General features: G+C 66.9%; 103 protein-coding genes, 1 tRNA gene and 1 riboswitch (1 of these 105 running past the window's edge). Of the genes, 43 read left to right on the top strand and 61 right to left on the bottom strand.

Going from position 1 to position 112598, the window contains the following annotated elements:
* The 4 genes from KVT32_RS19975 to KVT32_RS19960 all read right to left on the bottom strand — a co-directional run.
* Positions 1–390 carry the 5' portion of an APC family permease gene (locus tag KVT32_RS19975; protein ID WP_152383518.1) on the bottom strand. It extends 1002 nt beyond the left edge of the window, so the window shows 390 of its 1392 coding nt (coding positions 1–390); it begins with the start codon at positions 388–390; its stop codon lies beyond the left edge, outside the window.
* Between the two features lie 187 nt (positions 391–577).
* A complete protein-coding gene (locus KVT32_RS19970) occupies positions 578–1705 on the bottom strand; it encodes a CaiB/BaiF CoA-transferase family protein (RefSeq protein ID WP_175156653.1) in 1128 nt (375 codons plus the stop codon).
* A gap of 14 nt (positions 1706–1719) precedes the next feature.
* A complete protein-coding gene (locus KVT32_RS19965) occupies positions 1720–2697 on the bottom strand; it encodes a tripartite tricarboxylate transporter substrate binding protein (RefSeq protein ID WP_217618769.1) in 978 nt (325 codons plus the stop codon).
* A 70-nt stretch (positions 2698–2767) separates the two neighbouring features.
* On the bottom strand, positions 2768–4468 hold the full coding sequence (locus tag KVT32_RS19960) for an acyl-CoA dehydrogenase family protein (protein WP_217618768.1): 1701 nt from the start codon (positions 4466–4468) through the stop codon (positions 2768–2770).
* Positions 4469–4588: 120 nt separating this feature from the next.
* On the opposite strand from KVT32_RS19960, the gene KVT32_RS19955 reads away from it, so the two are divergent.
* A complete protein-coding gene (locus tag KVT32_RS19955; RefSeq protein ID WP_056321030.1) occupies positions 4589–5500 on the top strand; it encodes a LysR family transcriptional regulator in 912 nt (303 codons plus the stop codon).
* Positions 5501–5503: 3 nt separating this feature from the next.
* On the opposite strand, the gene purU is transcribed toward KVT32_RS19955, so the two are convergent.
* The 6 genes from purU to KVT32_RS19925 all read right to left on the bottom strand — a co-directional run bounded on the left by purU (position 5504) and on the right by KVT32_RS19925 (position 10711).
* On the bottom strand, positions 5504–6358 hold the full coding sequence (gene purU / locus KVT32_RS19950; protein WP_056321032.1) for a formyltetrahydrofolate deformylase: 855 nt from the start codon (positions 6356–6358) through the stop codon (positions 5504–5506).
* Positions 6359–6399: 41 nt separating this feature from the next.
* Complete coding sequence (locus KVT32_RS19945; protein ID WP_217618767.1) at positions 6400–7509, bottom strand: NAD(P)/FAD-dependent oxidoreductase; 1110 nt, start codon at positions 7507–7509, stop codon at positions 6400–6402.
* Entirely contained in the window at positions 7506–8030 is a 525-nt protein-coding gene (locus KVT32_RS19940) for a flavin reductase family protein (RefSeq protein ID WP_056321038.1), read from the bottom strand. Before KVT32_RS19940 ends, KVT32_RS19945 begins: the two co-directional genes overlap by 4 nt.
* A 69-nt stretch (positions 8031–8099) precedes the next feature.
* A complete protein-coding gene (gene pdxH, locus KVT32_RS19935) occupies positions 8100–8729 on the bottom strand; it encodes a pyridoxamine 5'-phosphate oxidase (protein ID WP_056321041.1) in 630 nt (209 codons plus the stop codon).
* Between the two features lie 114 nt (positions 8730–8843).
* Positions 8844–9500 (bottom strand): gamma-glutamylcyclotransferase, encoded by a 657-nt coding sequence (locus tag KVT32_RS19930; protein WP_108005390.1) that lies wholly within the window; start codon positions 9498–9500, stop codon positions 8844–8846.
* A gap of 2 nt (positions 9501–9502) precedes the next feature.
* On the bottom strand, positions 9503–10711 hold the full coding sequence (locus KVT32_RS19925; RefSeq protein ID WP_128830020.1) for an MFS transporter: 1209 nt from the start codon (positions 10709–10711) through the stop codon (positions 9503–9505).
* A 311-nt stretch (positions 10712–11022) separates the two neighbouring features.
* Here KVT32_RS19925 and KVT32_RS19920 point away from each other — a divergent pair, with 311 nt between their 5' ends.
* The 4 genes from KVT32_RS19920 to KVT32_RS19905 all read left to right on the top strand — a co-directional run bounded on the left by KVT32_RS19920 (position 11023) and on the right by KVT32_RS19905 (position 17004).
* Positions 11023–12207, top strand: coding sequence for an efflux RND transporter periplasmic adaptor subunit (locus tag KVT32_RS19920; protein WP_217618766.1), 1185 nt, complete (start codon positions 11023–11025; stop codon positions 12205–12207).
* A 1-nt stretch (position 12208) separates the two neighbouring features.
* The gene (locus KVT32_RS19915) at positions 12209–14167 is read left to right on the top strand and encodes a MacB family efflux pump subunit (RefSeq protein WP_175156648.1); all 1959 of its coding nucleotides are present in this window, start codon (positions 12209–12211) and stop codon (positions 14165–14167) included.
* Positions 14168–14172: 5 nt separating this feature from the next.
* Complete coding sequence (locus KVT32_RS19910; RefSeq protein ID WP_217618778.1) at positions 14173–15600, top strand: efflux transporter outer membrane subunit; 1428 nt, start codon at positions 14173–14175, stop codon at positions 15598–15600.
* A gap of 555 nt (positions 15601–16155) precedes the next feature.
* Entirely contained in the window at positions 16156–17004 is an 849-nt protein-coding gene (locus tag KVT32_RS19905; RefSeq protein ID WP_371825604.1) for a ThiF family adenylyltransferase, read from the top strand.
* A 90-nt stretch (positions 17005–17094) separates the two neighbouring features.
* On the opposite strand, the gene KVT32_RS19900 is transcribed toward KVT32_RS19905, so the two are convergent.
* From KVT32_RS19900 to KVT32_RS19890, 3 genes are read right to left on the bottom strand one after another with little or no spacing between them, the layout of a single operon-like run.
* Positions 17095–17406: a non-heme iron oxygenase ferredoxin subunit gene (locus KVT32_RS19900; RefSeq protein WP_063953274.1), complete on the bottom strand. Its 312-nt coding sequence runs from the start codon at positions 17404–17406 to the stop codon at positions 17095–17097.
* A 14-nt stretch (positions 17407–17420) separates the two neighbouring features.
* On the bottom strand, positions 17421–17894 hold the full coding sequence (locus tag KVT32_RS19895; protein ID WP_217618764.1) for an aromatic-ring-hydroxylating dioxygenase subunit beta: 474 nt from the start codon (positions 17892–17894) through the stop codon (positions 17421–17423).
* 1 nt (position 17895) lies between these two features.
* On the bottom strand, positions 17896–19155 hold the full coding sequence (locus tag KVT32_RS19890) for an aromatic ring-hydroxylating dioxygenase subunit alpha (protein WP_217618763.1): 1260 nt from the start codon (positions 19153–19155) through the stop codon (positions 17896–17898).
* A gap of 211 nt (positions 19156–19366) precedes the next feature.
* Here KVT32_RS19890 and KVT32_RS19885 point away from each other — a divergent pair, with 211 nt between their 5' ends.
* Positions 19367–20269, top strand: a complete 903-nt coding sequence (locus KVT32_RS19885; RefSeq protein WP_108005037.1) for a LysR family transcriptional regulator — start codon at positions 19367–19369, stop codon at positions 20267–20269.
* Between the two features lie 24 nt (positions 20270–20293).
* Here KVT32_RS19885 and KVT32_RS19880 read toward each other — a convergent pair whose 3' ends face one another.
* The 3 genes from KVT32_RS19880 to uvrA form a co-directional block, all read right to left on the bottom strand.
* Positions 20294–20926: an aminotransferase class IV family protein gene (locus KVT32_RS19880; RefSeq protein WP_175156643.1), complete on the bottom strand. Its 633-nt coding sequence runs from the start codon at positions 20924–20926 to the stop codon at positions 20294–20296.
* Positions 20927–21004: 78 nt separating this feature from the next.
* Entirely contained in the window at positions 21005–22141 is a 1137-nt protein-coding gene (locus KVT32_RS19875) for an aminodeoxychorismate synthase component I (RefSeq protein WP_175156642.1), read from the bottom strand.
* A 6-nt stretch (positions 22142–22147) separates the two neighbouring features.
* Positions 22148–27943 carry an excinuclease ABC subunit UvrA gene (uvrA, locus tag KVT32_RS19870; RefSeq protein ID WP_217618762.1) on the bottom strand — a complete coding sequence of 1932 codons (5796 nt, stop codon included), beginning with the start codon at positions 27941–27943 and terminating at the stop codon, positions 22148–22150.
* A gap of 227 nt (positions 27944–28170) precedes the next feature.
* Between uvrA and KVT32_RS19865 the strand changes: the two genes are divergently transcribed.
* From KVT32_RS19865 to KVT32_RS32505, 4 genes are all read left to right on the top strand, one after another.
* Positions 28171–28956, top strand: a complete 786-nt coding sequence (locus KVT32_RS19865; RefSeq protein ID WP_217618761.1) for an IclR family transcriptional regulator — start codon at positions 28171–28173, stop codon at positions 28954–28956.
* 22 nt (positions 28957–28978) lie between these two features.
* A complete protein-coding gene (locus KVT32_RS19860) occupies positions 28979–29629 on the top strand; it encodes a bifunctional 4-hydroxy-2-oxoglutarate aldolase/2-dehydro-3-deoxy-phosphogluconate aldolase (RefSeq protein ID WP_217618760.1) in 651 nt (216 codons plus the stop codon).
* Positions 29622–30554 carry a sugar kinase gene (locus KVT32_RS19855; RefSeq protein WP_180098889.1) on the top strand — a complete coding sequence of 311 codons (933 nt, stop codon included), beginning with the start codon at positions 29622–29624 and terminating at the stop codon, positions 30552–30554. Before KVT32_RS19860 ends, KVT32_RS19855 begins: the two co-directional genes overlap by 8 nt.
* A gap of 128 nt (positions 30555–30682) precedes the next feature.
* Entirely contained in the window at positions 30683–30811 is a 129-nt protein-coding gene (locus KVT32_RS32505) for a hypothetical protein (RefSeq protein ID WP_006226408.1), read from the top strand.
* A 99-nt stretch (positions 30812–30910) separates the two neighbouring features.
* Here the strand turns inward: KVT32_RS32505 and KVT32_RS19850 are convergent, their stop codons facing one another.
* Positions 30911–31876, bottom strand: a complete 966-nt coding sequence (locus KVT32_RS19850; RefSeq protein ID WP_152383535.1) for a LysR family transcriptional regulator — start codon at positions 31874–31876, stop codon at positions 30911–30913.
* Between the two features lie 224 nt (positions 31877–32100).
* Here KVT32_RS19850 and KVT32_RS19845 point away from each other — a divergent pair, with 224 nt between their 5' ends.
* A complete protein-coding gene (locus KVT32_RS19845) occupies positions 32101–33036 on the top strand; it encodes a glycosyltransferase family A protein (protein ID WP_056321085.1) in 936 nt (311 codons plus the stop codon).
* Here KVT32_RS19845 and KVT32_RS19840 read toward each other — a convergent pair.
* The 14 genes from KVT32_RS19840 to KVT32_RS19775 form a co-directional block, all read right to left on the bottom strand.
* Entirely contained in the window at positions 33001–33750 is a 750-nt protein-coding gene (locus tag KVT32_RS19840; protein ID WP_062840326.1) for an ABC transporter ATP-binding protein, read from the bottom strand. The genes KVT32_RS19845 and KVT32_RS19840 overlap by 36 nt on opposite strands.
* Entirely contained in the window at positions 33747–35543 is a 1797-nt protein-coding gene (locus KVT32_RS19835; protein ID WP_175156636.1) for an ATP-binding cassette domain-containing protein, read from the bottom strand. Before KVT32_RS19835 ends, KVT32_RS19840 begins: the two co-directional genes overlap by 4 nt.
* A complete protein-coding gene (locus KVT32_RS19830) occupies positions 35540–36580 on the bottom strand; it encodes a branched-chain amino acid ABC transporter permease (protein WP_152383537.1) in 1041 nt (346 codons plus the stop codon). Before KVT32_RS19830 ends, KVT32_RS19835 begins: the two co-directional genes overlap by 4 nt.
* A gap of 165 nt (positions 36581–36745) precedes the next feature.
* A complete protein-coding gene (locus KVT32_RS19825) occupies positions 36746–37897 on the bottom strand; it encodes an ABC transporter substrate-binding protein (protein WP_108005030.1) in 1152 nt (383 codons plus the stop codon).
* 162 nt (positions 37898–38059) lie between these two features.
* Entirely contained in the window at positions 38060–38788 is a 729-nt protein-coding gene (locus tag KVT32_RS19820) for an SDR family NAD(P)-dependent oxidoreductase (protein WP_217618759.1), read from the bottom strand.
* A gap of 38 nt (positions 38789–38826) precedes the next feature.
* Positions 38827–39612: a cyclase family protein gene (locus KVT32_RS19815; RefSeq protein ID WP_152383539.1), complete on the bottom strand. Its 786-nt coding sequence runs from the start codon at positions 39610–39612 to the stop codon at positions 38827–38829.
* A gap of 106 nt (positions 39613–39718) precedes the next feature.
* Complete coding sequence (locus KVT32_RS19810; protein ID WP_152383540.1) at positions 39719–40966, bottom strand: SDR family NAD(P)-dependent oxidoreductase; 1248 nt, start codon at positions 40964–40966, stop codon at positions 39719–39721.
* Positions 40963–42132: a thiolase family protein gene (locus KVT32_RS19805; protein ID WP_152383541.1), complete on the bottom strand. Its 1170-nt coding sequence runs from the start codon at positions 42130–42132 to the stop codon at positions 40963–40965. Before KVT32_RS19805 ends, KVT32_RS19810 begins: the two co-directional genes overlap by 4 nt.
* Positions 42129–43769: an AMP-binding protein gene (locus KVT32_RS19800; protein WP_217618758.1), complete on the bottom strand. Its 1641-nt coding sequence runs from the start codon at positions 43767–43769 to the stop codon at positions 42129–42131. The genes KVT32_RS19805 and KVT32_RS19800 overlap by 4 nt, the downstream gene beginning before the upstream one ends.
* Positions 43770–43778: 9 nt before the next feature.
* Positions 43779–44270, bottom strand: coding sequence for an aromatic-ring-hydroxylating dioxygenase subunit beta (locus tag KVT32_RS19795; RefSeq protein ID WP_217618757.1), 492 nt, complete (start codon positions 44268–44270; stop codon positions 43779–43781).
* On the bottom strand, positions 44267–45586 hold the full coding sequence (locus KVT32_RS19790) for an aromatic ring-hydroxylating dioxygenase subunit alpha (RefSeq protein WP_217618756.1): 1320 nt from the start codon (positions 45584–45586) through the stop codon (positions 44267–44269). Before KVT32_RS19790 ends, KVT32_RS19795 begins: the two co-directional genes overlap by 4 nt.
* 20 nt (positions 45587–45606) lie before the next feature.
* A complete protein-coding gene (locus KVT32_RS19785) occupies positions 45607–46584 on the bottom strand; it encodes a 2Fe-2S iron-sulfur cluster-binding protein (protein WP_217618755.1) in 978 nt (325 codons plus the stop codon).
* Between the two features lie 27 nt (positions 46585–46611).
* Positions 46612–48156, bottom strand: coding sequence for an indolepyruvate oxidoreductase subunit beta family protein (locus KVT32_RS19780; protein WP_217618754.1), 1545 nt, complete (start codon positions 48154–48156; stop codon positions 46612–46614).
* A 13-nt stretch (positions 48157–48169) separates the two neighbouring features.
* A complete protein-coding gene (locus KVT32_RS19775) occupies positions 48170–50416 on the bottom strand; it encodes an indolepyruvate ferredoxin oxidoreductase subunit alpha (protein ID WP_217618753.1) in 2247 nt (748 codons plus the stop codon).
* Between the two features lie 367 nt (positions 50417–50783).
* Here KVT32_RS19775 and KVT32_RS19770 point away from each other — a divergent pair, with 367 nt between their 5' ends.
* The 6 genes from KVT32_RS19770 to KVT32_RS19745 all read left to right on the top strand — a co-directional run bounded on the left by KVT32_RS19770 (position 50784) and on the right by KVT32_RS19745 (position 56988).
* Complete coding sequence (locus KVT32_RS19770) at positions 50784–51281, top strand: MarR family winged helix-turn-helix transcriptional regulator (RefSeq protein ID WP_217618752.1); 498 nt, start codon at positions 50784–50786, stop codon at positions 51279–51281.
* A gap of 187 nt (positions 51282–51468) precedes the next feature.
* Positions 51469–53040, top strand: a complete 1572-nt coding sequence (locus KVT32_RS19765) for an ABC transporter substrate-binding protein (protein ID WP_062840337.1) — start codon at positions 51469–51471, stop codon at positions 53038–53040.
* Positions 53041–53098: 58 nt separating this feature from the next.
* The gene (locus tag KVT32_RS19760; protein ID WP_008158681.1) at positions 53099–54088 is read left to right on the top strand and encodes an ABC transporter permease; all 990 of its coding nucleotides are present in this window, start codon (positions 53099–53101) and stop codon (positions 54086–54088) included.
* Positions 54088–55002 (top strand): ABC transporter permease, encoded by a 915-nt coding sequence (locus KVT32_RS19755; RefSeq protein WP_056321125.1) that lies wholly within the window; start codon positions 54088–54090, stop codon positions 55000–55002. The genes KVT32_RS19760 and KVT32_RS19755 overlap by 1 nt, the downstream gene beginning before the upstream one ends.
* A gap of 7 nt (positions 55003–55009) precedes the next feature.
* On the top strand, positions 55010–55996 hold the full coding sequence (locus tag KVT32_RS19750) for an ABC transporter ATP-binding protein (protein ID WP_217618751.1): 987 nt from the start codon (positions 55010–55012) through the stop codon (positions 55994–55996).
* Positions 55993–56988, top strand: coding sequence for an ABC transporter ATP-binding protein (locus KVT32_RS19745; protein WP_062840340.1), 996 nt, complete (start codon positions 55993–55995; stop codon positions 56986–56988). The genes KVT32_RS19750 and KVT32_RS19745 overlap by 4 nt, the downstream gene beginning before the upstream one ends.
* A gap of 51 nt (positions 56989–57039) precedes the next feature.
* Here the strand turns inward: KVT32_RS19745 and KVT32_RS19740 are convergent, their stop codons facing one another.
* The gene (locus KVT32_RS19740; RefSeq protein WP_175156632.1) at positions 57040–57558 is read right to left on the bottom strand and encodes a hypothetical protein; all 519 of its coding nucleotides are present in this window, start codon (positions 57556–57558) and stop codon (positions 57040–57042) included.
* Positions 57559–57778: 220 nt separating this feature from the next.
* Between KVT32_RS19740 and KVT32_RS19735 the strand changes: the two genes are divergently transcribed.
* The 4 genes from KVT32_RS19735 (at position 57779) to KVT32_RS19720 (ending at position 61597) form a co-directional block, all read left to right on the top strand.
* Positions 57779–58699 (top strand): DMT family transporter, encoded by a 921-nt coding sequence (locus KVT32_RS19735; RefSeq protein WP_056321137.1) that lies wholly within the window; start codon positions 57779–57781, stop codon positions 58697–58699.
* A gap of 92 nt (positions 58700–58791) precedes the next feature.
* Entirely contained in the window at positions 58792–60465 is a 1674-nt protein-coding gene (gene ettA / locus KVT32_RS19730) for an energy-dependent translational throttle protein EttA (protein ID WP_056321139.1), read from the top strand.
* 181 nt (positions 60466–60646) lie between these two features.
* On the top strand, positions 60647–61180 hold the full coding sequence (locus KVT32_RS19725; protein ID WP_152383549.1) for an isochorismatase family protein: 534 nt from the start codon (positions 60647–60649) through the stop codon (positions 61178–61180).
* Between the two features lie 192 nt (positions 61181–61372).
* Positions 61373–61597 (top strand): glycine zipper 2TM domain-containing protein, encoded by a 225-nt coding sequence (locus KVT32_RS19720; RefSeq protein WP_056321146.1) that lies wholly within the window; start codon positions 61373–61375, stop codon positions 61595–61597.
* A gap of 90 nt (positions 61598–61687) precedes the next feature.
* Here the strand turns inward: KVT32_RS19720 and minE are convergent, their stop codons facing one another.
* The 4 genes from minE to KVT32_RS19700 form a co-directional block, all read right to left on the bottom strand.
* On the bottom strand, positions 61688–61945 hold the full coding sequence (gene minE / locus KVT32_RS19715; RefSeq protein WP_006217654.1) for a cell division topological specificity factor MinE: 258 nt from the start codon (positions 61943–61945) through the stop codon (positions 61688–61690).
* A gap of 3 nt (positions 61946–61948) precedes the next feature.
* On the bottom strand, positions 61949–62764 hold the full coding sequence (gene minD / locus KVT32_RS19710) for a septum site-determining protein MinD (RefSeq protein WP_008158705.1): 816 nt from the start codon (positions 62762–62764) through the stop codon (positions 61949–61951).
* 142 nt (positions 62765–62906) lie between these two features.
* Positions 62907–63839 carry a septum site-determining protein MinC gene (gene minC / locus KVT32_RS19705; RefSeq protein WP_175156631.1) on the bottom strand — a complete coding sequence of 311 codons (933 nt, stop codon included), beginning with the start codon at positions 63837–63839 and terminating at the stop codon, positions 62907–62909.
* A gap of 160 nt (positions 63840–63999) precedes the next feature.
* Positions 64000–65766, bottom strand: coding sequence for a glutamine--tRNA ligase/YqeY domain fusion protein (locus KVT32_RS19700; protein WP_128830049.1), 1767 nt, complete (start codon positions 65764–65766; stop codon positions 64000–64002).
* A 136-nt stretch (positions 65767–65902) separates the two neighbouring features.
* On the opposite strand from KVT32_RS19700, the gene KVT32_RS19695 reads away from it, so the two are divergent.
* Both KVT32_RS19695 and KVT32_RS19690 read left to right on the top strand, forming a co-directional pair.
* Positions 65903–67246: a cytochrome ubiquinol oxidase subunit I gene (locus tag KVT32_RS19695; protein WP_152383550.1), complete on the top strand. Its 1344-nt coding sequence runs from the start codon at positions 65903–65905 to the stop codon at positions 67244–67246.
* The gene (locus KVT32_RS19690; RefSeq protein WP_142050730.1) at positions 67243–68298 is read left to right on the top strand and encodes a cytochrome d ubiquinol oxidase subunit II; all 1056 of its coding nucleotides are present in this window, start codon (positions 67243–67245) and stop codon (positions 68296–68298) included. Before KVT32_RS19695 ends, KVT32_RS19690 begins: the two co-directional genes overlap by 4 nt.
* A gap of 52 nt (positions 68299–68350) precedes the next feature.
* Here the strand turns inward: KVT32_RS19690 and recQ are convergent, their stop codons facing one another.
* Both recQ and KVT32_RS19680 read right to left on the bottom strand, forming a co-directional pair.
* On the bottom strand, positions 68351–70180 hold the full coding sequence (gene recQ, locus KVT32_RS19685; protein ID WP_056321158.1) for a DNA helicase RecQ: 1830 nt from the start codon (positions 70178–70180) through the stop codon (positions 68351–68353).
* 93 nt (positions 70181–70273) lie between these two features.
* Positions 70274–71611, bottom strand: a complete 1338-nt coding sequence (locus tag KVT32_RS19680; protein ID WP_254607206.1) for a fimbrial protein — start codon at positions 71609–71611, stop codon at positions 70274–70276.
* A 219-nt stretch (positions 71612–71830) separates the two neighbouring features.
* Here KVT32_RS19680 and KVT32_RS19675 point away from each other — a divergent pair, with 219 nt between their 5' ends.
* From KVT32_RS19675 to KVT32_RS19655, 5 genes are all read left to right on the top strand, one after another.
* Positions 71831–72532 (top strand): response regulator, encoded by a 702-nt coding sequence (locus KVT32_RS19675; RefSeq protein WP_056321163.1) that lies wholly within the window; start codon positions 71831–71833, stop codon positions 72530–72532.
* Positions 72532–74118, top strand: coding sequence for an ATP-binding protein (locus KVT32_RS19670; protein WP_180098908.1), 1587 nt, complete (start codon positions 72532–72534; stop codon positions 74116–74118). Before KVT32_RS19675 ends, KVT32_RS19670 begins: the two co-directional genes overlap by 1 nt.
* 85 nt (positions 74119–74203) lie before the next feature.
* Entirely contained in the window at positions 74204–75277 is a 1074-nt protein-coding gene (ruvB, locus tag KVT32_RS19665; protein WP_217618750.1) for a Holliday junction branch migration DNA helicase RuvB, read from the top strand.
* Between the two features lie 103 nt (positions 75278–75380).
* Positions 75381–76346, top strand: a complete 966-nt coding sequence (locus KVT32_RS19660) for a threo-3-hydroxy-L-aspartate ammonia-lyase (protein WP_056321169.1) — start codon at positions 75381–75383, stop codon at positions 76344–76346.
* Between the two features lie 104 nt (positions 76347–76450).
* Entirely contained in the window at positions 76451–77377 is a 927-nt protein-coding gene (locus tag KVT32_RS19655; protein ID WP_217618749.1) for a complex I NDUFA9 subunit family protein, read from the top strand.
* Between the two features lie 6 nt (positions 77378–77383).
* On the opposite strand, the gene ruvA is transcribed toward KVT32_RS19655, so the two are convergent.
* The 6 genes from ruvA to KVT32_RS19625 form a co-directional block, all read right to left on the bottom strand.
* The gene (gene ruvA, locus KVT32_RS19650) at positions 77384–77956 is read right to left on the bottom strand and encodes a Holliday junction branch migration protein RuvA (protein WP_128830056.1); all 573 of its coding nucleotides are present in this window, start codon (positions 77954–77956) and stop codon (positions 77384–77386) included.
* 70 nt (positions 77957–78026) lie between these two features.
* Positions 78027–78575, bottom strand: a complete 549-nt coding sequence (gene ruvC, locus KVT32_RS19645; RefSeq protein ID WP_056321180.1) for a crossover junction endodeoxyribonuclease RuvC — start codon at positions 78573–78575, stop codon at positions 78027–78029.
* Positions 78575–80164 carry a bifunctional phosphoribosylaminoimidazolecarboxamide formyltransferase/IMP cyclohydrolase gene (gene purH / locus KVT32_RS19640; protein ID WP_063953103.1) on the bottom strand — a complete coding sequence of 530 codons (1590 nt, stop codon included), beginning with the start codon at positions 80162–80164 and terminating at the stop codon, positions 78575–78577. Before purH ends, ruvC begins: the two co-directional genes overlap by 1 nt.
* A gap of 101 nt (positions 80165–80265) precedes the next feature.
* Positions 80266–80505 carry a helix-turn-helix domain-containing protein gene (locus KVT32_RS19635; protein WP_006217670.1) on the bottom strand — a complete coding sequence of 80 codons (240 nt, stop codon included), beginning with the start codon at positions 80503–80505 and terminating at the stop codon, positions 80266–80268.
* Positions 80506–80541: 36 nt separating this feature from the next.
* Positions 80542–81567 (bottom strand): tRNA dihydrouridine synthase DusB, encoded by a 1026-nt coding sequence (dusB, locus tag KVT32_RS19630; RefSeq protein WP_056321185.1) that lies wholly within the window; start codon positions 81565–81567, stop codon positions 80542–80544.
* A 116-nt stretch (positions 81568–81683) separates the two neighbouring features.
* Positions 81684–82853, bottom strand: a complete 1170-nt coding sequence (locus KVT32_RS19625; protein WP_217618748.1) for a UbiH/UbiF/VisC/COQ6 family ubiquinone biosynthesis hydroxylase — start codon at positions 82851–82853, stop codon at positions 81684–81686.
* A 78-nt stretch (positions 82854–82931) separates the two neighbouring features.
* Between KVT32_RS19625 and KVT32_RS19620 the strand changes: the two genes are divergently transcribed.
* Entirely contained in the window at positions 82932–83396 is a 465-nt protein-coding gene (locus tag KVT32_RS19620) for a TM2 domain-containing protein (protein ID WP_175156627.1), read from the top strand.
* A 13-nt stretch (positions 83397–83409) separates the two neighbouring features.
* Here KVT32_RS19620 and KVT32_RS19615 read toward each other — a convergent pair whose 3' ends face one another.
* Positions 83410–84750 (bottom strand): aminopeptidase P N-terminal domain-containing protein, encoded by a 1341-nt coding sequence (locus KVT32_RS19615; RefSeq protein WP_056321192.1) that lies wholly within the window; start codon positions 84748–84750, stop codon positions 83410–83412.
* A 145-nt stretch (positions 84751–84895) separates the two neighbouring features.
* Positions 84896–85086, top strand: a riboswitch (yybP-ykoY riboswitch).
* A gap of 43 nt (positions 85087–85129) precedes the next feature.
* Between KVT32_RS19615 and KVT32_RS19610 the strand changes: the two genes are divergently transcribed.
* From KVT32_RS19610 to KVT32_RS19590, 5 genes are all read left to right on the top strand, one after another.
* Positions 85130–86134: a sodium:calcium antiporter gene (locus tag KVT32_RS19610; protein WP_056321193.1), complete on the top strand. Its 1005-nt coding sequence runs from the start codon at positions 85130–85132 to the stop codon at positions 86132–86134.
* 441 nt (positions 86135–86575) lie between these two features.
* Positions 86576–86908, top strand: coding sequence for a hypothetical protein (locus KVT32_RS19605; RefSeq protein WP_062840354.1), 333 nt, complete (start codon positions 86576–86578; stop codon positions 86906–86908).
* A gap of 430 nt (positions 86909–87338) precedes the next feature.
* Positions 87339–90137 (top strand): magnesium-translocating P-type ATPase, encoded by a 2799-nt coding sequence (mgtA, locus tag KVT32_RS19600; RefSeq protein WP_217618747.1) that lies wholly within the window; start codon positions 87339–87341, stop codon positions 90135–90137.
* Positions 90138–90190: 53 nt separating this feature from the next.
* On the top strand, positions 90191–91294 hold the full coding sequence (locus KVT32_RS19595; protein WP_217618746.1) for a porin: 1104 nt from the start codon (positions 90191–90193) through the stop codon (positions 91292–91294).
* A gap of 107 nt (positions 91295–91401) precedes the next feature.
* Entirely contained in the window at positions 91402–92274 is an 873-nt protein-coding gene (locus KVT32_RS19590) for a cytochrome c oxidase assembly protein (RefSeq protein WP_142050699.1), read from the top strand.
* A 52-nt stretch (positions 92275–92326) separates the two neighbouring features.
* Here KVT32_RS19590 and galU read toward each other — a convergent pair whose 3' ends face one another.
* Positions 92327–93178, bottom strand: coding sequence for a UTP--glucose-1-phosphate uridylyltransferase GalU (gene galU, locus KVT32_RS19585; protein WP_175156623.1), 852 nt, complete (start codon positions 93176–93178; stop codon positions 92327–92329).
* A gap of 56 nt (positions 93179–93234) precedes the next feature.
* Here galU and KVT32_RS19580 point away from each other — a divergent pair, with 56 nt between their 5' ends.
* Complete coding sequence (locus KVT32_RS19580; RefSeq protein WP_152383559.1) at positions 93235–94758, top strand: M48 family metalloprotease; 1524 nt, start codon at positions 93235–93237, stop codon at positions 94756–94758.
* A gap of 88 nt (positions 94759–94846) precedes the next feature.
* Here KVT32_RS19580 and KVT32_RS19575 read toward each other — a convergent pair whose 3' ends face one another.
* The 4 genes from KVT32_RS19575 to KVT32_RS19560 form a co-directional block, all read right to left on the bottom strand.
* Entirely contained in the window at positions 94847–95947 is a 1101-nt protein-coding gene (locus KVT32_RS19575) for a YheT family hydrolase (protein ID WP_142050696.1), read from the bottom strand.
* Between the two features lie 17 nt (positions 95948–95964).
* Positions 95965–96387 carry a nuclear transport factor 2 family protein gene (locus KVT32_RS19570; RefSeq protein WP_056321209.1) on the bottom strand — a complete coding sequence of 141 codons (423 nt, stop codon included), beginning with the start codon at positions 96385–96387 and terminating at the stop codon, positions 95965–95967.
* 39 nt (positions 96388–96426) lie between these two features.
* Entirely contained in the window at positions 96427–96645 is a 219-nt protein-coding gene (locus KVT32_RS19565) for a zinc-finger domain-containing protein (protein ID WP_056321210.1), read from the bottom strand.
* 89 nt (positions 96646–96734) lie between these two features.
* On the bottom strand, positions 96735–97655 hold the full coding sequence (locus KVT32_RS19560; protein ID WP_056321213.1) for a branched-chain amino acid transaminase: 921 nt from the start codon (positions 97653–97655) through the stop codon (positions 96735–96737).
* Between the two features lie 231 nt (positions 97656–97886).
* Here KVT32_RS19560 and KVT32_RS19555 point away from each other — a divergent pair, with 231 nt between their 5' ends.
* From KVT32_RS19555 to KVT32_RS19545, 3 genes are all read left to right on the top strand, one after another.
* Complete coding sequence (locus tag KVT32_RS19555; RefSeq protein WP_062840361.1) at positions 97887–98636, top strand: AzlC family ABC transporter permease; 750 nt, start codon at positions 97887–97889, stop codon at positions 98634–98636.
* A complete protein-coding gene (locus tag KVT32_RS19550; RefSeq protein WP_056321218.1) occupies positions 98633–98968 on the top strand; it encodes an AzlD domain-containing protein in 336 nt (111 codons plus the stop codon). Before KVT32_RS19555 ends, KVT32_RS19550 begins: the two co-directional genes overlap by 4 nt.
* Positions 98969–99251: 283 nt before the next feature.
* Positions 99252–100724, top strand: a complete 1473-nt coding sequence (locus KVT32_RS19545; protein WP_152383560.1) for a DEAD/DEAH box helicase — start codon at positions 99252–99254, stop codon at positions 100722–100724.
* Between the two features lie 78 nt (positions 100725–100802).
* Here KVT32_RS19545 and KVT32_RS19540 read toward each other — a convergent pair whose 3' ends face one another.
* Positions 100803–101186, bottom strand: coding sequence for a thioredoxin family protein (locus KVT32_RS19540; RefSeq protein ID WP_062840363.1), 384 nt, complete (start codon positions 101184–101186; stop codon positions 100803–100805).
* Between the two features lie 63 nt (positions 101187–101249).
* On the opposite strand from KVT32_RS19540, the gene KVT32_RS19535 reads away from it, so the two are divergent.
* The 3 genes from KVT32_RS19535 (at position 101250) to KVT32_RS19525 (ending at position 103918) form a co-directional block, all read left to right on the top strand.
* Entirely contained in the window at positions 101250–102059 is an 810-nt protein-coding gene (locus tag KVT32_RS19535; RefSeq protein ID WP_217618745.1) for an EI24 domain-containing protein, read from the top strand.
* A 31-nt stretch (positions 102060–102090) separates the two neighbouring features.
* Positions 102091–102906 (top strand): molybdopterin-binding protein, encoded by an 816-nt coding sequence (locus KVT32_RS19530; RefSeq protein WP_142050690.1) that lies wholly within the window; start codon positions 102091–102093, stop codon positions 102904–102906.
* Between the two features lie 148 nt (positions 102907–103054).
* Positions 103055–103918 (top strand): IclR family transcriptional regulator, encoded by an 864-nt coding sequence (locus KVT32_RS19525; RefSeq protein WP_056321230.1) that lies wholly within the window; start codon positions 103055–103057, stop codon positions 103916–103918.
* Between the two features lie 106 nt (positions 103919–104024).
* Here the strand turns inward: KVT32_RS19525 and KVT32_RS19520 are convergent, their stop codons facing one another.
* Positions 104025–105002, bottom strand: a complete 978-nt coding sequence (locus KVT32_RS19520) for a tripartite tricarboxylate transporter substrate binding protein BugD (RefSeq protein WP_152383562.1) — start codon at positions 105000–105002, stop codon at positions 104025–104027.
* 381 nt (positions 105003–105383) lie between these two features.
* On the opposite strand from KVT32_RS19520, the gene phaP reads away from it, so the two are divergent.
* Positions 105384–105962, top strand: a complete 579-nt coding sequence (gene phaP / locus KVT32_RS19515; protein ID WP_056321236.1) for a TIGR01841 family phasin — start codon at positions 105384–105386, stop codon at positions 105960–105962.
* Between the two features lie 144 nt (positions 105963–106106).
* Here the strand turns inward: phaP and KVT32_RS19510 are convergent, their stop codons facing one another.
* From KVT32_RS19510 to KVT32_RS19490, 5 genes are all read right to left on the bottom strand, one after another.
* Complete coding sequence (locus tag KVT32_RS19510) at positions 106107–107150, bottom strand: quinone-dependent dihydroorotate dehydrogenase (RefSeq protein ID WP_217618744.1); 1044 nt, start codon at positions 107148–107150, stop codon at positions 106107–106109.
* Between the two features lie 64 nt (positions 107151–107214).
* A complete protein-coding gene (locus KVT32_RS19505; RefSeq protein ID WP_217618743.1) occupies positions 107215–107952 on the bottom strand; it encodes an arginyltransferase in 738 nt (245 codons plus the stop codon).
* Between the two features lie 82 nt (positions 107953–108034).
* Positions 108035–108805, bottom strand: a complete 771-nt coding sequence (aat, locus tag KVT32_RS19500) for a leucyl/phenylalanyl-tRNA--protein transferase (protein ID WP_180098914.1) — start codon at positions 108803–108805, stop codon at positions 108035–108037.
* Positions 108802–109383 carry an NUDIX hydrolase gene (locus tag KVT32_RS19495; RefSeq protein WP_152383565.1) on the bottom strand — a complete coding sequence of 194 codons (582 nt, stop codon included), beginning with the start codon at positions 109381–109383 and terminating at the stop codon, positions 108802–108804. Before KVT32_RS19495 ends, aat begins: the two co-directional genes overlap by 4 nt.
* A 10-nt stretch (positions 109384–109393) precedes the next feature.
* A complete protein-coding gene (locus tag KVT32_RS19490; RefSeq protein ID WP_056321249.1) occupies positions 109394–110326 on the bottom strand; it encodes a LysR family transcriptional regulator in 933 nt (310 codons plus the stop codon).
* Positions 110327–110457: 131 nt separating this feature from the next.
* Between KVT32_RS19490 and KVT32_RS19485 the strand changes: the two genes are divergently transcribed.
* Positions 110458–110859, top strand: coding sequence for a DoxX family protein (locus KVT32_RS19485; RefSeq protein ID WP_217618742.1), 402 nt, complete (start codon positions 110458–110460; stop codon positions 110857–110859).
* A 10-nt stretch (positions 110860–110869) separates the two neighbouring features.
* Here the strand turns inward: KVT32_RS19485 and KVT32_RS19480 are convergent, their stop codons facing one another.
* The 4 genes from KVT32_RS19480 to KVT32_RS19465 all read right to left on the bottom strand — a co-directional run.
* Positions 110870–111469, bottom strand: coding sequence for a DUF2946 family protein (locus KVT32_RS19480; RefSeq protein WP_217618741.1), 600 nt, complete (start codon positions 111467–111469; stop codon positions 110870–110872).
* Positions 111470–111473: 4 nt separating this feature from the next.
* Positions 111474–111809: a hypothetical protein gene (locus KVT32_RS19475; protein ID WP_175156616.1), complete on the bottom strand. Its 336-nt coding sequence runs from the start codon at positions 111807–111809 to the stop codon at positions 111474–111476.
* 99 nt (positions 111810–111908) lie between these two features.
* Positions 111909–111982, bottom strand: a tRNA-Cys gene (locus tag KVT32_RS19470).
* A gap of 460 nt (positions 111983–112442) precedes the next feature.
* Positions 112443–112598 (bottom strand): DUF305 domain-containing protein (locus tag KVT32_RS19465; RefSeq protein ID WP_217618777.1); only part of this gene is annotated, 156 nt, incomplete at its 5' end.

Genomic DNA, 112598 nt, shown 5'->3' with positions numbered 1-112598 from the left:
CTTTTCGGCCTCGATGCCCATCGCCGCGAACAGGTTGGCGGCGAAGGCCTGCGAGGCGGTGGCGGCCGACGTCAGGCCGGAACACATGACGGTAAAGCAGACGATGAACGTCAGGAAATGCACGCCGAACGCCTTGTGGACGTAGAGCGCGGCGCCGGCGGCGCGCGGGTACTTGGTGACCAGTTCAAGGTAGGAAAGCGCGGTCAGCAGGGCCACCCCGAAGGCCACCAGGAACGGCAGCCAGGCCGCGCCGCCGACTTCGGCGGCCACTTGCCCGGTCAGCGCATACACGCCAGTGCCCAGGATGTCGCCAACAATGAATAGCAGCAGCAGTTTCGGGCCCATCACCCGTTTCAGCTGGCCGTGGTCTTGTGAGTCGTTCGTGGCCATAGTCTTTTATTTCCTCTTATGTGGCTCGGGAAAAGCGTGCGGGGAGCAACGCGAGATGCGGAAAAAAGTCTAAGGCGGCAGTCGGGCGGCCTGCTGAAACCAAATGTCTAAGTTGTTGCGCGCGGGGCGGCGGCTCGCTTGGGGAAAAAAAAGCCCGGCGGGCGCCGGGCGGGTCATCGATGCGGGATCAGTCCTGCCCAGATGGCGGCGCCAGGTCTGGCGGCAGCTTGCGCAGCGTGGCGGGCGTGCGCGACAGCTTGATGGGCGATCCCACGCCCTTGTAGTCGCCCTGTTCCAGCACCATGCCGCGGTGCAGGGTGTGCGGATGAGCCAACGCCTGGTCCACCGTCTGCACGGCGGCGGCGGGCACGCCCGCGCGCAGCAGCTGGTCCGCTAGCGTGGCCGCCTCATGGCGGGCCAGCAGGGCGGCAAGGTCATCGCGCAGTGCCTGGCGGTTGCGCAGGCGATCCGCGTTGGTGGCGTAGCGCGGGTCGTCGGACAGCGCGGGGGCGTCCAGCGTCCGGGTCAGCATTGCAAATTGGCGGTTGTTGCCGACGGCCAGGAAGATCGGGCCGCTTGCGGTGGGCAGCGTTTCGTAGGGGGCAATGTTGGGGTGCGCGTTGCCGCTGCGCTGCGGCACCTTGCCGCTGTAGAAGTAGTTCGGCGCATGCGGGTGCAGCAGCGACAGCGCGCAGTCGTACAGCGTGATGTCCAGGAATTGTCCCAGCCCGCTACGCGTGCGCTCGTTGAGCGCCAGCAGGATGGCCACCGCCGCGTTCAGGCCCGTCACCATGTCCACGACCGGCAGCCCCACCCGGGTTGCCTCGCCGTCCGCCTCGCCGTTCACGCTCATCAGGCCGCACATGGCCTGCGCGCAGGCGTCGTAACCCGGCAGGCCGCCCAGCGGGCCATCCGAGCCGAAGCCGCTGACGCGGCAATGGATGAGCGCGGGGAAGGCCTGCTTCAGGTCGTCGTAGCCCAGGCCCCACTTTTCCAGCGTGCCAGGCTTGAAGTTCTCGACCAGCACGTCGGCGTCGGCCAGCAGGTGGCGCAGCAGTTCCTGCCCGGCGGGCTGCGACAGGTCCAGCGTCATGCCGTCCTTGTTGCGGTTCACGCCGACGAAATACGAGGCGGTCTCGCCCAGGAAGGGCGGGCCCCAGCCGCGCGTCTCGTCGCCGCCGGGCGGCTCGATCTTCAGCACGTCGGCGCCGTGGTCGGCCAGGATCTGGGTGCAGTACGGGCCGCCCAGCACGCGTGACAGATCGATCACCTTGCAGCCCGCGAGGGCGCCGGCATTGGGTAGGGTTTGGGCCATGGCTATGCGTCGCGTCAGTCGATGGAAACGTTGGCGCTCTGGATCAGTTCGCGCCACTTGGGGACTTCGGTGGTGATGAAGCTGGACAGGCCCTGCGGCGTCTTGTCCTGCGCCTCGACGATGCCCTGCGTGCGCAGCGTCTGCGCGATCGTGGGATCGGCGAGGGCGGTCTTGAAGGCCTGGTTCAGCGTGTTCACCACATCGGCGGGCGTGTCCTTGGGGGCGACGATGCCGAAGAAGACGCTGACGTCATAGCCTTTCAAGCCTTGTTCGGACAGCGTGGGCAGGTCGGGCAGCGCATCCGAACGCTGGGCGCTGGCCAGCCCGATCGGGCGCAGCTTGCCCGCCTTGATGTAGGGCAGCGCGGTCAGGATGTCGGTGAACGACATCGACACCTGTCCGCCCAGCAGGTCGTTCAGCGCGGGTCCGGTGCCCTTGTACGGGATGTGCATGATCTTGGTGCCGGCCATGCGGTTGAACAGGATGCCGGCCAGGTGCGACGACGCGCCATTGCCGGACGAGGCGTAGCTCAGCTTGTCCGGGTTCTTCTGGGCGTAGGCGATCAGTTCCTGCAGGTTGTTGGCGGGCACCGACGGGTTCACCACCAGGATGTTGGGCAGGTGGCCGATGCGGATGATGGGCGCGAAGCTGGTCTCGGGGTTGTAGTTCTGCTTTTTGTACAGGCTGACGTTGATGGCCAGCGGGCCGGAGGTGCCGAACAGGATGGTGTAGCCGTCGGGCTTTGCCGAGGCGACATATTCGGAGCCGATGTTGCCGCCCGCGCCGCTGCGGTTTTCGACGATGACGTTCTGGTTGAGGGGCTCGCGCAGCTTTTCGGCCAGGCGGCGCGCCAGCGCGTCGGTGGGGCCGCCCGGCGGAAAGGGCACCACCAGCGTGACCGGCCGGGCCGTGGGGAAGGCGTCTGCCGCCGCGACGGGCGTGGCGGCGATGGCGGCGGCCGCCAGAAACAGGGGGGCAATATAGCGTTTCATGCGTGTCTCCAGTGGATGACGCGCCGGCTGTGCCGCCGGCGTCGGGTTACAGCAAAAGTCCTGACAGGGGCTACAGCGCGTAGTGCAGGATGGCCTGGCAGGCCGCGCTTTCGTCGGGCGGGATGGCGTAAGGGTCGCGCGGCGCCAGGCGGTGCAGCAGCACCTGGTCGGCCAGCCGCGCGCGGGTTTCCAATCCCGCGCCGGTGGCTTCCCACCGCAGCGCGGCCATGGATACGGCGTGATAAAGCAGCGACGCGGCCTGGCGGGCCAGCTGCGCATGGTCGCCCTGCGCGGCGTGTTCCGCCAGCGCATAGGTCTTTTCCAGGGCGCTGGCCTGCATGCTGGCCAGTTCGGGCGGGCAGGGCGCGCCATCCGCCAGCAGGCGGTCGATGTGGCTGCGCAGCGCCGGCAGGGAGTTTTCTTTCTTGATGGCGCGCAGCACGTCCAGCGCGACGATGTTGCTGGTGCCTTCCCAGATCGAGCCCAGATGCGCGTCGCGCACGAGGCGCGGCTCGGTCCATTCCTCGATGTAGCCGCAGCCGCCGCGCACTTCCATGGCGTCGCCCGTGACCTTGCGCGCGTCGCGGCACGCGCGGAACTTGATCAGCGGCGTCAGGATCCGGGCCAGCGCGGGGTCGGCCGCGCCCTGGTCGGCGTCGGCCAGCGCACGCGCCGTCTGGAACATGACGCTGCGCGCCTGTTCCGCCCACACGATCATTTTGACGAGCTGGCGCTGCATGAGCGGCATGTCGATGAGGCGCTTGCCGAACGCGCGGCGGTGCTGCGACACGTAGATGGCCTCGGTGACCGCGCGGCGCATCAGGCCCGCGGCGCGCATGCCGTTGGACAGGCGCGAGTTGTTGATCATGTCGGCCATGTGCTTGAAGCCGCGGCCGCGTTCACCGACCAGCCACGCGACGGCGCCCTCCAGGCGGATTTCGCCGCTGGCCATCGAACGCGTGCCCAGCTTGTCCTTCAGGCGCAGGATGCGGTAGTGGTTGTGCGTGCCGTCGGCCAGGTCGCGCGGCAGTAGAAAGAGCGACACGCCCTTCAGGCCCGCGTCCGGTTCGCTGCGCGCCAGCACCATCGCAAAACCCGCGTCAGGGTTCGAGCAGAACCACTTGTCGCCGTGGATGCGCCAGGTGCCGTCATCCTGCGGCTGGGCCGTGACCTCGGTGGCGCTGACGTCCGAGCCCGCGCCCTGTTCGGTCATGAACATGGCGCCTTGGCGCAGCGTGTCGAAATCCTGCGAAGTCACCTGCGGCAACACGCGCTCGACCAGCGCGGGATCGCCGAACTTGCGCAGGGTGCGCGCCAGCGAGTCGGTCATGCTGACGGGGCAGCACAAGCCGAATTCGGCCTGCACGAAAAGATGGCTGAGCGCGTACTTGGCCGCGGCGGGCATGGGCTCGGGCCAGCCCAGCACGCCGCCCCGGTGGGACAGCGCCGCCAGGCCGAATTCGCTGTAGGCCAGGCGTTCAAGTTCGACGTACGCGGGATGCTTGTCGATGCGGGATTCGTCCGTGCCGGCGCGGCTGCGCACCGATAGCGTGGGCGGGTGCTTGTCGGCGACCGACGCCAGTTCGTCCATGACGCCGCCGGCCAGTTCGCCCAGCCGGCTCAGATGCGGCAGCAGGTGCGCATGCAGCTCGGCGGGCAAGTAGCGGCGGCTCAGCGCCTCGGCGTAGGGGTCGGCATCGAACAGATTCAGCCCCCGGGAGTCCGGTACGGGCGTGACGGTGGCGGCAACAGGCAAGACAGGGGTATCCATGGCGGCATCCGGGTCGGGACGGGAGATGCCCTATGTTGCGGGGGTTGATTCATCTACTCAAATACTGTTTTGATGTAGATCAATCCAAAATAAATATAGATATGCCCAAAGGAGGGACGCATGGATCTTGAACCGCGTCTGCTGCGCTACTTCATCGCCGTGGCCGAAGAGCGCCATTTCAGCCGGGCGGCGGCGCGCCTGCATATTTCGCAGCCGCCGCTCAGCTACGCGATCCGCCAACTGGAAGAGAACATCGGCGCGCGCCTGCTGGCCCGCACCAGCCGGCACGTCGAGCTGACCGACGCCGGCCAGGCGCTGTACCACGAAGCGGTGATCCTGCTGCGCCAGGCCGAGGAGGTCCGCACGCTGGTGCGCCAGGTGGACGCGGGCCTGCGCGGCCGGCTGCGCATCGGCTTCGTGGGGTCCATGCTGTATCGCGGACTGCCCGCGCTCTTGAACGTCATGCGCAAGGAACTGCCCGACGTGGAACACGTGCTGACCGAACTGAACTCGAACGACCAGATCGAGGCGGTGCGTCGGGGCGAGCAGGACCTGGGCTTCATCCACGCCAACCCGGTGCCGGAAGGCGTGCAGGCGCGCGACCTGATGGCCGAGCCCTTCGTGGTGTGCCTGCCCGATGCGCATCCGCTGGCAGATCGCCAGACCCTGCGGCTGACGGAACTGGCGCGGGACGACTTCGTTTTCTTCGCGCGCGCGGCGTCGCCCAGCTATTACGAGACGGTATTGGCCATGTGCGTGTCGGCCGGCTTCATGCCGGCGATCCGGCACGAGGTGCGCCACTGGCTGAGCGTGGCCTCGCTGGTGTCGCAGGGCCTGGGGGTGTCGATCGTGCCGGCCTGCCTGTCGCGCAGCGGGCTGGCGGGCACGCGGTTCATCGCGTTCGAGCACGAGGCGCGCTCGATCAGCCAGGTGATCTGGCCGGATGCGGCGCGCTCGCCGTTGCAGGAGCGCGCGGTGGCGCTGGTGGCGCAGGCGTTTGCGCCGTTGCAACCCGCCCCTGCAAGAGCCTGAGGATCAGCGGAACACGACGGTCTTGTTGCGGTTCAGGAGGATGCGGTGTTCGACGTGGCTGCGCACCGCGCGCGAGAGCACCAGGGATTCGATGTCGCTGCCCACCTGGGTCAGGTCCTGCGCCGTCATCGTGTGGTCGACGCGTTCGATGTCCTGGTCGATGATCGGGCCTTCGTCCAGGTCCGACGTCACGTAGTGCGCCGTGGCGCCAATGATCTTCACGCCGCGCGCATGCGCCTGGTGGTAAGGGCGCGCGCCCTTGAAGCTGGGCAGGAAGCTGTGGTGAATGTTGATCGCGCGGCCGGTCAGGGCGCGGCACATGTCGGCCGACAGGATCTGCATGTAGCGGGCCAGCACGACCAGGTCGATGTTTGCCTCGTCGACGATCTTGAGCACCTGCTTTTCCTGCTCCAGCTTCGTGTCGGGCGTGACCGGCAGGTAGTGGAACGGAATGTTGTAGGTTGCCGCCAGGCTGGCGTAGTCGTTGTGGTTCGAGACGATGGCCGCCACTTCGGCATGCAGGTGGCCGCTGTGTACGCGGAACAGCAGGTCGTTCAGGCAGTGGCCCTGCTTGCTGACCATGATGAGCAGGCGCTCCTTGCGGCGCGCGTCGTGCAGCTTGAGCTCCATGCCGTAGTCGGCGGACATCGCGTCCAGGCGGGCGCGCAGGTCGTCGGCGGACGCGCTGACCGGCAGGTCGAAGTGCACGCGCAGGAAGAAGCGGCCCGTCTCTTCGTCGCCGAACTGCTGCGAATCCAGGATGTTGCAACCCAGTTCGAACAACAGGCCGCTGACGCGGTAGACGATGCCGGTGCGGTCGGGGCAGGACAGGGTCAGGATGTAGTCGTTGTGCTGCATGGCAGGAATGGCTGAATAAGAGAAAAGGGAAGCGGGCGGGGTCAGGCGGACAGGCGCGCCAGGGTTTCTTCCGCCAGGGCCAGGCTGGAGGTCAGCCCGGGGGATTCGATGCCGAACAGGTTCACCAGGCCGGGCACGCCGTGAACGGCGGGCCCCGCGATGACGAAGTCCGCGGCCGGTTCGTGCGGACCGGAGATCTTGGGGCGGATGCCCGTGTAGCCGGGCGCCAGCGCGCCGTCGGGCAGGGCGGGCCAATAGCTGCGCACGGCTTCGTAGAACACATCGGCGCGGGAGGGATCGAGGGTGTAGTCCTCGGTGTCCACCCATTCGGTGTCGGGGCCGAACTTGGCCTGGCCGCCCATGTCCAGCGTCAGGTGCACGCCCAACCCGGCATGCTGCGGCACCGGGTAGATCAGGCGCGAGAACGGCGCGCGGCCTGACAGCGTGAAATAGCTGCCCTTGCACAGGTAATCGGCGGGAATGCTGTCCGCCGGCACGCCCTCGATGCGGCGCGCCAGCGCGGGCGCCTGCAGGCCGGCCGAATTGATCAGGACGTTGCAGGTCAGGCTCATGGCGTCGTCGCCGCCGAATTGCAGCTCGAAGCCGCCTTCCGGCCGGACGCGGCCCGACGCGAGCGGCGTATGGAAGACGCACTGGGCGCCCGCGTTCTCGGCGTCGCCCTGGAACGACAGCATCAATGCGTGGCTGTCGACGATGCCGGTCGACGGCGACACCAGCGCGGCGGTGCACTGCAGCGCGGGCTCCAGGCGCATGGCTTCTTCGCCCGAAATGAATTGCAGGTCGTCCACGCCGTTGGCGCGGGCGCGCTGGGCAATGCCTTCAAGCTGGGTGGCCTGCTCGGGGCTGGTGGCCACGATGAGTTTGCCCAGCCGGCTGTGCGGCACGCCGCGTTCGGCGCAGTACGCGTACAGCAGATGCTTGCCGCGCACGCACAGGCGCGCCTTCAGGCTGCCGGCGGGGTAGTAGATGCCTGCGTGGAGGACCTCGGAGTTGCGCGAGCTGGTGCCGGTGCCGATGGCCTCGGTGGCTTCGGCGACCAGGACTTCGCGGCCCGATTGGGCCAGTGCCCGGGCGATGGCCAGGCCGACGACGCCGGCGCCGATGACGACGCAATCGACGTCGGCGCTCATGGCTTGGCCTTTTCTGCGCGGGTGCCGGCCGGCGTCAGATCGAACCCGCCGGCGTGAAAGACCAGCGGCGGTTCGCCGCTATGTCCGCAACGTTCGACTTCTCCGACCATGATGACGTGATCTCCCTCGACGTAGCGGCTGCGGTTGCGGCATTCGAACCAGGCGGCGCAGTGGCCGTCCAGCATCGGCGTGCCGCCCGGGGCATGGTGCACCTGCAGCCCGGCATAACGGTCCCGCGTCTTGCCCGTCGCGAAGCGGCGCGCCAGCGCGATCTGGTCGGCGCTCAATACGTTCACGACGTAGCGCTCGCACTGTTCGAAGGCGTCCAGCGACGACGAGCCCAGCGACAGGCTCCACAACACCAGCGGCGGATTCAGCGAGACCGAGTTGAACGAGCTGACGGTCAGGCCGATGGGGGCGCCGTCCAGGCCGGTGGTCGTCACGACCGTCACGCCGGTGGCGTAGCGGCCCAAGGCGGTGCGAAAGAAGACGGAGTCGAAATCAGGGGAGGAGGCGGACATGCAATAGACAGTTCGGTCGGGCGCAGGAGGCGCCCGGCGGATGGACGCCCCGCGTCGGGGCGTCCCGTATCAGGGAGACAGGCGTTCGATCTTCCAGCCCGCCCCGTCCGCCACGTAGCGCAGGCGGTCGTGCAGGCGGGACGGGCGGCCCTGCCAGAATTCAAAGGCCGTCGGCTTGAGGCGGTAGCCGCCCCAGTGGGGCGGACGCGGCGGCTGTTCGCCGAAACGCTCGCGGAATTCCTTTTCGCGGGCTTCCAGCTCTTCACGGGTGATGGGCTGGCTCTGGCGCGAAGCCCAGGCGCCGATGCGCGAGCCGGCCGGGCGGCTGTGATAGTAGGCGTCCGACTCTTCGGCCGCCACCTTTTCGACCACGCCCTCGATGCGGACCTGGCGTTCCAGCGGCTGCCAGAAGAACAGCAGGCTGGCGCGCGGCTCGGCCTGCAGGTCCAGGCCCTTGCGCGATTCGTAATTGGTGAAGAACGTGAAACCCTGCTCGTCAAACCCCTTGATGAGGACGATGCGGGCGCTGGGCTGGCCGCTGGCGTCCACCGTGGCCAGGGTCATGGCGTTGGGTTCGGGCACCTTGGCGGCCAGGGCCTCGTCGAACCAACGGGTGAATTGCTCGAACGGCGAGGAGGCTGCCTGGCTTTCCAGCAGCACATTCTTTTCGTAGCTTTGACGCAGATCAGAGACGGACATGGTCTTGGGGGTTCAGCGTTGATAACACGGAGTTTATACCGCCTCGGAGACCGGCCCCTCATTGACCCCGCGCAGGCCCCGGACAAGTTTGCCGCCTCCAGCCGCGGGGGCGCGTCACGGACCCTCGGGCAGCGGGTGGCCGTCCAGCTCCAGCCGGCGGGCAATGGCGTCGAGCCGGGCGTCGTGGATGCCGGCGGACCGCAAGGCCTGGGCCGTCTGCACCACGTAATCCGTGCAGGGACCGTAGCGTCCCGCCGCGCGGCGCACGATGGCCAGCAGTTCCGCCTCGGGCAGCGCCCGGATATAAGCGGGGTTGTCCCGGTTCATGATGAAGACCAGCGCCCGGACGACGCCTTCGTCCGTGGCGCAGTTGATCCAGCGGGGCAGATAGGCGCCGGTGGACATCTCGCGCTCCCAGAGGGCGGGAAAGTAATGGGGGACTTGTTCGCCGGCCAGGCGGTACACCACGCCCCGGCAGGAACCGCCGCGGTCCAGGCCGAAAACCAGTCCCGGGCACTCGGGCGTGCCTCGGTTCACCCGCGACCACAGGCAAAGCGCCCGGTGGTGGCCGCGCAGCGTGGCCAGGCGGCGTTCCATGAAATCGAAATCCGGCCGCCAGATAAGCGATCCGTACCCGAATACCCAAACGTCTTCCCCAGCCGGCCAGTGCCGCAGCGCGTCGTCGAGCGAGGCTTGCCGTTCCTCGGGCGTCCAGAGCCGGAAGGGCAGCGTGGCGCCGGAGAGGTCAGAGTGGGATGACTGCTTGTTCACGACTACGTATTCCGTTCAGACTCGTGCGGAGGGTTGCGGTTGGCCCAGCCCCCGGCCATCAGCGCCACGGAGTAGGCCCAGAAAAGCGGGGCAACGCCAATTACCGCACCCAGCGCCCCGAAGGTCAACGGCAGGGAGACCTGCGAACCGTTGATGAGCGCCATGCGCAGGCCCACCGCCTCGGCCGCGCGGCCGGGGGGCGAGTGCTGGTGCAGCAGGGCCAGCATGCTGGGCTGACAGCAGCCCAGGGCCAGGCCCAGGATGAAAGACAACACGATCAGGACGGTAACGTCGGTGAACAGCGGGTAAAGCATGAAGTCGATGGCCGCGGTCGCCATCGCTACGCGCACCAGCGTCCAGGACCGGACGCGGCGCTGGATAAGGGGCAGAATCAGGCGGATGACGAACGTTGCCGCCGCGAAGGAGGCAAGAATGAGGCCGATGGTGGTGGCGGACAACCCGATCGCCACGCCAAAAATCGGCACGACGAACAGGTGGGTGTCCCATGCGCCGGACAAAATCGTGTTGACCATGAGAATGCGGCGCAGCGCGGGCACGGCCAGCAATTCGGTCACGCGGCGGCGCTGGGCCTCGCGCACGCCGGTGATGGCCGCATCCACGGCCTTCAATTGATGACGCAGGCTGTACAGGCCGACCGCCGACAGCAGCGGGCCGACCGCCAGAAGGCCGAATGCCGTCCGCGTGCCCAGGTGGTCAATTGCCAGCCCGGCAATCAGCGGACCGGAGAAGCCTGACCCGGCCAGCGCCAGTGACATGAAGGAGAAGTTGCGCAGCCGCTGCTCGGGCTCGGCGTGCCCCAGCAGATCCTGCGTGGCCACCTGGTGCAGCATGAAGCCGATCCCGATGGCGCAGGACGCCACCAGCAGCGCGGACTGGGTTTGCGAGATAGAGGGCAGTAGCGTGCCGAAGGCGACCAAAGTGGTGCCGATGACGAGCGGACGCACGATGCCGACGCGGTCCACCCAGCGTCCCGCCCGCACCGAGAACAGCATCGGCAGCACGGCAAACACGGCGACCAGCGTGCCGACCGTGAACGTGGACAGCCCCATCTGCAGCGCCGTCAGGGAAACGGTGATCCGTCCCCCGGTCAGCGCCACATGATTCATCATTGCCAGCAGGCACAAAAGCACCGCCCCGGAAAATTCCGGGGAACTGGATGGCGAGGAGGGGGATCTGTTGGAGGTAGACACGGCTTAACTGCATTCATTCTGTTCGTAACATCCGTCTATGTCGAGGCGACGCTTTTTTGCGCTGCGTCATCGGGTGACTAGTCACTCTGCGGAGTTAACAGGCTCTAGCGGACAAGTCCCGCGCTTATTCGGCAAGATGACGGCACGTTCACGGCAGGTGCGGTAAAACGGTTCCGCAACCTCCCGGGGATCGTTGTATCGTTCACGCAACGGAACCCTCCGCGCGGTGCAGTCCGTCTCTGGTTTTCACCGCTTTTTTGCCGCATTACGGCGCCGCAGATGGCGCCCGCCGTTCCCATCGTCCAGGTTCAATGAAAAAGTCCCGCAGCAAGTTCACGCGCTACGCCCTGATAGCCGCCATCCTCCTGCTTCTCGTTATTGGCGCGCGCGCAGCGTTCTTCTCGGCCCCGCCGCCGCCCACGTTCGCCGTGGCGGAAGTGTCGCGCGCGGACCTGGAGGACAGCGTGCTGGCCAGCGGCACCATCGATGCCATCGAGCGGGTCAGCGTGGGCGCGCAGGCAACCGGCCAGTTGAAGTCCCTGAAGGTGGAACTGGGCGACCGGGTCAAGAAGGGCCAACTGGTGGCCGAGATCGACGACCTGACCCAGCAGAACGAGCTGCGCAACGCCGAAGCTGCGCTGCAGACCCGGCGCGCCGAACGGGCCGCCAAGGTGGCCACGCTGAAACAGGCGGAGCTGGCGTTCAAGCGACAGCGCCAGATGCTGGCGGCCGACGCCAGTTCGCGCGAGGCCTACGAAACGGCCGAGGCCACGCTGGCCGTGACCCGCGCCGAGATCGCCTCGCTGGACGCGCAGATCGCCCAGGCCGAGATCCAGGTCGACACCGCCCAGGTCAACCTGGGCTACACGCGGATCGTCTCGCCGATCGACGGCATGGTGGTGGCGGTGGTCACCAAGGAAGGCCAGACCGTCAACTCGATCCAGAGCGCGCCCACCATCATCAAGGTGGCGCAGGTGGACACCATGACCATCAAGGCGCAGATCTCCGAGGCGGACGTGACGCGGGTCAAGCCGGGCCTGCCGGTCTACTTCACCATTCTCGGCGAACCCGACGAGCGCTACCGCGCCACGCTGCGCGCGGTGGAACCGGCCCCGGATTCCATCCAGAAGGAAGATGCGGCGTCTTCGTTGACCTCCTCCTCCAGCACCTCCACCAGCGCCGCGGTCTATTACAACGGCCTGTTCGACGTGCCCAATCCCGACGAGAAGCTGCGCATCTCGATGACGGCGCAGGTCTTCATTGTGCTGGGTGAGGCGAAGGACGCCGTGGTGGTGCCCGCCTCGGCGCTGGGCAAGCGCGGCAAGGACGGGCGCTATGAGGTGCGCGTGGTGCTGGACGGCAACAAGACCGAGACGCGGCAAGTGCGCATCGGCATGAACAACAACGTGCAGGCGCAGGTGCTGGAAGGCCTGGAGGTGGGCGAACGCGTCGTGTCGGCGGATTCCTCGCCGACCGTCGCCAAGCCGGGAGCCTGACATGGGCGGCCCGCTCATTTCCCTGTCTGGCGTGCGCCGCGAGTTTCCCGCGGGCGACCAGACGATTGCGGTCCTGAAGGACGTCAACCTGTCGATCGAGGCGGGCGAGATGGTCGCCATCGTGGGGGCGTCCGGCTCGGGCAAGTCCACGCTGATGAACATTCTGGGCTGCCTGGACCGGCCTACGCGCGGCGACTACAAGGTCGACGGCCGCAGCACCGGCGAACTGGACCCCGACGAACTGGCCGAACTGCGCCGTGAGCACTTCGGATTCATTTTCCAGCGTTACCACCTGCTGGCGGACCTGAGCGCGCAGGGCAACGTGGAGGTGCCGGCCGTCTACGCGGGCAAGCGCCGCGAGGCGCGGCTGGAACGCGCCTCGGCGCTGCTGGCGCGGCTGGGGCTGGCCGATCGCACTGGCCATCGGCCAGGCCAGCTGTCGGGCGGCCAGCAGCAGCGCGTGAGTATCGCGCGGGCGCTGATGAACGGCGGCGACATCATCCTGGCCGACGAGCCCACTGGCGCGCTGGACACGCATACCGGCCAGGAAGTGCTGCGCATCCTGGAGGAACTGAACGCGGCGGGGCACACGATCATCATCGTCACGCACGATATGAACGTGGCGCGCCACGCCCAGCGCATCATCGAGATCAGCGACGGGGAGATCGTCGCGGACAAGCGCAACCCCGACGCGCCGCGCCATCAGATGGCGCGTGACGAGACCCCGGACATGGCCCAGCGCCCGGCGTGGCAGGCCTATCTGGACCGCTGCGGCGAGGCGCTGCGCATGGCCTTGCTGGCCATGAACGCGCACCGCCTGCGCACGTCGCTGACGATGCTGGGCATCATCATCGGCATCGCCGCCGTGGTGTCGGTGGTGGCGCTGGGCGAGGGCTCGCGGCGCAAGATCCTGGAAGACATCAGCGCGATCGGCACGAATACGGTCGAGGTTTTCCCGGGCAAGGACTTCGGCGATGAAAAGGCGGTGAACATCCGCACGCTGGTGCCGGCCGATGCCGACGCGCTGGCGCGCGAGTCGTATGTGGACAGCGTGACGCCGGAAGTGGGCACGAGCAATACGCTGCGCTACCGCAATGTATCGGTGAACGGTTCGATCCAGGGCGTGGGCGAACAGTACTTCCGCGTACGCGCGATCAAGCTGGCTGAAGGAAAGTTCTTCGATGAGACCAGCGTGGCGCGCCGGGCGCAGGAGGTGGTGATCGACGAGGGCACGCGGCGCGCGCTGTTCGGGTCGCACACCGAGCCGATCGGGCAGGTGATCTTTTTGGGATCGATGCCGGCGCGGGTGATCGGGGTGACGCAAAAGAAGGACACGGTGTTCGGGAACAATGATTCGCTGAACGTGTGGATCCCGTACACGACGGCGCTGTCGCGGGTGCTGGGGCAGCAGCACCTGAAGAGCATCACGGTGCGCGTGAACGACGCGACGCCGCCGGCGGCGGCCGAGCAGGCCATCGTGCGGGTGTTGACGCGCCGGCACGTGGTGAAGGATTTTTTCGTGTTCAACACGGACGCGGTGCGCAAGACGATCGAACGCACGACGGCGACGATGACGCTGCTGGTTTCGCTGATTGCGCTGATTTCGCTGATGGTGGGCGGTATCGGGGTGATGAACATCATGCTGGTGTCGGTCACCGAGCGCACGCGCGAGATCGGGGTGCGCATGGCGGTGGGCGCGCGGCGCAGCGACATCATGCAGCAGTTCCTGATCGAGGCGGTGCTGGTGTGCCTGATCGGCGGCGCGGTCGGCATCCTGTTGTCGCTGGGATTGGGCGTGCTGGTCAGCAAGGCCACGGGCGGCTCGTTCCAGATGATCTATTCCACGGCATCGATGGTGGCGGCATTCACGTGCTCGACGCTGATCGGTGTGATTTTTGGCTATCTGCCGGCGCGCAATGCGGCGCGCCTGGATCCCGTCGAGGCGTTGGCCCGGGAATGAGGAAGATGAGAGCAGTTTCTTTTTTGGGCAAACCGCTGGGCGTGGCGCTGCTGCTGGCGCTGGGTGGCTGCGGCAGCCTGCTGCGCACTGATTACGAGCCGCCGGCCGCCAGCGTGCCGGCGTCCTGGACCCACGCGCGCCCGGCTTCCGATGCCGGCGCAGCGGCGTGGCTGGCGGAGGGCGGGGCCTGGTGGCGCAATTTCGACGATCCGGTGCTCAATGGGCTGGTGGAGGCGGCGCTTGCGCGCAACAACGATCTGGCGGCGGCGGCGATTCGCGTGCGCCGGGCGCAGTATCAGGCGGGATTGGCGGACGACCAGCTGATGCCGCAGTTCGGTGGCGACGCAAACGTGTCGCGGATGCGCAATCTGTATGGCGACCGCACGATCACGCGAGCCAATTCGGCCGAGCTGACGGTGAGCTATCAGGTCGATCTGTGGGGCAAGCTGGCGCGCCAGCGCGACGCGGCGCAGTGGGAGGCGCTGGCGACGGAACAGGACCGCCAGAGCGCGGCCCTGTCGCTGGTGGGCACGACGGCGACGCTGTATTGGCAGACGGCATTCATCAATCAGCGCATCGCGAGCAGCGAGGAGAGCATCGCCTACGCGCGCCGCACGCAGGATCTGGTGCGGGCGCAGTACGCGGCGGGCGGGGCGTCGGCCCTGGAGCTTGCCGAGGCGGAGCAGACAGTGGCAAGCCAGCAGGCGGCGCATGCGCTGCTGGTGCAGCAGCGGGTGGAATACATCAATGCGCTGACGATTCTTTTCGATGGCCCGCCGGATCGCATCACGGCGGATCCGGCGCGGCTGCCGTCCAGCGCATTGCCCGAGGCGCGGGCGGGTGTGCCGGCGGAGTTGCTGGGGCGCCGTCCGGACTTGCGCGCGGCGGAGTTGCGGCTGCGGGAGTCGCTGGCGAACGTGGATGCGACACGGGCAAGCTTTTATCCGCCGGTGACGTTGACGGGGGCGCTGGGCACTTCGAGCCCGACGTTGTCGGATGTGCTGAAGAATCCGATCGGGACGCTGGGCGCGGGGTTGACGCTGCCATTCTTGCAGTGGAATCAGATGCAGCTGAACATCAAGATCTCGAAGACGGATTACGAGGAACGGGTGGTGACGTTCCGGCAGGCGCTGTATCAGGCGATGGCGGATGTGGAAAACGCGTTGTCGAATCGCACGCAGTTGTCGGTGCGGGCGCAGCAGCTGGATCTGTCTTTGCGGGCGGCTCGGGAGGCTGAGCGGCTGTACGAAGTACGGTACCGGGCGGGGGCGGTGCCGCTGCGGGATTGGCTGGATGCGCAGGAAAAGCGCCGGGTGGCTGAGGTGGCGCGGGACGAGAATATGCTGAACCGGTTGGTGAATCAGGTGACGGTTTATCAGGCGTTGGGGGGGGATGATGTGGTGGCTGTTGACGGGGATGGGCTGCGGGGGTGAGGTTTGCAGCAGTCCGGCGCGGCGGTTTGCGTCGGAAGGCGGTGGCGGGCATCGATCTTGGTTCTTTTGACGCCCGGCGCGTCGGCGGCCTGGGGCGCGCGGGGCTACGATTGCGGTCCGGAGCCTTCGCTCCGGACTGCCCCTTCGTAATCTTCGTCAGCGCCTTCGGCGCTTCCTTCAGATTCCCTCGGGCGCATCTACACGCCCCGCGCACCCCAGGCCACCGCCACGCCGGGCTCGGGTGAGTTCAGCTTGGCGGGCGCTGGGGCGGGTGGGGTTCTTAAGGTTCTTGCCTGGGCTTGCGCGGCTCTGAAGCATTTTGCGGGGCCCGCGCCCGGTTGGCCGCGCGGGCGGCCTCCGGGCGCTCACGCGGTGTCTTGCGTCCGAGGATGACGCTTCGCGCTTGCGGTGGGGGCGCCGGACGCCGCTGCCTCCGGTGTCTGACACCCTTGGGGCACATCCTTGGCATGACGGCAGTCTCTGCAGGGTGTCAGACACCTTGTCTACACCTTGTCTGCTTGAATGGGCGGCTGGGTTGGCGGCCGCTGCCATAAAATGCGGGCCATGAACTCGCCCGAACTCATTCCTGAACCCGCCGATCTCGACCGTCGTTTTGGCGCGCTGTCGCGCCTCTATGGTCCTGAGGCGCCTTCGCGTATCCGTAATGCCCATGTTGCCGTTGCCGGGCTTGGCGGCGTGGGGTCGTGGACGGTGGAGGCGCTTGCTCGTTGCGGGGTGGGGGCGTTGACGTTGATCGATCTGGATCACATTGCCGAATCCAACGTCAATCGGCAGATCCATGCGTTGAGTTCGACGCTTGGGCAATCCAAGGTCGACGCGATGGCCGAGCGGGTGTTGGCGATCAATCCCGAATGCCGCATTACACGGGTGGACGACTTTGTGTCGCCGGAGAACGTGGGCGAGGTGTTGCCGGGGCCTTATACGGTCATCATCGATTGCACGGATCAGGCGGCCGCGAAGATTGCGATGATTTTGCATGCGCGGCGGCTTGGGGTGCCGATGCTGCTGTGCGGCGGCGCGGGCGGGAAGACGGATCCGTTGGCGTTGCGGGCGGGGGATCTGTCGGGGGCGGTCAATGATGCGCTGCTCTCGAAGCTGCGCAACAAGTTGCGGCGCGAGCATGGGTTTCCGCGGGCGTCGGACAAGAACGGCAAGGCGCTCAAGCGGGTGCCGAAGATGGGCGTGCACGCGTTGTGGTTCGACCAGCCGGCGATTTTGCCGGATGCGTGGACCCGCCCTCGGGAAGGTGAAGATGATATGGGCGCGTCGGGTCTGAACCTGGCGCCGCAGGGCCTGTCCTGCGCGGGTTATGGGTCGGTGGTGACCGTGACCGCCGCCATGGGCATGGCGGCGGCGAACGAGGCTTTGCGGCTGGCGGTCTGAGGGCCGCCGGGGTGGGGGCGCCTCCATGCCTGAGCGCCGCGGTGCCTCAACGGTCAGACGCCACGTCGCTGCGTCCGGCGCGCAAATGACTCATAGCGCCACAAACACCACGCCATCCTCAATCCGCACGGGATACGTCGCGATGTTCTCGCGCAGCGGGGAACACAGGGCGCGGCCGTCGCGGATGTCGAAGCGGCCCTGGTGCAGGGGGCATTCGATTTCGTGGCCGGTAAGGAAGCCGTCGCAGAGTCGGGCGTTGCCGTGCGTACAGAGGTTGTCGGTGGCGTAGACTTCGCCGTCGACGCCGTATAGCGCAATCTCCTTGCCGCCCGCCTCGACGGCGATGACGTCTTCGTCGGGCACGTCATCGCGTCCGATGGCCTTGATCCATTGCACACTCATGATTCGTCTCCTGGTCAGATGGGGTAGATCAGCGAGTTCGGGATCAGCTCGCTGTCGAAGATGCATAGCCGCGATTCGAATTTCAGGCCGTCGGGCGTCTGTCGGATGACGTCCAGATAGCGGCCGACGTTGAAGACGGTGGTGAGCTGGCTGGGTTTGGTGCGGAAGATGGCGTAGTTGGCCTCGGATTCGATGCGGCCGTCCTGCACCAGCAGCACGCGTGGGGCGCCGACGACATGGCGCTGGTAGTAGGGGTCGTGGAAGATGGTTTCGGTGGCGCCGTAGATGCGGTCCTTCAGCATTCCGCGGCTCTCGAAGGCCATGGTCGCGAGCGGAAATCCGCGTTCGTGGTTCTCGCGCGGCAGCACCTTGTAGACGCAATCTTCCACGAAGAAGTCGGGCCATTTTTCCCATTCGCCGGCGTCCAGCGCGGCCGCGTAGTCGGTGTAGAGGCGGGTGAGCTGGTAATAAAGCGGAAAGTCCAGCATGTCACGCCTCCATGACGCGGCGCCAGTACGCGTACATGCCGCGTATGAGCGTTTCGGTGACCATGTGGTCGGTGTTTTCGGCGGTCTTGCCGCCCAGTTCGGCGACGCTGCGGTGCCACGGTTTCTGTTCAAAGCCGGATTGCGAGAATTCGATGACCTCGCCGTCGTCGGCGGACACGAAACCGGCGGGCCCGAACAGGTTGGCCTGGCGCAGGCGGCGTTGGGTCATGTCGGGGGTGTCGTCGGCAAATCCGAAATGGGTCCAGACGAAGTCGAAGGCGTCATGGCCGACGGGCTGGATGTGGCGGGTAGATAGCGAATTGACCTGCTGCTGGATGATGACGCTGGGAAACAGCGTCATGAGCACGGCGGTGGGGCCGTTCCACCAGGGTTCCTGCACGATGTCCAGAAAGCGGTCGTCGTTCAGCGACATCTGCTCCTTGAAGCTGGACACGCCGCTGGTGACGGTGCTTTTGCCGCCCTGGCCGCGCGTGGAGATCATGGCGGCGTGGCGGAAATGGCGGTCCATCTTCAGTTCGGACCGGTTGTCCGCGCGCCATAGCCCGAAGGTGACGAACCAGGTGTGCAGGAGGCCGGGGTGGTAGGGGTCTTTGATGTTCTCCTGCATCAGCTTCCAGTTGCCGGGAATGCGCTGGCGGCTGTAGCCGTGGATCACCAGTTCGCGGCCGTCGAAGACGCGGTCGAAGTAATGGGCGATGTCGGGCCCCAGGTAGTCTTCCAGCGGTTCGACGTCATGGTCGAACGACGCGAAGACGACGCCGTTGCGCGCGGCCACCGCCAGCTTGGTCAGGCCGTGTTCCTCGGGCTTGAAGTCGGGCGGCATGCCGCCGTTGATCTTGCCGTCCTGCTTGACGCCGCGGCGGAAGGGCACGCCGATCAGGTTGCCTTGCAGGTCGTAATTCCATTGGTGGTATGGGCAGACGAACTCGCTGCGGTTGCCGGCGCGTTCGCGGCAGAACTGCACGCCGCGATGGGCGCAGACGTTTTCCACGACGCGCACTTCGCCGTCGTTGTCGCGCAGCAGGATGACGGAGCGCTCGCCCACGACCGTGCGCTTGAAGTCGCCGGGATTGGGGATTTCGGCTTCAAGGCCCACGTAGCTCCAGTGGCCGCGGTAGAAGAAGCGTTCCAGTTCCCGCTGGTGCAGCGCCGCATCGGTGTAGACGCCGAAGGGGATGCGATGCGAGCCGTCGCCTTGCCAGGGCGGGACGATATGGATGGGTTGTTCGGGGGCGTTCATGGACGGCCCCTGCGACAGGACGTGAGGCGGCGATGCGTGCGGACGCGCATGATTTGTCTCCATTTTCAGCTGGCCGCGTGGCGGCCGGGCAGTGCCTTGCGCGGCTTGGGCGCAGGCATTTTTCTGCATCATCGGGCACGCCCCGAGATTAATAAATAGAATCTGGCTTATTACATAAATCACCAAAATCAATATTGGTGGAGACAAGCGCATGAACCTGAAAGACGTGGATCTGAATCTGCTCGTCGTCTTCAATGAATTGCACAAGCATGGCCGGGTGTCGGCGGCGGCGGAAAGCCTGGGGATTTCACAGCCGGGCGTCAGCAACGCGCTCGCCCGCTTGCGCAAGCTGCTGGGCGACGAGCTGTTTCTACGGACCTCGCGCGGGATGGTGCCGACGCCCTATGCCGAGAGCCTGGCCCAGCCGATTGCCGATGCGCTTGCCGCGCTGCAGGGCACGCTGAACGCGCGGGTGGCGTTCGATCCCGCGCGCAGCGAGCGGGCGTTTGTGATCGGGGTGAATGATGTGGGCGAAACCTACTTCCTGCCGCGCCTGATGCGGGCGCTGGATCAGGTTGCGCCGGGCGTGACCATTCGCACGGTGCGCACCACCTCGATCGACGTGCGGGACGAGATGGAGCGGGGCCGCATGGATCTGGCGATGGGCTTTCTGCCCGGGCTGAAAGGCGGATTCTTCCAGCGCCGGCTGTTCCGTCAGCCGTATGTCTGCATCTTCCGGCAGGACCATCCGCTGGCGCGCTCGGGCGTGTCGGCGCGGCAGTTCCGCGCGGCCGAGCACGTGGCCATTGTGTCCGAGGGCACCGGCCACGGCGTGGTGGACGAAGTGATCGCGCGCGCTGGCATCCGCCGGCGGCTGCGGCTGACGGTGCCGCACTTCATGGCGGTGGGGCCGGTGCTGCAGGCCACCGACATGATCGCGGTGGTGCCGCAGCGCTTTGCCGACTGCGCGTGCGGCCCCTTTGGCCTGGCATCCGCGCCCTGTCCGGTGAAGATCCCGGAATCCGTCATCAACGTGTTCTGGCACGCCCGCAACCACCGCGAGGCTGCCAACCAGTGGCTGCGGCAGGTGGTGGTGGACGTGTTTGCGGATTGATGCCGCGGCGGGCGGGAGGCTGCGCTACGCCTCGCGGAACGTCACGGTGAACCACCCGCGCAGCGCGTTCGACAACCGGATCTCGTCGGCGGCATGCAGGTCGGCCAGGGTCAGCACGCGTTCTTTCGCCTCGCCGGCATCGAGCAGTTGCGCGCGCTGCACGCCGGGCAGGCAGCCGCTGTCGACGGGCGGGGTGTACCAGTTGTCGTCCATGCGCAGATAGACGTTGCTGCGGCTACCTTCGCAGAGTTCGCCGCGCTCGTTCAGGTAGACCAGGTCGAAGATGTGCGGATGCGAAGGCAGCCATTCGATCGTCTTGGTGTACCAGGGGCGGTGCGTGGTCTTGTAGCGCAGCAGGGGTTCCGAGGACCGCAGCGCCTCGGGCGCGAGCATCACTTCCTGGTGCGCGGGCAGGGGCGGCAGGACGGCGGTCTGGATGTGGCGGCTGCCGTCGCGCGCGACCAAGAGGCGCAGGCGATGCGGTCCGGCGGAGGACAGGGCCATGACGGCGAGAAGGATGTCGCCTTCGACGTCGCGGCCGCCCCAGACGTAACCCAGCGCCTTGCAGGACGCTTCCAGACGGTGGAGGTGGCGCGCCAGCAGGGGCACGTTGCCGGACGATTCCACCAGGATGGTCTCGATCAATTCGGGTTGCATGGGACTCTCCTGGAATAAGCCGGTCATGGCCGGGCCAAGCCGCGCTCTATGCTACTACCGGCCGTGAGGTTTGCGCTGTCAGGCGCGCAGGATGCGGGCTTTCCAGTGGCATTCCTGCCATTCGCCGGCGGGGTCCGAATCGTAAACGATGCCGCCGCCGACGCTGTAGACGCCGTGGCCGTGCTGGTCCAGGACCAGGGTGCGGATTGCGACGTTCAAAGAAAAATCGCCATCCGGGGCCAGCCATCCGACGCTGCCGCAATACAGGCCGCGCGGGGCGGTTTCCATCTGGCGGATGCGGCGCATGGCCGCGACTTTCGGGGCGCCCGTGATCGACCCGCACGGAAACAGGGCGTGCAGCACGTCCGACAGCGTGGCGTGCGGCGCGGTGGCCGATACGGTGGACGTCATGGTCCAGACCGTGGGGTAGCGCTCCAGCGAAAAGAGCGCGTCGACCTTGACCGAACCGGGCTCGGCCAGGCGGCCCAGGTCGTTGCGCAGCAGGTCCACGATCATCAGGTTTTCGGCGCGGTTCTTGTCGCTGGCCAGCAGTTCCTGGCCCAGGCGTTCGTCTTCGGCCGGGTCGGGATGACGCGGCGCGGTGCCTTTCATGGGCCGGGTTGTCAGCCGGGCGCCGTCGCGCCGGACGAAAAGCTCGGGCGAAAACGACAGCACCGTGCGAGCACCGTCCTGGATGTAGGCGCCATGGGCGACCGGATTGCGCGCCGCGATGCGGCGGTACAGCGTGGCCGGGTCGCCCTGAAAGCCGACGTCGAGCGGCTGCGTGAAATTGACCTGATACAGCTCGCCGTCCTGGATCAGGCCGCGGATGGCGTCGATCTGGCGCACGTAGGCGGCCTCGGTCATGCGCGGCGCGGGCAGGCTGATGGAGGCGGACGGCGCGTCGGGGGCCGGCGCTTCCCACGGCGTCTCGTCGATCTTGCGGTCGAACACCAGCGCGGTCAGGCGAGGCGGCCCGTCGTCGCACGGCGGCGTCCACGGGCCGGCCGGCGCGGGACGAGTGGCCTCGGGCAGCAGCCATTCGCCCAGCTCGTAATCCAGCAACAGCGCGATCCAGCGGCCTTCGCGCCGCGCGGCCTCGATGGCGGCCAGCGCGGGCGCGACCTCGGCGGCCGAGCGCGCTTCGATCCGGGCGCGAAAGCCGTCCAGGCGCAGGGCGCGCCCGGCCAGCCGGTCTTCAAAACGACAATCCATGATGGCTTACGGCTGTTGTTGCGCAAGGAACTCCGTCAGGACGCGGCCCGTATGGGAATGGTCGGCCAGCGTCATCACGTGCTCGGGCGAGCCTTCGCCCACCAGCTGGCCGCCGCCCGTGCCGCCCTCGGGACCCAGGTCCAGCAGCCAGTCGGCCTCGGCGATCACGTCCAGGTTGTGTTCGATCACCACCACCGTGTTGCCCGCCTCGACCAGGCGGTGCAGCACGTGGATCAGCTTTTCGACGTCCGCCATCGACAGGCCGACCGTCGGCTCGTCCAGCACGTACAGCGTGTGCGGGATGCGCGAGGCGCGGCCGGTCTTGATCAGCCCATCGGTCAGGCGGGCCTTGGACAGCTCGGTCACCAGCTTGATGCGCTGCGCCTCGCCGCCCGATAGCGTCGGCGACGGCTGGCCCAGCGTCAGGTAGCCCAGCCCCACGTCCTGCATCAGCTGCAACGGACGATGGATCTTGGGATGCGCCGCGAAGTAGCCGATGGCGTCGTCCACTTCCATGGACAGCAGATCGCCGGCGTTCTTGCCGCGCATCTGCACGCTGAGCGTGTCGTTGTTGAAGCGCGCGCCGTTGCAGGCGTCACACGGTACCTTCACGTCGGGCAGGAAGTTCATTTCGATGGTGCGCATGCCCTGGCCTTCGCAGATCGGGCAGCGGCCATCGCCGGTATTGAACGAGAAGCGCGCCGCCGTCCAGCCGCGCATGCGGGCCTCGCGGGTGTCGGCGAACTGCTTGCGCACGTCGTCCCAGAAGCCCACGTAGGTGGCCGGGCACGAACGCGGCGTCTTGCCGATGGGCGTCTGGTCCACTTCCAGCACGCGGTCGATGGCTTCCCAGCCCTTGATGCTTTCGCAGCCCGCCCAGCCGGGGGCCTTGCCCTGCGAGACGGCCTGGGTCAGGTTGTCCAGCAGGACCTCGCGCGCCAGCGTGGACTTGCCCGAGCCGGACACGCCGGTCACCACGCTCAGGCGGCCCACCGGAATGCGCGCGTCCACGCTGCGCAGGTTGTGCAGGCGCGCGCCGCGGATCTCGATCATGGGCGTGTCGGCCTCGACCGGACGGCGGCCCTGCAGCGGATGCGCCAACGGCGTCTTCAGGTAGCGGCCGGTCACGGATTCGGGCGCGTCGATCACGTCCTGCACGGTGCCTTGCGCCACCACGCGGCCGCCGCGGATGCCCGCGCCCGGCCCGATGTCGATGACGTGCGAGGCGCGGCGGATGGTGTCGTCATCGTGCTCGACCACCACCAGCGTGTTGCCGTTGCCTTCCAGGCGCGCCAGCGCGTCCAGCAGGATGCGGTTGTCGCGCGGATGCAGGCCGATGGTGGGTTCGTCCAGCACGTAGCAGACGCCCTGCAGGTTGGAGCCCAGCTGCGCGGCCAGCCGGATGCGCTGCGCCTCGCCGCCGGACAGCGTGGGCGCGGCGCGGTCCAGCGCCAGGTAGTTCAGGCCGACTTCCTGCATGAAGTTCAGGCGGCCCCGGATCTCGGCCAGGATGTCGCGGGCGATCTCGCCTTCGCGGCCACGCGCCACCAGGCCGGTGAAAAAGGTATGCGCGTCCGACACCGGCAGCGACGCCAGTTCGGCAATCGACTTGTCGCGCCAGCGCACGGCGCGCGCCACGCGGTTCAGCCGCTGGCCGTCGCACTGTGTGCAGGTCTTGGCCTCGCCTTCGTACCACGCGTTCCAGGCGGTTTCCTCGCCGGTCTGTTCTTCGTCAAAGCCCTGCAATTGCAGGCCCGTTCCGTAGCAGCCCGTGCACCAGCCGTGCTTGGAGTTGTACGAGAAAAGGCGCGGATCGGGTTCGGGGAAGCTGGTGCCGCAGGACGGGCACGCGCGCTTGACCGAGAAGTGCTGCTGCTGCAGTTCGCTGTTCAGCGCCTCGTGCAGCTTGTTGACCGGCCACACCACCGACATCACGCCCTGGCCGTTTTCCAGCGCGCTCTTGACGGCCGCGCGCAGCTCGGCCTCGTTGGCCGGGTCCACGACCACGTCCGCCACCGGCAGTTCGATCGTGTGTTCCTTGTAGCGGTCCAGGCGCGGCCACGGGGCCACGGGAATGAACTCGCCGTCCACGCGCAGGTGGGAATGGCCCTTTGAGCCGGCCCACTTGGCAAGATCCGTGTAGTAACCCTTGCGCGCGGTGACCAGCGGCGCCAGGAGGCCGATGTGCACGCCCTTGTGCTCGCGCAAGAGGCGCGCCACGATCTGGTCGGTGTTCTGCGGCTCGACCGCCACGTTGCAGTCCGGGCAGTACTGCGTGCCCAGCTTCACGTACAGAAGGCGCAGGAAGTGGTGGATTTCCGTCATCGTGGCCACGGTGGACTTGCGGCCGCCGCGGCTGGTGCGCTGTTCGATCGCCACGGTGGGCGGGATGCCGAAGATGGCGTCCACGTCCGGCTTGCCGGCCGGCTGCACGATGGCGCGCGCGTAGGCGTTCAGGGATTCCAGATAGCGCCGCTGGCCTTCGTTGAACAGGATGTCGAATGCCAGCGTGGACTTGCCCGATCCGGACACGCCCGTGATGACCGTGAACTTGTCGTGCGGGATCTCGACGCTGATGTTCTTCAGGTTGTGTTCGCGCGCGTTGCGGATCTCGATGGCCATGCTGCCCTGGCGGCGTTCGCGCACCAAGGATTGCAGCGGCGTGCCCACGCCCGCGCCGTATTCGGCTTGCGGCTCGGCGATGCGCGCGGTCAGGCCCGCCTGCTCGGCTATCTGCGCGTCGGCGTCGCTGCGGACCACCACGTCGGCCGCGCCGCCGGCGACGGCGTCGGCCGGCAGGATGCTGACCTCGTAGTCGCGCAGGGCGGCGCCCGTGTGCGACTTGGGGTTGTCCATCAGGTCCTGCGGCGTGCCGGTGCCCATGACCAGGCCGCCGGCGTCGCCGCCTTCCGGTCCCAGGTCGATCAGCCAGTCGGCCGCGCGGATCACGTCCAGGTTGTGTTCGATGACGAGCAGCGTGTGGCCCGCGGCCAGCAGCTTGCGGAACGCGCGCATCAGGCGCGCCACGTCGTCAAAGTGCAGGCCGGTGGTGGGCTCGTCGAACAGGAACAGGCTGCCCTTCTTGGCGACCTTCGCGGTGGAGATGCCGCTGCGCGCCGCCTCGGCCAGGTGGCCGGCCAGCTTCAGGCGCTGCGCCTCGCCGCCCGACAGGGTCGGCACGGGCTGGCCCAGCCGCACGTATTCCAGGCCCACGTCCGCCAACGGCGCAAGGCCCGTCTGCACGTCGCGCAGGCCCTTGAAGAAGTCCAGCGCCTCGCTGACGGTCATTTCCAGCACTTCGTCGATGGACGCGCTCTTGCCGAGGTGTTCGACCCGCACTTCCAGGACTTCGGGGCGGAAGCGCTTGCCGTCGCAATCCGGGCAGCGCAGGTAGACGTCGGACAGGAACTGCATTTCGACGTGTTCGAACCCGGTGCCGCCGCAGGTCGGGCAGCGGCCGTCGCCGCCGTTGAAGCTGAACGTGCCGGCCGTGTAGGCGCGCTCGCGCGCCAGCGGGGCCTGGGCAAACAGCTTGCGGATGGCGTCGAACGCGCCGACGTAGCTGGCCGGATTGGAGCGCGCGGTCTTGCCGATGGGCGTCTGGTCCACCATCACGACGTCGGCAATCTGCTCGGCGCCCAGCAGGCGGTCGAACGCGCCCGGCGCTTCCGACGGCTTGCCCTTCTGCTTGAGCAGGGCGGGGTAGAGCACATCCTGCACCAGCGTGGACTTGCCCGAGCCGGACACACCGGTCACGCAGACCAGGCGACCGAGCGGCAGTTCGACCGACACATTCTTCAGGTTGTGCGCATTGACGCCTTCGAGCAGCAGGCGCGGTGTGTTGGCCGCCACCGGCATCGGACGCGGCGCTTCCACGCGCAGGCGGCCGCCCAGGTAGTCGCCCGTCAGCGAGGGCGCGGCGCGCAGTTGCGCGGGCGTGCCGTCGAAGACGATGCGCCCGCCGCGTTCGCCGGGGCCGGGGCCGATGTCGATGATGCGGTCCGCGGCCACCATGACCTGCGGATCGTGCTCCACGACGACCAGCGTGTTGCCGGCGTTGCGCAGGCGGTGCATGACTTCCACCACGCGGTGCATGTCGCGCGGGTGCAGGCCGATGGAGGGCTCGTCCAGCACGAACAGCGTGTTCACCAGCGAGGTGCCCAGCGCCGTGGTCAGGTTGATCCGCTGGACCTCGCCGCCGGACAGCGTGCGGCTCTGACGGTCCAGCGTCAGATAGCCCAGCCCCACGTCGCACAGGAACTTCAGGCGCGCGCGCACCTCGGTCATGAGCAGGTCGGTGGCCGCGTCCAGCGCGCCCGAGAACGACAGCGTGTCGAAGAATTTACGAACGCGTTCGATCGGCAGCAGCATCACGTCGTGCAGGCACAGCCCGTCCAGGCCGTTGAGCTGTTCGCGGCTCCAGGTGGTGCCGACGGGCATGAAGCGCTTGTAGCGGCCGTCTTCCGGCGGCAGCACGGCGTCGGCTTCCTCCTTGTTGCCCAGGCGCCAGAGCAGGGCGTCGGGCTTCAGGCGCGCGCCGTTGCAGGTGGGGCAGGGCGTGTAGCTGCGGTACTTGGACAGCAGCACGCGCACGTGCATCTTGTAGGCCTTGGTCTCCAGCCAGTCGAAGAAGCGCTGCACGCCGTACCACTGGTGCTTCCAGGCGTCGTTGCCGCCCTTCCAGTCGGGCGTGCCGTACAGGACCCAGCGCTTGTGCTCGTCGCTCATGTCCTTCCAGGGCACGCCCAGCGGCACGCCCGCGCGCGGCGCGTACTTTTGCAGGTCGTCCTGGCATTCCTTGTAGGACGGCGTGGTCCAAGGCTTGATGGCGCCTTCGAGCAGGGTTTTTTTCTCGTCGGGGATGACCAGGCCGAAGTCGATGCCGATGACGCGGCCAAAGCCGCGGCAGGCCTCGCAGGCGCCCAGCGGCGAGTTGAACGAGAAGCTGCTGGGCAGCGGGTCGGTGTATTCGATGTCGCAGTCGGCGCAGTGCAGCCGGTCGCTGTACTTCCAGATATGCGCGTTGCCGCCGTCGGCATCCATGACGTAGACGGCGATGTGGCCGGCGCCCATGCGCAGCGCCGTGTCCAGCGCTTCCATGATGCGTTCGCGCTCGGTGCCCGCGAAGCGGAAGCGATCCTGGATGACGTGCAGGATGCGGCGTTCCTCGGTGACGGCCTTGGCGGTCTTCGTGGTCTTGGCCTTCTTGGCGCCCTTGGCGGGGGCGGCGGCGCGCGGCATGGCGGTTTCCTCGGCGTGCACGCGGGTGTAACCCTGCTGCTCAAGGAAGCCGCGCACTTCGTCTTCGGTGAAGTTGGCCGGCACGGCGATCGGGAAGGTCACGACCAGACGCGGGTCGCCCGCTTGCGCGGCGCGCTCGGCCAGCGAGTGATAGACGGATTCGGGCGTGTCGCGCCGCACCAGCTTGCCGCAACCGCGGCAGTAGAGCTTGGCGCCGCGCGCGAACAAGAGCTTCAGGTGATCGTTCAGTTCGGTCATCGTGCCGACCGTGCTGCGCGAGCTGCGCACCGGATTGGTCTGGTCGATGGCGATGGCCGGCAGGATGCCCTCGATGCGGTCCACCTGCGGCTTGTCCATGCGGTCCAGGAACTGGCGCGCATAGGGCGAGAAGGTTTCCACGTAACGCCGCTGCCCCTCGGCGTACAGGGTGTCGAATGCCAGCGAACTTTTGCCGGACCCCGACACCCCGGTGACGACGACCAGTTCGCCGGTGGCGATGGTCAGATCCAGGTTCTTGAGATTGTTCTGGCGGGCGCCAACGATGCGGATATGGGAGCTCATGGACGGTATCGTAGCCTGACGAAGGGAGCATGCCGGCGCGGCGATCCATCGCTGGTTCCGGGCGCGTCGATATGGAATAATTGACTATATTGTGAGGCGTCAGTCCATAATGTGGACAGATGGCGCCTCGGTAGCTGTACAAATAAACAGTATCGCAGATTCGTCTGAAAATCGCGCTGGTCGCGTTGCGCATCTGCCTGGGCTATCGCCTTTATTTGGGGACGTGTGTGCAGGAATCCAAGGTGGCCGGCGCGGCGGCGTTCGGCAAATTCATGGCGGTGCTGCAAGCGGTGGCCGATGCGCCGCAGCCGCCGACGGCCCCCGTGCTGGCCCGCACCTGCGGCTATCCCCGCCCCACCGTCTACCGCATCCTGGCGGCGCTTGCCGAGCAGGGAATGGTCGCGGAAAGCGGGGGCGCCTATCGCCTGGGCACGCGCCTGATGTCGCTGGCCAGCAAGGCCTGGTCCCAGTTCGACCTGCGCGCCGCGCTGGCGCCGGACCTCCAGGCGCTGCGCGACCAGACCGGAGAAACGGTCCATCTGGCCGTTCCCGCCGGCCACGAAATGATCTACATCGACAAGCTGGAAAGTCCTGGCCCGGTGCGCATGGTGTCGCGCGTGGGGGCGTCCGTGGCGCTGCATTCCAGCGCCGTCGGCAAGGCCTACCTGGCCGCGCTGGATGAGGCCTCGCGGGAACGCCTGCTGCAGGATCTGCCGCTGTCGTCCCGGCTGCCCGCCACGCTGACCAGCCTGCCCGCGTTGCGCGAGGCGCTGGGCGCGGCGGCCGAGCAGGGCTACGCTATCGACAACGAGGAAAACGAACCCGGCATCGTCTGCTACGGCGTCGCGCTGTGCGACGGCGCTGGCCGGCCGGTTGCGGGCGTCAGCGTCAGCACGCTGCTGTTCCGCCGGGCCGGCGACCCGCAGGCCGCCTATATCGACCCCTTGCTGCGGCTGCGCGACGCCGCCGCGGCCAAACTCGCCGTCCTGCCGGTATCGTCCGGCGGCAACTGATCGCTCGCTCCAGAGGAAATCCATGACCGCAACCGCTGCTCCCATCGCCTCCAAGCTCGCCGCCCTGCTGGCTGCCCGCGTCGTGCCCGTGCTGCGCTACACCGACGCGGCCGCCGCCGCCTATGCCGCGGAAGTCGCGGTCTCGGCCGGCTGCACCACGCTGGAACTGACCTGGACGATCCCCAACGTCACCGACCTGGTGCGCGCCCTGCGCGACAAGCACGGGGCCAGCCTGCTGCTGGGCGTGGGGACGGTGCTGGACGAATCCCAGGCGCGCGAGGCGCTGGTGGCGGGCGCGGACTTCCTGGTCTCGCCCGCCCTGGCGCACGAGATCGTGGACATGGCCCACGCCGCCGACGCGCTGTGCATGCTGGGCGCCTTCACCCCGTCCGAAGTCCTGGCGGCGCGACGCGCGGGCGTGGACGTGGTGAAGGTGTTTCCGGCCGACACGGGCGGCCCCAAGCACCTGGCCGCGCTCAAGTCGGTGTTTCCGGACACGATCTTCTGCCCCACGGGCGGCATCACGCAGGAAAACATGGGCACGTACTTCACCGCGGGCGCGGGGCTCGTGGGCATCGGCAGCAATCTCTACGACAAGGCCGCCTTCGCGTCGCGCGACACCGCCGCGCTGGTGGCGCAGATCACCCAGACACGCGAGGCCGCCCATGGCTGATTTCGATATCGTGGCGCTGGGCGAGCCGCTGGTCGAACTGAACCAGACGCACAAGGGCCAGCGGCAATACCTGCAGGGGTTCGGGGGCGACACCTCCAACGCGGTCATCGCGGCGGCCCGGCAGGGTGCGCGCTGCGCGTATCTGACCCGGGTCGGCAATGACGCCTTCGGCAAGCAGTTCCTGGACCTGTGGCAGGCCGAGGGCGTGGACACCACCGGCGTCGAGGTCGACGACGATGCCCACACCGGCCTGTATTTCGTGCAGCACGGGCCGGACGGCCACGCCTTCAGCTATCTGCGGCGCGGTTCGGCCGCCAGCCTGATGACGCCGGCCAGCCTGGATGCCGGCCTGATCGAGCGCGCCCGGTTCCTGCACGTCTCGGGCATCAGCATGGCCATCAGCACCACGGCCTGCGACACGGCGTTTGCCGCCATCGCGCGGGCGCATGCCGCCGGCGTGCAGGTCAGCCTGGATTCCAACCTGCGGCTGCGCCTGTGGCCCGTGGACCGGGCCCGCGCCATTTTGCGCGAGGCGATGCGCGCCGCAGACGTGTTTCTGCCCAGCATGGACGACATGCAGCATCTCACCGGCAACGACGACCCGGAGCGCACGCTGGACTGGATCCGCGATGGCGGTGCGCCGGGCGTGGTGGTGCTCAAGCTGGGCAAGGACGGCTCCATCATCGACGACGGCCACACCCGCACCCCGATGCCGGCGCTGCGCGTGCAGGCCGTCGACGCGACGGGCGCGGGGGATTGCTTTGCCGGCAGCCTGCTGGCGCGCCGTTGCCAGGGCGACGCCTGGGAAGACGCCGTGCGCTACGCCAATGCGGCGGCGGCGCTGTCCACGCTGGGCTATGGCGCGGTCGATCCGCTGCCGCGGGCCGAGCAGGTCTGGGAACGGCTGAAAGACGCCTCAACCTAGCCAAAAACCGGCCGGTTGGCGTCCTTTCCGGATTTCAGGCTAAAATGCCAAGTTATCCGAATTTTTTCCGCCAGCCCGATTTCCGGTTGTGCGGGCCAATTTCCGCGAATTCAACAGGAGAAATCAACATGGCTGAACGCAAACGCGTGCGTCGTAACACCCTGGAACGCCGTTGCCTGGGCAAGGCTTTCAAGCGCTTGTTCGTCAAGTCGCCCAAGGGTGTGTTCAAGATGCTGGAAAAGATCAAGCGCGTCTAAATGACGCGTCTGGCTCGGCGGTCGTCAAAACCTGCCGGGCCCGATCAAAAAAAACCGCAGGGCGCGAGCCTTGCGGTTTTTTTTCGTCTGCGCGGCGCATCAGCCTTGCGGGGGGCCGAGCTTGGGACGAATGAAATCCATGAATGCGCGGGTCTTGGCCGGTTGAATGCTGGACGGGTACACCACGTAGATCGAGATCGGGTCCACCGACCAGCCCGGCAGCACCCGCCGCAGCGAATTGCGCTGGATGATGGGCTCCAGGGCATGGCAGTGCGGCATCCGCGTGATGGCCAGGTCAAGGCCGGCCAGCGTGCCGGCGATGCTCATGTTATTGGCGGCCAGGTGACCCGTGACCGCGACGCGCTGCGAGATCGCGCCGTTGTTCAACGTCCAGTACGAGTGCTCCTCGTCGATCGTCGTGCGCAGGCATTGATGCTGCGACAGGTCGGCCGGCGTCTGCGGCGTGCCATGACGTTCTATATAGCGGTCGGACGCATACAGGTGCGTTTCCAGCGAAACCAGCTCCTGCACCACGGCGCCTTCGATGGCGCGATGCGGCGTGCCGTTGCCATTGCCGTTCCCGGCGGAGGCGCCCGGGTAGTCGGCCTCGCGGCCAAACCGCAGCACCACGTCGAATGGCGTGCCCTGCGCGTCCGATGCCGTCATCATGCTCAGGTCGAACTCGCACTCCACGTCGGGATAGCGATCGGTGAAATCGCTGATGGTCTCGGGCAGCAGCCACATGGCCAGGCTATAGGGCATGGACACGCGCAGATTGCCCGACGGGCCGCCCGACAGCGAGAGCAGCTGCTCGTGCGCCAGGCGGGCTTCGTCGATGAGGCCTTGGCAACGGCGCATGTAGGCCGCGCCCGCATCCGTCAGATCGAGCCGGCGCGTGTTGCGGTTGATGAGCCGCAGGCCGATGGCGCGCTCCAGTTCGTTGATCCGGCGCGAAAGCGTGGAGGTGGGCATGTCCAGCGCGCGCGCCGCCTGGCTGAAGCTCTTGCGCTTGGCCACCTCGACGAACAAGGCGATGTCATTGAGCTGGACGGGCGAGGCTTCCATAGGCGTTCCGAATTGGGCCGCCCGAGTTTACGCCAGTCCGCTGCGCGCCCCAACGGCCGCGGCCGGGCGCGTTATCAAAAAAAAACCGCACGGTTTGTCAGATTTGATTGCAAATTCCAAAGACGTGCCATCGGTTGGCGCAGGCATATCCCCTACACTTCAGGCGAAATCATAAGAACCAAGACCGCAGCGGTTTCTGGAAGATCGCAAGGGGCACAGCAGGCATGACCGATACACCGATTTTTTTCACTGTTCTGACGCCGACCTACAACCGGGCAGGGACCCTGCACCGCGTCTACGAATCGCTCTGCCGGCAGACCTTCCGGGATTTCGAATGGGTCGTCGTGGACGATGGCTCCACCGACAACACGCACGAGTCCATCCTGCACTGGCAGTCGCTGGCGGATTTTCCGATCCGCTATGTCTGGCAGAACAACCAGCACAAGAAGACCGCCTTCAACCGTGGCGTGCGCGAGGCGCGCGGCCAGATGATCGTTGGCCTGGACAGCGACGACGAAATGCCCCCCGACGCGCTGGCCATCTTCCATGAAGCCTGGAACGCCATTCCGCCCGCGCGCCGCGACTCGTACTTCGCCATAACCGGCCTGTGCGCGCGGCCCGACGGCAGCATCGTGGGCGACCGCTATCCGCAGGATGTCTTCGACAGCACGGCGGTGGACGTGTATTTCCGCTATCGCATCAAGGGCGAGAAATTCGGCTGTATGCGCACCGACATCCTGCGCAAGTATCCGTTTCCCGAGGACGTGGCGGGCTTCGTGCCCGAAAGCCTGGTGTGGTGGGCCGTCGCCCGCGCCGGCTATCTAAGCCGCTTCATCAACCGCGTCGTGCGCACGTATCACGACACGCCCGGCGGGCTGAGCCAGGGGGCGGTATCGGTGGCGAACAACGCCCAGGGCCTGTATCTGCTGGCCTGGGACATGCTGCAGCATCACCTGGAATTCTTCCGCTACCGTCCACGCGAATTCATGATGGCCGCGGCGCGCTACACGCGCTTCAGGCTGCACCTGAAACATTCAGGCGTGCCCACGGCCGTCCAGGCTTACCGCCTGACCCATCCGGTCGCGACGTTCCTCGTGGCCGTCATGTACCCGCTGGGCTACGCGCTATACCGCCGCGACCGGCGGCGCGGCGTGGCCTAATCCCAGATAGACCTCCACCACGCGCGGATCCTGCGCCACGTCGGCCGCGGGGCCTTCCAGCGTGACGGCGCCGGTTTCCAGCACGTAGGCGTAATCGGCCACCTGCAGCGCGGCGCGCGCGTTCTGTTCGATCAGCAGGATGGACACGCCCATCTCGCGCAGCCGCGCCACGATGCGAAAGACCTCGCGCACGATGCGCGGCGCAAGCCCCAGGCTGGGTTCGTCCAGCATCAACAGGCGGGGCTTGGCCATCAGCGCGCGTCCCACCGCCAGCATCTGGCGCTCGCCGCCGGACAGCGTGCCGGCCAGTTGGACCCGCCGTTCGCGCAGCCGGGGAAACAGGTCATAGACCTCGGCCAGCGTCTGGTCCTGGTCGCGCAGGCCGCGGCGGTAGCGGTCGAAAGCGCCCAGCATCAGGTTGTCCTCGACCGTCATCTCGGCAAAGAGCTCGCGCTTTTCCGGCACCAGGTTCATGCCGGCGGCGACCATTTCCTCGATCTCGGCGTGCGCTTGCGTCTTGCCGCCAAAGACGATGCCGCCCTGCGACGGCAGCACGCCCATGATGGCCGACAGCAGCGTGGTCTTGCCCGCGCCGTTGGGACCGATGACGGTGACGATCTGGCCTTCGCCCACTTCCAGGCTGACGCCCGAGACCGCTTCCACCTTGTCGTAGGCCACGCGCAGGTCGCGCACTTGCAGCAGTTTCGCGCTCATTCTTCCACTCCGCCCAGATAGGCTTCAAGCACTGCGGGATTCTGCTGGATCTCGGCCGGCAGGCCTTCGGCGATCTTCTCGCCGAAGTCCATGACCACCACGCGATCCACCAGGCCCATCACGAAATCCATGTCATGTTCGACGAGCAGGATGGCCATGCCTTCGGCGCGCAGGCGTTTCAGCAATTCGGCCAGCTCGCATTTTTCCTGGTAGCGCAGGCCCGCCGCAGGTTCGTCCAGCAGCAGGATGCACGGGTCCGAGGCCAGGGCGCGCGCGATTTCCAGGATGCGCTGCTGACCCAACGCCAGCGAGCCGGCCTCGTCGTGCAGATGCTTGCCCAGTCCCACGCGCTCGACCTGGCGCGCGGCTTCGGCCAGCAGACGGGCTTCTTCCGGACGGTCCAGCCGCCAGGCAGCCGGCAACACGCCGCGATGCCCGCGCAGGTGCGCGCCGATGGCCACGTTTTCCAGCACGCTCATGCGGCCCAGCAGCCGCACGTGCTGGAAGGTGCGCGACAGTCCCAGGCGCGCGATCTTGCGCGCGCCCACGCCGGCGACCGGCTGGCCCAGCAGCGTGACCTGTCCCGAGGTCGGCGTGTCCACGCCGGATATCTGGTTGAACATCGTGCTCTTGCCGGCGCCGTTCGGGCCGATCAGCGCCAGCACTTCGCCCGCGCGGATCTCCAGGTTCATGGCGTTGTTGGCGACCAGGCCGCCGAACTTGCGCGTCACGTCCACGGCTTTGAGCACCACCTCGCCGCGCGGCGGCATGGTGCGGCGGGGCAGCGGATCGGCGGTCATGTCGACCGTGCGCGGCTTGCGCTTGACCGGCACCCAGCGCGTCAGCACGGGCCACAGGCCGCTGCGGGCGCGGTGCAGCAGCAGCACCATGCCGAAGCCGAAGACGATCACTTCGAAGTTGCCGGTCTGGCCCAGCACATTGGGCAAGAGGTCCTGCAGCCATTGCTTGAGCACCGTGAAGACGCCCGCGCCCACCAGTGCGCCCCACACCTGCCCGGCGCCGCCGATGACGGTCATGAACAGGTATTCGATGCCCATCTGCAGGCCGAAGGGATTGGGGTTCACGAAGCGCTGCATGTGCGCGTACAGCCAGCCCGACGCGCAGGCCTGCAAGGCCGCGATGACGAAGATCACCATGCGCGAGCGCGCCGTGTCCACGCCCATCGATTCGGCCATCACGCGTCCGCCCTTGAGCGCGCGGATCGCGCGGCCTTCGCGCGAGTCCAGGAGGTTCTGCGTGGACCAGATGGCGACCAGCAGGAAGGCCCAGATCAGGTAGTAGATGTTGCCGCCCTGGTTGAGCGTCCAGCCGAACAGGCTGATGGCCGGAATGTCGGGAATGCCGGTGTGACCGCCCAGACCTTCGACGGAGCCGAACACGAAATACAGCGACAGGCCCCAGGCGATGGTGCCCAGCGGCAGGAAGTGGCCGGACAGTTTCAGCGTGATGGCGCCCAGCAGGTACGCAAGCGCCAGCGTCAGGGCCAGGCCGGCCAGCAGCGTGAGCCAGGGCGACGCGCCCAGCCAGCCCAGCCACGCGGGCAGCGTGTCCGCGCGGGTGGTCAGGAGCGCTGTCGTGTAGGCGCCCACGCCCACGAAGGCGGCCTGCCCGAAGCTGGTCAGGCCGCCCACGCCGGTCAGCAGCACCAGGCCCAGCGCCACCAGCGCGTACAGGCCGATGTAGTTCAGCAGCGTCACGTAGAAAGGCGGCAGCACCAGGGGGCCGAGCGCCAGCAGAGCCAGGAAGGCGAGGAGGATGTGGCGCGGGGTCATTCGTCTTCTTCCTCGACGTGATGGCTGTTGAGTGAACGCCAGAGCAGCACGGGGATGATCAGCGTGAACACGATGATCTCCTTGTAGGCGCTGGCCCAGAACGACGAGAACGCTTCGATCAGGCCCACCAGCACGGCGCCCGCCGCGGCGAGCGGGTAGCTCACCAGCCCGCCGATGATGGCGCCGACGAAGCCCTTCAGGCTGACCATGAAGCCTGAATCGAAATACATGGTCGTGATCGGCGCGATGAGAATGCCGGACACGGTGCCGATCAGCGCCGCCAGAAAGAACGTGGCCTTGCCCGCGAACACGGGCGAGATGCCCATCAGGCGCGCGCCGATCCGGTTGAACGCCGCGGCGCGCAGCGCCTTGCCGTACATCGAGCGTTCAAAGAACTGGTACAGCACGACGATCAGCACCACCGACACCGCCACGACCCACAGCGCCTGGCTGTTCACGTTGACCGGACCCAGCGACAGGCTGGCGTCGCTGAAGGGCGCCGTGCGCGCGCCTTCCGCGCCGAAGGCGAGCAGCCCCAGGCCGACGAGCGCCAGGTGGACCGCGATGGACACGATCAGCAGCACCAGCGTCGAGGCCGACGCGATCGGCTGATAGAACAGGCGATAGAGCTGCGGTCCCATCGGCACCAGCAGCAGCAACGTCAGAAGCGCCTGCACGGCCATCGGCAACTGCGCCAGCGGCAGGCGGTACAGCAGCAGCGCAAGCGCCAGCGGATAGATCACCTTGGCCGCCATGCGCCAATGGGCGCCGCGCCGGGCGGGCCGTTTGCGGCGCGCCATCAGGTCGGCGGCGGTCTCGGCCAGCGCGAACGCGAGCAGCAGCCACACCAGCAGGATGGGCTTGCCGGCCTGCATGGCGGCCATGGTGAGCGCGCCAAACGCGACGAACTCGCCCTGCGGGATGAACAGGACGCGGGTGACGGTGAAGACCAGCAGGATGGACAACGCCAGGAGCGCGTAGATGGCGCCATTGGTGATGCCGTCCTGCCCGAGTATCAAGGCAATCTGAGCATTCATACAGAATTCCAATAAGCGGATGTCCCCCCCGAAGCGCTGCGCGCTTCCCCCCAGGGGGCATGCCTGCGGACCGGCGGAGCCCGGATCCGCGGCATCCCGATGGGACGCGCAGAGCCTGCATTCTGGCGACGCCCGCAGCGCATGTGAGCGTGGGGGGAGATCCTTTTACTTGACTAGCGTCCAGTTGCCGTCTTTGACGGTGATGAGCTCGCGGCCGCGTTCGTCAAAGCCGCTGTGGTCTGCCGCGCTCATGTTGTAGACGCCTTGCGTGCCGACCAGCTCCTTGGTCTGCTCCAGCGCATCGCGCAGGGCGCTGCGGAACTCCTTGGTGCCCGGCTTGCCGGCCTTCTCGGCGATCGGCACGGCCTTCTCCAGCAGCAGGCCGGCGTCGTAGACGTTGGCGCCGAAGGTGGCGGGCTTGGAGCCGTTGAGCTTTTCGTAGGCGGCGATGTAGTCGGCGGCGACCTTCTTGGACGGATTGCTGTCCGGCATTTCCGGCAGCACCAGCATCAGGCTGGCGGCCAGCACCGTGCCTTCGACCTTCTTGCCGCCCAGCTTCAGGAAGTCGGGCAGCGCGGCGCCGTGGGTCTGGTAGAACTTGCCCTTGTAGCCCTGGTCGAACAGCGTGGTCTGCGGCAGCACGCTGGCGGCGCCCGGCGCGGCCACCAGCACGGCGTCCGGCTTGGCGGCCAGGATCTTCAGCGCCTGGCCCGTGACCGAGCTGTCAAAGCGCAGGTAGCGTTCGTTGGCGGTGATCTTGATGCCCTTTTCCGCGGCCAGTCCCGAGAAAACCTTGTACCAGTTCTCGCCGTACGGGTCGTTCAGGCCGATGAAGCCGACAGTCTTGATGCCGGTCTTGGCCATGTGGTCCACCAGCGCGCGCGCGATGATGTCGTCGTTCTGCGTGGTCTTGAACACCCACTTCTTCTGATCGTTCATCGGCAGCACCACCGCGGCGGTGCCCACCGGCGCCAGCATCGGCACGCCGGCCTCGGCGGCGAATTGGATCACGCCCATGGCGTTGGGCGAACCCGACGGGCCGATCAGCGCGTCCACGTTCTGCTCCGTGATCAGTTTCTTGAAGGCCGTGACCGAGTTGGTCGAGTCGCTGGCGTCATCCAGCGAGATGTATTCCACGGTCAGGTCGCCGATCTTCTTGGGCAGCAGCGGCACCGTGTTCTTTTGCGGAATCCCGACCAGCGCGGTGGGGCCGGTGGACGAGGTGACCACGCCGACCTTGACTTGGGCCAGGGCGGGCAGGGCGAACAAGGCGGCGACGGCAGCGACGGCGGCCAGGGGGAGTTTCTTCGACAGCATGGCAAAACCTCCGGGGTAGGGAGCAGAGTGGGAGTGCGGCTGGAAAGCGGAGAAAACGGGAACTGCGGGAATACTTGTTGCTTAAAGTTTCTTACCTTCAAGGATCAGCACTGTAGACCCGGGTCCCGGTGCTTACCTATCCGTCAAAACCCGAAGCGACGGTCAGATGGTGATCGAGCTGACGCTCGCACCGCCGCAGACGAACAGCGTCTGGCCGGTCACGAAGCTGTTGGCGGGATCGGCAAAGAACATGACGGCGCGCGCCACGTCGTCCGAACGGCCCAGCCGCTTGACCGGGATGCCCTCGGCAAGCTGCCGTTCGCGCTCGCTGCCGGCTTCGATCACCTCGTAGAACATGTCGGTCTGGATGGGGCCGGGCGCCACCACGTTGACCGTGATGCCGAAAGGCGCCAGTTCCAGCGACCAGGTGCGCGCCATGCCGATCATGCCGGCCTTGGTGGCCGAGTAGGCGGTGCGCGTGGGCAGGCCCAGCGCGCCGCGCGAGGACATCATCACGATGCGGCCGAACTTGCGTTCCTGCATGCCGGGCAGGGCCGCCTGGACCAGGCTGACCGCCGCGCCCAGGTGGATCTGCGTCAACCCATGCAGTTCTTCCTGCGTGACCTGCGGCAACAGGTTCGGCCAGATCACGCCGGCGTTGTGGATAACGTGGCTGACCGGAAACTTCGCGGCGACCTCGGCGCCCGCCTGCGCGGTGGCGGCGGCATCCAGCAGGTCCACCTGCACGTTGTGCAGCCGCGGATGCGAGAAATCCGCCGCGCGGCGCGCCATCGAGATCACCTCGTAGCCCGCGTCGAGCATGCTGCGGCAGATTTCCGCGCCGATGCCGGCGCTGCCGCCGGTCACGATGGCCACATGGGTTTGCGTCATGGTTTCCCCCTTTGATTATTGGTGTGGGCGGGACGGCGTCAGGCCGTGGGCGCCAGCGCCAGCACGCGCAGCGGGCTGCCCGAGCCGCTGCGGATCTTGAGCGGCGCCGAGAAGATCACCGCGCCGGTGGCCGGCAGCTGGTCCAGGTTGGTCAGGCACTGCAAGCCGTAGCGGTTGTTGCCGTGCATGTAGTAGTGGCAGGGATAGGGCGGATCCAGATGCTGGGCTTGCCCGGCGTCCGTGCCCACCGATTCGGTGCCGAACCCGTGCACGTCGCGTTCCTTGATGAGCCACGGCACGACCTCGGCGTCGGGGCCGGGCGAATGCGCGCCGTCGGCCTGCATGTTCAGGTAGTCGGCGGGCTTGGCGCGCTTGGACCAGTCGGTGCGCATCAGCACCCAGGACCGCGCGGGGATACGGCCGTGCTGTTCTTCCCATTTCTTGACGAAGTCGATCGTCAAGAGGAAGTCCGGGTTGCCGGCCGCCTCGGCGGAACAGTCGATCACGCAGGCGCTGGCGATGAAGGCGTCGATGGGAATCGTGTCCACCGTGTTGTCCGGCTGGTCCTTGCCCGTGACCCAGTGCGCGGGCGCATCGAAGTGCGTGCCGGTGTGTTCCGAGCACGAGAAGTTGTTCCAGTACCAGGCCGGACCGCGCTCGTCGTAGCGCGAGATTTCCTCGATCCGGAACGGCCAGGCCTGCCCGAATTCCGGCGGCAGCACGATGGTGGGAAACTCCGGCGTCAGCGTTTCGGTCAGGTCCACCAGGCGGATGCGCCCGGAGACCAGCTCGGTCATGAACTGGGCAAGGATAGGTTGACTCACGATGCGCTCTCCTGTTGGTTCCTGCGGGTGTCGGACACCCATTGCTTCGTAGGTGTCTGACACCCGTTGCTGCTGCGTAGGTGTCTGACACCGCGTTATCCAGCGGTCAGCCGCCCGCGCCCAGCTCCCGTTCCAGTCCCTTCGGGTTCTCAGCCAGCCGCGCCCGGAATTCCTGCGCCACGTCGCCCACGTACACGTCTTCGATGCCATCCTTCAGCGCGCGCACGATGGCGGCGGCGATGGCCGCTGGCGCAACACGCGGGGGCGGGGTGCGTTGTTCCCATTCGTGGTCGACCGGGCCGGGAAACACGTTCACCACCCGCACGCCCGCGCCGCGCATTTCTGCGCGCAGGCATTGCGCCAGCGACAGCGCGGCGGCCTTGGATGCCGACCACATGCCGCGCGCCGGCAGGTTCATGTGCGCGTAGATCGACAGCACGTTGACCCACGCGGCGGCGCTGTTTACGCCGTCGGCGGCGCGGCCACACAGCGCCGGGCCGAAGCTCTGTGCCAGCCGCATCAGCCCCAGCACATTGACGTCCATGGCATCGCGCGCGGTGTTCACGTCCTTGCGGCTCAGCAGCCCGCCCTCGCGCTCCAGGTCGGCCGTGTTGACCAGGATCTCGACCTTGCCGCCGATGGACGCGGCCACGCGCTCCACGGAATCGGTGTCGGTCACGTCTAGCGTCACGGCCTGCACGCGCGGATCGGCCGCCATGGTGTCGAACGCGGCGTCGCGCCGCCACGCCTGCGGGTCGCCCAGGAAGACCAGCGGGCTGCCCGCATCGAGCAGCGCGCGCGCCACGGCCTGGCCCACGGCCGACTTGCCGTCGGTGACCAGCGCGCGGCGGAATTTCGGATCGCACGAGGTCTCGCGCAGTGTCTTGTCGTCTTCCATGTTCGGCGTATTCCTTTCGGGCAAGGCGATCATCACGGCCTGGCCGCTGCGGTCCAGTTTCAGGGCCAGGCGCACGCGCGCGCCGTCGGCGCAGTCCTGGTGGACGTGCGCCACGACGGAGGGACCGGCGTCCATCCGCACCGTGCCCACGCGCCACGGCAGGCGTTCGCGGAAGTACAGGTCGTTGCTGTGATGGAGCGTCGTGCTGACGAGCAGCACGCCGTTCGGGTCGGCGGGCCGCCAGGGCAGGTGCTCGGACAAGCAATGGCCGCAGACTTCGCGCGGCGGGTACTGCACCGTGCCGCAGTCGGCGCAGGTCTGCAGATCGAACCGTCCCTCGGCGGCGGCGGCCGTCAGGCCCAGCGCGGCGCGGCTGCGCGAGCCGGGCGGCAGCGTGGGCTGCCGGGTCCGGGCGACGGGGTTCTTGCGCGGCGGCTTGGCCAGCGGCTCGGTCATGCGTCGCTCCTTGCCAGGATGGCCGCGGCCGTGCACAGCCCGCGGTCGTAATTGATCATGCCAAAGCCGCTGACCAGCCCCATGCGCGCCTCGCGCACCTGCGTGCCGCCGGCCGTGCCCGTCAACTGGCGCAGCGCCTCGACCATGCCCAGGTAGCCGCCGGCCGCGCCGGCCTGGCCCACTGACAACTGGCCGCCGTTGGTGTTGAACGGAAAGCTGCCGTCCACGGTGAACGTGTTGTCGCGCACGAACTGCGGCGCGGCGCCTTTCTCGCAGAACCCCAGGTCTTCCATCTGCATCAGGTTGATGACGGGATAGTCGTCATAGGCCTGCAGGAAGTCCATGTCCGCGGGGGCGGCATTGGCCTGCCCGTACAGGTCGTCGACGTCCATCGTCCAGCCTCCCCGGGTCTGGATGGGATCGTCGATCCACGCGTTGTGGCGCTCGATGGTGGACAGGATGCGCGCATAAGGCAGGTTCAGCGCGCGCGCCCGTTCCTCGCGCATGACGAGGAACGCGTCGGCGCCCGCGCACGGCATGACGCAGTCGAACAGGTGGATCGGCTCGGTGATGACGCGCGCGTCCAGGTACTGGGCGAGCGTCAGCGGCTTTTTCATCAGCGCGTGCGGATAGCGCAGGGCGTTGTCGCGTTGCGCCACGCAGAGCTTGCCGAAGTCCTCGCGCGTGGCGCCGGTCTGGCGCATGTAGTTGGCGGTCAGCAGCGCAAAGCTCGCATTCGGGCCGCCGGCGCCATACGGATAGACGGCGTCCTGCGCAAAGCGCGAGAACTGGCTGACCGTGTTGCGAAACGAGTCCACGTGGTTGGTGTCGCCGGCCAGGCAGGCCACGATGTTGGTATCGCCCGCCTGCACGGCGCGCGCGGCGCGGCGCAGCGCGGCCACGCCGCTCGCCCCGCCCATCGGAATGTGATCGAGCCAGCGCGGCGTCATGCCCAGGTGCTGGACCAGGCCGACCGCCGTGTCGGGCGCCAGCGTGAAGCTGGACACGCACAGGCCGTCGACGTCGGTCTTGGCCAGCCCGGATTGCCGGATCAGCGCGCCCAGCGCGCGTCCCAGCCACCAGTGCGCGGCGTGCGTGGAATAGCGTTCATAGGGAATGGTGACGGGCAGGGCCGCCACGACGCCGTCGTAGCCCAGGCGACTCATGGGCGAGTCCCCTCGGCCGGGCGCTTCTTCATGTGGCACGTGTCCACGCACCGCGCCGTGCCCGGCAGGGTGGGCGCCAGCGCCTTCATTTCGCCGCGCTGGATCTTGTTGGTGGTGGTGAGCGGCAGGCTGTCCACGAACGCGACATACCCGGGCGCCTTGTAGTACGCCAACTGCGACAGCGACCATTGCACGATGCTGCGCGCGGCTTCGGCCATGGCGTCCGCGCCGGCGGGCAGCGTTTCCGGCACGACGCACGCCAGCACCTCGTCGCCGCGCACGGCGTCCGGCACGGCGGCCACCGCCACGGCCTTCACCAGCGGATGCTGCATCAGCACGCTTTCCACTTCCACGGCCGAGATGTTCTCGCCGCTGCGGCGGATGACGTTCTTCTTGCGGTCGACAAAGCGCAGGGCGCCGTCGGCCTCGCGGCGCACGATGTCGCCGGTGTGGAACCAGCCGCCTTCCCAGGCTTCGTTGGTGGCGGCGTCGTCCTTCAGGTAGCCGGCAAAAAATCCATAGCGCGGATCCTCCCCGGCATGGCGCACCAGCAGTTCGCCCGGTTCGCCGATGGCTGCCGGTTCGCCCGCGTCGGTCACGATGCGCACCTCGACGTCAGCTTCCTCGCTGCCGAAGCTGCTGGTGCCGACGTGGCGCGGTTCCTGGTTGGCGATGATGACTGCGCCCGCGCCGGTCTCGGTCATGGCCCAGGCCTCCAGCAGCGGAAAGCCGAAGCGCGCTTCGAAGGGCGCATGCAGCTTGCGGTCCACGCCCGCGCCAAAGCCGAAGCGGATGGCCGGCTGCAGGTCCTGCGGGGAAGGCTCGGCCTTCATCAGGATGGCGGGCATGACGCCCAGGTAGTGCAGCACGGTGGCGCGCGACTCGCGCACGCTGTCCCACCACGAGCGCGGGTGAAAGCGGTCCAGCGGGATCAGGCAGCCGCCCGTCAGCACCATCGCCATCGCGGAATAGGCCATGGCGTTCATGTGCACCAGCGGCAGCGGCGTCAGCATGCGTTCCTGGCCGGGCCGCAGCGCGGCCAGGCCGCCGATGCGGGCGTACCAGCCGCCCGCATGCAGGAAATAGCGGTTGGGCAGGATGCAGCCCTTGGGCCGGCCGGTGGTGCCGGACGTATAGAGAAGCGCGCACTCGGTCAGTTCGGAAGGCGGCGTGCCTTGCAGGGGCGCGGCGAAGGGCGCGGCGGGCGGCGCGTCGTCCGGACCCATCACGCGCAGTTCCCGGCCCGCCCGGTCCGCTGCCGCCTGCAGGTCCGCGTGGCGTCCCGGCAGCGCGACCGCCAGCGCGATCTCGGAATGGCCGGCCAGATACTCCAGTTCGGCGGCGCGCAGGTCCGGATTGATCGGCACGACGGACACGCCCAGCGCATTCAGCGCAAACCAGTGCAGGAAGAACGCGGGCCGGTTTTCCAGCAGCAGGCCGGCGCGGTGGCCGTGGCCATAGCCCGCCTGTTCATAGGCAGCGCGCAGCGTCTCGATGGCGTCGGCCGCCTTGCCGTAGGTCAGTTCGCCGGCCTCGATGCCATAGGCGTGCGCCGTTTCGGGCAGGATGCACAGGAACGGCTGGCCGCCGTGGCGGGATGCGGTGTCGGCAAAGGCCTGGTGGACGGTGGCGGTCACGGTCCGCTCCTACATGAACAGTTGGATGTTGCCGAAGGCCGCGTCGCAGTTGACGAGGTCCACGCGTTTCAGGCGGATGCGCAGCGCGCCGTCCTGCTCCACCAGGTGATGCGTGGCCCAGCCCGCAAAGAGGGTCTGCGTGTCCTGCCGCGTTTCGACGTAATGGAAGGCGGTGCGCACCACGTGCCGCCCTTCGGCAGGCGCCGATTCGGGATGGTCATGCTCGACCGTGGGGGCCTGCAGCAGGTGATGGCTGCGACTCTTGGGCTGCTGCGAGAACGTGCGCTGGCCCGCCAGCCGCTCGACGCGCACGCGCAGCAGCAGCTTGTCCTCGTACATCAGCGAGGCGTGCAGCTTGGCATCGGTCTGGCCGTGCGCCAGCGGCATCCAGTAATAGCCGTCGTCCGTGTACAGGTTCAGCCATTCCTCGAAGCGCAGCTCGTCCAGCATGCGCGCCTCGGTGTAGACAAAATCGATCAACTCGCGGTCGCTTGCGCTCATACCGACTCCGATCCGGTCATGTAGCGGCCCCATGCGCGGTACTGGTTGCGCATCTGCCATTCGTTGGTGCCATTGGTGACGACGTTCTTCTGGTCCGCTTCGCCCGGCGCGTAAAGCCGTCCCACGTTGACCCAGTCGCGTGCGCGCGAGTGCAGGCCGTCCTGGGCGCGTTCGTACATTTCCAGGTCGTCGTGGCCCACCACGGACGTCGGCGCGTTGATGAGCCGGTTGTACATGAGCGTGCGTTCAAGCAGCAGGTCCGGCGCGCCTACCAGGCGGAATGTCCAGGACTCCACCAGCGTGCGGTCGGCGGCGATCGGCTTGAAGATCCGCAGCGTCTGGATCGGCCCCTTGACCATGATGTTGGGGAAGTACACCGTGTTGTGGCGCACGTCGCCCAGGATCGCCTTGGCGCGGTCTTCGCCGTAGGCCTGCACCATCGAGTCCCAATAGCCCGGGACGCCCGAATACGAGGCGTGGATGGAGTCGGAAACCCCGGTGTGCCCGTGTCCGTTTTCCCAGACGCGGATGCCCATGTTCTCGAAGAACTCGTAGGGCGAGATGAACGGCGCGAACAGCTCGACCGCCATCGGCTTGGGCGTGCCTTCGGGCGCCTGTTCCCAGACCTTCACCGCCGTGCCCGCCGAGGATTCGTGCGCGACCATCGGATGGCAGGTGTCGGTCTGGTTGTCGACCAGCATCTTCCAGTTGCAGCGGTGCATGTAGCGCAGCACGCCGCCGGCGACCTCAAGGCGGCCTTCGGGCGAGCGGTCGACCATGTTGTCCAGCGTCGAAAGCGAATCGCCGAAGAATTCCTCGAACGACTGGCCCTCGGGGTTCAGGCGGCAGAAGACGAAGCCGCGATGGTTGCGCACGTTTTTCACGGCCGCCATGCCCTGGCTGGCTTCGCAGTTTTCCAGGCCGGTGTTCTCGTAGCCTTTTTTCAGCGGGATCGACAGCAGGCTGCCGTCCGTCTTGAACGTCCAGGCGTGATAAGGGCAGCGAAAGAACTTGCCCGTGTTGCCGCAGGCGTCGCCCGCGACCATGGTGCCCTTGTGCGGGCAGCGGTTGTGCAGCACGCGCACGCTTTTGTCGCTGTGGCGGACCATCACCACGGGCTGGTTGCCGACGGTGGTGGTGATGTAGTCGCCCGGGTTGGGCACCTGGCTGTCATGGCCGACATAGACCCAGGTGTTGGCGTACAGGCGTTCCATCTCCAGGTCGAACAGTTCCTGGTCGATGAAAAGGTCCTTGTGCACCTCGGTGTCGCGGAGCAGCGCGCGGATGGCGTCGGGATTGTCGCGGTATTTGCCCATGGTCGCTTCCTTGTCGGGGACTACAGGTCCAGCACCAGGCGCGCGGACTTGGCGCGCGAGATGCAGATCTGGATGATCTTGCCGCTCGCCTTCTCGGTGTCGGAAAGGTAGTAATCGCGGTGGTCGGGTTCGCCTTCCAGCACGGTGGCCTGGCACACGCCGCATTCGCCGCGCTTGCAGTCGACCATCGGGTCGCAGCCTTCTTCTTCCATCACCTCGACGATGGTCTTGTCGGCGGGAATCGTCAGCACGCGGCCGGACTGGCGCAGTTCGACCTCGAAGGCCTGGTCGCCGGCCTGCGGCGCGGCCGTCGCGAAAAGCTCGAAATGGATATGGGCGTCGGGCCAGTGGCGTGCGTGCGCGCCCTGGATGACGGCGTCGATCAGCCCCTTGGGACCACAGACGTACAGGTGCTGGCGCGGGGTGGCCGACGCCAGCAGCGCCTGCAGGTCGAACCGGCTCGCGGGATCGTCGTCGGCGTGCAGCGTCAGGTCGCCGCCCGCCAGCGCCTGCAGCTCGGGCAGGAAGGCAAGCTGGTCCTTGCTGCGGCCGCAGTAATGCAGATGGAACGCGCGGCCGGCGGACTTGAGCGCGGCGGCCATGGACGCAATCGGCGTGATGCCGATGCCGCCCGCAATCAGAATGACCGGCTCGTCGCCGGCAGGCGATTCGTGCAGCGGAAAGTCGTTCTTCGGGCCTTCCACGGTCAGCACGTCGCCCTCCGACAGCGCGTGCATGTGGCGCGATCCGCCCTGGCTGGTTTCTTCCAGCCGCACGCCCAGGCGGTACTCGGCGGGTTCGGCAAAGCGTCCCGCCTCGGGCGCCAGCTGCACCAGCGAATAGCAGCGCGGGTCGCGCAGGCTGGGGATCGTCACCTTCAGGTGCGCGCCGGGGCCGAAGGCGGGCAGCGCGCCGCCGTCTTCGCGCGCCAGCCGGAACGAGCGGATCAGCGGCGATTCCTGCCGGACTTCCCGGACGATCAGTTTGAGTGTCTGCACGATGTCTGTCTCTGTCTGATGGCGGCCTCAGGCGGCCAGTTTTTCCGCAATCTGGCGTTCCATGGGCTCGCACTTCACGTTGGCAAGCGCCGTGTCGCGCAGCGCGCGCAGCGCGTCGGCGGCATCGGGACGGCCGGCCAGCTGGTCCGCCGCCGCGATGAGCTGCCGGTACTTGCCGCCGCCGCGCACATGGGTATCGCTGTAGCCCTTGACCAGGCGGCGGCAGTTGACGGTTTCGACCGCCAGCGCGTAGTCGCGCGGCGCCAGGCGGGCCACCAGCGCCAGCCACGTTTCCAGCGATTCGGTCTCGATCTGGTGGCGCAGCGTGCCGCGCCGGAAGCGCCGCATGCCGGCCAACGTGTACAGCATCAGGAAGCCGCCCAGCGTGCCGCTGCGCAGGCGGCGGCCCTTGCCGAGCCGGCGCTCCACGAAGCCGCCGAAGGCCTTGGAGCCCTCCAGCCAGCGGCCCAGCCGCGCCGGCAGGGTGCCGCAGATTTCTTCCAGCCGAGGGTGCATGAATTCGGTGGTGTCCACGAGCTGGCCGGGGCGCGCGCCGACTTCCGAACGCACGCGGTCAAAGCGCGCGCCGCGCGTCTTCAGGTCCGCCACGCGGATCACGTCGTCGTACGCCATGGCCGTGGCCACGTAGCGCGCGGCGGCACAGGTCAGCGCCCATTGGCGGGCGTCGCCGCCGTGCTGCGCGTCCAGGTCGCGGATCGCCTTCATCCGGCGCAGGTAGTCTTCGGCGTAGGCCAGGTCCTGGAATTCGATCTGTCGGCGCACGCCCGCGGTCAGCATGGGCTGCGCACAGGCCGGAAAGTCGCGCCGGATGGCGTCCAGCAAGGCCTGCGCGCGCGGGCTGGCGGCGCGCTCGGGCACGGGCGGAACGGGACGCGCGAGGTCGATGGCGGCGGGCGCGTCCGGCGCCTTGTCGGCCGACTCGAAGCCCAGCGCAAACGCCCGCAGGCTCGCGTCCACGCCCAGGCCCGCGCGCCGCACGGTGGCCTCGAAGTCGTCGCGTGTAAAGGGCAGGGCGCCGCTGCCGGCCACCGCGCCAAAGAGGCTGGCGCTGATGACGCTGCCGGCGCGGTCGGCCAGATCCTGCAGGTCGAAGCACAGGAAGCGGCGCGCGGCGGCGCGTCCCGCTTCCAGCACCTTGTTCGGGTCCGCGATCCCGTTGCCGGGCGCGGACTTTTCGCTGACTGCAAAGCTGCGGTGCGACGACGCGATCAGGACCGTGCGTTCGGGCGTCACGAGACCGCGCTGGATGGCGCGGCCGCCTTCCATCAGTTCGGCGGCCACCACCAGGTCCACGTCGCCCGGCGTGGGCATCAGCGCCAGGGCCGGCTGGCGGCCGGCGCGCTGCACGTCGGCCTCGGGCAGCAGCTCCAGGTAGTAGATCGTGGCGCCGGTGCGCTGCGCCACGCCCGGCACCGAGGTGGTCTGCGCCCACCAGCCCGCGTGCTCGGCCATGTCGACGATCCAGTCGGCCAGCACGCCGCCGCCCTGGCCGCCCATGGCCAGGATGGCGATCTTGATGGGGTTGCCTTGTTGCATCGCCGCCGCGTTCATGGTGCTGGGTTCCTCAAAGGGCGTCGTGCGCCAGGCGCGCCGCGCGGCGCCGTTGCAGAAAGCCGATCACCGCGCCGCGCAGGCGCGCCACGAAGCGGTCGGCGCTGGTCGGGTTGTGGATGATGTCGGCGCGGTAGAACGACGGGCAGAGCACGGCCGCATGCGCGACCTCGCCACAGTTGCCGCAGCCCACGCAGCTGCTTTCCACGTGCGCGACCGGGTCTTCCTTGAGGGGATCGCCGCTGTCCTTGACCGTCAGCGACGGGCAGCCGGACAGCCGGATACAGGCGTGGTCGCCCGTGCAGACATCCGGATCCACGCCAAAGCGTTCCTTCACGACGCGCTTGCCTTCCTTGACCGCCTTGTTGAAGAGCGGCTTCACGCGCCGCTGCTTGTTCAGCATGCATTCGGACTGCGCGATGATGACCTTGGGACCCTTGATGTCGGTGGTCAGCGCCTCTTCGATGGTGGCGCGCACCTTGGCGACGTCGTAGGTCCTGTCCAGCGTGCGCACCCACTTCACGCCCACGCCGCGCACGGCCTGGTCGATCGGATTGTTGGTCGAGCGGTCGGGGTTGTCGGCGCGCGAGGACAGGATGTCCTGCCCGCCGGTGGCCGAGGCGTAGAAGTTGTCGACGATGACGATGACGCCGTCGTACTTGTTGAACACCGCGTTGCCGATGCCGGACGCCAGCCCGTTATGCCAGAAGCCGCCGTCGCCCATGATGGAGATGGGCCGCTTGGCGGCCGGCACGTTGAACGCGGCCGCGCTTGAGGCGCCCAGCCCGTAGCCCATCGTCGTGGCGCCCAGGTTGAACGGCGGCAGGATGGAAAACAGGTGGCAGCCGATGTCGCACGAGATATGGTGCTGGCCCAGCGTTTCCTGCGCCAGCGTCAGCGCGGAAAAGATCGGCCGCTCCGGACAGCCCGTACAGAAGCCGGCGGGCCGCGGCGGCACCACGGCGGCCAGGCCTTCGACGTGCTTGTGGAAGGTGATGGGCTGCTCGGCGGGGCGCGCGGGTTTGGGCCGCGAGATTTCGGTGATCGAGATCGCGGCAGGTTCCGCCTGCGGTTCAGCCGGGGCTTGCGCCTGGCCATCCGCCGCCACCGCCGGATGCGTCTGCAGCGATTCCGGCCGGTTGCGCTTGAGGAACTCGCGCAGGCCGTCGCGCATGACCTGGGTGGTGTATTCGCCTGCCATCGGCAGCACGTCCTTGCCGGACAACTGCGTGCTCACACCCGCGCGGCGCAGCACCGCGTGCAGGTTCTGCTCGATGTAGTCGGGCTGGCCTTCCTCCAGCAGCAGCACGGCGCGCTTGCCCCGGCAGAAGTCGATGACCTCGTCCTCGATGAGGGGGTAGGTCACGTTCATGACATACAACGGGATGCGGCTGTTGCCGAAGTTGTCGGCCAAGCCCAGCAATTGCAGCGCGCGGATCACGCCGTTGTACAGGCCGCCCTGCAGGATCAGTCCGATATCGTCCTGCTCGCCGTCGAAGTGTTCGTTGAGCTGGTGTTCCTTGATGTAGCGGATGGCCGCGGGCCAGCGCTCCTTGATCTTTTCCTGTTCGTGCAGGAACGACGCCGGCGGCAGCACGATGCGGCTGGTGTCGCGCGCCGGGCTTTCCAGCGCCTCGGCCAGGCTGAAGGCCGGGCGCTTGTTTTCCTTGGCGATGAAGCGCCCGTGCACGTGGCAGCCGCGGATGCGCAGTTGCAGCATCACGGGCGTCTTGCTGGCTTCGGACAGCGCAAAGCCGTCTTCCACTGCCTTGACCATGCTTTCCAGATTCGGGCGCGGGTCCAGCAGCCAGATCTGCGACTTCATGGCGAACGCGTGCGAGCGTTCCTGCATGATCGACGAGCCTTCGCCATAGTCTTCGCCCACGATGACCAGCGCGCCGCCCGTGACGCCGCCCGAGGCCAGGTTGGCCAGCGCGTCGGACGCGACGTTGGTGCCCACCGTGGATTTCCAGGTGACGGCGCCGCGGATGGGGTACATGACGGAGGCCGCCAGCGTGGCCGCGGCCGTGGCTTCCGAGGCGCTGGCCTCGAAGTGCACGCCCAGTTCCTGCAGGATGTCGCTGGCGTCGGCCAGCACGTCCATCAGATGCGAGATCGGCGAACCCTGATAGCCAGCGACGTAGCCCACGCCCGATTGAAGCAGCGCCTTCGTGACGGCAAGAATCCCTTCGCCGCGAAATTCCTCGCCCGCGCCGATGCGCAGCTGCTGGACTTCTTTCTTGAAAGATCTTTCCGCCATCTGGATCCCTTGAGCGGACCCGGGCGGGTCCTTAATCCGTGCTGCCGTGCAGCATCGTCCTGCCACGAAAACATCGCCTGAAAAATACTTTAGGAGTCAACGTTTTAGCTGTCAATAAAAAAGATGAAATTTCATGGAAATCAAAAAATATCACGCTAAAACAAGGGTGTATATACTGGTTGTCCTTTAGCTTTTTGACGGTTTTGGAGCGCTGCAATGGTGCAAAAACGGGTTGCGATTTGGGGTATACCCTGTGCTGCGCAACAGCATTGCGGTACATCATGGCGCGCGGCTGCGCCGTCGTGGTGCAATTCGCTTTTCGGCAACGGGGCGGGCCTTCGAAATGGGTGCGTGGGAGCAAACCAACATGCAGGCAGATAAGCCACGCGGCACGCGCGCGGCAGCGGCGGGCCCGCGGTTCGTCGACGGCTACCTGGCCTACCTGCTCGCGCAGGCCAGCCAGCGCATCTCGGCGGAATTCCATCAACAGGTCAAGGCCGCCGGGTTGTCCGTGACCGAATGGCGCGTGCTGGCCAGTCTTCAGGGCAGCGCCGGCGAAACCATCGGCAGCCTGGCGGTGCTGGCCATCACCAAGCAGCCCACGCTCAGCAAGGTCGTGCAGCGCATGGAGGCCGACGGGCTGGTGGCCCGCACCGGCGTACGCGCAGACCGCCGTCAGACGCGGGTCTGCATCACGGCCAAGGGCTCAAACCTCATCGGCGGGCTGTGCGAGCAGGCCTTGCAGCATCAAAAGGCGGTGCTCGCGCCCTTCGGCGAAGCCAAGGCCGCGATGCTCATCGAAATGCTCGATGTTCTGATGACCGAGCACGTGCCGCTGGAGCTGCCCATCGACACCGACGAATGACGCCTTCCGTTGCAAGCACGCACTCGAACATCGTTCGGTCCGATTATTTCGTTACATGCTTATGCGTCCCTGATTGCCCGCTCTCTCTGAAAACCCCCTCCGGTACGCACAAACCCTGAATTGACGCGGGTCTCGCCGCTAGGCACACTCGCGCCGGTATTCAGACTACTGTCAGGAGTTGACACCTATGCGCCGCACTTTGATTGCTATCGCGATCGCCGCCGCCGTGGCAGTGCCCTCGATCGGGCAAGCCAAGACCTTCCGCTGGGCCGCCCAGGGCGACATCCTCACGTTCGACCCGCACTCGCAAAACGAGGGCATGACGATCGCCGCCAACAGCTACATCTACGAGCCGCTGGTCGACTACGACAAGTCCTTCAAGGTGTCGCCGCGACTGGCCACGGAATGGGAGCAGGTGTCGCCCACGCTGTATCGCTTCAAGCTGCGCCCCAACGTCAAGTTCCATGACGGCGCCGCGTTCACCGCCGACGACGTGGTGTTCTCGATCCACCGCGCCATGGCGCCCACGTCCAACTACAAGGCCTACACCACCGGCATCAAGGAAGCGCGCAAGATCGACGACCTGACGGTCGAGATCGAAACCTCGGCGCCCAACCCCGTGCTGCTGCGCCAGCTGACCAACGTGTTCATCATGAACAAGGCCTGGTCCGAAAAGAACAACATCGCCAAGCCGCAGGACTTCGTCAACAAGGAAGAAACCTACGGCGCGCGCAACACCAACGGCACCGGTCCCTACAAGCTCAAGAGCCGCGAAGTCGACGTGCGCACGGTCTTCGAGGAAAACAAGGACTGGTGGAACAAGGCCGGCAAGGTCGGCAACGTGACCGAAGTCGTGTTCACCCCGATCAAGCAGAACGCCACGCGCACCGCAGCACTGTTGTCCGGCGAGATCGACTTCGTGCTGGATCCGGCCGCGCAAGACCTGGACCGCCTGCGCCAGTCGCAGAAGGTTGTCGAGGGCAACGAATACCGCACCATCTACCTGGGCCTGGACCAGAAGCGTCCGGAGCTGCAGTATTCCAACATCAAGGGCAAGAACCCGTTCCAGGACGTGCGCGTGCGCGAAGCGCTGTACCGCGCCATCGACGTCGACGCCATCAAGCGCGCCGTGATGCGCGGCCTGTCGGCGCCCACCGGCACGATGATCGCGCCGCAGGTGCATGGCTGGGCCGAATCGCTGCACAAGCGCGTGCCCTATGACCCCGAAAAGGCCCGCGCCCTGCTGAAGGAAGCCGGCTACGACGGCACGCTGAACTTCACGCTGGACTGCCCGAACAACCGCTACATCAACGACGAAGCCATCTGTCAGGCCGTCGTCGGCATGTGGGCCAAGGTCGGCGTCAAGGCCACCATGAATGCCATGCCGCGTTCCACCTACTTCCCGAAGGTGCAGTCGTTCGACACCAGCGCCTACCTGTTCGGCTGGGGCGTGCCCACGTTCGACGCCATGTACACGCTGCAGAACCTGATCCGCACCAAGGGCGAGGGCGCGGACGGCATGTACAACCTGGGCAACTACAGCAACAAGGAACTGGACGTCATCATCGACCGGATCAAGACCGAGACCGATCCCAAGAAGCGCGACGCCGACATCATCACCGTGCTGGAAGGGCACGCCAAGGACTTCGGGCACATCCCGCTGCATGACCAGGTCATCCCCTGGGCCATGCGCAAGAACGTCACGGTCATCCACCGTGCCGACAACCGCCTCGTTGCCGATTGGGTCAAGGTTGACTGATCCAGGCTAACCAGACGGCGGGACCTACCCGGTTCCGCCGTCTTGCTTTTTTCCGCCTATGTTCGCTTTCATACTGCGTCGCCTGTTGCAGGCCGTAGCGGTGATGCTCACCGTCGCGCTACTGGCCTTCGTGCTTTTTCAATACGTCGGCGACCCTGTCACCATCATGCTGGGACAGGACGCCACCGATGCCGAGCGCATCGAACTGCGTGAACGCCTGGGCCTGAACGAGCCTGCCATCGTTCAATTCGGCCATTTCGTGGCCAATGCCGTGCAGGGCAATTTCGGCATCTCCCTGCGCCAGAGCGAACCCGTTTCCACCCTGCTGAAATCCCGCCTGCCCGCCACGCTTGAGCTGTCGATGGTGGCTGCCTTGCTGGCGCTGGTCGTGGGTGTGCCGCTGGGCGTGTACACCGCGCTCAAGCGCAACAGCCTGGTCTCGCAGATGCTGCTGGCCGGGTCGCTGCTGGGCGTGTCGCTGCCGACCTTCCTGATCGGCATCCTGCTGATCCTGGTGTTCTCGGTGCAACTGGGCTGGCTGCCCAGCTACGGGCGCGGCGATACCGTCAGCCTGGGCTGGTGGACCTCGGGCCTGTTCACCGCCACGGGCTGGAAGCATCTCATCCTGCCGTCCATCACGTTGTCGCTCTTCCAGATGACGCTGGTGCTGCGGCTGGTGCGCTCCGAAATGCTGGAGGTCCTGCGCTCGGACTACATCAAGTTCGCGCGCGCCCGGGGCCTGAAGCGCCGCGCCATCCACTTCGGCCACGCGCTCAAGAACACGATGGTGCCCGTCATCACCATCACCGGCCTGCAGCTGGGCGGCATCATCGCCTTCGCCATCGTGACCGAGACCGTGTTCCAGTGGCCGGGCATGGGCCTGCTCTTCATCCAGGCCGTCCAATTCGCCGACGTGCCGGTGATGGCCGCGTACCTGTGCCTGATCGCGCTGGTGTTCGTGGTCATCAACCTGATCGTCGATCTTCTGTATTTCGTCGTGGACCCGCGGCTGCGTTCCGGGCTGACTCGCGGCGGGGGGGCTCACTGATGCGCGCCGTACTCAAACGCTGGTGGGACAGCGACATTGCCTGGGCCTGGCGCCGGGCGCCCGTGGCCATCGTGGCCACCCTGTTGCTCGCGGCGCTCTTAATCGGTTCCTTCGGGGCCGGCTGGGTCGCGCCGCACAATCCGTTCGACCTGACCAAGGTCGAGCTGCTGGACGCGTTGCTGCCGCCGGCCTGGGAACCCAACGGGCAGGCCACGTACCTGCTGGGCACCGACAGCCAGGGCCGCGACCTGTACTCGGCCATCCTGTACGGCACGCGCGTGTCGTTGCTGATCGGCCTGGCCTCGGTGCTGCTGTCCATGCTGATCGGCATCGTGCTCGGGCTGGTGTCGGGTTATGCCGGCGGCCGCATCGACGCCTTCATCATGCGGGTCGCCGACGTGCAGCTCTCGTTCCCCGCCATCCTGATCGCGCTCCTGATCGACGGCGTGGCGCGGGCGGCGGTGCCGCGCGAGATGCACGAGATCATCGCCTTTCCGGTGCTGATCGGCGCCATCGCGCTGGCCGGCTGGCCGCAGTACGCCCGCACGGTGCGCGGTTCGACGCTGGTCGAAAAGAACCGCGAGTACGTGCAGGCCGCGCGCGTGATCGGCGTGGCCTCGCCCGTCATCATGTTCCGCCACGTGCTGCCCAACGTGCTGGGTCCGGTGCTGGTGCTGGCCACCGTGCACCTGGCCACCGCCATCATCACCGAGGCGACGCTGTCGTTCCTGGGGGTGGGGGTGCCGCCGACCGCGCCGTCGCTGGGCACGCTGATCCGGATCGGCAACGATTTCCTGTTTTCCGGAGAGTGGTGGATCACCATTTTCCCGGGCGCGGCGCTGGTGCTGCTGGTGCTGTCGGTCAACCTGCTGGGTGACTGGCTGCGCGATGCGCTCAATCCGCGACTGAACTGAGGTAACCATGAGCGCATTACTCGAAGTCCGCAACCTGCGCGTGGAATTTCCCACGCGCCGCGGCACGCTACGCGCCCTGGACGATGTGTCCTTTTCCATCCAGGCTGGCGAAGTCCTGGGCGTGGTGGGCGAATCCGGCGCCGGCAAATCGCTGACCGGCGCTTCCATCATCGGCCTGCTTGAACCCCCCGGCCGCATTGCCGCCGGCGAGATCCTGCTGGCGGGCCGGCGCATCGACAACCTGCCCGACGAACAGATGCGCCGCGTGCGCGGCCGCGAGATCGGCGCGGTGTTCCAGGACCCGCTGACCTCGCTGAACCCGCTGTACACGGTGGGCAGGCAACTGGCCGAAACCATCGTCACGCATCTGGACATGACGTGGGCGCAGGCGCGCAACCGCGCGGTGGAACTGCTGGCGTCCACTGGCATCCCCGCCGCGCGCGAGCGCATCGACCACTACCCGCACCAGTTTTCCGGCGGCATGCGCCAGCGCGTGGTGATCGCGCTGGCCCTGGCCGCCGAGCCGAAGCTGGTGGTGGCCGACGAACCCACCACCGCGCTGGACGTGTCGATCCAGGCGCAGATCATCGAACTGCTCAAGCGCCTGTGCCGCGAGCACGGCACGGCCGTCATGCTGATCACGCACGACATGGGCGTGATCGCCGAGACCGCCGACCGCGTGGCGGTGATGTACGCCGGCCGCGTGGCCGAGATCGGGCCGGTGGCCGACGTGATCCACAAGCCGCGCCACCCCTACACGGCGGGGCTGATGGGGTCCATTCCCACGCTCGAAGGCCACATCGAGCGGCTGGTGCAGATCGACGGCAGCATGCCGCGGCTGAACGCCATTCCGCCGGGCTGTGCGTTCAACCCGCGCTGCGGCCAGCGCCTGCCGCGCTGCGCGCACGACCGCCCCGAGCTGATGCCCGCGGGCACGTCGCGCGCGGCCTGTTGGCTGCATGACAAAGGCAATACGTTGGAGGTGGCCGCATGAGCACGCCCTTGGTTCAAGTAAAGGACGCGGCGCGCTGGTTCGACGTGTCGCCGCCCTGGCTGGAGCGCACGCTGGCGCGCAAGCCCAAAGTGATGCTGCGCGCGGTGGACGGGGTGTCGTTCGACATCGCCCGCGGCGAGACGCTCGCCTTGGTGGGCGAATCCGGCTGTGGAAAATCGACGGTCGCCCGCATGCTGGTGGGGCTGTACGGCCTGACCCGCGGCGACATCCAGTTCGATGGCCAGCCGCTGTCGCGCATGTCCGAGTCGGGCGGCCGCGCCTTGCGAAAGCGCCTGCAGATGATCTTCCAGGATCCGTATGCCAGCCTGAATCCGCGCTGGCGCGTGGGCCGCATCATCGCCGAGCCGATGCTGACCCACACGCAGATGACACAAGACGAGCGCGTCGCGCGCGTGGGCGATCTGCTCCGGCAGGTGGGGCTGGACCCGGCGGACCAGGGCCGCTATCCGCACCAGTTCTCGGGCGGCCAGCGCCAGCGCATCTCGATTGCGCGGGCGCTGGCGGTGAATCCGGAGTTCCTGGTGTGCGACGAGCCCACCTCGGCGCTGGACGTGTCGGTGCAGGCGCAGGTGCTGAACCTGATGAAGGACCTGCAACGCAAGCTGGGGCTGACGTACCTGTTCATTTCCCACAACCTGGCCGTCGTGCACCACGTGGCCGACCGCGTGGGGGTGATGTACCTGGGGCGCATGGTGGAAGTGGCGCCGCGCGACGAACTCTTTGCACGGCCGCGGCATCCCTACACGCGGATGCTGCTCGAGGCGATTCCGGACATCAACGGCGCGGGCAAGCCGCGCACGGCGGTGGCGGGCGAGGTGCCCAATCCCCTGAATCCGCCGTCCGGCTGCACCTTCCATCCGCGCTGCCCGCACGCCAACGACCGATGCAAGGCCGAGGCGCCGGCCGCGAAGCTGGCGGGGGTGTCGATCGTGGCCTGCCACGCCGTCGAGGAAGGCCGGATCACCGTGTAATCCTGCCGCCGCCGCGGACCGGGCGCCTGCCCGGGCTGCGGCGGGCCGAGCTCAATGGCGGTGGTTGTGGACGTCGTCGTAGGGCGTGTCGTCGTCCTCGTCGTCCGTGTCGTCGTCCTCTTCCTCGTCTGCTTCGTCCGGATCGGGCTGCGGTTCCTCGGTCAGGGCGAAAGGCAGCACTTCCTCAAGGTTGTCGGACCAGGCGGACTCTTCGCCGTCGTGGTCCAGCTTGATGAAGCGCTCGCCGTCGTTCAGCGAGATCTGGATCGCCCACAGGTACAGGCAGTCGTAGGTGTCGTCATCGGACTGCGGCAGGCCGCCGCGGTTGCCGAGCAGGCGCGCGCCCGGCCCGCCCATCTGCACGTGCGTCTGTTCCTCGTCCGCCTCGGCTTTCTCGTCCATTGGGACGCCGTAGGTCACCCATTCGGTGCCTTCGTCGCCCAGCACCACTTCCGCCAGCACCGGCTTGCCCAGATAGGCGCTGAGGGCGTCCGCGGTCTTGGCCAGCATGTCCAGTTCGGGGGCGCTGAAATGGGTCAAGGAAGCGGGTGGAGTGGCAGAGGCGGACATGTTGGTTCCTGGGCGCGATGAAGCCGCGACGGCACGGCAGATACGTCAGGCGCTATTGTCGCGCGAACGGCGCTGCGTTGCATCGGGCGCTTGGATTACGAAGAAACGTGTGCGGTATCCGGATGGCGTGCCGGGGCGGCGGCATATCGGTGACGTATACATCGAGCCGGACGAGGCCTACACTGGCCGGCTTTCGTCTTCCTGCCTTTCCGTTTCAAACATGCGCGCCGACGCTCCGCAGCTTCCCCTCCGCTTTTTCCTGTTCCCCCTGCTGGCCGCCCTGATCTGGTCGGTCAACATGATCGTGACCAAGATGGCCGCCGGCGTGATCGCGCCCGCCGCCATCGGCTTTTACCGCTGGGCGCTGGCGGGCATCGTGCTGACCCCCTTTGCGTTGCCTGGCGTCTGGGCGCAGCGACGCCAGGTGCTGGCGCATCTGCCGAAGTTCGCGGTGCTGGGCGGACTGGGCATGGCGCTGTACCAGGGCCTCGCGTACGTGGCGGCCGCCTCGACCACGGCCACCAACATGGGTTTCATCACCGCGATGATTCCGCTCATGACCATCGCCGTCATGGCGGTCATCATGCGTGAGCGGCCCTCGGCGATGGCGGTGCTGGGCAGCCTGGTCTCGCTGGCCGGGCTGGCGCTGCTGATCGGCGAGGGCGATCCGGCCCGGCTGCTGTCGGTGGGCGCCAACCACGGCGACGTGCTGATGGGGCTGGGCGCGCTGGCCTATGCGCTGTACGGCGTGCTGCTGCGGCGCTGGGCGCTGCCGGTGGGGCCGTGGCAATCGCTGTACGTGCAGGTCGCGTTCGGCATCCTGTTCCAGCTTCCCGCCTTCCTGATGGCCGCGCCGTCGCCGCTCAATGCGGCCAACGTGCCGCTGGTGCTGTATGCCGCGGTGTTCCCGTCGCTGTTCGCGCCGTATCTGTGGATGCAGGGCGTGCGCCACCTGGGGCCCAACCGCGCCAGCATCTTCCTGAACGTCATGCCCGTGTTCACGGTGGCCATCGCGGCGCTGTTCCTCGATGAAAAGCCGCATCTCTTTCACATTGCCGGCGGCGCGCTGGCGCTGGCCGGCGTGATGCTGGCGCAGATGCGCACGCCGGGCATGCCGGGGCGCGCGGCAAAAACCCGCTGACGCGGCAAGGGGCCGGATCACGCCTGCCGCACGCCGGTCAGGGTTCCGGCCTACAATCAACGGTTTCTCAGCTATATCTCACCTACGAGCCCATGGCCCAATACGTCTACACCATGAACCGCGTCGGCAAGATCGTGCCGCCCAAGCGGCAGATCCTGCGCGATATCTCGCTTTCGTTTTTTCCTGGCGCCAAGATCGGCGTGCTGGGCCTGAACGGCTCGGGCAAGTCGACGCTGCTGAAGATCATGGCGGGCGTCGACCGCGAGATCGAAGGCGAAGCCGTGCCCATGCCCGGCCTGAACATCGGTTACCTGCCGCAGGAACCGCAGCTCAATCCCGAGCACACCGTCCGCCAGGCGGTCGAGGAAGGCCTGGGCGCCGTCGTCACCGCCAAGAAGCGCCTGGACGAGGTCTACGCCGCGTACGCGGAACCCGACGCCGATTTCGATGCGCTGGCCGCTGAACAGGCCGAACTCGAAGCCATCATCGCCGCCGCCGCTTCCAGCGGCGCGGACGACATCGAACACCAGATGGAAATCGCCGCCGACGCGCTGCGCCTGCCGCCCTGGGACGCCATCGTCGGCAAGCTGTCCGGCGGTGAAAAACGCCGCGTGGCCCTGTGCCGCCTGCTGCTGTCCAAGCCCGACATGCTGCTGCTGGACGAGCCCACCAACCATTTGGACGCCGAGAGCGTGGAGTGGCTGGAGCAATTCCTGCACAAGTTCCCCGGCACCGTCGTCGGCGTGACCCACGATCGCTACTTCCTGGACAACGCGGCCGAATGGATCCTGGAACTGGACCGCGGCTACGGCATCCCCTGGAAGGGCAACTACAGCTCGTGGCTCGAACAGAAGGAAGACCGCCTCAAGCAGGAAGAGTCCTCCGAATCCGCGCGCCAGAAGACCATCAAGAAGGAACTGGAGTGGGTGCGCCAGAACCCGAAGGGCCGCCAGGCCAAGGCCAAGGCGCGTCTGGCGCGTTTCGAGGAATTGTCTTCCTACGAATACCAGAAGCGCAACGAAACCCAGGAAATCTTCATTCCCGTGGGCGAGCGCCTGGGCAACGAGGTCATCGAGTTCAACAATGTCAGCAAGGCCTACGGCGACCGCCTGCTGATCGACAACCTCAGCTTCAAGGTGCCGCCGGGCGCCATCGTCGGCATCATCGGCGCGAACGGCGCCGGTAAGTCCACGCTGTTCCGCATGATCGCCGGCCGCGAGCAACCGGATTCGGGCGAAGTGAAGATCGGCCAGACCGTCAAGCTGGCGTACGTCGACCAGTCGCGCGACGCGCTGGAAGACAAGAAGACGGTATTCGACGCGGTGGCTGACGGCGCCGACCTCTTGACCGTGGGCAAGTTCGAAATGTCGTCGCGCGCCTATCTGGGCCGCTTCAACTTCAAGGGCGGCGACCAGAACAAGGTCGTGGGCCAGCTCTCGGGCGGCGAACGCGGCCGCCTGCACATGGCCAAGACGCTGATCGCCGGCGGCAACGTCCTCTTGCTTGACGAACCGTCCAACGACCTCGACGTCGAAACGCTGCGCGCCCTGGAAGACGCGCTGCTCGAGTTCCCCGGCAGCGTCATGGTCATCAGCCACGATCGCTGGTTCCTGGACCGTATCGCCACGCACATCCTCGCGTTCGAAGGCGATTCGCAAGTCGTGTTCTTTGACGGCAACTACCAGGAATACGAAGCCGACAAAAAGCGCCGCCTGGGCGAAGAGGGCGCCAAGCCCAAGCGCCTGCGCTACAAGGCGCTGAAGTAAAAAGCCGAAAGCCGATTCCTCTGGTGTCTGACACCCAGGTGGCACAGCGGTCGATTCAGGACGCCGCCGCAAGGGTGTGAGACACCAGCCAGTAGGAACACACGCCAAGCATCCCGGCCAAGCGCCGGGATTTTTTTCGGCCAGGCGTTATGCTGACAGCTTGTCCTGGGAGTCTTTCACCATGCTGCTGTCCGCCACCGATTCCACCCTGCTGATCGTCGACATGCAGGGCCGCCTGATGCCTGTCATTCACGACGGCGATGCCGTGCTCAACGCCGCGCACAAGCTGGCGCAGGCGGCGCGGCTGCTTGATGTGCCGGTCGTGGCCACCGAGCACCACAGCAAGATGCTGGGCGTGACCGTGGACCCGTTGCGCGAACTAATCCAGGCCACCTTCCAGAAGATGCACTTTTCCTCGGCCCGGGAACCGGGCTTCGACGGCTGGCTGCCGGCCTCGCGCCGCACGGTGCTGGTGGCGGGCTGCGAGGCGCACATCTGCGTGCTGCAAACCGTCATCGGCCTGGTGGAACTGGGCTACAAGGCCGTGCTGGTCGCGGACGCGGCAGGTTCGCGCAAGTCCTCAGACCATCATGCCGCGTTGCGCCGGGCCCGCGCGCACGGCGCGGAAATCGTCACGTCGGAAATGGCGATTTTCGAGTGGATGGAGACCTGCGAGCACCCGCGCTTTCGCGACGTGTTACGTCTGGTCAAATAGCGGCCCGCGCCTGCAACATCGTCCCCAGGAGAGCGCAACGATTTGCTCTCCCTTTGACACAATTCCTGGGCAAACCTAACACCATGTCCCCGGATATTTTGCGATCCTGAAGGCTCCTAACCCCAAAAAGGTCCGCGCGCTCGCGTTTAGTTTCACCGGTGCGGCCCCGGGTAAAAGAACAGGAGCTTCATCATGAAAATCGCATCGCTTTCCAAGATCTGTGCCGCCGTGGCGCTGGCTGCCACCATGGCGGGTTGTTCATCGTGGGATGGCATGAGCCATCGCCAGAAGAGTACCGTGGGCGGCGCCGCACTGGGCGGCGTGGCGGGCGCCGTCATCACCAACGGCGGCGTGCTCGGCACAGTCGGCGGCGCGGCGATCGGCGGTGTGATCGGCGACCAGGTGGGCAAGCGCTAAGCCTTCGTCGCCCCAAAAGCAACGCCCGGCAATGCCGGGCGTTTTTTTATGCGCAACGCGCGCCGGCAGGGCCGGCGCACAGCAGAGACATCAGGTCTCGTTCTGCGGCATTTCGATCTTCACTTCCAACACCTCGAGCGTGTCCTGGCGTTCCAGGTGCACCTTGATGTCTTCAGGATTGATCTTCACGTACTTGGAAATGACCGCGATCAGTTCCTGCTGGAGTTGCGGCAGGTAATCGGGGGAATCCCCGCGGCCACGCTCGTGGGCAAGGATGATCTGCAACCGTTCTTTGGCGACGGACGCGGAGGTCTTCTTTTGACCGAGCAGAAACGACAGGAAGGACATCGCTTACTTGCCTCCGAACAGGCGTTTCAGGAAACCCGGCTTTTCGTAGTCGGTAAAGCGCAGGGCCTTGTCTTCGCCAAGGTAACGGCTGACCACGTCCTTGTAGGCTTCCGAGACGTCGGTGTCTTTCAGGTGGATGGCAGGCAAGCCCTGGTTCGAGGCCTGCAGCACGGCTTCCGATTCGGGAATCACACCGATGAGCTTGATGCGCAGGATGTCTTCGATGTCGGTCAGCGACAGCATTTCGCCGTCGGACACGCGCTTGGGGTTGTAGCGCGTGAGCAGCAGGTATTCCTTGACCGGCTCGTCACCCTCGACCGCGCGCTTGGACTTGGCGGCCAGGATGCCCAGGATACGGTCGGAGTCGCGCACCGACGAGACTTCGGGGTTGGTGACCACCAGCGCGTCATCCGCGAAGTAGGCCGCCATCAGGGCGCCGGTCTCGATGCCCGCGGGGGAGTCGCAGACGATGTAGTCGAAACCCATTTCCTTCAGGTCGTTGATGACCTTTTCCACGCCTTCCTGCGTCAGCGCATCCTTGTCGCGCGTTTGCGAAGCCGGCAGGATGAAAAGGTTTTCGAGCTGCTTGTCCTTGATGAGCGCTTGCTTGAGGGTCGCCTCGCCCTGGATCACATTGACGAAGTCATACACCACGCGACGCTCGCAACCCATGATGAGGTCGAGGTTGCGCAGGCCGACGTCGAAGTCGATGACAGCGGTCTTGTGGCCCCGCATCGCGAGGCCCGCGGAAAAACTGGCGCTCGTCGTGGTTTTGCCCACGCCGCCTTTGCCGGAAGTCACCACAACAATGCGTGTCATGACGATCAAACCCTTATGTTCGAATAAATCGCGTTATCGTAAAGCAAAAAGCCCGTGTAAGGCTTCTTACAGGATGTGTTGAGATTTGAGCGGGCCGCTGCCGGGCCGCCGTCTCGCAGGATGCCGCACACAGCGCGCGGCATCAGGCCTTCAGCGCTTCGATGCGCAGCGTGTCGCCATCCAGCCGGACCAGCGCGGGCTGATTCTGCAGCGTGCGGTCGAGCTTGTCCTCGACCACGCGATACACGCCCGCCACTGCCAGCAGTTCCGCATCCAGATGCGTCGTGAAGATGCGCGCCGACGTATCGCCGCGCGCGCCGGCCATGGCCTTGCCGCGCAGCGGACCGTAGACGTGCACGTTGCCGTCGGCGATGACCTCGGCGCCCTGGCTGACCATGCCGATCACCACCAGGTCCGTGTGGCGGGCATAGACGCGTTGCCCCGAACGCAGCGGGCGCGTGATCACCAGCGCCGAAGACGAGTGCGGCGCCGCGGCCGTCGGACTGGACGCGGACGTGGTGCTGCTGGCCGCGCGGGCGGGCAGGGGATCCGCATCGGGCGCCGGGGCGGCAGCCTGCGCATCGGCGGCTTCATCAGCCGCAGGCTTGTCTTGCGCGGCCGCATCGGACGCAGGCGCCGGCGCGGCCTGGGCCGAGGTGTCGGTGGGCGCGGGCGCGATTTCGACCGCGGCCGCGGGCACGGACGGCACCGGCGTGGCGACGTCGTTGGGCGGCGCGGTGTCCACCACGGGGGCGGGGCGCGCTGCCGGCGTGGACAGTTCGACGGGCGTCAGGCCGGCTTCGCGCGCGGCTTGCAGGTTGGCGCCTTCGGCCACCACGCCGATCGGGGGCAGGTTGTGGCCGCGCAGCGCCGCCACCAATGCCGTCCAATCGATCTTTTCCTCGACGCGGCTGGCGTCGATGACGACGGGCTCGTTTTCAAAGAAGCTGCCGGCATCGGTCATGCGTTTGGCGAGCGCAGCGTTCAGGCGTTCGGGATCGGCACTATGCAAAACCACCCGGATGGCATAAAGGGTGGCGCTCTTGAAGTCCAGGGCTAGCGATTCAGTGTTCATCTTGATTTTGGCTGGCGGTCTGGACGCCGGAAAACGGCGTCCTCGACCGGCTGCGGGATGTCGGGGATGATAACCCGCCCGGGACGGCCTGCGCCGGGCTCACGGCGAAAGAAAAAGGCGCCGCAAGGCGCCTTTTCCCGGTATTGCGCGCGTGGGCGCGTCAACCCTGGGCCCAGGAATCGCGCAGGGTCACGATGCGGTTGAGCACCGGCGCGTCAGGCGTCGAGTCCTTCAGGTCGGCCGTGAAGTAGCCCAGGCGCTCGAATTGCCAGGTGGCGCCGGGCGTGGCCACGGTGCCGGGCTCCAGCCAGGCCGTGACGGTCTGCTTGGAGTTGGGGTTCAGGCAGGCCAGGAAGTCCTTGTCGCCGCCGTCCGGGCGCGGATCGGCAAAGAGGCGGTCGTACAGGTGAATCTGGGCAGGCACCGCGTGCGCCGCGCTCACCCACGTGATGTTGCCCTTGACCTTGACGCTGTCCGCGCCGGGCGTGCCGCTCTTGGTGTCGGGCAGGTATTCGGCCTGCACTTCGACGACTTCGCCGGCTTCGTTCTTGGTAAAGCCGGTGCAGCGCACGACGTAGCCGTACTTCAGGCGCACGGTGTTGCCCGGGAACAGGCGGAAATACTTCTTGGGCGCCTCCTCGCGGAAGTCGTCGCGCTCGATCCACAGTTCGCGCGACAGCGGGAATTCACGCACGCCGGCCTCGGGGTCATGCGGATTGCGCGGCGCGGTGCAGGTTTCGGTCTGGCCTTCGGGGTAGTTGGTGATGACCAGCTTGATCGGGTCCAGCACGGCGACCGAACGCGGGGCGATGGGGTCCAGATCGTCGCGCACGGCCTGCTCCAGCAGGCTGTAGTCGATGCGCGAGTCGGACTTGGACACCGCGGTGCGGTCGCAGAACAGGCGGATCGACGCGGGCGTGTAGCCGCGGCGGCGCAGGCCGAAGATGGTGGGCATGCGCGGATCGTCCCAGCCGTCCACGTGGCCTTCCTTCACCAGTTGCAGCAGTTTGCGCTTGCTGGTGACCACGTAGCTCAGGTTCAGGCGGGCGAATTCGTATTGATGCGGCAGCGGCTGGGCCAGCTTGCCCAGTTCGGCCAGGCGCGCCAGGATCCAGTCGTAGAACGGACGCTGGTCTTCGAATTCCAGCGTGCAGACGCTGTGCGTGATGCCTTCCAGCGCGTCTTCCACCGGGTGCGCCCAGCTGTACATCGGGTAGATGCACCACTGGTCGCCGGTGCGGTGGTGCGTGGCGTGGCGCACGCGATACATGACCGGGTCGCGCAGGTTGATGTTGGGCGAAGCCATGTTGATCTTCGCGCGCAGCACCAGGCTGCCGTCCGGATGCTTGCCGTCGCGCATCTCGCGCAACAGCGCGATGGACTCGGCGGCCGGGCGGTTGCGCCAGGGCGAGTCCGTGCCGGGTTCGGTCAGGGTGCCGCGATTGGCGCGAATCTCGTCGGCGCTTTGCTCGTCGACGTAGGCATGGCCGGCTTCGACCAGGGCTTCGGCGAACTCATACATATAGCCGAAGTAGTCGCTGGCGAAATACAGGTTCTCGCGGCCGTCGGCCTTCCAGTCGAAGCCCAGCCAGTGGACGGCCTCGATGATGGCGTCGACGTATTCCTGGTCTTCCTTCTCGGGGTTGGTGTCGTCAAAGCGCAGGTGGCAGACGCCACCGAAGTCGCGCGCCAGGCCGAAGTTCACGCAGATGCTCTTGGCGTGGCCGATGTGCAGGTAGCCGTTGGGCTCCGGCGGAAAGCGCGTGCGGATGCGGGCCGGGTCCGCTTCCCCCTGCTGCTGCAAGGCCGCCGGGCCAGGCTTGCCCGCCCAGCGCTTGCCCTGGAAGCGGTTGGCTTCGAGGTCGTCTTGGACGATGTTGAGCAGGAAGTTTGATGCGGCGGGGGTCGGCGTCGTGGCGGAGGTCATTCTTGAAAGAATAGGAAAAAGCAGCGACAAAGCGTCAATTTTGCCACGTTCCGCACCGCGCCCCTTTTCGTCACGCCTGCAACCGGTTTCAATCCGCCCCCGTAGTCGTGTAACTGGCTCTACACTACGGGCCATTATGGATATCTCGACCCTATCCCTGGCCCGGGCACAGTTCGTGGCCAGTCTTAGCTTCCTGGCGCTGTTTCTCGCCGTCTCCCTGGCCCTGGCCTGGGTGCTGCTGTTCTTCAAGATCCGCGCGCGGTGGTCCAGCCATGGCGGCTGGACGGGGGCCTACCGCTTCTGGGTCCGCATCTTCGCCCTGTCCTTCGTGCTGACGCTGGCCGCCAGCGTGCCCGTCCTGATCCAGATCGGCAGCCTGTGGGCGGGGCTGATGGACAAGATCGGCAACGTGGCCGGTCCGCTGCTGGGCTACGGCATCCTGTCGGTCTTCATCCTCAAATCCTGTTTCCTGGGCGTCATGCTGTTCGGCCAGCGCCGCGTGTCCGATGGCGCGCACACGCTGGCCGTTCTGATGGTGGCGGTGGGGCAGGTCGTGGCCGTGTTCTGGGTGCTGGCCCTGCAATCCTGGATGCAGACGCCCGATGGCGCGCTGCTGGTCGACGGCCGCTATCAGGTCTATGACTGGATGAAAGTGGTGCTCAATCCCTCGGTCGGCTGGCGCCTGGCCGTCGTGATGGTCGGCGCGGCGCTGGCCGCCTCGTTCCTGATGATGGGCGTGACCGCGCTGCAGGCGTTGCGACGGCCGCTGGGCGAGGGCGAGCGCAGCGCGTTCAAGACGGCGCTGGTGGTGGCCGTGGTGGCCGCCTTCCTGCAAGTGCCGGTCGCAACCGGCGCGGGCCAGATGATGGCCAAGCTGCAACCGGCCAAGGCCGCCGCCGCGGCGGGCTTCTGGCAGAGCGGTCCCGTGCCGCAGCTGGTGCTGTTCGGCTGGCCGGACGCCCGGGCGCACGTCAATGTCGGCGACCTTACCTTCAACAACGCGGGCGGCATGTGGCTGCACCGCAATGCGGACGGCACCTACCAGGGCCTGGACAAGTATTCGGGCATGCTTCCCCCGGTGGCCGTGACCTTCTGGTCGGTGCGCGTGGCCGCGGGCCTGGGCCTGCTGATGCTGGCCGTGGCCTGCGTGACCTTCCTGTGGACCTTCCGCCGCGGCCTGGACCCGTCGGCCCTGCCGCCATGGTGGCAGCGGGTCCTGTGCGGCATGATGTTTTCCGGCGGCATCGCCGTCGTGGCGGGCTGGTGGGTGTCCATCATCGGACTGCAGCCCTTCGTCGTGAACGGCACGGTCACGCAATCCGAGGTCCTGGGTTCCATGCCGTCCAGCACCGTGCTGTATGGCCTGGCCGGCTACGGGGTGCTGTATGCGCTGCTGCTCGCCGCGTTCGCCGGCATGCTGTTCCATGCCGCGCGCTACGGCGTCGTGCCCGTGCGCAAGCTGAGCGGAGGTGCGCCATGATCGCCATGCTGGCGGCCTCACAAGGCCTGAGCCCCGACGATCCTTCTTTCTGGATGCCGCTCGCCTTCATGGCGCTGCTGTTCGTCGTGATTGCCGCGGGCATGGTCCTGGACGGCTTCGACCTCGGCGTGGGCATCCTGCTGCAGATCGCGCCGGAGCACGAGCGCGGCCGCATGATGAGCCTGCTCAGCCCGTGGCGCGACGCCAATGAATTCTGGCTGCTGCTGGGCATGGGGTTGTTCGCGGCGGCGTTTCCATTTGCCTGGGGCGCCGTGCTGGGCAAACTCTACGGGCCGCTGACGCTCATGGTGCTGGGGGTGGTGCTGCGCAGCGTTGCGTTCGAATTCCGCATCCGCGCCCGCAACGAATTGAAGCCGCGCTGGATCTTCGCTTTCTGGGCGGGCTCGCTCATCACCGCCTTTGGCCAGGGCGTGCTGCTTGGCCGCATTGCCACGGGCTACCAGTCTGATGCCGGCTATGGCTGGTTCGCGATGTTCGTGGGCCTGTGCGCGGTGGCGGCCTACGTGCTGCTGGGCGCCGCGTGGCTGGTCATGCGCGTCGATGGCGACCTGCAGCGCCGCGCGGCCAACTGGGCGCGCCACGCAATCCGCTGGACCGCCGTGGGCATGGTGTCGATCGCGGTCACCCTGGGCCTGGCCAATGCCGGCATCTTCTACAAATGGAGCAACATCGCGCACCTGAGCCTCGCGGCGTCGGTGTGGGTGCTGATGCTGGCCGGTTTCGTGGCCGCGGAAATGCTGCTGGCGCGGCTGCCGGGCCGCGCCGACCGCTTCAGCTGGCTGCCGTTCGTGCTGACGGTCGCGCTGTTCCTGCTGATGCTGAGCGGGCTGGCCTACAGCCTGTTCCCGTACCTGATCCTGGACGACATGACGCTGTGGGACGGCGCGGGCGCGCTGGGCTCGATGCGGCTCGTGATGGCCGGCGCGGTGGTGGGGATACCGGTGGTGCTGGTGTTCAACATCCTGGCGTACCGGTCCGTGTTCGGCAAGGAACGCCGCCGCGTGCCGCTGCTGCCGCCGCCGTCTTACTAAGGGTCTTGCGGGCCGGGCGCCATGCCGCAAAGGCGTGGCGTCCGGGCCGGCGCTACAGCACCGGCCGCGCCACCCGCTGCAGGATTTCTTCGCCGTAGGCTTCCAGCTTGCGGGCCCCCACGCCGTTGATGTGGCTCAGGTCGTCCATGGACTCGGGCTGCGCCAGCGCGATCTCGCGCAGCGTGGCGTCGTGAAAGATCACGTAGGCGGGCACGCCGTGGCTCTTGGCGACTTCGCCGCGCCAGGCGCGCAGGGCTTCGAACACGGGCTGCAATTCGGCCGGCAGGTCGATCGCCGCCGCCTTGGGCCGTCCGCTGCCCGTCTTGCCGGACCGCGGTTTCTTTTCGGACTCGCGCCGCAGCATGAGCTGGCGTTCGCCCTTGAGCACCGCGCGGCTGCCTTCGGTCAGGGCCAGCGTGCCGAAGCCTTCGTTGTCCACCGTCAGGAGGCCCTGCGCCAATAGCTGTCGCAGCACGCCGCGCCAGGCGGTGTCGGACAGGTCGGCGCCCACGCCGAATACGCTGAGCGTCTCGTGGCCATGCTGCTGGGTGCGGTCGGTGACCTTGCCGCGCAGGATGTCGATGATGTGGCCGGCGCCATAGCGCTGGCCGCGTTCCTTCCAGAGCCGGTACACCGCCGACAGCACCTTCTGCGCCGCGACGGTGCCGTCCCACGCCTGGGGCGGATCCAGACAGACGTCGCAGTTGCCGCACGCGGTGATCTGCTGGCCAAAGTACGCCAGCAGGCGCACGCGCCGGCATTCCACGGTTTCGCACAGGCCCAGCATGGCGTCGAGCTGCTGGCCCAGGCGCCGCCGATAGGACTCGTCGCCAGGCGATTCGTCGATCATGCGGCGCTGCTGCACCACGTCCTGCAAGCCGTAGGCCAGCCATGCGGTGGCGGGCAGGCCGTCGCGGCCAGCGCGGCCGGTTTCCTGGTAGTAGCCTTCGACCGACTTGGGCAGGTCGATGTGCGCCACGAAGCGCACGTCCGGCTTGTCGATGCCCATGCCGAACGCAATGGTGGCGACCATCACCACGCCGTCCTCGCGCAGGAAGCGCGACTGGTTGGCCGCCCGCACCTGGGCGCTCAGCCCCGCGTGGTACGGCATCGCATCGATGCCCTGGTTGCACAGGAATTCGGCCGTTTCTTCCACCCGGGCGCGCGACAGGCAGTACACCACGCCGGATTCGCCTTCGTGCTCGGTGCGGATCATGTCCAGCAGCTGCTTGCGCACCTCGTTCTTTTCGACGATGCGGTAGCGGATGTTGGGGCGGTCGAAGCTCGAGACGAAATGGCGCGCTTCGTCCAGCGACAGACGCTGCGCGATCTCGGTACGCGTGACGGCGGTGGCGGTGGCCGTCAGCGCGATGCGCGGCACGTCCGGCCAGCGCTCGTGCAGCATGGACAGGCCCAGGTATTCGGGACGGAAATCGTGACCCCATTGGGACACGCAATGTGCTTCGTCGATGGCGAACAGCGCGATGCGGCCGCGGTCCAGCAACTGCAGGCAGCGGTCGGTCAGGAGGCGTTCGGGCGCGACATACAGCAGGTCGAGCTCGCCATCCAGGAACGCCTGCTCCACGTCGCGGGCCACGCGCCATTCCTGCGTCGAATTCAGGAACGCCGCGCGCACGCCCAGTTCCGTCAGGGCGTCGACCTGGTCCTGCATCAGCGCGATCAGGGGCGACACGACAATGCCCGTGCCTTCGCGCACCAGCGAGGGAATCTGGTAGCACAGCGACTTGCCGCCGCCGGTGGGCATGAGGACGAGGGCGTCGCCGCCGCCGATCACCTGATCGACAATGGCTTGCTGGTCGCCGCGGAAGGATTCGTAACCGAAAACGCGCTGCAACACGCCGAGGGCGCGCGCGTCAGACATGGGGGTAGGCCGGAAGCATCATGGCAGGGATTTTAAGCCCCAATTCCGGCCGGTCCCATCCCAGGGGGATTTTTTGGTCCGCGTTCCCGGCGCTTACCAGCTGAGCCAGGTGCCGCGCATGAAGGTGTCCACGGGCATGCTCAGGTTGGCGCGCCAGCCATAGTCGCCCGTCACAATGTCGCGGTCCGCGCCCACGGCCAGCTTGACCTTGGGGGCGACGAACATGCTGTGGGACAGGCCCACGCGCTGCTCGGCCAGCACCGACCCTTCACGCAGGCCGGAATACGTGCCGCTCAACGTGCCCCAGCCCGACAGCGGCACGCCCGCAGAGACCGTATTGCGGGTCTGCGGGGCGGACGCGACGCCGTCGGAATAGGTCGACAGGTCGCCGTAGCCCGCGCCGATCTGTTCGTTGGTGTAGCCCAGCGTCACGGTGTCGGCCACATCGACGCTGTAGCCGAAGCGGTAGCGGTAGCCGCTGGCCGCATCGAACGAACTTTGCGTGGCGCCTGCCCGGAAGGTGCCGAATTCGCCGGCGTTGTACGTGGTGCCCACGCCGCGCGTGGTGAGCGACGGCGCGCTCTGCATCTGGCCTTCCACCGTCAGCACCGGCGTGAGCCCGTAGCGCACGCTGCCGCTGCCGACGGACGCGCCGTAGTCCACGGCCCCGGACTGGGCGGCCGGGTCCATGAGGTTGAGCTTGCCCAGCGAGGACGAATAACCGAAGCTGCCTTCCGGCAATGTGGCGCCGCTGCCGCCCCAGTTGGCGATCTGCAGCCCGCCCACCGGCGCGCCGCTGCCCCAGGCGGGCGCATTGGGGCTGACGTTGCCCACCGTGAGGGACGGGCCCGAGGTATTGCGGTACACCCAGTTGCGGCTGCCGCCATAGCGCAGGCCGTCCTGTCCGCTCACGGACGAAAACCAGGGTCGCGAGGGGCGGGAGACGCCGGAAATCACCACGACCGGCACGCTCGGCAGGTCGCCGTCTTCAAGCGCAAAGGAATAATCCGGCGGGATGTCCGCCGCCGACGCGGGCGCCGCCAGCGGATCGCACGTCAGCGGAACGGGCGGCGCGCTGCCGGTCAGGCCCAGGCCCGTGCCGGGGATGAACACGTCGGCCGCATCCGGGCCGCCGTCGCGCACCGAGGTGTCCATGCCGGGTTCGGTCGCGTGCAGGTCGCAGGGCGTGGGGTCCAGCGGCACGGCCCGGTCGTCGAACGACGGGGCGGGGCGCACCGGCAGGGATTGAACCGGCGAGAGCACGCCAATGCCGCGCGCCACGCGAGTGAGCTCGCCCGCCGGGGGCGGCGTCAAGGTAAACGGGGACACGTCGGGCTCGTCGCCAAACGCAGGCGCCATCGGCCAGGCAAGGCCCGCCGTCAATGCCGCGTGCAACAGCCCTCTGCGCCAGATGTTAGCTGTGGCGACCATGGGGACAGTGTAGAGAGCGCGCTGCCGCGCATCTGTAAACGATCTTTAGAAAAGTCCACGAGGGGCGGCAGGCGAAGCGCCATTCTAGGGCAGTCGCGTGTCTGGGGCACGTCCGATCGCGAAAAGCCCGAAACATCCGGCCAACATCGTGCAACGGGTATATTTCAGATGATTTCCTGCCCCTTGCAGGCGAGCGCGCCGCGCCGCACTATCACGCCCATGGACAATTCCCACACCAAGCTGCTGGTCGTCGACGATGATCCGGCGCTGCGCCAGCTGCTGGCCGACTACCTGAACCGGCATGGCTACGACACGCTGCTGGCCCCGGACGCGACCGACCTCTCCTCGCGCATCACCCGTTACGCGCCCGATCTGCTGGTGCTGGACCGCATGCTGCCCGGCGGCGACGGCGCCGACGCCTGCCGCCGCCTGCGCGAGCAGGGCGAGGACATCCCCGTCATCCTGCTGACCGCGCGCGACGAAGCCGTGGACCGCATCATCGGCCTGGAGGCCGGCGCTGACGATTACGTCGGCAAGCCCTTCGACCCCCGCGAACTGCTGGCCCGCATCGAGGCCGTGTTGCGCCGCAAGCGCGGCCCGTCCGCGCTCACCAAGGACGCGCCGGTCGCTTTCGGCCCGTTTGTCTTTGACCCCTCCACGCGTCAGCTGTCCCGCGAAGGCACCGTGGTCAAGCTGACCGGCGGCGAAATCAACCTGCTTGAAGCCCTGGTGCGCAATGCGGGCAAGCCGCTGTCGCGCGAACGCCTGCTGGCGCTGGCCCGCGACGACGACGCCGGCGAGCGCAACGACCGCGCCATCGACATCGCGATCCTGCGCCTGCGCCGCGTGATCGAGGACGATCCCAAGCAGCCGCGCTGGATCCAGACCGTCTGGGGCATCGGTTACCGGTTCTCTCCCTGATGCGCTTTTCCCCCGGCATTCTCGTGCCCCGCTCGCTGCGGGCGCGGCTGATCCTGCTGATCCTCGGATCGGTCCTGCTGACGCAGGCCGCCACGCTGGTGACGGTGTCGTACTTCCGGCACAAGTTCATGGAAGACGTGGCCATCGGCTATATCGTCACCACCATCCGCACGCTGCGCGCCGCCGTGTCCCAGGTGCCGGCCGAAGACCGCGCCGACTTCGTGCGCGCCGCATCGCAGAACCAGTGGCGGTTGTGGTCACGCGTGCTGCCCGCCGAAGCCAAGCTGCAGCGCTTCAATGGCCGCCGTCCGCCGCCGCGCGCCGCGCCGCGCCCGCCGCCTCCCGCGCCTGCGCCCGCCCCGGATTCGCAACTGCACGGTCCGCCTCCGCCGCCCCCGCCCGAGGTGCACGTCGACGAACGCGAAACCGATGCGGCGCAAGCAGATGCTCGCAGCGATGCCCAGCGCGAGGGCGACCGTGCCCGCGAGGAACACGCGCGCCGCCACAAGTCCGAGCCCGAGCCCGACGATATTCGCCGCGACCTGCGCGTGCTGGTCCAGCAGCTCAACGAACGCCTGAACGACGGCACGCGCGTGGCGCTGTCGCGCGGCCCCACGCCGGAAATCTTCATTTCGCTGGCGCCCAACCCGGCCACCGAAGACGCGCCGCGGCTGCGCGAGTGGCTGGTCATTCCGCTGGACCGGCTGGATCCGCCCGTCGCCACGCCCTTCATCGCCGCCTGGCTGGGCGGGCTGGGATTGCTGCTGCTGTTGGCGGTGGGTTTTTCGTGGCACATCACGCGCCCGATCACACGGCTGGCCGACGCCGCGGACCAGCTTGCCGCGGGCCAGCCCCAGCGCGTGGAACCCTCGGGTCCGCACGAAACCCGCGTGCTGGGCGAACGCTTCAATGCCATGCTGGACGCCTTGTCCGAGTCCGATTCCGTGCGGCGCACGCTGCTTTCCGGGCTGCCGCACGACCTGAAAGGGCCGCTGTCGCGCATGTGGCTGCGCGTCGAGATGGCCGACGACTCGACGCTGAAGGAAGGGCTGCGCACTGACCTGCGCGACATGCAGCACATGGTGGACCAGTTCATCGGTTTCGTGCGCGGCACCGATCCGGCGGCCTACCGCTATGCGCCCATCGTGCTGTCCGAATGGCTGACCGAGCGCGTGGGCGCCTGGCAGGGCGCCGGCACCGCGATCGGCCTGAACACCGATGCCCAGGCCAGCGGCGCCGTGGTGCAGGCCGACGCGGTGGCGTTGGGGCGCCTGCTGGACAACCTGATCGGCAACGCGCTGAACCACGGCGCGCCGCCGGTGGACGTCGCGCTGCGGCGCGAAGAAGAATACGCGGTGCTGGACGTGGCCGATCACGGGCCGGGCATCGTGCCGGAACGCCGTCAGGAGGCCTTGCGGCCTTTCAGCCGGCTTGACGACGCGCGTACCCGCACCGGCAGCGTGGGCCTGGGCCTGGCGCTGGCCGAGGCCATTGCGCGGGCGCATGGCGGATCGCTCGAATTGCGGGAGGCTCCGTCCGGCGGGTTGTGCGTGCGCGTGCGGCTGCCGCTTTCCCAGGCCGCCTGACCGAGCCGGCTCCGGGGACGGCCCCGGGGCAGCCCGCGCTACGGTACGATTCATCCTGCTTCGTCCTTTGCCCGTTCCCCGCACCATGGCCATCCAGTCCGATTCGCTTTCCTCCCGTCCCGACGCCCCCCGCATCGTGACGCCGCAGCCGGTGTCGCCCAACGAGGAGTCGATCGAACGCGCGTTGCGGCCCAAGGCGCTGGAAGAATATGTCGGGCAGCAGCGCGCCCGCGAACAGCTCGAAATCTTCATCGCCGCGGCCAGAAAGCGGGGCGAGGCGCTGGACCACGTCCTGCTGTTCGGCCCCCCGGGCTTGGGCAAGACCACGCTGGCGCACATCATTGCGCACGAAATGGGCGTGCAATTGCGTCAGACGTCCGGCCCCGTTCTCGAACGCCCGGGCGACCTGGCCGCGCTGCTGACCAACCTGGAAAAGAACGACGTCCTCTTCATCGACGAGATCCACCGCCTGTCGCCCGTGGTCGAGGAAATCCTTTACCCCGCGCTCGAAGACTTCCAGATCGACATCCTGATCGGCGAAGGGCCGGCCGCGCGCAGCGTGAAGCTGGACCTGCAGCCCTTCACGCTGGTGGGCGCCACGACCCGCGCGGGCATGCTGACCAATCCGCTGCGCGACCGCTTCGGCATCGTGTCGCGGCTCGAGTTCTACAACGCCGCGGATCTGGGCCGCATCGTGACGCGCAGCGCGGGCCTGCTCAATGCCGTCATCACGCCGGACGGCGCGGCCGAGGTGGCGCGCCGCGCCCGCGGCACGCCGCGTATCGCCAACCGCCTGCTGCGCCGGGTGCGCGACTACGCCGAAGTGAAGGCGGGCGGCACCATCGATGCCGACGTGGCGGGCCGCGCGCTCGCCATGCTGGAAGTCGATCCGCAGGGCCTGGACCTGATGGACCGCAAGCTGCTCGAAGCCATCGTCCACAAGTTCGATGGCGGTCCGGTCGGCGTGGACAGCCTGGCCGCGGCCATCGGCGAAGAGCGCGACACGATCGAGGACGTCATCGAGCCGTACCTGATCCAGCACGGTTATCTGCAACGCACGCCGCGCGGCCGCACGGCCACGCTGACCACGTGGCGCCACCTGGGCCTCGCGCCGCCCGCAGGCACCACGGTCGGCAGCGGCGACCTCTTCGGCAAATAGGCTGCCCTCGCGCCGTCATGCCTTCGGGCGGCGCGCAAATCGCGCCGGCGGGTTTATGATCCGAGGGTTTCGTTTCCCCCTCGCGATCTAAGGACCTTATTCCATGCAGCCCGAATTGCCCTCCTATGATGATGTCGCGCGCGCCAGCGAGCGCCTGGCCGGCAACGCACACCGCACGCCCGTCCTGACCTCGGCCACCGCCGATGCCATCGCCGGCGCGTCGCTGTTCTTCAAGTGCGAGAACTTCCAGCGCATGGGCGCCTTCAAGTTCCGGGGCGGCTACAACGCGATCGCGCGCCTCACGCCCGAGCAACGGGCCGCGGGCGTCGTGACGTTCTCGTCGGGCAATCACGCGCAGGCCATCGCGCTGGCCTCCCGGCTGCAAGGGGTCCAGGCCACCATCATCATGCCGCTGGACGCGCCCGCGGCCAAACGCGCCGCCACGGAAGGCTACGGCGGCAAGATCGTCACGTACGACCGCTACACCGAAGACCGCGAGACCATCGCCCGCCGCATCCAGGCCGAAACCGGCGCCACGCTGATCCCGCCGTACGACCACGAGGACGTGATCGCGGGGCAGGGCACGGCCGCCAAGGAATTGTTCGAGGAAGTCGGCGAGCTCGATTACCTTTTCGTGTGCCTGGGCGGCGGCGGCCTGCTGTCGGGCTCGGCCCTGTCCGCCTTCGCGCTCAGCCCGCGCTGCCTGGTCTACGGCGTGGAACCCGAAGCCGGCAATGACGGGCAGCAGTCCTTGCGCAAGGGTGAAATCGTCCGAATCCCCGCGCCCAAGACGCTGGCGGACGGCGCCGCCACCACGCATCTGGGCAATCTCACCTTCCCCCTCATCCAGAAATACGTGCGCGACATCGTCACGGTGACGGATGAACAGCTGGTGACGACCATGAAGTTCTTTGCCGAACGCATGAAGATGGTCGTGGAACCCACGGGCTGCCTGGCGGCGGCGGCCGTCATGCAGAACGTGGTGCCGGTGCGCGGGGCCCGGGTTGGCGTCATCATCAGCGGCGGCAACGTCGATCTTCCGGCCTACGCAAAGCTGCTGGCGGGCTGACGCGCATCAAGCGGCGCGCGCGGCGCCTCGCTCGCGCGCGCTTGCGCATGCCGACCTTGCAGGGCAGAATCGAACCTCGATCCTGACGAACCGGAGGCTACGCCATGCGTATCCTTGTCATTGGCGGCACGGGCTTCATCGGCCGCCACTTGGTAGCACGGCTTTGCGCGGACCCGCATCAGATCGTCGTGCCCACGCGGCTTCTTGCCCGCGGACGCGACCTGCAATTACTTCCCACCGTCACGCTGCTTCAGGCTGACATCCACGACGACGCCGCGCTCGATGGCATGGTGCAAGGGTGCGATGCCGTCGTGAACCTGGTGGGCATCCTGCACGGCAACGTGGGCCGGCCGTATGGGTCCGATTTCGCGCGCGCTCACGTGCATCTGCCGCAGCGCATTACGCAGGCCTGTGTGCGCCATGGCGTGCGGCGCTTGCTTCACGTCAGCGCGCTGGGCGCCGACTCCAGCGGCGACAGCATGTACCAGCGCTCCAAGGGCGACGGAGAAGCCGCCATCAAAGCGGCCTGCCAAGGCCGGCCCGACATCTGCTGGACCATCTTCCGCCCGTCGGTGCTTTTCGGACCCGACGACAACTTCACCAATATGTTCGCGTCGCTGGCGCGTTGGCTGCCGGTGCTGCCGCTGGCGGGCGCCAATGCGCGCATGCAGCCCATCTATGTGGGCGATGTGGTGACCGCCATGGTCAACGCGCTGGCCGACACTCACACCTGCGGCAAGACCTACGAACTGGGCGGGCCGCAGGTCTACACGCTGGGCGAGATCGCGAGGCTGTGCGCCGCCTGGAGCGGGCATCCGCGCCCCGTCATCAGCATGCCGATGGGGGTGGGGCGCATGCAGGCCCGGCTGTTCGAATGCATGCCGGGCACGCCATTGATGTCGCGCGACAACCTGGATTCCCTGCGCCGCGACAACGTCTGCGGCGGGCCCATCGCCCCCGAGTTGCACGTGGTGCCCACGGGCCTGGAGGCCGTGGCACCGCGCTACCTGCAGCACGGCAAGGCGGCCTAGCGCCAGTCAGCGCACCAGCGCCTTGAGCGCCTGTTTGATGCCGTCGGACACGCCTACGCCTTCGGGCAGCGTCTTCAGCGCCGACAGCGATTCCTTCTCGGAGTAGCCCAGCGCCAGCAGGGCATTCAGGATGTCGGACTGGTTGTCGTGCGTGACGTGCGCCGCTGCGCCGATGTCCGCGCCCAGCTTGCCGCGCATCTCCAGCAGCAGCCGTTCCGCGGTCTTCTTGCCGATGCCGGGCACGCGGGTCAGGCGGCCGGACTCCTGCAGCGTGATGGCCTGCGCCAGATCCGCGACCGACAGGCCGGACAGCACGGACAGCGCCGTGCGCGCGCCGATGCCGCTGACCTTGATGAGTTCACGGAACGCGCTGCGCTCGCCGGCCGAGGCAAATCCATACAGGATGTGCGCGTCTTCGCGCACGGTCAGGTGCGTGTAGAGCGTGACGCGCGCGCCCGTCTCGGGCAGCGAATACAGCGTGCTCATGGGCACGTCGATGTCATACCCGATTCCGCCCACATCCACGCAGATCGTGGGGGGCAGTTTTTCGATCAGGGTTCCGGTGATTCTTCCGATCATGGTGAGAGGCCTGCAATGGTGGCGGCCGCGGAACGCGCGGCGAATGCGGGGATTCTATACGGGAGGGCGCTCAGCCGATCAGCCGGCCATTGCGGATGCGGGTCTTGCCGCCCATCCGCAGCGCGCTGCCCAGGCGTTCCAGCTTGTCCTGCAGCGGTCCCACGTGCGCGTGGCAGATGGCGCAGGCCAGCGCGTCGGCCGAGTCGGGGGCCGGCATGCCATCCAGCGCCAGCAGGTGCTGCACCATCATCTGCACCTGCTCTTTCGCGGCGCGGCCGGTGCCGACCACGGCCTTCTTGATCTGCAGCGCGGTGTACTCGTGCACGTCGAGCGAACTGTCGGCCAGCGCGCAAAGCGCCGCGCCGCGGGCCTGGCCCAGCAGCAGGGTGGATGCGGGATTGGTGTTCAGAAAGACGATTTCCAGCGCGGCCACGTCAGGTTGCGTGTCGCGGGCCACCTGGCGCAGGTTGTCCAGGATGACCTTCAGGCGTTCGGACAGCGTCAGCGCCGGCGGGACCACGATGGTCCCGCTGGCCACGTAACGCAGCCGCGAGCCTTCGGCATCGATCACACCGAAGCCGGTGCGGCGCAGGCCGGGATCGATGCCGAGGACGCGCATCAGTGGCGGAAGTGGCGGGTGCCGGTCAGCACCATGGCGATGCCGTGCTCGTCGGCGGCGGCGATGACTTCGTCATCGCGCACGCTGCCGCCCGGCTGGATCACGCAGGTTGCGCCCGCCGCCACCACCACGTCCAGGCCGTCACGGAACGGGAAGAACGCGTCGGATGCCACGGCCGAGCCCTTCAGGGTCAGGCCGGCGTTTTCCGCCTTGATGGACGCGATGCGCGCCGAGTCGATGCGGCTCATCTGGCCCGCGCCCACGCCCAGCGTCATGCCGCCGCCCACGAACACGATGGCGTTGGACTTGACGTACTTGGCGACCTTCCAGGCGAACGACAGGTCGTTCATTTCCTGCTCGGTGGGTTGGCGCTTGGTGACGACCTTGAGGGCGTCGCGCGGCACGTTGTAGGCGTCCGGCGTCTGCACCAGCCAGCCGCCGCCCACGCGCTTGATGTCGAAGGCGTTCTGGCCTGTGCCCATCGGCACTTCCAGCACGCGCACGTTCTTCTTGGCGGCCAGGATGGCCAGCGCGGCGCCGTCGTAGGCGGGGGCGAGCAGCACCTCCAGGAACTGCGCGCTCACGGCCTCGGCCGTCGCGGCGTCAACCGGACGGTTGAAGGCGATGATGCCGCCGAAGGCCGACGTCGGGTCGGTCTTGAAGGCTTGCTGGTACGCGCCCAGCGTGTCGGCCGCAACGGCCACGCCGCAAGGGTTGGCATGCTTGACGATGACGCAGGCGGGCGCTTCGAAGCTGCGCGCGCATTCCCACGCCGCGTCGGCGTCGGCGATGTTGTTGTAGGACAGTTCCTTGCCCTGCAACTGGCGGTAGTTTCCCAGCAGGCCGGCCGGACGCTGCGCGTCCACGTAGAAGGCGGCGCTTTGATGGGGGTTCTCGCCGTAGCGCAGCGCCTGCTCCTGCTTGACCTGCAGGGTCAGCGTGCCGGGCCATTCGTTACGGGCGGGCACGGCGTCCTGCTCGGGCTCGGCCGCGGTCAGGCTGGTCAGGTAGGCGGCGATGGCGCCGTCGTAGGCGGCCGTGTGGGCGTAGACCTTGGCGGCCAGGGCGAGGCGCAGGCCGTAGGAGGTGGCGCCGCCCTTGTCCATTTCGGCCAGGACGCGCGAATAGTCGACCGGGTCGATCACGACCGTGACGCCGCCGGCTTCGGTGCCGTGGTTCTTGGCGGCGGCGCGCAGCATGGCGGGCCCGCCAATGTCGATGTTCTCTACGGCGTCGGCAAACGTGCAATCGGGCTTGGCCACGGTTTCACGGAACGGATACAGGTTGACCACCAGCATGTCGATGCGATCGATGCCAGCCGCCTTGATGGTGTCCATGTGCTCGGCGCTGTCGCGGCGGGCCAGCAGGCCGCCGTGGATCTTGGGGTGCAGCGTCTTCACGCGGCCGTCCAGGATCTCGGGCGAACCGGTGTGAGCGGCCACTTCGGTGACGGTCAGGCCGGAGTCGGCGAGCAGCTTGGCGGTGCCGCCGGTCGAGAGCAGGCGCACGCCACGCGCGGCCAGGGCGCGGGCAAATTCAACGATGCCGGTCTTGTCGGACACCGAAAGCAGGGCGGTTTCGATTTTCATGATGGGACGGAGCGGGGCGGGAGCGCCTTTCTCGTTCTGGTCGGATGGGAAATCTGGAAGCGGCGGCGGCGCGACGCGTGCGCCGCCCGCGCGAGGGAAATCTATACCTGGATATTGTGCGCCAGCAACTTCTTGCGCAGGGTGTTGCGGGTGATGCCCAGCATCTCGGACGCCCGGGACTGGTTGCCGCCCGACCGCTCCAACGCTACTTCAAGCACCGGGCGCTCCACGCAGCGCATGACCATGTCCCACATATCGTGGGGCTCGGACTCGCCCAAGTCTTCGAAATAGCGCTCCAGGCTGGCGCGCACGCATTCTTCCAGGACATCTTTCTTGCTCATTTGAGTACAGATATTTTTATGTTGGTGTTGAGGCGGTCATGCCGCCAGCAGGGCTTCTGCGGCCGGCGCCGGGGTACAGCTGCCGTCGCTTGAGAGGGTGTCGAACCAGTCCGCCACCGCCCGCCATTGGTCGCGGGTGTTGTCGATCAGGTTCATGCGGGCGCAAAACGAATCCGCGCCCGGCAGGCCGTCCACATACCAGCCTATGTGCTTGCGCGCGGTACGTACGCCGGTGTGCTCGCCATAGAAACGGTAGTGGTCGTCGAGATGTTCGAGCAGCAGCTCGCGCATTTCCCCGTAAGAGGGAGGGGCCAGTGTTTCGCCCGTGCGCAGGTAGTGGTCGATTTCGCGGAAGATCCACGGGCGGCCCTGGGCCGCCCGGCCAATCATGACCGCATCGGCGCCAGTGTAATCCAGGACGTGCCTGGCCTTGGCGGGCGAGTCGATATCGCCGTTCGCGATCACGGGGATGCCGATTTCAGCCTTGACGGCGCGGATGGTGTCATATTCCGCCTCGCCCGTATAGAGGTCGGCCCGCGTGCGCCCGTGCAGGGTGAGGGCGGCGATGCCCGCGTTTTCGGCCAGCTTGGCCACGCGCAGCGCATTGCGGCTGCTGCGGTCCCAGCCGGTCCGGGTCTTCAGGGTGACGGGCACGCCAAGCGGCGCGCAGGCGGCCACCACGGCGTCCAGGATGCGGACGATCAGGTCTTCGTGGCGCAACAGCGCCGACCCGGACGCCACGTTGCACACTTTCTTGACCGGACAGCCCATGTTGATGTCGATGATCCGGGCGCCCTTGTTGGCGTTGAATGCCGCGGCCTCGGCCATCATGGCCGGATCCGCCCCCGCAATCTGCACGGAAATGGGGGCGATCTCGCCGTCGTGGTTCAGGCGGCGCGATGTCTTGACGCTATCCCACAGTTTGGGGTTGCTGGCGGCCATCTCGGACACCGCGTAACCCGCCCCCAGCTTCTTGCAAAGCTGGCGGAAAGGACGATCCGTCACGCCCGCCATGGGCGCGACAAGAACGTTGTTGGGAAGGGTCCACTGGCCTATGCGCATGCTCACATTTTAACCGGCTCGATCGAACCCCCATTTTTGGAGGGGCAATGGCCTGGTAACAGATGGGGGGGACGAGGGGAAGCCGGCCCCTGAACGGGGCAGGATCCGACGGGGATTTACGCGCGGAATCCTTGGAGCAGGTGCTGGGCGAGCGGGGCGCGCAACGGGGAGGCCAGATCCATCCCCAGCAGGGCGGCGCCGCAGGCGTGTTCCACGGGCGCCAGCCCCGTGGCGAAGATGCGCGGCATGAAATCAGTCAGTCCGGCCGTGATGAAGCGATCCAGATGGCGCGCGCTGGCGAACTCGGCCAGGGCCGGTCCGGGATTGGCGCCGGGACGGGCCAGCCAGCCGGTCAGCGTCTGGGCAAGGCGCGCCGCATCGCGCAGGCCGAGGTTCAATCCCTGGCCCGCCACCGGGTGCAGGGTCTGCGCGGCGTTGCCGATGGCCGCGACCCGGCCGTGCACCTGGGCGCGCCGGGCGGACAGCGCCAGCGGAAAGACATGGCGCGGCGCATGGCTGGTCAGGCGGCCCAGGCGGTCGCCAAAGGCCTGCGTCAGCGCATGCGAGAAAGCGACGTTGTCCAGGGCCGCGAGTTCGGCCGCGCGGTCCGGCGCGCTGCACCAGACGACGGAGAAGGCATCCGGGGTCTGCGGGTGCGGCAGCAGCGCCAGCGGACCTTCAGAGGTGAAGCGCTCCCAGGCCCAGCCGCGCCGCGGCAGGGTGGCGTGGGCGGTGGTCAGCACGGCGTGCTGGTCGTAATCGCGCCGCACATCCGTGGCGCCGGCGCCGTCGGACTGCACGGCGACGCCGCAGAGGATTTCCGTGTCGCCCTGCTGGATGCGCACGCCGTCGGCGTCCTGCATGCCGATCTGCGCCGGGGGGCCGGCCAGCACGGAGACGCCGCACGCGGCCACGCAGTCGTCCAGCTTGGCGTACAGGCCGGAATAGGCCACCACGCTGCCCAGCTGGGGCACGCCAAAATCGGTGTTCTGGATGAGCGTTCGGCCCAGCCGGCCGCGCTGCGACACGTGGATGTTGCGAATGTCGGCCGAGCGTTCGGGCCAGGCATGCATCGACTCCAGCAGCACCCGGCTGCCGTGGTTCATGGCCAGCACGCGCGGATCGGCGGCGGGCACGGCCGCGGCCGGGGTGACGGGTGCCGGTGCGCTGCCCGCGAGCAGGGCGATGCGCGCCGGGTCCGGCGCCACGCGCGCCAGCATCAGGGCCAATACGCGGCCCACGGGGCCAGCGCCAAGAATCGCAATGTCGAAGGCGGAGGAAGTCATGCCCGGATTTTAACCGTCCACTACAATCGCGGCAGCCGCCGACGCTTGGCGCCTACGCCCCTTTTCCGGTTGATTGACATGACGCAGGCTCAGGCTTCCTCTTCGCTTTCCGCCGTCTCCGCGCGCCGCCCCCGCAGCAAGGTCGCGGTGGGACTCCTGGCCTGCCTGTTCGGCGCGTTTGGCGCGCACTGGTGGTATCTGGGCCGGCGCCACGCCTGGCTGGTGACCGTGTTCGCCGCCGTATGCCTGTTCTGCGCCGTGCGCTTTTACCCGGTCTGGTACGACAACCCCGCGTTCTTCCTGCTGTTCATTCCCATGATCGACGGGTTCATCGAAAGCGCGGTCTATTCCCTGATGCCGGACGAGAAGTTCGACCGGATCTGCAATCCGGGCCTGGGCAAGGTGACTTCGACGGGCTGGGGGCCGGTGCTGGTCGCCATTCTGGCGTGCCTGGTCGGCGCCATCGCCACCATGTTCGCCATCGCGATGGTGGTGGTCTATGTCTGGGTGGCCATGGGCTGGCTGGACGGCTACGTGCTGTAGGCCGCCGGCCGCGTCATTCGCGCATCAGCGCCTCGATCTCGCTGGCCTGCACCGGCACGCCGCGGGTTATCAGTTCACATCCTTCGTCCGTGACCAGCGCATCGTCTTCCGTGCGGATGCCGATGTTCCAGTAGGCCTCTGGCACGTCGTCGGCGGGGCGCACGTAGATGCCCGGCTCGATGGTCAGCATCATCCCGGTTTGCAGCGTGCGCCACGGCCGATCGGTGCCGGGCGCGCCGGGCTGGCGGTAGTCGCCGACGTCATGCACGTCCAGGCCCAGCCAGTGGCCGGTGCGGTGCATGTAGAAGCGGCTGTAGTCGCCCGATTCCAGCACGCCGTCCAGCGATCCCTTCAGCAGTTTCAGATCCAGCATGCCCTGCGCCAGGACGCGCAGCGCGGCCTCGTGCGCATCGTTGAAGCTGCGGCCGGGCGCGGTGGCCTGGGCGGCCGCGTCCTGCGCCGCGACGGTCAGGTCATAAAGCGCGCGCTGCGGGCCGCTGTAGCGGCCGTTCGCCGGAAAGGTGCGCGTGATGTCGCTGGCGTAGCTGTCCACTTCGCAGCCCGCATCGACCAGCACCAGATCGCCGTCGCGCAGCACGGCCTCGCCAGCCGGATAGTGCAGAACACAGGCGTTGGCCCCGGCCGCGACGATGCTGTTGTACGCCACGGACTGCGCGCCGTGGCGGCGGAATTCATAAAGCAGCTCGGCCTCGATCTCGTACTCGCGCATGCCGGGCCGCGCCACGCGCATGGCGCGCGCGTGCGCGCCGGCCGAAATCTTGGCCGCGCGCCGCATGGCGGCGATTTCCGAGGCGTCCTTGATGAGCCGCATGTCGGCCAGCAGCGGCCGCACGTCCTGCTGCCGGCTGGGCGGCAGGCGCCCGCCGCGGCTTTTCTCGCGCGCCGCCGCCAGCCAGCGGTGCAGGCGGCCGTCCGTGCGCTTGTCCCCGGCCAGCGGGGCGTACAGGGTCGGATGGTCCAGCATCAGCGCGGGCACCAGTTCGTCCAGCGCGTCGATGGGGTGGGCGTCGTCGAAACCGAAGTGGGCGGCCGCGGCCTCGGGGCCAAAGCGCTTGCCCTCCCACAATTCATGCTCCACGTGACGCGGCCGGCAGAACAGCACGGCGCGGTCTGTCGCGCCCGCCACCAGCACCACCCAGGCATCGGGTTCGGTAAAGCCCGTCAGGTAGAAGAAATCGCTGTCGTGCCGGTAAGGAAATTCCGCGTCGCGGTTGCGGATGGCTTCCGTCGCGGTCGCCAGGATGGCGATGCCGCCGCCTTCCGCGCGCATGCGATCCATCAGGCGCTGGCGCCGCGCGGCGAAAGGGGCGAGGTCGTCGGGAGGCAGGCTCATGTCGGGCGGGCCGGGCGCGCAGCCCCGGCAAGGGCGGAAGATGGGGCTACTTTACCTGCCATCCCGCGAATGCAACACCCCGTGGCGTATCCGCGTTGGCCGTGCGGTGATGACTGGACAACGTGCCGGCCGCTGCTACAATCGCCGCTCTGTCATTGGGGAGTAGCCATCCTTTGTCCCCAAAGGAGTCAGCGTCAACAGACTTGGTGGTTCAGTGCTGCGGAGCAGCCGCTAGAACCCCATGGCGCTGACGGCACCCACGTCCGGCTTGCAGCCGCGTGGACCAGCCAGGCGAGACCTTTGGCCGCGTAGCGTTCACCCTTGGCCGGGCGAGCCGCTGCGTCGCGCCAATGGTATCCGCTCGTCCGGCCGCATTCCCATGTTGCTCACCCTTTTTCTGTTCTTCCTGTCCGCGGCAGTGATCTACGTCGCGTGCGAGTTCTTCGTCAATGGCGTCGAATGGGTCGGTCACCGCTTCCAGCTGGGCGCGACCGCCACCGGCACCGTGCTCGCCGCCTTCGGCACCGCGCTGCCGGAAAGCGCCGTCACCTTCATGGCCGTGGTCTTCGGCGATACCCCCGAACAAAAGGACATCGGCGTCGGCGCCGCGATGGGCGGTCCCCTGGTGCTTGCCACGCTGGCCTATGCGGTCGTCGGCCTGGCCCTGTGGCGCGCCCGCCGCGGCAAGCCCACGCAGGCGAACTGTATCAACGCGGACCAGCGCCGGCTGGCCCGCGACCAGGCCTGGTTCATGGGCATCTTCATCTTCAAGGTGGGCCTGGGCCTGCTGGCCTTTGCCTGGAAGCCCTGGCTGGGCTTCGTGTTCCTGGTCACCTATGCGCTATACATCAAGCGTGAGCTCAGCAACGACGAGGCATCCCTGGACAGCGATGACCTCGAACCCCTGAAACTGCGGCCGCGCGACGAAGACCCCTCCATGTTCTGGGCCGTCACGCAGACGGTCATGGCGCTGGTCGTGATCGCCGGCGCCTCGCACGTGTTCGTGAACCAGATCGAATTGCTGGGCATCGCCATGGGCGCCTCGCCCCACGTGGCCGCGCTGCTGCTGGCCCCGGTGGCCACCGAGCTGCCGGAGATCATGAATGCGCTGATCTGGGTGCGCCAGGGCAAGGAACGCCTGGCGCTGGCCAACATTTCGGGCGCCATGATGATCCAGGCCACGATCCCCAGCGCGCTGGGCATCTTCATGACGCCGTGGCTGCTGGACGCCCCGCTGCTGGCGGCGGGCTTTTTCACGATGCTGTCGATCGGACTGCTGTGGCTGCGTTTCCGCCGGTCTGCCATGAGCGTGCCGGCGCTGTCGGCGGTGGGCGGGCTGTACGCGATTTTCGCGGGCTACCTGGGCTGGCACTTCTACGGGTAAAGACGGGCAGGCCGGGCAGGCGCGCGCGTCTGTCCGGCCTTGGCGCTTTTCTGCGTCAAAAATGCACCCAACCCTTGTCCATCAGTACAAACCCGCGTAAACTTTCGCTGTTTTCCATCCCAGGAGCAGTCTTCGTGAATACCGATTCCGGCGAAAGTTGTCGATCTTGCATCGACGTCGCTGTCTGACAGGATCCACGCAGAACTCCGTCTGCCGCATCCTGTCATTCAGCAGGTTGCGGTGTATCCCAGGCGCCAGGCTTCAGCCCGGCCAGTAGCGCAGGCTCTCGGCCTGCCGGGACTCTCCCCAACGTAAACCGCCAGAACCGCCGCTAGTCGCAGCGCCAGCGTTCGTGCACGTTCGTCGTGTCCGCCGCCAGGGCGCTGTCCGGCTGCGCACGTGTTCGCGATCACGCTCCGCCTTCTTGTCATGGAGGTCGTTATGCGTTTCTTCGACTTGTTCCTGCGCCGTGCCGGCGTGGACCGCGCCACCGCCTTGGGCCGCCGCCGCGGCACTTCCCGGCTGACGGTGATCTGTCCGCGCGGCGAGCTCGGCGCACTGCGCAAGCAGATCTGCCTGGACTTCAGCGCCGCTGGCCTGGACGTCGCCCAGGTGCAGGTCGACCAAGGTCAGGATCCCGATCTCGCGTCGGCTTGCATCACGATCAATTGCCCGCCCGAACTGCGGGCTGAATTGATGACGCAAGCGCGCCGTTTGAGCGCCAATCCCGCTGTGCGCCACGTGCATTTCGGCGCGCAGGCCGCGATGGCCTGAACCCCCCAAACATTTCCTTCCCCCGGAGAAATCATGCCTAGCGCCTTAGACCCAGAGCCTCGATTGCGCCCTGTGCGCGGCTCCGGCATGCCTATCTGACCCGTCACTCACTGCGAGCCGACTGGCCGGATAGACATCCCGGTCCGTACGGAACCCGCAGCCTGGAATCCCCGGCCCCGCTTGCGTCCTGCGAGCATCGGCGTCCGGTCCCGGTTCCACCGCCCGCTTCCCTTCCGTTTTCCGCACCCGGCGCGCCATAGACGCGATCCGGACACCGGCAACATTGCTCCGGCGCCTTCGCACGCCCGTCAGCGGCGGCCTCACGGCATTTCCCAGGAAACGCCGCGGTCCGCTGCTGCCTGCGCGCGGCCGCCACCGGCAGGGTCGTCCGTGTCTCCCGCAACAACACCAATAAATGCGGAGCACTCCCATGTTTGCTTTCCTGAAATCCTTTTTTTCTTCCGCCGCGCGTCTGCGCCGCACCGGCCGGCACTTTCGCCGCGCCCCCATCCTTGAACAAGGCGCGGACAACGCCGCGGCTTCCTCCGAGGCCGCCCGCCGCGCCAGCCTGCGCATGGTCGAGACGTCCCGGCTGGGCTTCGATTCCCTGTTCGAGCGGTTCGGCAGCAGCTGGGGCGGACTGTCCGACGCCCAGGCGCAGGCCGCCCGCGAACGGCATGGCGCCAATGAAGTCGACCACGAGAAGCCGCTTTCCTGGCCGCATCACCTGTGGCTGTCCTATCGCAATCCGTTCAACCTGCTGCTGACCGCGCTGGCGGTCCTGTCCTGGCTGACCGACGTGCGCATGGCGGCGCCCGAGGACCAGTCCTGGACGGCCGTTGCGATCATCGGCTCGATGGTGCTGATCTCGACCGTGCTGCGCTTTGTGCAAGAGCAGCGTTCGAACCGCGCCGCCGAAGCCCTGAAGGCGATGGTGCGCAACACCGCGACAGTTCTGCGCAGCGATGCCGGATCGCCTGACGCGGGCAATGGCCGGCGCTTCTTTGGCGCGGCCTTGCACGCCACCGGGTCGCAACAGCGTGAAGTGCCGCTGGCCGATCTGGTGCCCGGCGACGTCGTGCTGCTCTCCGCCGGCGACATGGTCCCCGCCGACTGCCGCATTCTGAATGCCAAGGACCTCTTCGTGGCGCAGGCCGCGCTGACGGGCGAATCGCTGCCTGTTGAAAAGCACATGTCCCCGCGCGTGCAGTCGGCCAACCCGCTCGAACTGGAGAACATGGCCTTCATGGGCACCAACGTGGTCAGCGGCGCGGGCAGCGCGCTGGTGGTGGCGACCGGCTCGGACACGTACTTCGGCCAGTTGGCTGGCCGGGTCACGCAGACCTCGCGCGCGCCCACGCAATTCCAGCAAGGCATCAACCGCGTGAGCTGGATCCTGATCCGCTTCATGCTGGTGATGGCGCCGGTGGTGATGCTCATCAACGGCTTTACCAAGGGCGACTGGCTGGAGGCGCTGCTGTTCGCGCTGGCCATCGCCGTGGGCCTGACGCCCGAAATGCTGCCCATGATCGTCACGGCCACGCTGGCCAAGGGAGCCGTGCGCATGTCCCGCCGCAAGGTCGTCGTCAAACGTCTGGACGCGATCCAGAACCTGGGCGCCATGAACGTGCTGTGCACCGACAAGACCGGCACGCTGACGCAGGACCGCATCGTGCTCGAGCGTCACACCGACGTCTATGGCGCGGCCAGCGACGACGTGCTGGCCTATGCCTACCTGAACAGCTACTACCAGACGGGCCTGAAGAACCTGCTGGACGTGGCCGTGCTGGAGCATGCGGAAGTGGCGCGCAGCCTGGACCTGGCGGGCCGCTACCGCAAGATCGACGAGATTCCGTTCGACTTCTCGCGCCGCCGCATGTCCGTCGTGGTGAACGAGACCGAAAACGGCCGCGACCACCACGAACTGATCTGCAAGGGAGCGCTCGAGGAAATGCTGGAAGCCTGCACGCGGCTGCGCGTGGGCAGCGAAGTGCATCCGCTGACCGACGCGCGCCGCGCCGACATCCGTCACGTGACGGCGGGTCTGAACCGGGAGGGCCTGCGCGTCATTGCCGTCGCCGTGAAGGAACTGCCGCCCACGCAGCAGGCCTACGGCGTGGCGGACGAATCCGACCTGGTGCTGGTGGGATACATCGCATTCCTGGATCCGCCCAAGGAGTCGACCGGGCCCGCGCTGGCCGCGTTGAAGGACTCGGGCATCGAGGTCAAGGTGCTGACCGGCGACGTCGAACTCGTCACGCGCAAGGTCTGCCGCGAGGTGGGACTGGATGTGCGCAAGGTGTACCTGGGCGCCGAGATCGAGGCGATGGACGACGCCGAGCTGGCGGTCGCCGTGCGCGAGGCCAACGTGTTTGCCCGGCTGGCGCCGATTCACAAGGAACGCATCGTTCGCAGCCTGCGCGCGCAGGGCGACACGGTGGGCTTCATGGGAGACGGCATCAACGACGCCCCGGCGCTGCGCGCGGCGGACGTGGGCATCTCGGTGGATTCCGCGGTGGATATCTCGAAGGAGGCCGCCGACATCATCCTGCTGGAAAAGAGCCTGATGGTGCTGGAGGACGGCGTGATCGAAGGCCGCAAGACCTTCTGCAACATGCTCAAGTACCTGAAGATGACGGCCAGCTCGAATTTCGGCAACGTGTTTTCGGTGCTGGTCGCCAGCGCCTTCCTGCCCTTTCTGCCGATGCTGCCCATCCATCTGCTGCTGCAGAACCTGATGTACGACATCTCGCAGACGGCGATTCCGTTTGACAATGTCGACGAAGAATTGCTGAAGCAGCCGCAGCGCTGGGATCCGGAAGGCCTGGGCCGATTCATGGTGTTCTTCGGTCCGATCAGCTCGATCTTCGATATCGCGATGTACGCCGTCATGTGGTTCGTGTTCCAGGCCAATTCGCCCGAGCATCAGACGCTGTTCCAGTCCGGCTGGTTTGTCGAGGGCCTGTTGTCGCAGACGCTGATCGTGCATATGATCCGCACTCGCCGGATTCCTTTCCTGCAAAGCCGCGCGTCCTGGCCCCTGATGGGGATGACGCTGATGGTGATCACGTTGGGACTGGTGCTGCCGTTCTCGCCGCTGGCGGAGTACTTCCAGTTGCAGGCGCTGCCCTGGAGCTACTTCCCCTGGCTGGTCGGCATCCTCCTGGGATATTGCGTGCTGACGCAGACGCTCAAGCATTTCTGGGTCCGCCGCTACGGCTGGCAGTAGGCTGATGCAACCGGCGGCGGGCTCCGCGCCCGCCGCCAACGCAAGGAAAGATCATGAGAATTGCATTTTTCGCCGCCTTGGCGGCGGCCGGCCTGATGCCCTCCTGCGCGGCGGTGGCTGCGGATGGCGGCACCAGCGTGCAGCTGTACGGCATTGTGGACGCCGGCGTTGCCGTGACCCGGGTGTCGGGGCAGGGCAGCCAGAGCGGCCTGCTGAACGGCGGCCTGACGGACTCGCTGTGGGGCCTGCAGGGGACGGAAGACCTGGGCTCCGGGTGGGCCGCCAGCTTCCAGCTTGAAAGCGGCTTTGACCCTTCCAGCGGCACCGCGGCCGACAGCAGCCGGCTCTTCAACTATGGCGCCTGGATCGGCTTGGCCCATGCCAGCTACGGCGACCTGCGCCTTGGCCGCCAGTACACAGTCGGCCAGACCTATGGCAACGCGCTTGAGATCGCCTCGTGGAAAGACATGGGCATGGGGGCGACCTTCAAGGCGTCCGACAATTACCAATTCAGCAACATGGTGAACTGGTATTCCCCGCAATGGCAGGGGTTCCAGGCCGGGGTCGGCTACGCCTTCGACGCGGATGGACAGGACCAATTTCGCACCAACCAGAACACTCGTGCAATCAGTCTCGGCCTGAAGTATGAGGACGGGCCGCTCCTGGCCGTGGCCACCTGGGAACAATTGCGCCTGGCCACCCCGCCCGCGCAGGCGGGCGGGCGTCCGCAGGCATTCCAGGTGGGCGCCTCGTATGACTTCGAGGTGGTCAAGGTGTCGCTTGCCTGGTCGCGCCAGCGCAACGGTTACGTGGGGCTGGACGGCGGCGACCCCGACGGACTGGGCCTCGGACTGGGATCCGCTGCCTTCGTGCAGGGCGGCACGGTCGACGCCTGGCTGGTCGGGGTCAGTGTTCCGGCCGGGCCGGGCGCCGTCCTGGTGCAATGGTCGCTGGCCCGGCCCGATTGGCGTTGGGACAATGGCATGACGGCGCGCAATGCGCAGGTTGCGACGCTGGGCTATACCTACGACCTGTCCCCGCGCACGACGCTCTACGCCTTCGCCGGCTACGCGTCGAACTACACGCTGGATAACCAGTTCGACCCCGGCAACGCCCACACCACGCGCATCGGCACGGGCGTGTCACACCGTTTCTGACACGTTCCAGCCCGGGCCGGCGCCCGGAAGCGCGCGATGGCGGGGTCTACTACAATCGCCGAAAGACGGCGCCGGGCGCCGGCCCTTGTCTTCGCGTCGTTTCTCGGATGGCACGCATGGATAGTCTCGAATGGCTCGTACCCTGGGAGTTCTCTCCCACGCTGGTGGCTTCCTTCCTGGTGGCCATCGTGCTGTTCGTACGCGGCCAACGGGTTCATCACGTCACGCGCGCGCGTCAGATCCTTTTCTGGACGGGGATGGTCCTCCTGTACCTGTCCCTGCACACCCGGCTCGACTATTACGCCGAGCGCATGTTCTTCATCCATCGCATCCAGCATCTGGTGCTGCACCATCTTGGGCCGCTGCTCGTCATGGCGGCCTTCCCGGGGCAGGTGATGCGGGCGGGATTGCCGATGCGGTGGCGGTTGCGGCTGCGCGATTTCCTGCGCACCGGCACGGGCCGGGCCACGGTGGCGGTGCTGACCCACAAGATCTTCGTGCCGGCGCTTTTCGTGTTCCTGGTGCTGATCTGGCTGATTCCGTCGGTGCAGTTCTACTCGATGCTCGACTGGCGTCTTTACCGCCTCATGAACTGGTCGGTCGTGATCAGCGGGTTCATGTACTGGAACCTGATCCTGGACCGCCGTCCCGCGCCTCCCGCGGCCATGTCGCCGGGCGGACGCGTCATTTCGCCGGTGGCGACCATGCTGCCGCAAATGGTGGCGGGCGCCGTCATCGCCTTCACGGAGAGCGACATCTATCCGCTCTTTGAGCTATGCGGGCGTGCGATTGCCATGTCGGCGCAGACGGATCAGACCATTGGCGGACTGACGATGTGGATTCCCGCCGCGCTCGTTGAGGTGATTGGGCTGATGGTGGCGTTGGGCACGCTGATGCGCCTGTCGGCCAAGGGGCGGCTGCGCAAGGCGGACCGCGATGCGCGCGCGCGCGCCAAGTCGGGCGCGGCGCTGTCTTCCTGAACCCGGCGGTGAACGCGGCACTGATGTGCCCATTCCCGCCAGGCCGCGCCGGTCATTCCGGCAGCAGGCCGTGATACTTCTTGCCCAGCGCCACGGTGGCCTGGAACATCCCCGCCTTGTTGCCGCAGTCGTAGCGCACGCCATCGAAGCGGTGCGCATAGACCTCGCGCTCGCGCATCAGCGAGGCGATGCCGTCGGTCAACTGGATTTCATTGCCCGCGCCCATCTTGGTCGAGCGCAGATGGTCGAAGATCGCGGCTTCCAGCACGTAGCGGCCCACCACGGCCAGCGTCGACGGCGCGGCTTCGGGATCTGGCTTTTCAACGATGTGCGTGACGCGTTCGGTGCGGCCATCCGCCTGCGTGTCGCCCGTGTGCGTGGCCACGATGCCGTACTTGCGGGTGTCGGCGCGCGGCACGTCCTGCACACCCAGCACGCTGGCGTTGCGCGCCACGGCGATGTCCACCAGCTGCTTCATCGCGGGCGTATCGGCGTCGATCAGGTCGTCGGCCAGCAGGACCGCAAAGGGCTCGTCGCCCACGGCGGGGGCGGCCGACAGCACGGCATGGCCCAGGCCCAGCGGGGCCGATTGGCGAATATAGAGGCAATTGACGTGCGCGGGTAGAATGCCCCGCACCATCGCCAGCAGTTCGTGCTTGCCCTTGCTTTCCAGGTCGGATTCCAGCTCGGGCGCGGAGTCGAAATGATCTTCGATGGCGCGCTTGTTTCGGCCAGTCACGAATATGAGATCGGTAATCCCCGCGGCGACGGCTTCTTCCACCGCGTACTGAATGAGGGGCTTGTCGACCACGGGCAGCATTTCCTTGGGCATCGCCTTGGTGGCGGGCAGGAAGCGGGTGCCCATGCCGGCGACAGGGAAAACGGCTTTACGGACGGGACGCATTGAGACCTCGTTGAGGATTCGATGAAACATTTTAAGCTCATCGCTATCATAGGCTTATGAACCGCAGGAAAATGCCATCCATTTGCTCGATTGCGAAACGGAGCGCGATAGCGAGCCTTTGCGCGGCGCTCGCCATGCCCGTTGCTCCCGTCACGGCATGGGCGCAGCCGGTCGGGCTGCCTTCCATGGGCGCCGCCTCGTCGTCCGACCTGTCGCCCATGCTGGAGCGCACGCTGGGTGAAGCGATCATGTCGCAGGGCCGCCGCGACCCTTCCTATATCGATGATTCCGAACTCAGCCAGTACCTCACGACGATGGGGCGCAAGCTTGCGGCGTTCGCGCCGGGCGGCGTGCCCGAGGTCGAGATGTTCGGCGTGCGGGATCCCGAGATCAACGCGTTCGCCATGCCGGGCGGCTTCATCGGGATCAATACGGGCCTGATCGTGTCGTCGGCCAGCGAATCCGAGCTGGCCGCCGTGGTGGCCCACGAAATCGGACACGTCGTGCAGCGCCACATTGCGCGCGGCATGACCCAGCAGAACCAGAACGGCATGCTGATGCTGGCCAGCCTGGCGGGCGCGCTGCTGGCGGCGTTGGCGGGCGGCGGCGGCAACCTGTCGATGGGCGTGGCCGCCTTCGGGCAGGCGGCGGCCATCAACCGCCAACTGGGATTCTCGCGCGACGCGGAACGCGAGGCCGACCGCGCTGGCTTGCAGATGCTGACGAAGGCTGGCTACGACGCCGACGGCATGTCTCAGATGTTTGCGCGCCTGATGAACGCATCGCGCCTGAACGAAGGCGCGGGCGGCGGCTCGTGGGCCAGCACCCACCCGCTGTCGATCGAGCGTATGTCGGACGTGCAGAACCGCGCCCGCGCGCTGCCGGCCTCACGGCATCTGGACAGCGACGACTTCTGGTACATCCGTGCCAAGATGCGCGTGGTGCAGGGCCGCGACACGGTTGGCCTGCGCACGGCCGGCCAGCAGTTGCAGGACGAGGCCCAGGCCCTTTCGGGCGTGCGGCAGTCCGCCGCGTATTACGGGCTGGCCCTGCAGAACTTCCAGCGCAACAACCTGCCGGAAGCGGAGCGCTACTGGAACCTGGCTTCCGCCAATGGCCGCAGTTCACCGCAGCTGGCAAAGCTTGCCGTGGATATCGCGCTGGCACGCAAGGATTATCCGCAGGCGATGTCGCTTGCCCAGGCGGGCACCAAGCGCTATCCCGATCATCGCGCGCTGGGCATTGCCTACGCCCAGGCGCTGCAGGCTAATGGCCGGCATGCCGAGGCGCAGGATTACCTGCGCGAGAAGATCAAGCAGTGGGGCAGCGACGAACCGAGCCTTTATCAGATGCTGGCGCAAAGCGAAGAGCGCAACGGCAAGCCGGTGCAGGCGCGCCGCGACCTGGCCCGCTACTACGTCATGACGGGTGCGTACGCCGCCGCGGAGTCGCAGCTGCAACAGGCGCGCGGCCTGTCCAACGACTTCTACGAGCAGTCGCAGATCGACGTGCAGATCAAGGAAGTCAAGGACAAGCTGGCCGAAGAGCGCCGGCTGCTCGAGCGCTTCAAGTCAGGTTGACACAAGGTGTCTGACGCCCCTGAGGCAGCGTCGCAAGCCGCGGTTGACGCTCGCGGGTGTCAGACACCTACTGAGCCGGCCGCAGCTTTTACAGCCCGGTTTCGAAGAACCGTCCCAGGCGCTGGGGCAGCCAGTTCAGGTGCCCCGGAAAGCTGCCCGTGGGAAAGCCCGCGTGCCCGCCATCGGAAGGTTGATGCAGCAGGATGCCCGGCGCGCAGTCTTCCGGCTTGGGAAGCGAGGCGGCCGGGATGAACGGGTCGTTGCGCGCATTGAGCACCAGCGTCGGCACGGCGATCTTCGGCAGCCACGGCTTGCTGGACGCGCGCGTCCAGTAATCCAGCGCATTGCGAAAGCCGTGCATCGGCGCGGTGTAGGTGTCGTCGAACTCGCGCAGGTCGTGTGCGTGCGCGATCCGCATGACGTCGATGGAGCCGGGAAAACGATGCGCTTTTTCCAGCACCTTGTGCTTGAGCGTCTTCAGGAAGTGCGCCGTGTAAACGCGCCGGTTGAAGATGCCGGTCGACAGCGTCTTGCCGCAGGCGACCAGATCCAGCGGCGCCGACACGCCGGCGCAGGCGGTCAGCCAAGTGGTGTCTTCCTGGTGTTCTCCCAGATACTTCAGCAGCGCGTTGCCGCCCAATGACACGCCGACGGCGTGCCAGCGCGCGTGCGGAATGCGCTGGCGCACGGTGTTCAGCAGGAAGCCGACCTCGGCCGAGTCGCCAGAGTAATACGCGCGGGCCAGGCGGTTGGGCACGCCCGAACAACCTCGGAAGTGCGCGATCACCACGATCCAGCCGCGTGCCCGGAAGTAATGCGCGATGGACTGCGCATAGCGGCTGTTGCTGCCGCCTTCCAGGCCGTGGAACAGGATCAGGGCAGGGGTGTCGGGGGTTTGCGGCAGCGACTTCCAGTCGGCGTCCGTCATCCAGCGTGCCGCGGCAGTCTTGCCGTTGCCGACCGGGCGTTGCCCGCTTACCGGCGCGCCGTCGGCGGCCTTGTGCGGAAACAGCCCAGGGCCGGTCCAGTCGAAATCGACGAAGTCTGTGTCCGGCGTGTCGACGCGGTCGCGCACGAACGCGATGCGGTGATACTGCGCGAACAGGGCGGCGTAGACCGTCTGGCTGTCGCCCCCGGGAAGCCAGGGCGGGACGGGGCAGGGCGTTGTATCAAGACGAGCAGGGGCCAACTGGGAATCCACCCGGGTCAATGAAGCATGTCGGGCACGTCGTGCAGGTCGAGCACCCCGGCTTCCGAGGGCGCCTGCGAGGCATGGTGCATGACCATGCGCCAGCCGGTGGGGCCCTTGTGGTAGATGTTGGTGGCGTAGCAGTTGGCGAACTGCGTGCCCTCACGCGTGCGCACCGCTACTTGTTCGACCAGGACGTGCACCGCGCACATCATGCTGAGCATGACGAGCGGGCGCAGCGGACGCACATGCAGCGGACCGTTGGACAGCACCTGTTGCCAGGACTCGTGCACCGCGGAATGACCGACGACGCGCAGGCCTCCCGGATGGATGCATACGACTTCCTCGTCGTCGGCCCAGACCTGCATCAGGCGGACGGCGTCCGCCTGCTCAAGGGCTTCGTAGAACGCGTGTTCTGCTTCTTCGGGCGTGGCGAACATGGCTGCTGAAACGGTTAAGCGTGTTGTGGGGCGGCGAGGTCAGTGGTGGCCGTGCAGCACCGTGCCCGCCTTCAGGCGGTACTCGGCGCCACAGTAGGCGCAGCTTGCGGAACCCGTGCGGGCCACATCCAGGAAGACGCGGGGGTGCATGCTCCAGAGCGGGGCCTTGGGGCCGGGACAGAACACGGGCAGGTCTTCAGCGCCGACCTCGATGACTTCGTGAGCGCGGGAGACGGCGGCCGGGGCAGCAGCGGTCATGAATATTCCTGAAAAAAGAACCGATGAACGGCAGGTTGAAACAATGATGCGGTCTTGCGGGGCAAAAGCGCGCCAATCAGAATTGAAAATCAGACTTTACTTAGCCAGTGATGGTACTTCGGGTTGCGGCCATTCACCACGTCAAAAAACGCGTTCTGCAATTGTTCGGTGACTGGACCGCGCCGGCCTGAGCCGATCCGGCGGTTGTCGACTTCGCGGATGGGCGTGACTTCGGCGGCCGTGCCGGTGAAGAAGGCCTCGTCCGCGATGTAGACGTCGTCGCGCGTCAGGCGCTTGGTCAACACGCGCAGGCCCAGGTCGGCCGCCAAGGCGTGAATCGTGGAGCGGGTGATGCCCGTCAACGCCGAGGCGATCTCGGGCTCGCAGAGCACCCCGTCCTTGACGATGAACAGGTTCTCGCCGGAGCCTTCGGCGACAAATCCGTCGGTGTCCAGCAGCAGGGCCTCGTCGTAGCCGTCCTGCAGGGCTTCGGTGTTGGCGAGGATGGAATTGGCGTACGTGGTGGCGACCTTGGCGCGCGGCATGGTGACATTCACATGCTGGCGCGCGAATGACGACACCTTCACGCGGATGCCGTTGGACAGCGCCTCTTCGCCCAGGTACGCGCCCCACGGCCAGGCCGCGATGGCCACGTGCACCCGCGCGCCCTTGGGCGACACGCCCATTTTTTCGGGACCGTAGAACACGAGGGGACGCAGGTAGCCGGATTCCAGCTGGTTTTCGCGCACGACCATCCGTTGGGCTTCGTTGATCGTGTCGCGATCGAACGGCATGGGGATCTGGTAGATGTGCGCCGAATTGAAGAGCCGGTTGGTGTGGTCTTCGAGGCGGAAGATGGCGGTGCCGAGCGTGGAGCGATAGGCGCGCACGCCTTCGAACACGGACAGCCCGTAGTGCAGCGAATGCGTCAGGACATGCGTGGTCGCGTCTCGCCATGGAACGAGCTTGCCGTCATACCAGATGAAACCGTCGCGGTCAGCCATCGACATGGTCTTCTCCACACAGTGCGCGCCAGACCTGCCGCCGCGCGCCAGGCCCCAAGGGGTCAAGAATCTTGAGGGCGCTATTGTATCAAGCAGCGAGGTTACAATACGCGCCTATTCGCGCACCGGTCTGGGGCCAACGGCCTTGCAGCATGATGCCGGCGGGCGAACGGGCCGTCGCGTGTTCATTCCATAGAGTTTCCATGTCGTCCTGTCTGCATCGCCAGGGGCCAGCCGTTGTCCTCTGAATCCGCGCTTCCTGAATCCGAAGACCCAGGCCTGGTTCGCCAGGAACGCCTGACCGCCTTTCGCGCCGGCGTCCACGCCATCGTGCCCGCCCTCATCGCCACCGCGACCTGGGGTCTGGTGACCGGCGTGGCCATGGTCAAATCCGGACTGACCGAATCCATGGCGCTCGCCATGACGCTGCTGCTGTACGCCGGCTCGGCCCAGCTCACTTCGTTGCCCCTGATCGCGGCGGGCGCGCCGCTGTGGCTGATCTTCGCCGCCGGCTGCGTGGTCAACCTGCGTTTCATCATCTTCGGCGCGGCCTTGCAACCGTACTTCCGCCATCTGTCCTGGCCCAAGCGCCTGGGACTCGGCTATTTCACGACCGACATGGGCTTCGTGCTCTTCATGCCGCGCTTTGGCGACTCGGTCGAGCGCGGCACGCGCGAGCAGCTCTGGTTCTTCCTGGGCTCCATCGTGCCGGGCTGGCTGGTCTGGCAGTCCTCGTCGATCATCGGGATTTATCTGGGCGCCCAGGTGCCGACCAATTGGTCTCTGGATTTCGCCGCCGTGCTGGCGCTGCTGGCCATCACGGTGCCGCTGGCCAGCTCCAAGCCCATGCTGGTGTCCATGCTGGCGGCCGGCGTCGTCGCCTGGGTGGGGCAAGCCATGCCCTTGCGCCTGGGACTGGCCGCGGCGGTCATCTCCGGCGTCATCGCCGGCATGTGGGCCGAACGCTTCTTCAAGGCGCGTCCATGACGAATTGGTCCTGGGAACTCTACGTCTATTCCGCCATTCTGCTGCTCGCGCTGTGCAGCGTCCTGACGCGGGCCGGCTTCATGCTGTTTGGCGACTACATTCCGTTGTCCGACAATGTGCGGCGTGCCTTGCGCTATGCGCCCGCCGCCGCGCTCACCGCCATCGTGGTCCCGGATCTGCTGCCCTGGAAAGCCGGACTTGGCCCCGTGTTCGATTACAAGCTGGTCGCCGGTCTGGTCGCCATTCTGGTCTTTCTGCGCACGCGCAGCGCTGTATTGGTCATCGTGGTTGGCATGCTGGTGCTCTGGGGTTTGCGCTGGCTGGCCGGCTGACGGCCACGATTTTCCCGCCGATATGTCCACCTGATGGACGCTCGCAGTGTCTTTTTCGCCTCGGCGGGCGCTTTGAACGCGCGGCTAACCGGCACTTGAACGGGCCGTTTGACCGTGTGGTAAGGCGGCTGCGCTAAAATTCATCAATCCACAGCAATCCGGGCCTGGTACTGCCCACATAAGTATCGACTCCAGCATGGTTGCCCCGATGCTTATGTAGTGCAGTGCATGCAGCACTCTCGTTTTGTTCTTTTTCACTGGTCCCGGTACTTGCCTAACCCTGATGACTGAATCCACTCAAACCGTAGCACCCACCGCTGACGCGCCCGCGCCGACGTTCGACGATTTCGGGTTGCACCCCCTGTTGTTGCAGTCCATCGCCGAAACCGGCTATACCACCCCGACGCCCATCCAGGCGCAAGCGATTCCCGTGGTGGTGTCGGGCCGCGACGTCATGGGCGCCGCCCAGACCGGCACCGGCAAGACGGCGGCGTTCACGGTCCCGATCCTGCATCGCCTCATGCCGCTGGCCAACACCAGCGCTTCGCCCGCCCGGCATCCGGTGCGCGCGCTGATCCTGGCGCCCACGCGCGAACTCGCGGACCAGGTCTTCGAGAGCGTCAAGCGCTACAGCAAGAAGACGCCGTTGCGCTCGGCCGTGGTGTTCGGCGGCGTGGATATCGGTCCGCAAAAGGAAGCGCTGCGCCGCGGCTGCGAAGTGCTGGTCGCCACGCCGGGCCGTCTGCTCGATCACGTTGAACAGAAGAACGTGAACCTCAGCCAGGTCGGCATCCTGGTGCTGGACGAAGCGGACCGCATGCTCGACATGGGCTTCCTGCCCGATCTGGAACGCATCATCCGCCTGCTGCCCGCGCAGCGTCAGGGCCTCTTGTTCTCGGCCACGTTCAGCAACGAAATCCGCAAGCTGGGCCGGTCGTACCTGAACCACCCCGTCGAAATCGAAGTGGCGGCGCGCAACGCCACCGCCACGACCATCACGCAGATCGCCTACAAGATGACTAGCGACGCCAAGCGCGCCGCCGTCGTGCATCTGGTGAAGTCGCGCGGCCTCAATCAGGTCATCGTCTTCTCGAACACCAAGATCGGCACCGCACGCCTGGCGCGCGACCTGGAACGTGATGGCGTCAAGGCCGAATCGATCCACGGCGACAAGACCCAGGCCGACCGCATGAAGGCCCTCGAGGCCTTCAAGGCCGGCGAACTCGAAGTGCTGGTCGCCACCGACGTGGCCGCGCGCGGCCTGGACGTGGCCGGCGTGCCCTGCGTCATCAACTACGACCTGCCGTACAACGCCGAAGACTACGTGCACCGCATCGGCCGTACCGGCCGCGCGGGCGCATCGGGCGAAGCCATTGCGCTGTTTACCGCCGACGAAGAGCGCTTCCTGCTCGACATCGAGAAGCTCATCAAGCGCGAAGTGCCGCGCGGCACGCTCGACGTGCCGGCCGACCTGATCGCGCGCAGCCATCGCCGCAGCGACAGCAGCTCGCATTCGCGCGAAGGGCGCGAAGGCGGCCGCGAAAGCCGCGGCGACCGGGGCCGTTCTTCCGAGCGCCGTTCCAGTCACCATTCCGGCGGCTCGCGCCAGCCCGTGGACGACTTCTTCTTCAAGCCCTACGAGCCCTCGGCGCCCGTCGCGCCGGCCGAAGAACAGGAATCGCGCGGCAACGCCACGCCGTCGTCCGCGCCCAAGCGCCAATTGGCCGTTCTGCTTGGCGGCAGCCGCAAGCCCTGATCGCAATCGGGTTCCGGCCCATGAAAAAACCCGCAAGGCCAGCCGGCGTTGCGGGTTTTTTGTTGGGGGCGACGCGCGTCAGGCGGCCAGCATCCGGGGCAGATCGGGCAGGGCGGTGTTCACCGCCGCGCTCTCTGCGTTCAGGCTTGCCAGAAGACGCTCTAGATGGCCGATATGCGGCAGCATGGGGCCGTAGAACACGACGCGATCGCCGATCTGCACCATCAGGGTCGGGAAGTTTTCGACGTCCACGTCGCCCAGCAGTTCGGCGTGGTCCTCGATGTCGATCCACGCAAAGACATGCTGCGGCATTGCGTCGGCCAAGGCTTGCAGCTTGGGCTTGTATTCTTCGCAGGTGTCGCACCAGGCGGCGCAGAAGCAGGCAATGAGCCAGGCGCCGGGCGTGGCGTCCAGCCGTGCGCGCAGCGGGGCGAGATCGGTACCGGGGGTGAGCAGTGACATGTGAGCGGATCGGGGCGGGTTTGACTATGATACCCGGGTTGTTCACCCCTCACTTCGACTGCCATGACCGCTCTGCGTACTGATCCTGCCACCCCCGGGAACGGCCGCCTGTCCGGCGCCGGCGCGGGCGCGGTAAGCGTGGGCCAGGCGTTCAAGCGCGCGCTCGTGTCGCAGTGCCACCCGACCATGCTGTTCGCGGTGTTGCTACCCTTTCTGATCGCGCTGGTTGGCGCGATCCTGCTGCTCTGGTTTTTCTGGACGCCCCTGACTGACTGGCTGCGCGCCGAGGTCTCGCACTGGGATGTCGTCAATCGCGTTGACGAATGGCTGGTCGCGGTAGGCCTGTTCTCGCTCAAGATCTGGCTGATTCCCGTCATCGCCGCAGCCATCCTGCTGCCGGTGTCCGGCATCCTGGGGTTGGCCATCGCCGCCGTGTTCGTCATGCCGCTGGTGTTGCGCCACGTCGGCCAGCGTGAATATTCCTCCGTCGCCCGCCGCGGCAAGTATTCGACGGCGGTCAGTGTGTGGAACGCGGTGTGGGTGTCCGCCGCCTTTGCCGCCGGCTGGGTGTTGACGCTGCCCCTCTGGCTGGTGCCGCCCATGGCCGTGGTGCTGTCGATCTTCTGGTGGGCCTTTGCGTTCTCGCGCATGATGCGCGTGGACGCCATCGTCGAACACGCCAGCCCGGAGGAACGCAAGCTGATCCTGGAACGGAACAACGGCGGCTTCTGGAGCATCGGCCTGATTTGCTCGCTCTTGAACCTGCTGCCGCCCGCGTGGATTATCCTGCCGGTGTTTTCCGCCCTGGTCTATGCGCATTACGGCCTGGAAGCTCTGAAGCGCCTGCGGCAGGACCGCGTCATCGACGTCTGACCGGCGTCATTTCTCACCTTTGGAATTGGACATGGCTGCAGAATCCACCGCCCGCCGTATCGGTCTCATCATCGTCGGCGATGAAATCCTGTCGGGACGACGTCAGGACAAGCATTTTTCCAAGATCGTCGAGATGCTGGGCGCGCGCGGCATGCACCTGAGCTGGGCCGAATTCCTGCCTGACGAGCGCGACCGCCTGGTGGACGCCTACAAGCGCAGCTTCGCCACCGGCGACGTCGTGTTTTCGTGCGGCGGCATCGGCGGCACGCCGGACGACCATACCCGCCAGGCCGCGGCCGCCGCGCTGGGCCTGCCGCTGGCGCTGCACCCGGAAGCCGAAGCCGCCATCGCGCTGCGCACCCGGGAAATGGCCGAGAAAGGCCAAGGCACCGCCGATATGAGCGCACCCGAAAATCAGCAGCGCCTGCAGATGGGCATGTTCCCCGAGGGCTGCGAGATCGTTCCCAACCCTTACAACCGGATCCCCGGCTTCTTCATCAAGGACCACACCTTCGTGCCGGGCTTTCCCGTCATGGCGTGGCCGATGCTGGAATGGACCCTGGACACACGCTATCGTGCGCTGCAGCATGTGCGCGTTCACGCCGAACACTCGTTCCTGGTTTTCAGCATGCCTGAATCCCGCATCACGCCGTCGATGGTCAGCGTGGAATCCCGCTGGCCCGGCGTGCGCGCGTTCAGCCTGCCCAGCGTCGGCGAGGCGGGCGGAATGCCCCACATCGAGCTCGGCGTGAAGGGCGATCCCGAGGCAGCGGCCGAGGCGCTGGAGTTTTTGCGGGCGGAAGTGCTGCGCCTGGGCGGCAAGCTGGCGCCCCCGGCGGCCGCCTGACCGGGGGGCCGGCGGGACACCGCCGGTTGCAAGGCCCGCTCAAATTCTGATTGCAAAACCGGCTCGTAAATTTCACAATACGGGAAAGAACCGCTTGCTGCAGTGCCGCAACGCACCCCCGTGCGCGGCGGCGCCAGCCCAATCTTCCATGGCCCGTCTTCCAACGCCCCGCAATCCCCTGGACGCCGAAACCGAAGGCGCGTCCGCCCATCCGATCGCCATCCAGGTCATCGAACGCGCCATGCGGCTGCTCGACGCCCTGGCCGCGCAGCCCGATCCGGTCACGCTCAAAGAGCTGTCGGCAACCACCGGCCTGCACGCGTCCACCGCGCACCGCATCCTGAACGATCTCGTGGTGGGCCGCTACGTCGAGCGGGTCGACAACGGCCTGTATCAGCTCGGCATGCGCCTCCTGGAGCTGGGCTCGCTGGTGAAGGGACGCCTGAACGTGCGCGAGGCCGCCATTCCCGCCATGCGGTCGCTTCACAAGCTGACGGGGCAGACCATCAATCTTTCCGTCCAGCAGGGCGACGAGATCGTCTATATCGACCGCGCCTGGAGTGAACGCTCCGGCATGCAGGTCGTGCGGGCCATCGGCGGCCGCGCGCCGCTGCACCTGACCTCCACCGGCAAGCTGTTCCTGTCCACGGGCGACACGCGCCAGGTGCGGGCCTATGCGCTGCGCACGGGGCTTGCCGGCCACACGCGCAACAGCCTGACCGATCTGGACAAGCTCGAACGCGAACTCGCCCTGGTGCGCCGCCATGGCTATGCGCGCGACAACGAAGAACTCGAACTCGGGGTGCGCTGCATCGCCGCAGGCATCTTCGATGACACCGGCAAACTGGTGGCGGGGCTGTCCATTTCCGCGCCGGCCGAACGCTTGCAGGACGACTGGATCAAGGCGCTGGTCGATACGGCTGCCAGCATTTCCGAGGCCTTGGGCTATGAGCCCTCGGTTTCCACCGGCTTCAACGGCCTGGGCATGGCGGCCGAAGCGATGCGCCCGTAGCGCAGTGCCTGGCCCCAAAAGCAAAAGCCCCCGCGAGGGGGCTTTTGTTTTTTCAGGCATTGCCGCCCGAGGCCGCCACGGATGTGGACGGCCCCATGGGCTGCGCTTATTGCTTTTCGATGCCGGCCTTCTTGAACAGCTCGGCCCATTGCGGGACCTGCTGCTTGACCTTGGCGGTCAGCGCGTCGGGATTGGCTTCCGAAGTCAGCACGGTGGCGCCCAGCTGCTTCATACGCTCCTGGAACTTGGGATCGGCCAGGCCTGCCTGCAGGCTCTTGACCAGCTTGTCCACGACGGGCTTGGGCGTGCCCTTCGGCACCCACATGCCATGCCAGATGCCCACTTCGAAGCCCTTGTAGCCGGATTCGTCCATGGTCGGCAGCTTGGGCAGGGTGGGGACGCGCTGCAGGCTGGTCACGGCGTAGGCCTTCACCTTGCCGCCCTCGATCTGTTGCGTCGTGTTGGTGGTCTGGTCGCACATCAGGTCGACCTGCTTGCCCAGCAGGTCGTTCATGGCGGGCGCGGTGCCCTTGTACGGGATCGTCAGCAGTTGAACGCCAAGCGCTTCCACCAGCATGGTGCCGCACAGGTGGCTGGCCGCGCCGATGCCCGCGTTGGCCAGCGACACCTTGTCCTTGTTCTTTTTGACGTAGTCCGCCAGCTCGGCGATGTTGTTGGGCGGGAAGTCCGAGCGCGCGACGATCGTCATCGGCACGTCGACCACCAGGCCGATCGGTTCGAAGCTGGTGAAGGGGTCGTACCCCGGATTCTTGTAGAGCGAAGGCGCGGTCGAGAAGCCGGCGTGCATCAACAGGATGGAATAGCCGTCCGGCTGCGCGCGGGCGACCTGGGTCGTGCCGATGGTGCCGCCGGCGCCGCCCTTGTTTTCGACCACGACCGTTTGGCCCAGGCTGGTGCGCATGGCTTCCGCGAGAGAGCGGGCGACGTTGTCGGTCGGGCCGCCTGCAGCGAACGGCACCACCATGTTGATGGGGCGTTCCGGGTATTCCGCGTGCGCGGCGCCGGCCGCGAACAGGGCACCGGCCGCGAGCAGGGCCGAAAGCGTGCGGGGGATCAGGGTCATGAGGTCTCCGATTGCAGGGTTTTGCTTGCTGCGATTTAGTTATCAACCGCTGACATGTATTTGGTATTTGTCTGTCATCAGCGTGAAAGCAGTGTAGAAAAGAATTGATACCGCGTCATGTCCGGTATTTCCCGAGTTCTGGGAAATCATTGAGCGCAATCAAGCCGGGCCAGGCGCCGCACCGATAAAGTGCAAACACTTGTTGCGCCGCACAAAAAGCGCTTGACAAGTTTTTTACCGAGTCTAGAATGGCAATTGTGCAGTGCATCAAACGGGCCGGCGGTAGCTTGTAGTACCAGTTTCCGCGCACGTTTCTTATTTCGTCGCAGACAACCATCCTTATTGCCGGACAGCCTCCGGCTACCCTGAGAGGAGCATTCTATGAGCGCAATCCCGCAACAAGTCCTGGACCGCCAAAAGGCCAGCATCAACACCATCGTGGCTGCCCAGTCCGCCGTTTTCGCCGGCTTTGAAAAGCTGGTCGAACTGAACCTGAAGGTCGTGAAGGCCACCCTGGACGAAGTCGCCCAGAAGTCGCAGCAAGCTTCCGAAGTGAAGGATCCCCAGGAAGCCGCCGCGTTTGCCACCGGCCTGCTGCAACCGGGCGCCGAAAAGGCCCTGGCCTACACCAAGCACGTGTATGACATCGTTGCCGGCGTGCAAGGCAGCCTGGTCAAGCTGACCGAAGAACAGATCGCCGAAAGCCAGCAGCAGCTGAGCGAAGCCGTCGACCAGTTCTCCAAGAACGCCCCGACCGGTTCCGAAAGCGCCGTCGCCCTGATCAAGTCCTCGCTGGCCACCGCGACCAGCGCCTACGATTCGATGACCAAGGCCGCCAAGCAGGCCGCCGAAGTCGCCGAGTCGAACCTGAATGCCGCCGCCAACGCGACCTTCAAGGCTGCCACGGACGCTGCCGATGCCGCCACCAAGGTCGCCAGCCGCAGCCGCCGCAGCGCCTAAGTATTTGGCGCGCGGTGCTGCGCGAATCGCAGTAATGTAGTACTGTTGAGTGACAGAGCAGAGCTGGAATTAGGGCCACCCACAGGGTGGCCCCTTTTTTTTGCCTGTGTTTTGTGGGGCAGGTTTGCCGGGCAGGTTCCGCGGTCAGCGGCGCGCCACGGCGCGCACGCATTCGCCGACCAGCCCCGGGCCGCGGTAGATCAGGCCCGTGTAGAGCTGCACCGCATCGGCGCCGGCGTCCATCTTTTCGCGGGCTTGCTGGCCAGACAGGACGCCGCCCACGCCGATGATGGCAAGGCTATTGCCCAGCCGCGCCTTCAGGCGGCGGATCACCGCCAGCGACAATTCATGCACGGGCGCGCCGGACAGGCCGCCTGCTTCTTGCGCGTGGGCCTGGCCTTGCACCGCGTCGCGCGACAGCGTGGTGTTGGTGGCGATGACGCCGTCGATGCCGTGGCGCGGCAGGATCTCGGCGATGGCGTCGATCTGCTCCTGCGTCAGGTCCGGCGCAATCTTCACGGCCATCGGCACCCGGCGCTGGTGCTGGTCTTCCAACGCGCGGCGCTTGTCGGCCAACTGCCCGAGCAGGGCAGAGAGCTCGTCGCCGCTTTGCAGGGCGCGCAGATTCTTGGTGTTGGGCGACGAGATGTTCACGGTGACGTAGTCGGCATGCGGGTACACCCCGTCCAGACCGATCAGGTAGTCGTCGGCCGCGCGTTCGATGGGGGTATCCGCGTTCTTGCCGATGTTCAGGCCCAGGATCCCGCCCTGCTTGCGCCACGTGCTGCGTTGCACATTGGCCAGGAACGCTTCCAGTCCCTGGTTGTTGAAGCCCAGCCGGTTGATCAGCGCATTGGCGCGCGGCAGGCGGAACATGCGGGGCTTGGGGTTGCCGGGCTGCGCGCGCGGCGTGACCGTGCCGACCTCGATGAAGCCGAAGCCCAGGTTGCCCAGCGCGTCGATATAGGCGCCGTTCTTGTCCAGGCCGGCGGCCAGCCCGATCGGGTTGGCCATCTGCATCCCCATCAGCGTGCAGGGCGCCTTGGGTTGCGCGTGCATGAGCTTGCGCGTGGCGCCGCATTCATAGGCGCGCTGCAGGCCCGACAAGGTGACTTCGTGGGCGGTTTCCGCGTCCATGGCGAACAGCGCCGGGCGGGCCAGGGGGTAGGCGTGAAAGAGGATAGACATGGGGCGGAATTGTAGAGCGATTTGATGTGTCCCCGCCGCTCATGGACCCACCCGGAAGGTCTGTTCAGGCGGGCGGCCGTTCGGGCGTGTCGCGCCATTGCCCGTCGACCAGGAACTGCGCCGGACGGAAGGCCGATTTATAGGACATTTTCCGGCTGTCCGCGATCCAGTATCCCAGATAGAGCCAGGGCAGGTTCAGTGCGCGGCACTGTTCGACCTGCCAGAGGATGCTGTAGGTGCCCAGGCCGTCAGCAATGTCCGGGTCATAAAACGTGTAGACCGAGGACAGGCCATCGTCCAGCACGTCGATGATGGACACCATCACCAGCACCCCTTCGGCGCTCCGGAACTCGACCAGCCGAGTGTTGACGCGGCTGGTGAGCAGGAACTGCGCGTACTGGGTGCGGCTGTCTTCGTCCATGCCGCCGCCCGGATGCCGGCCCTGCTGGTAGCGCGTGTAGAGCCGGTAGTGCTCGGGCGACCATGCAAGTTCGGCCACGAACGACTGCAGATGCGGATGATTGCGCCACGCGCGGCGCTGGCTGCGATTGGGGGCGAAGGCGGCCGCGTCCACGCGCACGGGGATACAGGCCTGGCAGTTGTCGCAATGGGGACGATAGGTAAAGAGTCCGCTGCGGCGAAAGCCCTGTTCCACCAGTTGCGAATACGTGCCCGCGTTGATCAGATGGCCGGGCGCGGCAACCTGCGACCGGGCCTGGCGACCCGGCAGATAACTGCACGGGTAGGGAGCGGTTGCATAGAACTGCAGCGTGGAGAAGGGAAGTTCTTTCAGCTGGCTCATGGGAGCTGGCTCATTGGCGCTGTCGCATGGAATATCCCTTGACGGCGGCGGGCCCGGGACAGGAATCGCTCCATATTAACGCTTAACTCGGGCGGCAATCCGTCCCCTCGGGTGTGTCCGGATGCAGCGTTCCCTGCGTATCCAACCTGCCGCGGGACCACGCGATGCCGGGTTGGATCGTGGCCTGGCGGACATGCCGCAGAAAGCGTTCGCGCGGCAGGGGGCGTGCGCCCATGCTGGCCAGGTGGCGCGTCTGCTGCTGGCAGTCGATCCACTCGACGCCCTGCGCCTCCAGGTAGCGAACCAGATGCGCCAGCGCGATCTTGGAGGCGTTCGGGACACGGGTGAACATGGATTCGCCAAAGAACATGCGCCCCAGGCTGATGCCGTACAGGCCGCCCGCCAACTCGCCGTCGATCCAGGTCTCGATACTGTGCACAACCCCGGCCTCATGCCACTGGCGGTAAGCCTCTTGCATGGCCGCCGTGATCCACGTGCCTGGCTGTCCGTCTCGCGGCGCGGCGCAGGCCGCCATGACCTGCGGGAACACGGTGTCGACCCGCACCTGCACCCTGGGCGCCGCGTCGTGCTCGCGCGCGGCGATCTGCCGCAGCAGCTTGCGCAGCGAGTGCGACGGCGCGAAATCCTTCACGCGCAGCACCATCCGCGGATCCGGGCTCCACCACAGGACGGGTTCGCCTTCCGAGTACCACGGAAAGATACCGTTGGAGTACGCCTGGGTAAGCCGTTCCGGGGACAGATCCGCGCCTGCGGCCAGCAGGCCATCCGGATCCGTCAGCGCGAATTCCGCAGGGGGGAACGGGGTGTCGGCGGCCAGCCAGGGCAGTTTCAACGGTGAGATTCGAGGGTGTAGTGATGAGGACCGAAGGTGCCGCGTTTGCGGTCCTCGAAAAACAGGCGCAGGGTGCTTGCCACGGTGCGAAACGCCAGGTCGTCCCAGGGAATCTCGGTTTCGTCGTACCAGCGCGCTTCCAGGCTCTCCGGGCCGGGGTCCAGTTCGGGACCCACCGCCTGCGCCAGATAGAACACGTGCACCTGCTCGATCTGCGGCACGTCAATGATGGTGTAGATGTCGCCCAGCTGGATCTTGGCGCCGGATTCTTCCAGCGTTTCGCGCGCGGCGCCCTGCGCGGTGCTCTCGCCCAGTTCCATGAAGCCGGCGGGCAGCGTCCACGTGTTGTAGCGCGGCTCGATCGCGCGCAGGCAGAGCAGCACGCGGTTTTCCCAGACGGGCACGGTGCCGACCACCAGCCGAGGATTCTGGTAATGGATCGCCCCGCAGTGATCGCAGATGTCGCGCTCGCGGTTGTCGCCTTCCGGCACGCGGCGGTTTACCGGCGTGCCGCATTGGCTGCAAAAGAGGGAACGGCGCGGGGCGGGAAAGTACACGAGGGGCGATTTGGCGGTCATGGGTACGATTCTAACGGCTGCGGCGAGTCGTGGCGCGCCGTCCCGGCGGCGTGGGCGCGGGGCTGCCGAAACGGGCTTCCAGGTGTTCCACGAACGACCGCACCTTGGGCGACAGGAAGCGGCGGTGCGGGTAGACGGCGACCATGGAGATGGGGGTGTGGGCGTAGCCGGTCAGCAAGGCGGTAAGGCGGCCGGCGCGAATGTCGTCGCCCACCAGGAATTCCGGTTGCAGGATGATCCCGTGGCCGGCCAGCGCTGCGGTGCGCAGCACGTCGCCATTATTGGCCCGCAGCGCCGCATTCACGCGCACCAGGTGCGTCACGCCATCCTTCTCGAAATGCCATTCGTTGCCCGTGCTTGCGTAGGCGTAGTGCAGGCAGCGATGCTGCTTCAGGTCTTCAGGCACGGCAGGGGCGCCGTGGCGTTGCAGGTACGAGGGCGCCGCGCAGACCAGCAGTTGCTGCGGCGCCAGCGGCCTGGCCACCAGTGATGAATCCACCAGCGGTCCGATGCGCACCGCGACGTCGTAGCCGTCCTCGACCAGATCCACCACGCGATCGTTCAGGTCCAGGTCGATCACCACGTCCGGATAGCGCTGCAGGTACTCGGCAATCGCCGGTCCCAGATGCAGGATGCCGAAGGACACGGGGGCGCTGACCCGCAACCGCCCGCTGGGCCGCTGGCCTTCCGCCTGCAGCGACAGTTCCAGATCGGCGACCTCGGCCAGGATGGGCCGGACTCGCTCGTAGAAGGCGCGCCCGGCATCGGTCATGCTCAGCTTGCGGGTGGTGCGGTTGAGCAGGCGAACGCCGTACTTCTGCTCAAGATAGGCAATCTGCCGCGTGACCACGGAGCGCGCCTGGCCCATCTTGTCGGCGGCCGCCGCGAATGAACCCAGTTCAACGACCTTGGCGTAGGTCTGCATGGCGGTGTGGGTGTCCAAGATTGTTTCCTATCGAGGAACAATAATTTGCAATTCTGCATGTTTATCTTTGTTTTTGGAATCGCAAGAATACGGCTCCATGAAGGTTCGCCCCGTTTTGAGCGATCCGTTTCTGCACAAGGATGACTGCAATGATTGATTCCCGTACCGCGCCGTATGCGGCACTGCTCCTGCGCGTGGCGCTGGGCGTGATGTTCCTGGCCCACGGCCTGACCAAGCTGCTGATCTTCACGCTGCCCGGCACGGCGCAGTTTTTCACGAAGATCGGCTTTGCCGGCTGGCTGGCCTATCCCGTGACGTTCTTTGAGGTGGCGGGCGGCATTCTGCTGATTTTGGGCGTGGTGCCGCGCTGGGTGGCCGCCATTGCCGTGGTGCAGCTCTTCGCGGCGTCGACGGTTCACTTCGGCAACGGCTGGGGATTCGGCAACCCGGGCGGCGGCTGGGAATATCCCATCTTCCTGACCGTCGCGGCTGCCGTGCTGGCGCTGCTGGGCGACGGCAAGTTCGCCCTGGTCAAGAGCGGCCGGCGCTGAACGCGCTTTTTCAGCCCGCGCCGGCGTGCGGCGCGGGGTCGAACGCCAGGCGATCGGCAACGTCCGCCTGCGCAATCGAATGCAGCGGCGCGTCCCCATAAACGCCTGGCCACGCCACGCTGATCGACTGGCCGGGCGTCAAGCCGGCCAGCGCGTCCATCAGCGACGCGCCCGCAGCCGTCTGCAGGGTTTCGAGCAGCGGCTGCAGATCGCGGTCCATCACAATGCCGGCGCCCAGAGGCGTGGATGCGAAGAGCCGGCCTGCATCATCCAGCCACCACCCGGTGACCGAGCCGACGGCCGCATCGGTATGCGTGACGAGGGCGCGATTGTCATCGGCCAGGCGCAATACATAAGGCGCCGCGTCCAGCCGCACGAAGACGCGCTGCGGCCCGTTCTGGAAAAACCAGCGGCCCACATCGTCATGGTCGTAATTGCGGCCGATGAATTCCAGGATTTGCGTGTTGGTGATCGGCTCGCCCGGCCCGCCTTCATTGGCCTGACCTTGCGGATGAAGGCGCCAACGCCCGCGCGCATCGAGCGACAGCCAGCCGTACACTGCCGGCACATTGGGCCATCGGGCGAGGGCGTCCTTCACCGATTGATCCATGGTGTTACGGGCGGATGACGATGGTGGGCGAGATGACGATGCCAGGCTGAACGGGCATCACAGGCACGGCCACGGGCTGCGGCGCGTAGCCATACGCATAGTCGTCGCGGCATTTGCGCTTTTCGCTGTAATCGCCATTGCGCTTCCACTTGCGCTCGACCTTACAGGCGCCATCCCAGTACTTTTCCTTGTACTCGCCACCCTTGTGGCGGTGGTGATGGTGCTTGTCGCCAGCCTCCGCGGCAAGGGGCGCAAGTGCGATCAACGCGGCGGCGGACAGGCTCAGGAAAGCGGGGCGGGTAGCAAAGCGGCGCGGGTGCGATTCCGGGATGTTGTGCATGGACTCATCGTTCAAATGAAAACGGGGTCACCATAACAATCATCCGGCTAACCGGGCGTAGGGATGGGTAACGAGATGCAGGGAGAGGTAGAAAGATGCTGGAGGCGCAAGCCGGAATCGAACCGACGTACACGGATTTGCAATCCGCTGCATAACCACTCTGCCATTGCGCCAGCACTTGCAAGAAAAAAGGAAGCGCGGTGTGTGCCGTTGCTTCCTCTTTGTATTTGGAGCGGGAAACGAGTCATGCACTAGAGCGCTAAGTCTCTGTTTCCCAATCACTTTCTCCACTGTGGTGATCAGCGAAGAACTCAATTATAGCCTTGTTTTTCGCCCTCGGCAACAAAGTTCATCCAACCACTTCCACCAGCGTCCAAGGATGATCCATCCACCCGTCGTTACGCCTGATGCGTCCAGCTGCTGAGCGGGTTCGCTATCGAACTCCAACTTGCGACGATCATGACTTGCGCTCGCTCCGCAGGCAGCGCGGGGTGGTGTCGCGTGGACTACCTGGCACCTGGACGGCTGTAGGACACAACCGCCGGCATCGGAACACCGCAAGTACTCATCTTTACATCGCTGCGGCTAACTTCGCCGGAGCGCAACGCGGCGCCAGTGTAGTGGCAGCCAGCCTCAACGAAGGCGTGCAGCAATCCGGTTCATCTGCTCGATCTCCGCGCGCTGGCCATCGGAAATCGCTTGGCATAGGTTGACGAGTTCCGGATCTGAGAGCTGCGCCTCGCGGCACATGTGGTTCGCTCCCGAATGGTGCGGGACCATAGACGCGAT

This window comes from Achromobacter sp. GbtcB20, from assembly GCF_019091095.1.
Taxonomy (GTDB): Bacteria; Pseudomonadota; Gammaproteobacteria; order Burkholderiales; family Burkholderiaceae_B; genus Achromobacter; species Achromobacter mucicolens.
This window is presented reverse-complemented; position numbering and strand designations above follow the sequence as displayed.

What these genes read in the sequence shown, in the direction of transcription:
- KVT32_RS19970 (WP_175156653.1), bottom strand. Translation starts at nt 1,705, where the DNA reads ATGGCCCAAACCCTACCCAATGCCGGCGCCCTCGCGGGCTGCAAGGTG.
- KVT32_RS19965 (WP_217618769.1), bottom strand. Translation starts at nt 2,697, where the DNA reads ATGAAACGCTATATTGCCCCCCTGTTTCTGGCGGCCGCCGCCATCGCC.
- KVT32_RS19960 (WP_217618768.1), bottom strand. Translation starts at nt 4,468, where the DNA reads ATGGATACCCCTGTCTTGCCTGTTGCCGCCACCGTCACGCCCGTACCG.
- KVT32_RS19955 (WP_056321030.1), top strand. Translation starts at nt 4,589, where the DNA reads ATGGATCTTGAACCGCGTCTGCTGCGCTACTTCATCGCCGTGGCCGAA.
- purU (WP_056321032.1), bottom strand. Translation starts at nt 6,358, where the DNA reads ATGCAGCACAACGACTACATCCTGACCCTGTCCTGCCCCGACCGCACC.
- KVT32_RS19945 (WP_217618767.1), bottom strand. Translation starts at nt 7,509, where the DNA reads ATGAGCGCCGACGTCGATTGCGTCGTCATCGGCGCCGGCGTCGTCGGC.
- KVT32_RS19940 (WP_056321038.1), bottom strand. Translation starts at nt 8,030, where the DNA reads ATGTCCGCCTCCTCCCCTGATTTCGACTCCGTCTTCTTTCGCACCGCC.
- pdxH (WP_056321041.1), bottom strand. Translation starts at nt 8,729, where the DNA reads ATGTCCGTCTCTGATCTGCGTCAAAGCTACGAAAAGAATGTGCTGCTG.
- KVT32_RS19920 (WP_217618766.1), top strand. Translation starts at nt 11,023, where the DNA reads ATGAAAAAGTCCCGCAGCAAGTTCACGCGCTACGCCCTGATAGCCGCC.
- KVT32_RS19915 (WP_175156648.1), top strand. Translation starts at nt 12,209, where the DNA reads ATGGGCGGCCCGCTCATTTCCCTGTCTGGCGTGCGCCGCGAGTTTCCC.
- KVT32_RS19910 (WP_217618778.1), top strand. Translation starts at nt 14,173, where the DNA reads ATGAGAGCAGTTTCTTTTTTGGGCAAACCGCTGGGCGTGGCGCTGCTG.
- KVT32_RS19905 (WP_371825604.1), top strand. Translation starts at nt 16,156, where the DNA reads ATGCGGGCCATGAACTCGCCCGAACTCATTCCTGAACCCGCCGATCTC.
- KVT32_RS19900 (WP_063953274.1), bottom strand. Translation starts at nt 17,406, where the DNA reads ATGAGTGTGCAATGGATCAAGGCCATCGGACGCGATGACGTGCCCGAC.
- KVT32_RS19895 (WP_217618764.1), bottom strand. Translation starts at nt 17,894, where the DNA reads ATGCTGGACTTTCCGCTTTATTACCAGCTCACCCGCCTCTACACCGAC.
- KVT32_RS19890 (WP_217618763.1), bottom strand. Translation starts at nt 19,155, where the DNA reads ATGAACGCCCCCGAACAACCCATCCATATCGTCCCGCCCTGGCAAGGC.
- KVT32_RS19885 (WP_108005037.1), top strand. Translation starts at nt 19,367, where the DNA reads ATGAACCTGAAAGACGTGGATCTGAATCTGCTCGTCGTCTTCAATGAA.
- KVT32_RS19880 (WP_175156643.1), bottom strand. Translation starts at nt 20,926, where the DNA reads ATGCAACCCGAATTGATCGAGACCATCCTGGTGGAATCGTCCGGCAAC.
- KVT32_RS19875 (WP_175156642.1), bottom strand. Translation starts at nt 22,141, where the DNA reads ATGGATTGTCGTTTTGAAGACCGGCTGGCCGGGCGCGCCCTGCGCCTG.
- uvrA (WP_217618762.1), bottom strand. Translation starts at nt 27,943, where the DNA reads ATGAGCTCCCATATCCGCATCGTTGGCGCCCGCCAGAACAATCTCAAG.
- KVT32_RS19860 (WP_217618760.1), top strand. Translation starts at nt 28,979, where the DNA reads ATGACCGCAACCGCTGCTCCCATCGCCTCCAAGCTCGCCGCCCTGCTG.
- KVT32_RS19855 (WP_180098889.1), top strand. Translation starts at nt 29,622, where the DNA reads ATGGCTGATTTCGATATCGTGGCGCTGGGCGAGCCGCTGGTCGAACTG.
- KVT32_RS32505 (WP_006226408.1), top strand. Translation starts at nt 30,683, where the DNA reads ATGGCTGAACGCAAACGCGTGCGTCGTAACACCCTGGAACGCCGTTGC.
- KVT32_RS19850 (WP_152383535.1), bottom strand. Translation starts at nt 31,876, where the DNA reads ATGGAAGCCTCGCCCGTCCAGCTCAATGACATCGCCTTGTTCGTCGAG.
- KVT32_RS19845 (WP_056321085.1), top strand. Translation starts at nt 32,101, where the DNA reads ATGACCGATACACCGATTTTTTTCACTGTTCTGACGCCGACCTACAAC.
- KVT32_RS19840 (WP_062840326.1), bottom strand. Translation starts at nt 33,750, where the DNA reads ATGAGCGCGAAACTGCTGCAAGTGCGCGACCTGCGCGTGGCCTACGAC.
- KVT32_RS19835 (WP_175156636.1), bottom strand. Translation starts at nt 35,543, where the DNA reads ATGACCCCGCGCCACATCCTCCTCGCCTTCCTGGCTCTGCTGGCGCTC.
- KVT32_RS19830 (WP_152383537.1), bottom strand. Translation starts at nt 36,580, where the DNA reads ATGAATGCTCAGATTGCCTTGATACTCGGGCAGGACGGCATCACCAAT.
- KVT32_RS19825 (WP_108005030.1), bottom strand. Translation starts at nt 37,897, where the DNA reads ATGCTGTCGAAGAAACTCCCCCTGGCCGCCGTCGCTGCCGTCGCCGCC.
- KVT32_RS19820 (WP_217618759.1), bottom strand. Translation starts at nt 38,788, where the DNA reads ATGACGCAAACCCATGTGGCCATCGTGACCGGCGGCAGCGCCGGCATC.
- KVT32_RS19810 (WP_152383540.1), bottom strand. Translation starts at nt 40,966, where the DNA reads ATGACCGAGCCGCTGGCCAAGCCGCCGCGCAAGAACCCCGTCGCCCGG.
- KVT32_RS19805 (WP_152383541.1), bottom strand. Translation starts at nt 42,132, where the DNA reads ATGAGTCGCCTGGGCTACGACGGCGTCGTGGCGGCCCTGCCCGTCACC.
- KVT32_RS19795 (WP_217618757.1), bottom strand. Translation starts at nt 44,270, where the DNA reads ATGAGCGCAAGCGACCGCGAGTTGATCGATTTTGTCTACACCGAGGCG.
- KVT32_RS19790 (WP_217618756.1), bottom strand. Translation starts at nt 45,586, where the DNA reads ATGGGCAAATACCGCGACAATCCCGACGCCATCCGCGCGCTGCTCCGC.
- KVT32_RS19780 (WP_217618754.1), bottom strand. Translation starts at nt 48,156, where the DNA reads ATGAACGCGGCGGCGATGCAACAAGGCAACCCCATCAAGATCGCCATC.
- KVT32_RS19775 (WP_217618753.1), bottom strand. Translation starts at nt 50,416, where the DNA reads ATGGCGGAAAGATCTTTCAAGAAAGAAGTCCAGCAGCTGCGCATCGGC.
- KVT32_RS19770 (WP_217618752.1), top strand. Translation starts at nt 50,784, where the DNA reads ATGCAGGCAGATAAGCCACGCGGCACGCGCGCGGCAGCGGCGGGCCCG.
- KVT32_RS19765 (WP_062840337.1), top strand. Translation starts at nt 51,469, where the DNA reads ATGCGCCGCACTTTGATTGCTATCGCGATCGCCGCCGCCGTGGCAGTG.
- KVT32_RS19760 (WP_008158681.1), top strand. Translation starts at nt 53,099, where the DNA reads ATGTTCGCTTTCATACTGCGTCGCCTGTTGCAGGCCGTAGCGGTGATG.
- KVT32_RS19755 (WP_056321125.1), top strand. Translation starts at nt 54,088, where the DNA reads ATGCGCGCCGTACTCAAACGCTGGTGGGACAGCGACATTGCCTGGGCC.
- KVT32_RS19750 (WP_217618751.1), top strand. Translation starts at nt 55,010, where the DNA reads ATGAGCGCATTACTCGAAGTCCGCAACCTGCGCGTGGAATTTCCCACG.
- KVT32_RS19745 (WP_062840340.1), top strand. Translation starts at nt 55,993, where the DNA reads ATGAGCACGCCCTTGGTTCAAGTAAAGGACGCGGCGCGCTGGTTCGAC.
- KVT32_RS19740 (WP_175156632.1), bottom strand. Translation starts at nt 57,558, where the DNA reads ATGTCCGCCTCTGCCACTCCACCCGCTTCCTTGACCCATTTCAGCGCC.
- KVT32_RS19735 (WP_056321137.1), top strand. Translation starts at nt 57,779, where the DNA reads ATGCGCGCCGACGCTCCGCAGCTTCCCCTCCGCTTTTTCCTGTTCCCC.
- ettA (WP_056321139.1), top strand. Translation starts at nt 58,792, where the DNA reads ATGGCCCAATACGTCTACACCATGAACCGCGTCGGCAAGATCGTGCCG.
- KVT32_RS19725 (WP_152383549.1), top strand. Translation starts at nt 60,647, where the DNA reads ATGCTGCTGTCCGCCACCGATTCCACCCTGCTGATCGTCGACATGCAG.
- KVT32_RS19720 (WP_056321146.1), top strand. Translation starts at nt 61,373, where the DNA reads ATGAAAATCGCATCGCTTTCCAAGATCTGTGCCGCCGTGGCGCTGGCT.
- minE (WP_006217654.1), bottom strand. Translation starts at nt 61,945, where the DNA reads ATGTCCTTCCTGTCGTTTCTGCTCGGTCAAAAGAAGACCTCCGCGTCC.
- minD (WP_008158705.1), bottom strand. Translation starts at nt 62,764, where the DNA reads ATGACACGCATTGTTGTGGTGACTTCCGGCAAAGGCGGCGTGGGCAAA.
- minC (WP_175156631.1), bottom strand. Translation starts at nt 63,839, where the DNA reads ATGAACACTGAATCGCTAGCCCTGGACTTCAAGAGCGCCACCCTTTAT.
- KVT32_RS19700 (WP_128830049.1), bottom strand. Translation starts at nt 65,766, where the DNA reads ATGACCTCCGCCACGACGCCGACCCCCGCCGCATCAAACTTCCTGCTC.
- KVT32_RS19695 (WP_152383550.1), top strand. Translation starts at nt 65,903, where the DNA reads ATGGATATCTCGACCCTATCCCTGGCCCGGGCACAGTTCGTGGCCAGT.
- KVT32_RS19690 (WP_142050730.1), top strand. Translation starts at nt 67,243, where the DNA reads ATGATCGCCATGCTGGCGGCCTCACAAGGCCTGAGCCCCGACGATCCT.
- recQ (WP_056321158.1), bottom strand. Translation starts at nt 70,180, where the DNA reads ATGTCTGACGCGCGCGCCCTCGGCGTGTTGCAGCGCGTTTTCGGTTAC.
- KVT32_RS19680 (WP_254607206.1), bottom strand. Translation starts at nt 71,611, where the DNA reads ATGGTCGCCACAGCTAACATCTGGCGCAGAGGGCTGTTGCACGCGGCA.
- KVT32_RS19675 (WP_056321163.1), top strand. Translation starts at nt 71,831, where the DNA reads ATGGACAATTCCCACACCAAGCTGCTGGTCGTCGACGATGATCCGGCG.
- KVT32_RS19670 (WP_180098908.1), top strand. Translation starts at nt 72,532, where the DNA reads ATGCGCTTTTCCCCCGGCATTCTCGTGCCCCGCTCGCTGCGGGCGCGG.
- ruvB (WP_217618750.1), top strand. Translation starts at nt 74,204, where the DNA reads ATGGCCATCCAGTCCGATTCGCTTTCCTCCCGTCCCGACGCCCCCCGC.
- KVT32_RS19660 (WP_056321169.1), top strand. Translation starts at nt 75,381, where the DNA reads ATGCAGCCCGAATTGCCCTCCTATGATGATGTCGCGCGCGCCAGCGAG.
- KVT32_RS19655 (WP_217618749.1), top strand. Translation starts at nt 76,451, where the DNA reads ATGCGTATCCTTGTCATTGGCGGCACGGGCTTCATCGGCCGCCACTTG.
- ruvA (WP_128830056.1), bottom strand. Translation starts at nt 77,956, where the DNA reads ATGATCGGAAGAATCACCGGAACCCTGATCGAAAAACTGCCCCCCACG.
- ruvC (WP_056321180.1), bottom strand. Translation starts at nt 78,575, where the DNA reads ATGCGCGTCCTCGGCATCGATCCCGGCCTGCGCCGCACCGGCTTCGGT.
- purH (WP_063953103.1), bottom strand. Translation starts at nt 80,164, where the DNA reads ATGAAAATCGAAACCGCCCTGCTTTCGGTGTCCGACAAGACCGGCATC.
- KVT32_RS19635 (WP_006217670.1), bottom strand. Translation starts at nt 80,505, where the DNA reads ATGAGCAAGAAAGATGTCCTGGAAGAATGCGTGCGCGCCAGCCTGGAG.
- dusB (WP_056321185.1), bottom strand. Translation starts at nt 81,567, where the DNA reads ATGCGCATAGGCCAGTGGACCCTTCCCAACAACGTTCTTGTCGCGCCC.
- KVT32_RS19625 (WP_217618748.1), bottom strand. Translation starts at nt 82,853, where the DNA reads ATGACTTCCTCCGCCTTCGACATTGCGATTCTTGGCGCTGGCCCCGTG.
- KVT32_RS19620 (WP_175156627.1), top strand. Translation starts at nt 82,932, where the DNA reads ATGACGCAGGCTCAGGCTTCCTCTTCGCTTTCCGCCGTCTCCGCGCGC.
- KVT32_RS19615 (WP_056321192.1), bottom strand. Translation starts at nt 84,750, where the DNA reads ATGAGCCTGCCTCCCGACGACCTCGCCCCTTTCGCCGCGCGGCGCCAG.
- KVT32_RS19610 (WP_056321193.1), top strand. Translation starts at nt 85,130, where the DNA reads ATGTTGCTCACCCTTTTTCTGTTCTTCCTGTCCGCGGCAGTGATCTAC.
- KVT32_RS19605 (WP_062840354.1), top strand. Translation starts at nt 86,576, where the DNA reads ATGCGTTTCTTCGACTTGTTCCTGCGCCGTGCCGGCGTGGACCGCGCC.
- mgtA (WP_217618747.1), top strand. Translation starts at nt 87,339, where the DNA reads ATGTTTGCTTTCCTGAAATCCTTTTTTTCTTCCGCCGCGCGTCTGCGC.
- KVT32_RS19595 (WP_217618746.1), top strand. Translation starts at nt 90,191, where the DNA reads ATGAGAATTGCATTTTTCGCCGCCTTGGCGGCGGCCGGCCTGATGCCC.
- KVT32_RS19590 (WP_142050699.1), top strand. Translation starts at nt 91,402, where the DNA reads ATGGCACGCATGGATAGTCTCGAATGGCTCGTACCCTGGGAGTTCTCT.
- galU (WP_175156623.1), bottom strand. Translation starts at nt 93,178, where the DNA reads ATGCGTCCCGTCCGTAAAGCCGTTTTCCCTGTCGCCGGCATGGGCACC.
- KVT32_RS19580 (WP_152383559.1), top strand. Translation starts at nt 93,235, where the DNA reads ATGAACCGCAGGAAAATGCCATCCATTTGCTCGATTGCGAAACGGAGC.
- KVT32_RS19570 (WP_056321209.1), bottom strand. Translation starts at nt 96,387, where the DNA reads ATGTTCGCCACGCCCGAAGAAGCAGAACACGCGTTCTACGAAGCCCTT.
- KVT32_RS19565 (WP_056321210.1), bottom strand. Translation starts at nt 96,645, where the DNA reads ATGACCGCTGCTGCCCCGGCCGCCGTCTCCCGCGCTCACGAAGTCATC.
- KVT32_RS19560 (WP_056321213.1), bottom strand. Translation starts at nt 97,655, where the DNA reads ATGTCGATGGCTGACCGCGACGGTTTCATCTGGTATGACGGCAAGCTC.
- KVT32_RS19550 (WP_056321218.1), top strand. Translation starts at nt 98,633, where the DNA reads ATGACGAATTGGTCCTGGGAACTCTACGTCTATTCCGCCATTCTGCTG.
- KVT32_RS19545 (WP_152383560.1), top strand. Translation starts at nt 99,252, where the DNA reads ATGACTGAATCCACTCAAACCGTAGCACCCACCGCTGACGCGCCCGCG.
- KVT32_RS19540 (WP_062840363.1), bottom strand. Translation starts at nt 101,186, where the DNA reads ATGTCACTGCTCACCCCCGGTACCGATCTCGCCCCGCTGCGCGCACGG.
- KVT32_RS19535 (WP_217618745.1), top strand. Translation starts at nt 101,250, where the DNA reads ATGACCGCTCTGCGTACTGATCCTGCCACCCCCGGGAACGGCCGCCTG.
- KVT32_RS19530 (WP_142050690.1), top strand. Translation starts at nt 102,091, where the DNA reads ATGGCTGCAGAATCCACCGCCCGCCGTATCGGTCTCATCATCGTCGGC.
- KVT32_RS19525 (WP_056321230.1), top strand. Translation starts at nt 103,055, where the DNA reads ATGGCCCGTCTTCCAACGCCCCGCAATCCCCTGGACGCCGAAACCGAA.
- KVT32_RS19520 (WP_152383562.1), bottom strand. Translation starts at nt 105,002, where the DNA reads ATGACCCTGATCCCCCGCACGCTTTCGGCCCTGCTCGCGGCCGGTGCC.
- phaP (WP_056321236.1), top strand. Translation starts at nt 105,384, where the DNA reads ATGAGCGCAATCCCGCAACAAGTCCTGGACCGCCAAAAGGCCAGCATC.
- KVT32_RS19510 (WP_217618744.1), bottom strand. Translation starts at nt 107,150, where the DNA reads ATGTCTATCCTCTTTCACGCCTACCCCCTGGCCCGCCCGGCGCTGTTC.
- KVT32_RS19505 (WP_217618743.1), bottom strand. Translation starts at nt 107,952, where the DNA reads ATGAGCCAGCTGAAAGAACTTCCCTTCTCCACGCTGCAGTTCTATGCA.
- KVT32_RS19495 (WP_152383565.1), bottom strand. Translation starts at nt 109,383, where the DNA reads ATGACCGCCAAATCGCCCCTCGTGTACTTTCCCGCCCCGCGCCGTTCC.
- KVT32_RS19485 (WP_217618742.1), top strand. Translation starts at nt 110,458, where the DNA reads ATGATTGATTCCCGTACCGCGCCGTATGCGGCACTGCTCCTGCGCGTG.
- KVT32_RS19480 (WP_217618741.1), bottom strand. Translation starts at nt 111,469, where the DNA reads ATGGATCAATCGGTGAAGGACGCCCTCGCCCGATGGCCCAATGTGCCG.
- KVT32_RS19475 (WP_175156616.1), bottom strand. Translation starts at nt 111,809, where the DNA reads ATGCACAACATCCCGGAATCGCACCCGCGCCGCTTTGCTACCCGCCCC.